At 39.0% G+C, this 111,007-nt stretch carries 125 protein-coding genes, 2 pseudogenes and 2 riboswitches (1 of these 129 only partly in view); of the genes and pseudogenes, 45 read left to right on the top strand and 82 right to left on the bottom strand.

What is annotated here, in order from left to right; all coding sequences use genetic code 11:
- A protein-coding gene (locus ACFX4R_RS01800) for an alpha-glucosidase (RefSeq protein WP_377568450.1) crosses the window boundary here: on the bottom strand, nucleotides 1–1,565 show its 5' portion. The gene continues 145 nt to the left of window position 1, outside the view; only the first 1,565 of its 1,710 coding nucleotides appear in the window; its start codon is at nucleotides 1,563–1,565; the stop codon falls past the left edge of the window.
- A 237-nt stretch (nucleotides 1,566–1,802) separates the two neighbouring features.
- The gene (locus ACFX4R_RS01795; RefSeq protein ID WP_165575914.1) at nucleotides 1,803–2,795 is read right to left on the bottom strand and encodes a LacI family DNA-binding transcriptional regulator; all 993 of its coding nucleotides are present in this window, start codon (nucleotides 2,793–2,795) and stop codon (nucleotides 1,803–1,805) included.
- Between the two features lie 393 nt (nucleotides 2,796–3,188).
- Between ACFX4R_RS01795 and ACFX4R_RS01790 the strand changes: the two genes are divergently transcribed.
- On the top strand, nucleotides 3,189–4,418 hold the full coding sequence (locus ACFX4R_RS01790; protein ID WP_043978639.1) for an MFS transporter: 1,230 nt from the start codon (nucleotides 3,189–3,191) through the stop codon (nucleotides 4,416–4,418).
- A 294-nt stretch (nucleotides 4,419–4,712) separates the two neighbouring features.
- Here the strand turns inward: ACFX4R_RS01790 and ACFX4R_RS01785 are convergent, their stop codons facing one another.
- The 5 genes and pseudogenes from ACFX4R_RS01785 to ACFX4R_RS01765 form a co-directional block, all read right to left on the bottom strand.
- Nucleotides 4,713–5,438, bottom strand: a complete 726-nt coding sequence (locus ACFX4R_RS01785; RefSeq protein ID WP_323617938.1) for a DUF3231 family protein — start codon at nucleotides 5,436–5,438, stop codon at nucleotides 4,713–4,715.
- Nucleotides 5,439–5,493: 55 nt separating this feature from the next.
- Complete coding sequence (locus ACFX4R_RS01780; RefSeq protein WP_377568445.1) at nucleotides 5,494–5,682, bottom strand: DUF3231 family protein; 189 nt, start codon at nucleotides 5,680–5,682, stop codon at nucleotides 5,494–5,496.
- A 247-nt stretch (nucleotides 5,683–5,929) separates the two neighbouring features.
- Nucleotides 5,930–6,421 carry a general stress protein gene (locus tag ACFX4R_RS01775; RefSeq protein WP_237074227.1) on the bottom strand — a complete coding sequence of 164 codons (492 nt, stop codon included), beginning with the start codon at nucleotides 6,419–6,421 and terminating at the stop codon, nucleotides 5,930–5,932.
- A gap of 461 nt (nucleotides 6,422–6,882) precedes the next feature.
- Complete coding sequence (locus ACFX4R_RS01770) at nucleotides 6,883–7,269, bottom strand: hypothetical protein (RefSeq protein WP_043978621.1); 387 nt, start codon at nucleotides 7,267–7,269, stop codon at nucleotides 6,883–6,885.
- Nucleotides 7,270–7,287: 18 nt separating this feature from the next.
- Nucleotides 7,288–7,551, bottom strand: a pseudogene (locus ACFX4R_RS01765) (DUF1292 domain-containing protein).
- 585 nt (nucleotides 7,552–8,136) lie between these two features.
- On the opposite strand from ACFX4R_RS01765, the gene ACFX4R_RS01760 reads away from it, so the two are divergent.
- From ACFX4R_RS01760 to ACFX4R_RS01745, 4 genes are all read left to right on the top strand, one after another.
- Nucleotides 8,137–8,346, top strand: a complete 210-nt coding sequence (locus ACFX4R_RS01760; protein ID WP_013058452.1) for an alpha/beta-type small acid-soluble spore protein — start codon at nucleotides 8,137–8,139, stop codon at nucleotides 8,344–8,346.
- Nucleotides 8,347–8,678: 332 nt separating this feature from the next.
- Nucleotides 8,679–9,191 carry a DUF3231 family protein gene (locus ACFX4R_RS01755; RefSeq protein ID WP_043978612.1) on the top strand — a complete coding sequence of 171 codons (513 nt, stop codon included), beginning with the start codon at nucleotides 8,679–8,681 and terminating at the stop codon, nucleotides 9,189–9,191.
- Nucleotides 9,192–9,773: 582 nt separating this feature from the next.
- The gene (locus ACFX4R_RS01750; RefSeq protein WP_098966682.1) at nucleotides 9,774–10,562 is read left to right on the top strand and encodes a hypothetical protein; all 789 of its coding nucleotides are present in this window, start codon (nucleotides 9,774–9,776) and stop codon (nucleotides 10,560–10,562) included.
- Between the two features lie 4 nt (nucleotides 10,563–10,566).
- Entirely contained in the window at nucleotides 10,567–11,037 is a 471-nt protein-coding gene (locus tag ACFX4R_RS01745; RefSeq protein WP_377568440.1) for a hypothetical protein, read from the top strand.
- Between the two features lie 204 nt (nucleotides 11,038–11,241).
- Here the strand turns inward: ACFX4R_RS01745 and ACFX4R_RS01740 are convergent, their stop codons facing one another.
- A complete protein-coding gene (locus tag ACFX4R_RS01740) occupies nucleotides 11,242–11,760 on the bottom strand; it encodes a YfiT family bacillithiol transferase (protein WP_377568437.1) in 519 nt (172 codons plus the stop codon).
- 83 nt (nucleotides 11,761–11,843) lie between these two features.
- Here ACFX4R_RS01740 and ACFX4R_RS01735 point away from each other — a divergent pair, with 83 nt between their 5' ends.
- The gene (locus tag ACFX4R_RS01735; RefSeq protein ID WP_237074225.1) at nucleotides 11,844–12,083 is read left to right on the top strand and encodes a hypothetical protein; all 240 of its coding nucleotides are present in this window, start codon (nucleotides 11,844–11,846) and stop codon (nucleotides 12,081–12,083) included.
- 72 nt (nucleotides 12,084–12,155) lie between these two features.
- Here ACFX4R_RS01735 and ACFX4R_RS01730 read toward each other — a convergent pair.
- The 3 genes and pseudogenes from ACFX4R_RS01730 to ACFX4R_RS01720 all read right to left on the bottom strand — a co-directional run bounded on the left by ACFX4R_RS01730 (nucleotide 12,156) and on the right by ACFX4R_RS01720 (nucleotide 14,469).
- Nucleotides 12,156–12,657, bottom strand: a pseudogene (locus ACFX4R_RS01730) (ankyrin repeat domain-containing protein).
- A 276-nt stretch (nucleotides 12,658–12,933) separates the two neighbouring features.
- Nucleotides 12,934–13,503 carry an MEDS domain-containing protein gene (locus ACFX4R_RS01725; protein WP_237074224.1) on the bottom strand — a complete coding sequence of 190 codons (570 nt, stop codon included), beginning with the start codon at nucleotides 13,501–13,503 and terminating at the stop codon, nucleotides 12,934–12,936.
- Nucleotides 13,504–13,887: 384 nt separating this feature from the next.
- Nucleotides 13,888–14,469 carry a manganese efflux pump gene (locus tag ACFX4R_RS01720; RefSeq protein ID WP_237074223.1) on the bottom strand — a complete coding sequence of 194 codons (582 nt, stop codon included), beginning with the start codon at nucleotides 14,467–14,469 and terminating at the stop codon, nucleotides 13,888–13,890.
- 119 nt (nucleotides 14,470–14,588) lie between these two features.
- Here ACFX4R_RS01720 and ACFX4R_RS01715 point away from each other — a divergent pair, with 119 nt between their 5' ends.
- Nucleotides 14,589–15,230 (top strand): DUF1232 domain-containing protein, encoded by a 642-nt coding sequence (locus ACFX4R_RS01715; RefSeq protein WP_162214803.1) that lies wholly within the window; start codon nucleotides 14,589–14,591, stop codon nucleotides 15,228–15,230.
- Nucleotides 15,231–15,273: 43 nt separating this feature from the next.
- Here the strand turns inward: ACFX4R_RS01715 and ACFX4R_RS01710 are convergent, their stop codons facing one another.
- Nucleotides 15,274–15,540 carry a DUF3973 domain-containing protein gene (locus ACFX4R_RS01710; protein ID WP_162214804.1) on the bottom strand — a complete coding sequence of 89 codons (267 nt, stop codon included), beginning with the start codon at nucleotides 15,538–15,540 and terminating at the stop codon, nucleotides 15,274–15,276.
- Between the two features lie 359 nt (nucleotides 15,541–15,899).
- Here ACFX4R_RS01710 and ACFX4R_RS01705 point away from each other — a divergent pair, with 359 nt between their 5' ends.
- Nucleotides 15,900–16,067 (top strand): hypothetical protein, encoded by a 168-nt coding sequence (locus ACFX4R_RS01705; protein ID WP_237074221.1) that lies wholly within the window; start codon nucleotides 15,900–15,902, stop codon nucleotides 16,065–16,067.
- 699 nt (nucleotides 16,068–16,766) lie between these two features.
- Here ACFX4R_RS01705 and ACFX4R_RS01700 read toward each other — a convergent pair.
- The gene (locus ACFX4R_RS01700) at nucleotides 16,767–17,042 is read right to left on the bottom strand and encodes a hypothetical protein (RefSeq protein WP_043978595.1); all 276 of its coding nucleotides are present in this window, start codon (nucleotides 17,040–17,042) and stop codon (nucleotides 16,767–16,769) included.
- A gap of 37 nt (nucleotides 17,043–17,079) precedes the next feature.
- Here ACFX4R_RS01700 and ACFX4R_RS01695 point away from each other — a divergent pair, with 37 nt between their 5' ends.
- Nucleotides 17,080–17,223 (top strand): YvrJ family protein, encoded by a 144-nt coding sequence (locus ACFX4R_RS01695; RefSeq protein WP_308115066.1) that lies wholly within the window; start codon nucleotides 17,080–17,082, stop codon nucleotides 17,221–17,223.
- A 12-nt stretch (nucleotides 17,224–17,235) separates the two neighbouring features.
- Here the strand turns inward: ACFX4R_RS01695 and ACFX4R_RS01690 are convergent, their stop codons facing one another.
- Entirely contained in the window at nucleotides 17,236–18,501 is a 1,266-nt protein-coding gene (locus ACFX4R_RS01690; RefSeq protein ID WP_377568429.1) for a molybdopterin molybdotransferase MoeA, read from the bottom strand.
- Nucleotides 18,502–18,615: 114 nt separating this feature from the next.
- On the opposite strand from ACFX4R_RS01690, the gene moaC reads away from it, so the two are divergent.
- Both moaC and ACFX4R_RS01680 read left to right on the top strand, forming a co-directional pair.
- Nucleotides 18,616–19,104, top strand: coding sequence for a cyclic pyranopterin monophosphate synthase MoaC (gene moaC / locus ACFX4R_RS01685; protein WP_013058475.1), 489 nt, complete (start codon nucleotides 18,616–18,618; stop codon nucleotides 19,102–19,104).
- A 12-nt stretch (nucleotides 19,105–19,116) separates the two neighbouring features.
- Entirely contained in the window at nucleotides 19,117–19,629 is a 513-nt protein-coding gene (locus ACFX4R_RS01680; RefSeq protein WP_043978592.1) for a MogA/MoaB family molybdenum cofactor biosynthesis protein, read from the top strand.
- 33 nt (nucleotides 19,630–19,662) lie between these two features.
- On the opposite strand, the gene ACFX4R_RS01675 is transcribed toward ACFX4R_RS01680, so the two are convergent.
- The 3 genes from ACFX4R_RS01675 to ACFX4R_RS01665 form a co-directional block, all read right to left on the bottom strand.
- Nucleotides 19,663–20,325: a sulfite oxidase-like oxidoreductase gene (locus ACFX4R_RS01675; protein WP_043978591.1), complete on the bottom strand. Its 663-nt coding sequence runs from the start codon at nucleotides 20,323–20,325 to the stop codon at nucleotides 19,663–19,665.
- A 75-nt stretch (nucleotides 20,326–20,400) separates the two neighbouring features.
- Nucleotides 20,401–20,507: riboswitch (SAM riboswitch) on the bottom strand.
- A 144-nt stretch (nucleotides 20,508–20,651) separates the two neighbouring features.
- Nucleotides 20,652–21,020: a hypothetical protein gene (locus tag ACFX4R_RS01670; protein WP_377568426.1), complete on the bottom strand. Its 369-nt coding sequence runs from the start codon at nucleotides 21,018–21,020 to the stop codon at nucleotides 20,652–20,654.
- A gap of 13 nt (nucleotides 21,021–21,033) precedes the next feature.
- Nucleotides 21,034–22,644: a putative polysaccharide biosynthesis protein gene (locus ACFX4R_RS01665; protein WP_377568423.1), complete on the bottom strand. Its 1,611-nt coding sequence runs from the start codon at nucleotides 22,642–22,644 to the stop codon at nucleotides 21,034–21,036.
- 333 nt (nucleotides 22,645–22,977) lie between these two features.
- Here ACFX4R_RS01665 and ACFX4R_RS01660 point away from each other — a divergent pair, with 333 nt between their 5' ends.
- Nucleotides 22,978–23,562, top strand: coding sequence for a YjgB family protein (locus tag ACFX4R_RS01660; RefSeq protein WP_097823124.1), 585 nt, complete (start codon nucleotides 22,978–22,980; stop codon nucleotides 23,560–23,562).
- A gap of 27 nt (nucleotides 23,563–23,589) precedes the next feature.
- Here the strand turns inward: ACFX4R_RS01660 and ACFX4R_RS01655 are convergent, their stop codons facing one another.
- The 3 genes from ACFX4R_RS01655 to ACFX4R_RS01645 all read right to left on the bottom strand — a co-directional run bounded on the left by ACFX4R_RS01655 (nucleotide 23,590) and on the right by ACFX4R_RS01645 (nucleotide 26,316).
- Nucleotides 23,590–24,432, bottom strand: coding sequence for a GNAT family N-acetyltransferase (locus ACFX4R_RS01655; RefSeq protein WP_237074218.1), 843 nt, complete (start codon nucleotides 24,430–24,432; stop codon nucleotides 23,590–23,592).
- Complete coding sequence (locus tag ACFX4R_RS01650; RefSeq protein ID WP_043978583.1) at nucleotides 24,429–25,094, bottom strand: cyclase family protein; 666 nt, start codon at nucleotides 25,092–25,094, stop codon at nucleotides 24,429–24,431. Before ACFX4R_RS01650 ends, ACFX4R_RS01655 begins: the two co-directional genes overlap by 4 nt.
- Nucleotides 25,095–25,188: 94 nt before the next feature.
- Nucleotides 25,189–26,316, bottom strand: coding sequence for a 2-methylaconitate cis-trans isomerase PrpF family protein (locus tag ACFX4R_RS01645; RefSeq protein ID WP_043978581.1), 1,128 nt, complete (start codon nucleotides 26,314–26,316; stop codon nucleotides 25,189–25,191).
- A gap of 184 nt (nucleotides 26,317–26,500) precedes the next feature.
- Here ACFX4R_RS01645 and ACFX4R_RS01640 point away from each other — a divergent pair, with 184 nt between their 5' ends.
- The 3 genes from ACFX4R_RS01640 to ACFX4R_RS01630 all read left to right on the top strand — a co-directional run bounded on the left by ACFX4R_RS01640 (nucleotide 26,501) and on the right by ACFX4R_RS01630 (nucleotide 29,203).
- Nucleotides 26,501–27,361, top strand: a complete 861-nt coding sequence (locus ACFX4R_RS01640; RefSeq protein ID WP_025750019.1) for a LysR family transcriptional regulator — start codon at nucleotides 26,501–26,503, stop codon at nucleotides 27,359–27,361.
- Between the two features lie 296 nt (nucleotides 27,362–27,657).
- Complete coding sequence (locus ACFX4R_RS01635) at nucleotides 27,658–28,974, top strand: CitMHS family transporter (RefSeq protein WP_237074217.1); 1,317 nt, start codon at nucleotides 27,658–27,660, stop codon at nucleotides 28,972–28,974.
- Nucleotides 28,975–29,041: 67 nt separating this feature from the next.
- Nucleotides 29,042–29,203, top strand: coding sequence for a hypothetical protein (locus ACFX4R_RS01630; protein WP_165575905.1), 162 nt, complete (start codon nucleotides 29,042–29,044; stop codon nucleotides 29,201–29,203).
- Nucleotides 29,204–29,309: 106 nt separating this feature from the next.
- On the opposite strand, the gene ACFX4R_RS01625 is transcribed toward ACFX4R_RS01630, so the two are convergent.
- The 4 genes from ACFX4R_RS01625 to ACFX4R_RS01610 form a co-directional block, all read right to left on the bottom strand.
- Complete coding sequence (locus tag ACFX4R_RS01625) at nucleotides 29,310–29,987, bottom strand: hypothetical protein (RefSeq protein ID WP_377568417.1); 678 nt, start codon at nucleotides 29,985–29,987, stop codon at nucleotides 29,310–29,312.
- A 261-nt stretch (nucleotides 29,988–30,248) separates the two neighbouring features.
- Nucleotides 30,249–30,893 (bottom strand): Bax inhibitor-1/YccA family protein, encoded by a 645-nt coding sequence (locus ACFX4R_RS01620; RefSeq protein ID WP_013058492.1) that lies wholly within the window; start codon nucleotides 30,891–30,893, stop codon nucleotides 30,249–30,251.
- A gap of 144 nt (nucleotides 30,894–31,037) precedes the next feature.
- Nucleotides 31,038–31,619 (bottom strand): ATP-dependent Clp endopeptidase proteolytic subunit ClpP, encoded by a 582-nt coding sequence (gene clpP / locus ACFX4R_RS01615; protein ID WP_043978569.1) that lies wholly within the window; start codon nucleotides 31,617–31,619, stop codon nucleotides 31,038–31,040.
- 29 nt (nucleotides 31,620–31,648) lie between these two features.
- Nucleotides 31,649–32,314, bottom strand: coding sequence for a sigma-70 family RNA polymerase sigma factor (locus ACFX4R_RS01610; RefSeq protein ID WP_377568414.1), 666 nt, complete (start codon nucleotides 32,312–32,314; stop codon nucleotides 31,649–31,651).
- A 152-nt stretch (nucleotides 32,315–32,466) separates the two neighbouring features.
- Between ACFX4R_RS01610 and ACFX4R_RS01605 the strand changes: the two genes are divergently transcribed.
- The gene (locus ACFX4R_RS01605; RefSeq protein ID WP_377568411.1) at nucleotides 32,467–33,006 is read left to right on the top strand and encodes a DUF2199 domain-containing protein; all 540 of its coding nucleotides are present in this window, start codon (nucleotides 32,467–32,469) and stop codon (nucleotides 33,004–33,006) included.
- Between the two features lie 38 nt (nucleotides 33,007–33,044).
- Here ACFX4R_RS01605 and ACFX4R_RS01600 read toward each other — a convergent pair whose 3' ends face one another.
- The 3 genes from ACFX4R_RS01600 to ACFX4R_RS01590 form a co-directional block, all read right to left on the bottom strand.
- Complete coding sequence (locus ACFX4R_RS01600; protein ID WP_377568408.1) at nucleotides 33,045–34,295, bottom strand: C40 family peptidase; 1,251 nt, start codon at nucleotides 34,293–34,295, stop codon at nucleotides 33,045–33,047.
- A gap of 179 nt (nucleotides 34,296–34,474) precedes the next feature.
- Nucleotides 34,475–35,674: an MFS transporter gene (locus ACFX4R_RS01595; protein ID WP_043978558.1), complete on the bottom strand. Its 1,200-nt coding sequence runs from the start codon at nucleotides 35,672–35,674 to the stop codon at nucleotides 34,475–34,477.
- Nucleotides 35,643–36,095 (bottom strand): MarR family winged helix-turn-helix transcriptional regulator, encoded by a 453-nt coding sequence (locus ACFX4R_RS01590; protein WP_013058498.1) that lies wholly within the window; start codon nucleotides 36,093–36,095, stop codon nucleotides 35,643–35,645. Before ACFX4R_RS01590 ends, ACFX4R_RS01595 begins: the two co-directional genes overlap by 32 nt.
- Nucleotides 36,096–36,347: 252 nt before the next feature.
- Between ACFX4R_RS01590 and ACFX4R_RS01585 the strand changes: the two genes are divergently transcribed.
- Nucleotides 36,348–36,776, top strand: a complete 429-nt coding sequence (locus ACFX4R_RS01585; protein WP_043978555.1) for a hypothetical protein — start codon at nucleotides 36,348–36,350, stop codon at nucleotides 36,774–36,776.
- 21 nt (nucleotides 36,777–36,797) lie between these two features.
- Here ACFX4R_RS01585 and sigH read toward each other — a convergent pair whose 3' ends face one another.
- The 3 genes from sigH to ACFX4R_RS01570 form a co-directional block, all read right to left on the bottom strand.
- The gene (sigH, locus tag ACFX4R_RS01580; protein WP_013058500.1) at nucleotides 36,798–37,448 is read right to left on the bottom strand and encodes an RNA polymerase sporulation sigma factor SigH; all 651 of its coding nucleotides are present in this window, start codon (nucleotides 37,446–37,448) and stop codon (nucleotides 36,798–36,800) included.
- A 385-nt stretch (nucleotides 37,449–37,833) separates the two neighbouring features.
- Nucleotides 37,834–37,989: a DUF3934 family protein gene (locus tag ACFX4R_RS01575; protein WP_162837669.1), complete on the bottom strand. Its 156-nt coding sequence runs from the start codon at nucleotides 37,987–37,989 to the stop codon at nucleotides 37,834–37,836.
- Nucleotides 37,990–38,066: 77 nt separating this feature from the next.
- Nucleotides 38,067–38,267: a cold-shock protein gene (locus ACFX4R_RS01570; protein ID WP_013058502.1), complete on the bottom strand. Its 201-nt coding sequence runs from the start codon at nucleotides 38,265–38,267 to the stop codon at nucleotides 38,067–38,069.
- Between the two features lie 481 nt (nucleotides 38,268–38,748).
- On the opposite strand from ACFX4R_RS01570, the gene ACFX4R_RS01565 reads away from it, so the two are divergent.
- The gene (locus ACFX4R_RS01565; RefSeq protein ID WP_043978552.1) at nucleotides 38,749–39,423 is read left to right on the top strand and encodes a hypothetical protein; all 675 of its coding nucleotides are present in this window, start codon (nucleotides 38,749–38,751) and stop codon (nucleotides 39,421–39,423) included.
- A gap of 40 nt (nucleotides 39,424–39,463) precedes the next feature.
- Here ACFX4R_RS01565 and ACFX4R_RS01560 read toward each other — a convergent pair whose 3' ends face one another.
- From ACFX4R_RS01560 to ACFX4R_RS01550, 3 genes are all read right to left on the bottom strand, one after another.
- Nucleotides 39,464–39,577, bottom strand: a complete 114-nt coding sequence (locus ACFX4R_RS01560; protein ID WP_080781593.1) for a YjcZ family sporulation protein — start codon at nucleotides 39,575–39,577, stop codon at nucleotides 39,464–39,466.
- Nucleotides 39,578–39,949: 372 nt separating this feature from the next.
- Nucleotides 39,950–41,338: an amino acid permease gene (locus ACFX4R_RS01555; RefSeq protein ID WP_377568405.1), complete on the bottom strand. Its 1,389-nt coding sequence runs from the start codon at nucleotides 41,336–41,338 to the stop codon at nucleotides 39,950–39,952.
- Nucleotides 41,339–41,378: 40 nt separating this feature from the next.
- Complete coding sequence (locus ACFX4R_RS01550; protein WP_377568402.1) at nucleotides 41,379–42,773, bottom strand: amino acid permease; 1,395 nt, start codon at nucleotides 42,771–42,773, stop codon at nucleotides 41,379–41,381.
- Between the two features lie 533 nt (nucleotides 42,774–43,306).
- On the opposite strand from ACFX4R_RS01550, the gene pruA reads away from it, so the two are divergent.
- From pruA to ACFX4R_RS01530, 4 genes are all read left to right on the top strand, one after another.
- Complete coding sequence (gene pruA, locus ACFX4R_RS01545) at nucleotides 43,307–44,875, top strand: L-glutamate gamma-semialdehyde dehydrogenase (protein ID WP_280560108.1); 1,569 nt, start codon at nucleotides 43,307–43,309, stop codon at nucleotides 44,873–44,875.
- Nucleotides 44,876–44,948: 73 nt separating this feature from the next.
- Nucleotides 44,949–45,863, top strand: coding sequence for a proline dehydrogenase family protein (locus ACFX4R_RS01540; protein ID WP_043978547.1), 915 nt, complete (start codon nucleotides 44,949–44,951; stop codon nucleotides 45,861–45,863).
- 172 nt (nucleotides 45,864–46,035) lie between these two features.
- Nucleotides 46,036–46,839: a YwqG family protein gene (locus ACFX4R_RS01535; RefSeq protein ID WP_377568398.1), complete on the top strand. Its 804-nt coding sequence runs from the start codon at nucleotides 46,036–46,038 to the stop codon at nucleotides 46,837–46,839.
- A 296-nt stretch (nucleotides 46,840–47,135) separates the two neighbouring features.
- Nucleotides 47,136–47,522 (top strand): VOC family protein, encoded by a 387-nt coding sequence (locus tag ACFX4R_RS01530; protein WP_377568395.1) that lies wholly within the window; start codon nucleotides 47,136–47,138, stop codon nucleotides 47,520–47,522.
- Nucleotides 47,523–47,548: 26 nt separating this feature from the next.
- Here the strand turns inward: ACFX4R_RS01530 and ACFX4R_RS01525 are convergent, their stop codons facing one another.
- Entirely contained in the window at nucleotides 47,549–47,701 is a 153-nt protein-coding gene (locus ACFX4R_RS01525) for a hypothetical protein (RefSeq protein ID WP_198530635.1), read from the bottom strand.
- A gap of 191 nt (nucleotides 47,702–47,892) precedes the next feature.
- Here ACFX4R_RS01525 and spoIIP point away from each other — a divergent pair, with 191 nt between their 5' ends.
- Complete coding sequence (spoIIP, locus tag ACFX4R_RS01520; RefSeq protein WP_043978539.1) at nucleotides 47,893–49,077, top strand: stage II sporulation protein P; 1,185 nt, start codon at nucleotides 47,893–47,895, stop codon at nucleotides 49,075–49,077.
- A 24-nt stretch (nucleotides 49,078–49,101) separates the two neighbouring features.
- Here spoIIP and ACFX4R_RS01515 read toward each other — a convergent pair whose 3' ends face one another.
- From ACFX4R_RS01515 to pgaC, 5 genes are all read right to left on the bottom strand, one after another.
- Nucleotides 49,102–49,251 (bottom strand): hypothetical protein, encoded by a 150-nt coding sequence (locus ACFX4R_RS01515; protein ID WP_377568391.1) that lies wholly within the window; start codon nucleotides 49,249–49,251, stop codon nucleotides 49,102–49,104.
- A gap of 82 nt (nucleotides 49,252–49,333) precedes the next feature.
- A complete protein-coding gene (locus ACFX4R_RS01510; protein WP_043978537.1) occupies nucleotides 49,334–51,049 on the bottom strand; it encodes a putative bifunctional diguanylate cyclase/phosphodiesterase in 1,716 nt (571 codons plus the stop codon).
- A gap of 378 nt (nucleotides 51,050–51,427) precedes the next feature.
- Complete coding sequence (locus tag ACFX4R_RS01505) at nucleotides 51,428–52,294, bottom strand: polysaccharide deacetylase family protein (protein WP_043978535.1); 867 nt, start codon at nucleotides 52,292–52,294, stop codon at nucleotides 51,428–51,430.
- The gene (pgaD, locus tag ACFX4R_RS01500; protein ID WP_013084506.1) at nucleotides 52,291–52,752 is read right to left on the bottom strand and encodes a poly-beta-1,6-N-acetyl-D-glucosamine biosynthesis protein PgaD; all 462 of its coding nucleotides are present in this window, start codon (nucleotides 52,750–52,752) and stop codon (nucleotides 52,291–52,293) included. The genes ACFX4R_RS01505 and pgaD overlap by 4 nt, the downstream gene beginning before the upstream one ends.
- Entirely contained in the window at nucleotides 52,710–53,966 is a 1,257-nt protein-coding gene (gene pgaC, locus ACFX4R_RS01495) for a poly-beta-1,6-N-acetyl-D-glucosamine synthase (protein WP_162214823.1), read from the bottom strand. Before pgaC ends, pgaD begins: the two co-directional genes overlap by 43 nt.
- 281 nt (nucleotides 53,967–54,247) lie before the next feature.
- Between pgaC and ACFX4R_RS01490 the strand changes: the two genes are divergently transcribed.
- The 4 genes from ACFX4R_RS01490 to ACFX4R_RS01475 all read left to right on the top strand — a co-directional run bounded on the left by ACFX4R_RS01490 (nucleotide 54,248) and on the right by ACFX4R_RS01475 (nucleotide 56,483).
- Nucleotides 54,248–54,766: a ferritin gene (locus tag ACFX4R_RS01490; protein ID WP_377568388.1), complete on the top strand. Its 519-nt coding sequence runs from the start codon at nucleotides 54,248–54,250 to the stop codon at nucleotides 54,764–54,766.
- 22 nt (nucleotides 54,767–54,788) lie between these two features.
- Nucleotides 54,789–54,989: a hypothetical protein gene (locus tag ACFX4R_RS01485; RefSeq protein WP_141425866.1), complete on the top strand. Its 201-nt coding sequence runs from the start codon at nucleotides 54,789–54,791 to the stop codon at nucleotides 54,987–54,989.
- Nucleotides 54,990–55,133: 144 nt separating this feature from the next.
- Nucleotides 55,134–55,289 carry a hypothetical protein gene (locus ACFX4R_RS01480; RefSeq protein ID WP_014458731.1) on the top strand — a complete coding sequence of 52 codons (156 nt, stop codon included), beginning with the start codon at nucleotides 55,134–55,136 and terminating at the stop codon, nucleotides 55,287–55,289.
- A 468-nt stretch (nucleotides 55,290–55,757) separates the two neighbouring features.
- On the top strand, nucleotides 55,758–56,483 hold the full coding sequence (locus ACFX4R_RS01475; protein WP_097823144.1) for an AbrB/MazE/SpoVT family DNA-binding domain-containing protein: 726 nt from the start codon (nucleotides 55,758–55,760) through the stop codon (nucleotides 56,481–56,483).
- Nucleotides 56,484–56,583: 100 nt separating this feature from the next.
- On the opposite strand, the gene ACFX4R_RS01470 is transcribed toward ACFX4R_RS01475, so the two are convergent.
- On the bottom strand, nucleotides 56,584–57,933 hold the full coding sequence (locus ACFX4R_RS01470; protein ID WP_165575902.1) for a TcaA NTF2-like domain-containing protein: 1,350 nt from the start codon (nucleotides 57,931–57,933) through the stop codon (nucleotides 56,584–56,586).
- 156 nt (nucleotides 57,934–58,089) lie between these two features.
- Between ACFX4R_RS01470 and ACFX4R_RS01465 the strand changes: the two genes are divergently transcribed.
- Complete coding sequence (locus tag ACFX4R_RS01465; RefSeq protein ID WP_280560112.1) at nucleotides 58,090–58,824, top strand: class I SAM-dependent DNA methyltransferase; 735 nt, start codon at nucleotides 58,090–58,092, stop codon at nucleotides 58,822–58,824.
- A 139-nt stretch (nucleotides 58,825–58,963) separates the two neighbouring features.
- Here the strand turns inward: ACFX4R_RS01465 and ACFX4R_RS01460 are convergent, their stop codons facing one another.
- Nucleotides 58,964–59,842: a 5'-methylthioadenosine/S-adenosylhomocysteine nucleosidase gene (locus ACFX4R_RS01460; protein WP_322552360.1), complete on the bottom strand. Its 879-nt coding sequence runs from the start codon at nucleotides 59,840–59,842 to the stop codon at nucleotides 58,964–58,966.
- A gap of 155 nt (nucleotides 59,843–59,997) precedes the next feature.
- A riboswitch (purine riboswitch) is annotated at nucleotides 59,998–60,101 on the bottom strand.
- Between the two features lie 197 nt (nucleotides 60,102–60,298).
- Complete coding sequence (locus ACFX4R_RS01455; protein ID WP_043978513.1) at nucleotides 60,299–61,309, bottom strand: aldo/keto reductase; 1,011 nt, start codon at nucleotides 61,307–61,309, stop codon at nucleotides 60,299–60,301.
- Nucleotides 61,310–61,615: 306 nt separating this feature from the next.
- Between ACFX4R_RS01455 and ACFX4R_RS01450 the strand changes: the two genes are divergently transcribed.
- The gene (locus ACFX4R_RS01450) at nucleotides 61,616–61,861 is read left to right on the top strand and encodes a hypothetical protein (protein WP_013058531.1); all 246 of its coding nucleotides are present in this window, start codon (nucleotides 61,616–61,618) and stop codon (nucleotides 61,859–61,861) included.
- 124 nt (nucleotides 61,862–61,985) lie between these two features.
- Complete coding sequence (locus ACFX4R_RS01445) at nucleotides 61,986–62,627, top strand: MSMEG_1061 family FMN-dependent PPOX-type flavoprotein (RefSeq protein WP_377568383.1); 642 nt, start codon at nucleotides 61,986–61,988, stop codon at nucleotides 62,625–62,627.
- Nucleotides 62,628–62,638: 11 nt separating this feature from the next.
- Here the strand turns inward: ACFX4R_RS01445 and ACFX4R_RS01440 are convergent, their stop codons facing one another.
- The 6 genes from ACFX4R_RS01440 to ACFX4R_RS01415 form a co-directional block, all read right to left on the bottom strand.
- On the bottom strand, nucleotides 62,639–62,806 hold the full coding sequence (locus ACFX4R_RS01440; protein WP_176521208.1) for a hypothetical protein: 168 nt from the start codon (nucleotides 62,804–62,806) through the stop codon (nucleotides 62,639–62,641).
- Complete coding sequence (locus ACFX4R_RS01435) at nucleotides 62,790–63,278, bottom strand: DinB family protein (RefSeq protein ID WP_377569057.1); 489 nt, start codon at nucleotides 63,276–63,278, stop codon at nucleotides 62,790–62,792. The genes ACFX4R_RS01440 and ACFX4R_RS01435 overlap by 17 nt, the downstream gene beginning before the upstream one ends.
- A gap of 20 nt (nucleotides 63,279–63,298) precedes the next feature.
- A complete protein-coding gene (locus ACFX4R_RS01430) occupies nucleotides 63,299–63,793 on the bottom strand; it encodes a GNAT family N-acetyltransferase (RefSeq protein ID WP_016765155.1) in 495 nt (164 codons plus the stop codon).
- Nucleotides 63,794–63,857: 64 nt separating this feature from the next.
- Nucleotides 63,858–64,379, bottom strand: coding sequence for a hypothetical protein (locus ACFX4R_RS01425; RefSeq protein WP_043978504.1), 522 nt, complete (start codon nucleotides 64,377–64,379; stop codon nucleotides 63,858–63,860).
- Nucleotides 64,380–64,761: 382 nt separating this feature from the next.
- A complete protein-coding gene (locus tag ACFX4R_RS01420; RefSeq protein ID WP_162213596.1) occupies nucleotides 64,762–64,920 on the bottom strand; it encodes a hypothetical protein in 159 nt (52 codons plus the stop codon).
- A 62-nt stretch (nucleotides 64,921–64,982) separates the two neighbouring features.
- A complete protein-coding gene (locus ACFX4R_RS01415) occupies nucleotides 64,983–65,153 on the bottom strand; it encodes a hypothetical protein (protein ID WP_176528171.1) in 171 nt (56 codons plus the stop codon).
- Between the two features lie 184 nt (nucleotides 65,154–65,337).
- Here ACFX4R_RS01415 and ACFX4R_RS01410 point away from each other — a divergent pair, with 184 nt between their 5' ends.
- Entirely contained in the window at nucleotides 65,338–65,724 is a 387-nt protein-coding gene (locus ACFX4R_RS01410; RefSeq protein WP_043978502.1) for a MerR family transcriptional regulator, read from the top strand.
- 36 nt (nucleotides 65,725–65,760) lie between these two features.
- On the opposite strand, the gene ACFX4R_RS01405 is transcribed toward ACFX4R_RS01410, so the two are convergent.
- On the bottom strand, nucleotides 65,761–66,723 hold the full coding sequence (locus ACFX4R_RS01405) for an aldo/keto reductase (protein ID WP_043978500.1): 963 nt from the start codon (nucleotides 66,721–66,723) through the stop codon (nucleotides 65,761–65,763).
- A 227-nt stretch (nucleotides 66,724–66,950) separates the two neighbouring features.
- Complete coding sequence (locus ACFX4R_RS01400; protein WP_043978498.1) at nucleotides 66,951–67,631, bottom strand: CPBP family intramembrane glutamic endopeptidase; 681 nt, start codon at nucleotides 67,629–67,631, stop codon at nucleotides 66,951–66,953.
- 83 nt (nucleotides 67,632–67,714) lie between these two features.
- Between ACFX4R_RS01400 and ACFX4R_RS01395 the strand changes: the two genes are divergently transcribed.
- Both ACFX4R_RS01395 and ACFX4R_RS01390 read left to right on the top strand, forming a co-directional pair.
- Nucleotides 67,715–68,458, top strand: a complete 744-nt coding sequence (locus tag ACFX4R_RS01395) for a MerR family transcriptional regulator (protein ID WP_377568379.1) — start codon at nucleotides 67,715–67,717, stop codon at nucleotides 68,456–68,458.
- On the top strand, nucleotides 68,455–69,699 hold the full coding sequence (locus tag ACFX4R_RS01390) for an MFS transporter (RefSeq protein ID WP_377568376.1): 1,245 nt from the start codon (nucleotides 68,455–68,457) through the stop codon (nucleotides 69,697–69,699). The genes ACFX4R_RS01395 and ACFX4R_RS01390 overlap by 4 nt, the downstream gene beginning before the upstream one ends.
- 49 nt (nucleotides 69,700–69,748) lie before the next feature.
- On the opposite strand, the gene ACFX4R_RS01385 is transcribed toward ACFX4R_RS01390, so the two are convergent.
- Complete coding sequence (locus tag ACFX4R_RS01385; protein ID WP_323617904.1) at nucleotides 69,749–70,039, bottom strand: P-loop NTPase family protein; 291 nt, start codon at nucleotides 70,037–70,039, stop codon at nucleotides 69,749–69,751.
- Nucleotides 70,040–70,161: 122 nt separating this feature from the next.
- Between ACFX4R_RS01385 and ACFX4R_RS01380 the strand changes: the two genes are divergently transcribed.
- Nucleotides 70,162–70,350, top strand: a complete 189-nt coding sequence (locus ACFX4R_RS01380) for a hypothetical protein (protein ID WP_013058545.1) — start codon at nucleotides 70,162–70,164, stop codon at nucleotides 70,348–70,350.
- Nucleotides 70,351–70,436: 86 nt separating this feature from the next.
- On the top strand, nucleotides 70,437–70,718 hold the full coding sequence (locus ACFX4R_RS01375) for a hypothetical protein (RefSeq protein ID WP_013058546.1): 282 nt from the start codon (nucleotides 70,437–70,439) through the stop codon (nucleotides 70,716–70,718).
- A gap of 50 nt (nucleotides 70,719–70,768) precedes the next feature.
- Here the strand turns inward: ACFX4R_RS01375 and ACFX4R_RS01370 are convergent, their stop codons facing one another.
- Nucleotides 70,769–72,244, bottom strand: coding sequence for a glycoside hydrolase family 32 protein (locus tag ACFX4R_RS01370; protein ID WP_043978491.1), 1,476 nt, complete (start codon nucleotides 72,242–72,244; stop codon nucleotides 70,769–70,771).
- A gap of 327 nt (nucleotides 72,245–72,571) precedes the next feature.
- On the opposite strand from ACFX4R_RS01370, the gene ACFX4R_RS01365 reads away from it, so the two are divergent.
- Nucleotides 72,572–73,045 (top strand): YtxH domain-containing protein, encoded by a 474-nt coding sequence (locus ACFX4R_RS01365; protein WP_377568373.1) that lies wholly within the window; start codon nucleotides 72,572–72,574, stop codon nucleotides 73,043–73,045.
- Between the two features lie 43 nt (nucleotides 73,046–73,088).
- Here the strand turns inward: ACFX4R_RS01365 and ACFX4R_RS01360 are convergent, their stop codons facing one another.
- The 3 genes from ACFX4R_RS01360 to ACFX4R_RS01350 form a co-directional block, all read right to left on the bottom strand.
- Nucleotides 73,089–73,427 (bottom strand): hypothetical protein, encoded by a 339-nt coding sequence (locus tag ACFX4R_RS01360; RefSeq protein WP_162214834.1) that lies wholly within the window; start codon nucleotides 73,425–73,427, stop codon nucleotides 73,089–73,091.
- Nucleotides 73,428–73,622: 195 nt separating this feature from the next.
- Nucleotides 73,623–73,883, bottom strand: coding sequence for a hypothetical protein (locus ACFX4R_RS01355; RefSeq protein ID WP_016765166.1), 261 nt, complete (start codon nucleotides 73,881–73,883; stop codon nucleotides 73,623–73,625).
- Between the two features lie 136 nt (nucleotides 73,884–74,019).
- A complete protein-coding gene (locus tag ACFX4R_RS01350) occupies nucleotides 74,020–74,628 on the bottom strand; it encodes a hypothetical protein (RefSeq protein ID WP_013084537.1) in 609 nt (202 codons plus the stop codon).
- A 174-nt stretch (nucleotides 74,629–74,802) separates the two neighbouring features.
- Here ACFX4R_RS01350 and ACFX4R_RS01345 point away from each other — a divergent pair, with 174 nt between their 5' ends.
- Nucleotides 74,803–75,168, top strand: coding sequence for a DUF3221 domain-containing protein (locus tag ACFX4R_RS01345; protein ID WP_016765167.1), 366 nt, complete (start codon nucleotides 74,803–74,805; stop codon nucleotides 75,166–75,168).
- 11 nt (nucleotides 75,169–75,179) lie between these two features.
- On the opposite strand, the gene ACFX4R_RS01340 is transcribed toward ACFX4R_RS01345, so the two are convergent.
- From ACFX4R_RS01340 to ACFX4R_RS01315, 6 genes are all read right to left on the bottom strand, one after another.
- A complete protein-coding gene (locus tag ACFX4R_RS01340) occupies nucleotides 75,180–76,112 on the bottom strand; it encodes a patatin-like phospholipase family protein (protein ID WP_043978484.1) in 933 nt (310 codons plus the stop codon).
- Between the two features lie 127 nt (nucleotides 76,113–76,239).
- Nucleotides 76,240–78,150, bottom strand: a complete 1,911-nt coding sequence (locus ACFX4R_RS01335) for an FtsX-like permease family protein (protein ID WP_162214835.1) — start codon at nucleotides 78,148–78,150, stop codon at nucleotides 76,240–76,242.
- The gene (locus tag ACFX4R_RS01330; RefSeq protein WP_043978480.1) at nucleotides 78,137–78,904 is read right to left on the bottom strand and encodes an ABC transporter ATP-binding protein; all 768 of its coding nucleotides are present in this window, start codon (nucleotides 78,902–78,904) and stop codon (nucleotides 78,137–78,139) included. The genes ACFX4R_RS01335 and ACFX4R_RS01330 overlap by 14 nt, the downstream gene beginning before the upstream one ends.
- On the bottom strand, nucleotides 78,901–79,257 hold the full coding sequence (locus ACFX4R_RS01325; RefSeq protein WP_162214836.1) for a DUF1093 domain-containing protein: 357 nt from the start codon (nucleotides 79,255–79,257) through the stop codon (nucleotides 78,901–78,903). The genes ACFX4R_RS01330 and ACFX4R_RS01325 overlap by 4 nt, the downstream gene beginning before the upstream one ends.
- Before the next feature lie 87 nt (nucleotides 79,258–79,344).
- A complete protein-coding gene (locus ACFX4R_RS01320; RefSeq protein ID WP_162214837.1) occupies nucleotides 79,345–80,379 on the bottom strand; it encodes a sensor histidine kinase in 1,035 nt (344 codons plus the stop codon).
- A gap of 1 nt (nucleotide 80,380) precedes the next feature.
- Nucleotides 80,381–81,052 carry a response regulator transcription factor gene (locus tag ACFX4R_RS01315; RefSeq protein ID WP_043978471.1) on the bottom strand — a complete coding sequence of 224 codons (672 nt, stop codon included), beginning with the start codon at nucleotides 81,050–81,052 and terminating at the stop codon, nucleotides 80,381–80,383.
- Nucleotides 81,053–81,377: 325 nt separating this feature from the next.
- On the opposite strand from ACFX4R_RS01315, the gene ACFX4R_RS01310 reads away from it, so the two are divergent.
- Nucleotides 81,378–82,196 carry a squalene/phytoene synthase family protein gene (locus tag ACFX4R_RS01310; protein ID WP_028411023.1) on the top strand — a complete coding sequence of 273 codons (819 nt, stop codon included), beginning with the start codon at nucleotides 81,378–81,380 and terminating at the stop codon, nucleotides 82,194–82,196.
- Between the two features lie 35 nt (nucleotides 82,197–82,231).
- On the opposite strand, the gene ACFX4R_RS01305 is transcribed toward ACFX4R_RS01310, so the two are convergent.
- Nucleotides 82,232–84,181 (bottom strand): FUSC family protein, encoded by a 1,950-nt coding sequence (locus ACFX4R_RS01305; RefSeq protein WP_165575892.1) that lies wholly within the window; start codon nucleotides 84,179–84,181, stop codon nucleotides 82,232–82,234.
- Nucleotides 84,182–84,337: 156 nt separating this feature from the next.
- A complete protein-coding gene (locus tag ACFX4R_RS01300) occupies nucleotides 84,338–84,598 on the bottom strand; it encodes a metal-sensitive transcriptional regulator (protein WP_013058561.1) in 261 nt (86 codons plus the stop codon).
- Between the two features lie 292 nt (nucleotides 84,599–84,890).
- Here ACFX4R_RS01300 and ACFX4R_RS01295 point away from each other — a divergent pair, with 292 nt between their 5' ends.
- On the top strand, nucleotides 84,891–85,265 hold the full coding sequence (locus ACFX4R_RS01295) for a NucA/NucB deoxyribonuclease domain-containing protein (protein WP_377569055.1): 375 nt from the start codon (nucleotides 84,891–84,893) through the stop codon (nucleotides 85,263–85,265).
- A 35-nt stretch (nucleotides 85,266–85,300) separates the two neighbouring features.
- On the top strand, nucleotides 85,301–85,708 hold the full coding sequence (gene comJ, locus ACFX4R_RS01290) for a competence protein ComJ (protein ID WP_377568368.1): 408 nt from the start codon (nucleotides 85,301–85,303) through the stop codon (nucleotides 85,706–85,708).
- A gap of 101 nt (nucleotides 85,709–85,809) precedes the next feature.
- Here the strand turns inward: comJ and ACFX4R_RS01285 are convergent, their stop codons facing one another.
- The 4 genes from ACFX4R_RS01285 to ACFX4R_RS01270 all read right to left on the bottom strand — a co-directional run bounded on the left by ACFX4R_RS01285 (nucleotide 85,810) and on the right by ACFX4R_RS01270 (nucleotide 90,143).
- Nucleotides 85,810–86,400: a CPBP family intramembrane glutamic endopeptidase gene (locus ACFX4R_RS01285; RefSeq protein ID WP_043978460.1), complete on the bottom strand. Its 591-nt coding sequence runs from the start codon at nucleotides 86,398–86,400 to the stop codon at nucleotides 85,810–85,812.
- Nucleotides 86,401–86,800: 400 nt separating this feature from the next.
- Nucleotides 86,801–89,119 (bottom strand): RNA polymerase recycling motor HelD, encoded by a 2,319-nt coding sequence (gene helD, locus ACFX4R_RS01280; RefSeq protein WP_237074201.1) that lies wholly within the window; start codon nucleotides 89,117–89,119, stop codon nucleotides 86,801–86,803.
- A 243-nt stretch (nucleotides 89,120–89,362) separates the two neighbouring features.
- Entirely contained in the window at nucleotides 89,363–89,488 is a 126-nt protein-coding gene (locus ACFX4R_RS01275) for a hypothetical protein (RefSeq protein WP_016765178.1), read from the bottom strand.
- A 139-nt stretch (nucleotides 89,489–89,627) separates the two neighbouring features.
- Nucleotides 89,628–90,143, bottom strand: a complete 516-nt coding sequence (locus ACFX4R_RS01270; protein ID WP_377568364.1) for an enoyl-CoA hydratase/isomerase family protein — start codon at nucleotides 90,141–90,143, stop codon at nucleotides 89,628–89,630.
- 242 nt (nucleotides 90,144–90,385) lie between these two features.
- On the opposite strand from ACFX4R_RS01270, the gene ACFX4R_RS01265 reads away from it, so the two are divergent.
- A complete protein-coding gene (locus tag ACFX4R_RS01265; RefSeq protein ID WP_013084552.1) occupies nucleotides 90,386–90,754 on the top strand; it encodes a winged helix-turn-helix transcriptional regulator in 369 nt (122 codons plus the stop codon).
- Between the two features lie 23 nt (nucleotides 90,755–90,777).
- On the opposite strand, the gene ACFX4R_RS01260 is transcribed toward ACFX4R_RS01265, so the two are convergent.
- The 8 genes from ACFX4R_RS01260 to ACFX4R_RS01225 all read right to left on the bottom strand — a co-directional run bounded on the left by ACFX4R_RS01260 (nucleotide 90,778) and on the right by ACFX4R_RS01225 (nucleotide 98,429).
- Complete coding sequence (locus tag ACFX4R_RS01260) at nucleotides 90,778–91,992, bottom strand: cytochrome P450 (protein WP_043978453.1); 1,215 nt, start codon at nucleotides 91,990–91,992, stop codon at nucleotides 90,778–90,780.
- A gap of 169 nt (nucleotides 91,993–92,161) precedes the next feature.
- Nucleotides 92,162–92,557 (bottom strand): DoxX family protein, encoded by a 396-nt coding sequence (locus tag ACFX4R_RS01255; protein WP_043978450.1) that lies wholly within the window; start codon nucleotides 92,555–92,557, stop codon nucleotides 92,162–92,164.
- Nucleotides 92,558–92,717: 160 nt separating this feature from the next.
- Complete coding sequence (locus tag ACFX4R_RS01250; protein ID WP_043978446.1) at nucleotides 92,718–94,139, bottom strand: glycosyltransferase family 2 protein; 1,422 nt, start codon at nucleotides 94,137–94,139, stop codon at nucleotides 92,718–92,720.
- Nucleotides 94,140–94,183: 44 nt separating this feature from the next.
- Nucleotides 94,184–95,407, bottom strand: a complete 1,224-nt coding sequence (locus ACFX4R_RS01245) for a nucleotide sugar dehydrogenase (protein WP_043978444.1) — start codon at nucleotides 95,405–95,407, stop codon at nucleotides 94,184–94,186.
- Nucleotides 95,400–96,926, bottom strand: coding sequence for a glycosyltransferase family 2 protein (locus ACFX4R_RS01240; protein WP_043978443.1), 1,527 nt, complete (start codon nucleotides 96,924–96,926; stop codon nucleotides 95,400–95,402). Before ACFX4R_RS01240 ends, ACFX4R_RS01245 begins: the two co-directional genes overlap by 8 nt.
- Before the next feature lie 2 nt (nucleotides 96,927–96,928).
- A complete protein-coding gene (locus ACFX4R_RS01235) occupies nucleotides 96,929–97,129 on the bottom strand; it encodes a hypothetical protein (protein WP_029323776.1) in 201 nt (66 codons plus the stop codon).
- 19 nt (nucleotides 97,130–97,148) lie between these two features.
- Complete coding sequence (locus tag ACFX4R_RS01230; protein WP_043978439.1) at nucleotides 97,149–97,496, bottom strand: DUF2642 domain-containing protein; 348 nt, start codon at nucleotides 97,494–97,496, stop codon at nucleotides 97,149–97,151.
- A 258-nt stretch (nucleotides 97,497–97,754) separates the two neighbouring features.
- Nucleotides 97,755–98,429 carry a C40 family peptidase gene (locus tag ACFX4R_RS01225; protein WP_043978437.1) on the bottom strand — a complete coding sequence of 225 codons (675 nt, stop codon included), beginning with the start codon at nucleotides 98,427–98,429 and terminating at the stop codon, nucleotides 97,755–97,757.
- 185 nt (nucleotides 98,430–98,614) lie between these two features.
- On the opposite strand from ACFX4R_RS01225, the gene ACFX4R_RS01220 reads away from it, so the two are divergent.
- Entirely contained in the window at nucleotides 98,615–99,904 is a 1,290-nt protein-coding gene (locus ACFX4R_RS01220; RefSeq protein WP_043978435.1) for a protoglobin domain-containing protein, read from the top strand.
- Nucleotides 99,905–99,944: 40 nt separating this feature from the next.
- On the opposite strand, the gene ACFX4R_RS01215 is transcribed toward ACFX4R_RS01220, so the two are convergent.
- The 3 genes from ACFX4R_RS01215 to ACFX4R_RS01205 form a co-directional block, all read right to left on the bottom strand.
- Nucleotides 99,945–100,478, bottom strand: coding sequence for an HTH-type transcriptional regulator Hpr (locus ACFX4R_RS01215; RefSeq protein WP_013084563.1), 534 nt, complete (start codon nucleotides 100,476–100,478; stop codon nucleotides 99,945–99,947).
- 197 nt (nucleotides 100,479–100,675) lie between these two features.
- On the bottom strand, nucleotides 100,676–101,539 hold the full coding sequence (gene rsiV / locus ACFX4R_RS01210; protein ID WP_043978433.1) for an anti-sigma-V factor RsiV: 864 nt from the start codon (nucleotides 101,537–101,539) through the stop codon (nucleotides 100,676–100,678).
- Nucleotides 101,536–102,036 carry an RNA polymerase sigma factor SigV gene (locus ACFX4R_RS01205; protein WP_043978734.1) on the bottom strand — a complete coding sequence of 167 codons (501 nt, stop codon included), beginning with the start codon at nucleotides 102,034–102,036 and terminating at the stop codon, nucleotides 101,536–101,538. Before ACFX4R_RS01205 ends, rsiV begins: the two co-directional genes overlap by 4 nt.
- Nucleotides 102,037–102,194: 158 nt before the next feature.
- On the opposite strand from ACFX4R_RS01205, the gene ACFX4R_RS01200 reads away from it, so the two are divergent.
- On the top strand, nucleotides 102,195–103,604 hold the full coding sequence (locus ACFX4R_RS01200; RefSeq protein WP_043978431.1) for a polysaccharide deacetylase family protein: 1,410 nt from the start codon (nucleotides 102,195–102,197) through the stop codon (nucleotides 103,602–103,604).
- 28 nt (nucleotides 103,605–103,632) lie between these two features.
- Here the strand turns inward: ACFX4R_RS01200 and ACFX4R_RS01195 are convergent, their stop codons facing one another.
- The gene (locus ACFX4R_RS01195) at nucleotides 103,633–103,950 is read right to left on the bottom strand and encodes a GerAB/ArcD/ProY family transporter (protein ID WP_272911111.1); all 318 of its coding nucleotides are present in this window, start codon (nucleotides 103,948–103,950) and stop codon (nucleotides 103,633–103,635) included.
- A gap of 321 nt (nucleotides 103,951–104,271) precedes the next feature.
- On the opposite strand from ACFX4R_RS01195, the gene ACFX4R_RS01190 reads away from it, so the two are divergent.
- A complete protein-coding gene (locus ACFX4R_RS01190; RefSeq protein ID WP_043978427.1) occupies nucleotides 104,272–104,505 on the top strand; it encodes a YczF family membrane protein in 234 nt (77 codons plus the stop codon).
- Nucleotides 104,506–104,672: 167 nt separating this feature from the next.
- Nucleotides 104,673–105,845, top strand: coding sequence for a hypothetical protein (locus tag ACFX4R_RS01185; RefSeq protein WP_241771344.1), 1,173 nt, complete (start codon nucleotides 104,673–104,675; stop codon nucleotides 105,843–105,845).
- A gap of 51 nt (nucleotides 105,846–105,896) precedes the next feature.
- On the opposite strand, the gene ACFX4R_RS01180 is transcribed toward ACFX4R_RS01185, so the two are convergent.
- From ACFX4R_RS01180 to ggt, 3 genes are all read right to left on the bottom strand, one after another.
- Entirely contained in the window at nucleotides 105,897–107,330 is a 1,434-nt protein-coding gene (locus tag ACFX4R_RS01180; RefSeq protein WP_043978423.1) for an amino acid permease, read from the bottom strand.
- Between the two features lie 232 nt (nucleotides 107,331–107,562).
- Complete coding sequence (gene rocF / locus ACFX4R_RS01175) at nucleotides 107,563–108,462, bottom strand: arginase (RefSeq protein WP_013058586.1); 900 nt, start codon at nucleotides 108,460–108,462, stop codon at nucleotides 107,563–107,565.
- A 436-nt stretch (nucleotides 108,463–108,898) separates the two neighbouring features.
- A complete protein-coding gene (gene ggt / locus ACFX4R_RS01170) occupies nucleotides 108,899–110,977 on the bottom strand; it encodes a gamma-glutamyltransferase (RefSeq protein ID WP_377568358.1) in 2,079 nt (692 codons plus the stop codon).
- Between the last annotated feature and the right edge of the window lie 30 nt (nucleotides 110,978–111,007).

Below are 111,007 nucleotides of genomic sequence, written 5' to 3'. Positions count from 1 at the left end.
AAGTTAGCAATCACCGCTATTTTTTTATCGTTCAACTCTCTCGTGTAGGCCATGATTTGCAGGCTATCTTTAAACATGTCTTCGTATTTACCAAAAGCAATAATATCTGAATATGGACTGCTTTTTCTTAAACTAATTAACTTTTTATAGAAATAAAATAAAGAATTACGATCTTTTAAAGCATTCTCGACGTTAATAGAAGAGTAATTAGAATTTATCTCTAGCCACGGTGTACCTTGGCTAAACCCTGCATATTCAGAATGATTCCACTGCATAGGTGTTCGAGAATTATCACGACTGCGTCTCCAAATCGCTTCTAATGCTTCCTCTTTTGAGAATCCTTCTTTCAGCGCAGAGTAATATTGATCGATTGAAGCCAAGTCATTATAATGCTCAATTGATGGATACTCTACATTTGTCATTCCAATTTCTTGCCCTTGATAGATAAATGGTGTCCCTTTTAATAAGAAATAGACGGTAGCTAACATTTTAGCTGGAATAGGTCCTATATCTTCTGGTTTAATAAATTTGTTTAAAGAACGAGGCTGGTCATGGTTTTCTAAATAAAGCGCTCCCCACCCTGTGTGGTTATAGAACGTTTGACTGTCAGAAATGGCTTTTTTGAAATCAAGTAGATTCCAATTATACGGTTCATACCATTTTCCTTCTTTTCCTACATCTAAATCGACATGATCGAACTCAAAAAGCATACTAAAATGTCCGGCTTCTCCCGCATAAATAGGCAGTTCTTTGTGTGATACCCCAGGTGCTTCTGCCACGGTTAAGATATCAGGTGAAGTAAAAGCTTCTTTACGTAGTTCACTTAAAAATTCATGAATGCCTTGTTGATTGGTTTCAATTACATTCATTCCATCATGCGAATCATCAAAGTCTTGTCGTTTTTTTATAAATGTAATGGCATCTACTCTAAAGCCGCTAATTCCTTTATCTAACCACCATCTGACCATCTTATAAACGGCATTTCGAAGATCAGGGTTTTCCCAATTAAGATCAGGCTGTTTTTTAGAAAATGCATGAAGATAATACTGTCCGGTTTGCTCATCATACTCCCAGCACGAACCGCCAAAAATAGATTTCCAATTGTTAGGCGGAGTCCCGTCTTCTCTTCCGTTTCTCCAAATATACCAATCTCTTTTAGGATGATTTACATCACTTTTTGATTCTATGAACCATTCATGTTCATCCGAAGTATGGTTAACGACTAAGTCCATAATAATCTTTATATCTCTTTTTTTAGCTGCATGAATTAATAGATCCATATCTTCCATAGAGCCAAATTCCTCTGCAATTGCTTGATAATCAGAGATGTCATATCCGTTATCGTCCATTGGTGATTGATAAACTGGGCTTAACCAAATAACGTCGATACCTAACTCTTTTAAGTAATCTAATTTTTGAATAACTCCTTTTAAGTCACCAATTCCGTCACTATTAGAGTCATAAAAACTTTTCGGATAAATTTGATATACAACTGCTTCCTTCCACCATTGTCTATTCTTTATTGTAGCGCTTTCTTCATTCATTCTTTCACTTAGTTGAACCATTTCTATCAGCTCCCGTATTTTCATATTAAAATTATGTACTTATTCTTCGTTTGTGTGGTACCGATACCATATGTGATTAAAAAATTTTTGCTATTAAAAAGTCTGATATGACTCTTCTTGCTTAAGATAAATTCATTGTATTACATCATGGGAACGGTTTCAATAACTTTTCTGAAAATTTTTCAAAAAAGGTGAGAACGAATAAATTCAGTTCTCACCTTCATCTGTTATCTGCTATTACGTTGAACTTCGAACAACCAGCTCGATTGGAAGTTCAAAAGTTTCCACTTTTACTTCAGAATCATTCAACATATCAATAAGAGTTTCCATTGCTTTAATCCCCATCTGATCAATAGGTTGTCGTATAGTTGTTAGCTTTGGATCTAACATTTGTGCAAGAGGTTGATCATCAAAGCCAATAATAGCCAAATCATTAGGTATTTTTAGACCGCACTCTTTGGCTTCAATCATCATTCCCCCGGCAATTTCATCACTTCCTGTAAATATAGCCGTTGGACGATCCTCCATTGACAGGATTTTTTTAACTACTTGTTTTCCGTCTTCAATACTGTGTTGATTAACAAAAATCCACTTTGGATCCGGCTCGATCCCTGCCTCTTGAAGTGCTTTTTGATAACCTTGATTACGGTCCTTGTCCTTGCCTTCCTCTGCAAACAATCCACCTGTACAGTACCCAATTTTCCGGTGGCCTTTTTCAAGTAAATGCTTTACGCCTATATATGCACCCTTGTATTGATCTAATCGAACAATTGGAACATTTGCGTTGTTTACATATTCATTGCATAACAAAATAGGACCAGATTCAGTAAACGATTCTATGATACTCCAGTCATTTTCAATAGAGGTCATAATAATTCCGTCAACTTGCTTTGTTTTTAGTAAATTTAAAAAGGCCAATTCTCTCTCTTTATCTTCATTACTTTGAAAGATTAATACGTGATAGCCGTTTTTATAAGCAACTTGTTCAATTGAATCGACTAAATAAGAGAAAAATGGATTTACGATTCTTGGTACAATAACACCAATTGTAGTCGTTACCTGTCCTCTTAACTTTCTTGCCGAAGGGTTCGGGGTATAGTTAAGCTCTTTCATTGCTTTTAGCACCAGATTTTTTTTCTCTTCTGAAACATATGAATGATTGTTTATAACACGGGAAACGGTTGTCTTTGATAACCCCGATAATTTTGCTACGTCATATATGGTAGGCATTTATTTATCACTCCATCACTAACTGAAATCAGTTTCATACTTATTTTACGTTAAAAAAGAGCCAAAATGCAATGAATGAATTCGTTTGCATCTCTATATCATGTGTTCAATAAGAATACCAGTAAAATCGCTGTGACTCTTTAAGACAGAACCTTTTTATATAAAATGTTTCATGATTAATAAACCAGTATACTTAAAAGCAGTTATTTCATAAGTAAGAAACCAGTACCACACTAAAAAATACATTACACTTAAAAAAACCCTTTTTAAAAGGGTAGTTTTGTTAATTATTTTCTTATTGACATATGAAATCGGTACCATATATAATACAATCAAATCGAAAACGCTTTCTAAATAAAATTTAGATACATAAACAGCAAAGGGGATTTAAATATGCAAAACAATAAACTTTACTGGAAGCTAAGCAGTTTCTTTTTCTTGTTCTTCTTATCTATTGCCTCTATTTTCACTTTTTTTGCTATCTGGTTGGGACAAAGCCTTAACCTTTCCGGAGCACAAACGGGTATTGTTTTTTCTGTAAACGCTATCTTCACTATGCTTTTCCAACCGCTTTATGGATATATCTCTGACAAATTGGGGTTACGAAAGAATTTATTATACTTTATTTCAATTTTAGTTATTTTATCTGGACCATTTCTCATTTTCATCTATCAACCTCTTTTAAACTGGAATTTTTGGATAGGAGCCCTGACAGGCGGATCTTATCTTGCCATCACTTTTTTAGCTGGTATCTCAGCTATCGAGTCATATATCGAAAAAGTTGGCAGAAAGTATGAGTTTGAATTCGGTCGTGCAAGACTTTGGGGATCAATAGGAGCCGCCGTGGCAGCTGCTATTGGGGGACGAATGCTTAACATTAACCCTGATATCAACTTTTGGATTGCATCGGGATCAGGCATTCTCTTATTACTTGTTATTTTCCTTACAAAAGTAGAAGTATCCACTATCGAAGAAAAGAAGGCAAAGTCCCTTTCTGTTCAAGATTTGGGCAGTTTATTTAAACGAAAAGATTTCTGGATTTTTATGATTTTTATGCTCGGGACGGGCTGTATTTATAATGTCTTTGACCAGCAATTTCCTGTATATTATGCCTCTCTGTTTCCAACAGAACAATTAGGAAACCAAATATTTGGTTACTTAAATGCAGGTCAGGTCTTTTTAGAGTCCGGTATGTTATTAGTTGCTCCATTCATTGTCCGTAAAGTAGGTCCTAAAGGAGGTTTAGTTTTAGCGGGAATCATTATGATTTTGCGCGTGATAGGTTCAGGTCTAGTATCAGACCCATACAGCATTTCATTTATTAAGCTTCTTAACGCACCAGAGTTTGCCATTATCATCGTTTCTGTGTTTAAATATCTGGCTACACATTTTGATACAAAATTCTCTTCAATTTTATATTTGGTTGGCTACCAATTCGCGATGCAGCTAGGGGCCGTTATACTTTCTCCTATCGTAGGAAACCTATACGATTCAATTGGTTTTCGTCAAACATACTTAATCATGGGGGTTATTGTCACTATCTTTACTCTATTTGGTGCATTTCTTTTAAGAAACCAGAATCAAGCATCTAAAGATAGGAACGATTCAAAACTTACTGCTTAGAATCAGGAAAAATATAATAAATAGGCTTAAAACTTCAAAAATATCTTTTAAGGTATTCCTATTAATTGTGATTCTCATAATTTTGAAAGCCTTTGCTATAATTAGCAAAGGCTTCTTTTTGGTGAGTTTCTTCTGGTTAACTTTATATATGTTAACTAGAAGTGTATAGTAGATACATCCTAAAAAAGCTATCGCTCCTGAACAGCAGCTCTTTCTCTTTATACGTAAATATTTTTACAACATCTGTAGTAGGATACTCGGAGGATTACACATTAATTTATTAAGAACGTTTTTCTAATCATCTAATCTTTTACGATCGTCTGCTTGGGGAGGCTTTTCCATCCACTGATTATCAATCATATCTTTCCCAATACGGCTATAAATCCACAAGCTATCCAAGGATGCCTTTTCACAGTGTGCTGAAATATCAGCTCTCATACTTGCAATGAGAGCTGCGTTATAATAAGTAACTGCTACACCAAAAAGGAAACCTGTTTGGAGAAGCATAAGCCGATCTGAAAAAGGAGAAATATTGGAATTTGTAACCTCTGTGTCGCATGATTTAGGCAGATGAAGATTATCTTTGGTTAATAAGGATGCAAACACATCAATGTGTTTGTTTTTTACTTGCAGGCTTTTTTCTAATAATGCTCGTACGTTTTGATTTTTTGAAACTTGTGAAAAGCCAAGGATCATCGCTTTGGCAATAAATGTTTTGTTTAAATTAAAATAAGCATGTCCACTTTCTATTGTATTTATCGGCCTCTGTTTACCGAATACATCTGTTACATAGTGGTAGTGTTCAATCATTTCCCCCTTGTTCGGTGTTATGTAAGTAGGTGGTTGCTGATAAAGTTGCTTTGAAACAAGAAGGTCCTTAGCTTTTTTATAAATCTCCATCGCATCAAGGTTGCATTGATAATAAAAATCTACAATGTCTGGGCGTAAGGAAGTCGTAAATGATAAACTCATTTCATTATGTCCGTGTGTGCTCATCATATAAAGGGATTTAAGACACAAAACATCCGTAAATAGAGGAGGAGCTTCTAAGTTTACGTCTTCTTCTGTAAATCCTTTATCCTTTAGGAATAGGAAACTTCTCTTTCTTAAATAATGCTTTTAAAGCATCTATGTGTTTAAGTGAATAGTGAAGAGCCGTTTGAAAAAGGCTATGTATCTCAGGATCTTGAATCGTGTGAAGCATATATTTATTTACACATACAGATAAAGTTTCACGGATATAGTGTGTCCATAAATTTGCCATTTCAGGAGATGTTAATCGATTCTTTTTTTACAATTTTCTGTTCCTCCGTATTCAAGCCATTTTTTCTTAACTTCCCCTTCTTTTAAGCTTTCATACAAGTTAGCTTTTCTTTTAATATTTCCGCTAAAAAAGAAAAAGCTGCTCAAATGAGCAGCTTTTAAAAAACACATACTTAATGAAAGATGAGGAATTGGGGTTCCTATGTTCTTAGTTTGCCCACAAACTCGAATTTTATTCTTCTTCCTACCTATTCATGCTTACGATGTTCTCCGTATAATGATTTATCATAAACGGAGTCACCCTTTGCAAAAGGAGAATCTTCTCTACTTCCTAAGAACTGATTTGTTTTTGTCTCTCTATTAGCTTTTACTAGCAATAATACTTTTCCTTTTTGCAGATCATCTGCATAAGGTCCTGCTTCTGTAAGAGGGACACCTAAGTTAATTAAACGCTTTTCTACTCTTGCTTTATCGCTACGAATCTCTTTAGGGTGATCTGGTGAAAACATATGTTTAATTTTATCCATAATCGACTCATCTTGGTGATTTTGTGCTGTGGTTTCAACTTTCTTTACGTCAATTCCCTCTCTGCTTTCTACTCTCGAATAGTCCTCTTTATCGATATCTTTGCTGGTTACAAGAGAAAGGTCCTTCTCTTGAAAACCTTGTATCTTTAAGTTTTGAATAGCAGTTACAATAGCTTCTTCATTATCATACGTACCTATCACATTTTTTGTCATGAGCAGTTCCTCCTTCTAGTAAAAAAATGGTTTATATCAATTAATTCGTTTATGGTACTTGTAATACCCTGGCCTCTTTTTCTAAAACATTCAAAAAATTAGACAATCATTGTTTAGATAGATAGCCCTTACGGAAACGGCAGCACCAAAAGTTCGCAAAGTATTAAAAGCAATTCAACGAAGCTATGGAGCTTCATGAAAGGATCGCTCATTATATGATTGATAATGAAATGTATCCTGCCTATGCTATTGAAGAGCAAGTATGAATCGCTTGTGACACCCCTATTGATTTCCATGCAAGACTTCGCTTTCCACGGGCGGGTGCTAGAAGCAACAAAACATATGAAACCTACGTTTACCATCATAATAAAAAGATCCGAACGATGAACCGTTCGGATCTTTTTAGAATACGTTTGTCTCAGCCTCTTTTTAAGGGAAGATTTAATTAAAAAAAATCAAGATTAATGATTGTTTTGTTTATATTCTGCATCAAACGAGTTTTCACCGGCATGAAGAGACAGCAAGGTATCAGCATAGCCAACCAGCCTGTTGACCAGCTCATCTGCAATTGCATAAACAAGAGGATGGATTTCTCCTTTAAATAGTGCTGGATCATCTAAGATGACTGTAGTGTTGATAAACACATCTCTATTTCCATAAAGGTTATAATGAATCATTGCTTTCCCTGCAGCTCCACCTGTTCTTGGATCTTCATAACCTGGAAGAAATACGTACCATTCTTCTGCTGTAGCAGACCGGAAATTTTTCGTAAAGGTCATTCCGTTGATCACTTTTTCAATCCGCATTTTTTGCTCCAAATGAGCTGCATCTACAATTTTCTTCTTCATAACGCACTCCTCATCACATTAGCTGAATTCTCCGTCAGCAGGCGTAGCCTCTACAGCGATTTGATAAGCATCTAAAATGGAGTCACGTTCCTCAGGGTCGGTCAATCCAACAAGATATTGTTCACCCTTTTCATCTTCAACGCGCATCAACAGCGCTTCCCCGTTCGATTACAGCAAAGCATAAGTCTGATTTCTCATATCAAATAAAGCCTCAATTGCATATTGTTTTTCAATACCTTTTTCATCTTCAATGGTTATAAAATCTCTTTCCCTACTCCTCACTTCTCGTTCACCTCCACTGAAAATCTTCCCGGTTACTTTACCCGTTCTTCTCTGCTTCTATAATTGTATAAAATGAAATTCAATAGCCACGGCTCATATGGAGTTTGGTTATGGATATAAGTTATTTATTCGTCTATTGGAGAGTAAAACTTTAAGAAATGATTAAAAAAATGTTTTTACGATATCGTGTTGTGAATGACATTCATGGCAATAACAATTAATTTCTAAAGCATCTTCTGTGAGAGTATGTATAGTTTCTTTTCTGCACTTTTTACAGTATTCTTTTTTCTGACGTGTCTTTGACAATATAACCTCTTCCTCTCTTGCATTTTTAATTTTATGTTTAGTATAAAAATAACCATTGATACGGTATTTAAAGAGGATTGCAACAGCAATTGCAATCCTCTTCTCACATGGCAACTTTTAGATAACAAGGAAATGAAACATCTAATCCCACTTTTTACAGGGTCGGTTGTTTCTAAAAATTAGTATGTCAGCTTGATAAGGAAATACACATCCATAAACTACCATGTATATACTTCTTGGCCTCTAGGAAACTTAAGAAAAACAAGGAGGTGACACAACATGGCAAACAACAAAAGCAGCAACAACAATGAATTATTAGTATACGGTGCTGAACAAGCAATCGATCAAATGAAATATGAAATCGCTAGCGAATTTGGTGTAAACCTTGGTGCTGATACAACTGCACGTGCAAACGGATCAGTAGGTGGCGAAATTACAAAGCGTCTTGTGCAATTAGCTGAGCAACAACTTGGCGGCGGACGTTTCTAAGACAACTTTATAATGTGATGGCTGAAGGAAGAGTGGGTCTCCACTCTTCCTTTTATTATGGACATTTTCTACTTATCGTCATAAGCAGCAAGCCACATAAAGCATGACAAAACAAAAAACTGCCAAAGAAGGCAGCTCTCTGTATAACAAGGGTATTGTAACTAATGCCCTTATAGGCATCTTGAATAGTATGTGTAAAATAGTAGATTGTATTCACTGATAAAATTCCTTTTTTATATCTAGAAGAATAATAAAACATGATATGGAGACGTTAAGTGTGTGCATAGTAAGAAAGGTGGCACATTGCTATGAATATGTTAAGGAGGATAACAATGGGCATTTTAAGTGGAAATCCTACAGATGAACCGATGCATTACGGTGAAGTATTTGGAACATGGTCGTTTCTTTCTGCTTCAAAAGGATTAGTAGCTGGTTATCAAACGTTTCTAAATCATGTAGGAGACAAGGATCTACATAAGTTGGTACAAGAAACGATTGAACAATGTCAGCAGGAAATGAAAGGTGTAGAAAAGTTATTAAAAGAAAATGGAGTGGCTTTACCTCCAACTCCGCCTGAACGTCCAGAAGCTTGTTTAGATGATATTCCAGTAGGTGCACGTGTTCAAGACCCCGAAGTTGCTGCGGCTATTTCACTGGATATAGCTGCTGGTCTAGTTGCTTGCAGTCAACTGATTGGCCAATCTATTCGCGAAGATATTGCAACAATGTTTGGTCAAATTCACATGCAAAAAGTAGCTCTTGGTGGAAAGTTTTTGCGACTTAACAAAGAAAAAGGCTGGTTAGTTCCACCACCTCTTCACAAGTCAAAAAACACGGATTGTTAATCATAAAATTCGTATAAAACATCAAGATTTCACATTAAGTCAATCCTACAAGAAGGAGATGCTAATTAATTCCATATTAGTACCTCCTTCTCATTATGAATAAAGAGCAATCATAAGAGCAAACTACTGTTTATTTTAACTCTATTAGATTTACCTTTCTTATTTAGAAAGCCCCCAGACTCAATATTGATTTCTCTACTTAATGGGTACACCAACGGAATAATTGACAGATTTGTTATTACTCATAAGATCATTAAATATCCAGCATGCTATTTTCGAAAAGAGTTCTTGATTCATTAAATAAAAACTAAATTGAATACCTTTCTGTATCTTGAACAAACGAGTCAAATCGCCGTGAAGCATTTAACCACTTCTTTATTAACATAATACCATTTTTCAGAAGCAACATGTAAAAAAGCTCTTTATGGAAAAATAAAGAGCTTTTTCTTGTCACACAACTCTTCATTTCGATAAAGATTAGGTGGATATCAATGAACTGTATAAATTAAATAAACAAGACCATATTAAATATGGATGATAGGTATAAAAAGTATATTTTTTCGAATCTATAGGAGATCGTAAATGAATAATTATAAAAATGACAATACTGCAAGACGCTATATTGCTCATGTCAGTATATTTGGAACGACGCAAATCCATTTAAGAAACCCCTATATTATCGCTTGGTGGTCAGCAGCTTTTCCTGGTTTTGGGCACCTACTACTGTCTAAATACCTTCGCGGCTTTGTGTTATTTGTATGGGAAGTCGTCATAAACCTTAAATCTCATGTGAATTTAGCTATGATTTATTCTTTTCAAGGAAACATTGATATGGCCAAAGACGTGCTTAATACAAGGTGGCTTCTTATTTATATTCCCGTTTATATTTTTGCTATATGGGATAGTTACCGAACAACCGTTGATTTAAATAAAATATACGTGTTAGCTGAACGAGAAAACCATCGGTTCAACACCTTCAGTATAGGAGCCATGGAAATAAACTATTTAGATAAACGGAATCCCATCCTGTCCGTTTTCTGGTCCTTGGTGATGCCAGGTCTAGGACAACTCTATATTCATCGCATCATTGGTGCTTTCTTTGTTATCATTTGGGCAGTCATTTTCTTTTATTATTCTCACCTGCTTGAAGGAATTTCTCTTCTATTTTTAGGAGAAATAAAACAGGCTACTTCCGTTTTAAATAAAGAATGGCTGTTATTTTTCCCTTCCCTATATGGTTTTGCTACCTTCGATTCCTATATAAATACGGTTGAGAATAATAAACTTGCTGAAAGAGTGCAGAAAAACTTCTTTGAAAAAACATATCAACATCCAAGCTTTTGTATTGCGAAAGGAAAAAAGGTGGAGTGAAAACATGCAGGTCTTTTCTACATTTGAATACTCCAGTTACATAGAATTAGCTGTTTCAGAGCTAGAAAAAAAAGGGATAAAAAAAGAAGATATATTTATTGTCCCTCTTAATAATCGAACGGAAGATCGACGGATTTTTGATAACCTCCATCGAGCCGATGGAGTTTCTCTTATTGATCTAGGAATGGCTCTAGCCACAGCCTTTTCAGTCATCGGTGCAAGCATTGGGTTTAAACTAAGCTGGGGCCCCATCTACTGGGGAATAATTAGTGCTTTTATCGGATTTATCTTAGGACTAGGAATTAAACTATTTATGTTTAAAGTAATCAGGAAAAATCAACGGCTCTCACGCGGCAAACATTCGGAAGTCATACTCATTGTTGATTGTCGTACGGTGGACGCCGAAGTGGTTGAACAAACTTTGTGGAAAAACCTTGCCTTAGGTGTTTCAAAAGTCAGATCTGATGGCTTATAAAAATAAGTCATCATCGTACAATATAATGGCCAGATACAGGATGAATGAATTACTATTCAGGATTAGAGATAACTTTCTTGACGCATGGAGAGAGAGCTTCTGGTTTTAAACTGTATACTCTTTAGTCAGCATAATGTCATTTATCAAAACCCAAAAAGCTTTTAAAAAAAGCTTTTTGGGTTCTAATGTATGTTAAATGCCATTCTACCATCCTCTTTGATTTCTTAATGTCGTAATATGAGCAACGTGATGCTTTCCATGCCAGGCATAAGTAGCTATTAATTGCTCAATCGTCACTTGTCCGTTTTCAGGATGGTAGATCATTTTCTTCAAATCTTTTTCATCAAGTGAGTTTAACAATTTATGAAGACGCTTATGTAAAGCTGAAAAAAGTTGGAGCGAAATTTCTATAGGTAAATCATTATCAGGAAGATCCGACCAAGCCACTTCATCATAGGCCTTAATAGTAGGCTCATGTTCTGTTAAACCTAATTTAAAACGAGTATAAGCATTCATATGGGAGTCAGCTAAATGATGGACAACTTGACTTAATTTCCAACCGCCTTCTCGATAAGGCGTAGCTAATTGCTCTTTAGTCAGTCCTTCTACAGCATCAGCTAATTGCTTTGGTGCATCTCCAATGTCATGAATCCACCCTTGAATATCTTCTGGCTGAATATTTTCTTTCACGATAAATTCCCCAATAGGATATTGATTAAACATATTTTTTTCCTCTCTTTCTATTTTTATTAATATCTATAAAAACAATAAACATATAGATAAACTTGCCGTAAAATTAAGTTGAGGTGAGTAAATTGAGCAGTGGTTATAAAAGCTATTTCTACAAAAAGTTCTTTTTAATATATTTTATTACCCTTTCATTATTTATTATCGTTGATATTATAGACTCAGAAAGAATTACACTTTTTTCTTTTGAAGACAGCTGGAATTTTATTTTGTATCAAATTGGTTTTTGTTTAATTTCGATTGGCTTTATTAGCGCATTCATTACAAACTTATTATGGAAAATGAAAAAAGATACGTAATTAATTAAAGGTTTAAAATAGAAAATGCATACTACATATGTTTCTAATTAACATAAAATCTCCTACTTTATATTAAGCTTTATTATTTAAATACTGAGTAAGTAAATGAACTGCGCTGTCTTGTTTTTTCTCTACTGCAACCTCTAAAGGTGTTTTCCCATCATCTTTTTGTATCTCGATATCTGCACCTTTTTCGATGAGAAGTTTAATCATATTTTCATCTCCCAGCAATGAGGCTTCATGAAGGCTAGTCCATCCACCGCTTTGTTTTGCATTTACATCTGCGCTTTTTGTAAGCAACAAGTCTACAGCTTGAATTTGCTTATTTGCTACTGCTGCATGAAGAGGCATGTTTTCATTCGAATTTTTAGCCTTAATATGAATATCCGCCCCTAGCGACAACAATAACTTGGCGCTATCCACTTGCCCAAAATAACAAGCTAAATGTAAAGGCGTCCACCCATCTGAATTAAAAGCGTTAAGTAAATAAAGATGGCTCTTTATTTAATAAAGCTTTTATCTCTTTACTTTCTCCATTCACTGCAGCATTTGTTATTTGATTAATATATTCCATTTCATATCCCCCTAATATATAGAAATAACTTGATTACATTTCCATTTTATCACAGGTTAGTGGATGAACACGATATACAAACTTAGTTATATAAGTAAGGTGGAGAGTGGATATGAAAACAACTAATAGCGAAGGGTTAGACGTCCAATGGTATGGCGTAAAGGTTCTTTATAAGTACTTAGTAGAAACAACAAATAAGGAGCCTTAAATAAGGCTCCTTATTTGTTCTCTATTTACCTTTGTTTTTTAAGAATAAAAGCCCAGGCACCCTATTAATTACACTGCATCTGTCATTACATATAAATTGGATGGAGTAATTTTATTTTCTAAAATTAAGTATGGATGACATTTCATTAAAGCAAGTTTAAGAACTTCTGGTACTCTCTCTTCATCATACGCGCATACTAAATATAATCCGCCGTTATTCACCAATTTGTCTGCTTCATTTTCAAACTCTTCTAAAATAGGTATAATCCCTTCTTGCTGTCCCCACTCTACATGAGCCCATATTTGAAAAGACGTATTGTTTTTATAGAAAGGCTCTAAATGTTTAGAAAGATGTTCAAAAATTATGGCAGGCTGAAAACTTCCACTTGAACAGTAATAATCAAAATTATTAATGGTATGTATATATGTTAATTGATCTTGAGTTAAAATTCCCTCTAATCTTTTGAAAATCAGCGGAATTAGTCTTTCACTTTCTATAACTAAGGTATGTCTCTCCTGTTCAATCCCCGAAACAATATAAGACACAAGATTGTCTAAGTAACTTCTCATATCGTCAATATTATAGTAAATATGAACGCTTTCATTATTCTGTATCAATTGAGCAAACTGATTTTTCAAGTGTGTACGCTCCCTTATATAAAATCAACCTAAATTTTAAGACTCTTAAACTGGTAAATTGCCTGTTCATTAGAACAATTCTACGCTTTGCATTCTTATCTGTCAAAATTAGATAGTTTCCCCTTTGTTGTAAATGAGATAACGTTTGCGCCAGTTATATTGGCGCTTTGGCTAAAGAATACTTTACCCTTCTCAAATACAATTAAAACTTAATAAGAAATAATGAAAGAATTAAGTTCATTTATCTCTTTATTCGATAAATTCTCATGTAGCATTGATAGGAGTATTAGCCATTTATTTTTTACTTTGTATAACTTTTAAAACTAGTTACTACAAAATACAAAGAAAAAACGCCACTTGCTTTAGTAAGTGGCGCCTTTTCTTTTAAAATATTTGAGTAAAAGCTACAATTAAAATCGTAATCCCACTTATTAACGTTCCAAATTGACTCAATGTAAATTTTCCAATTTGAACATTTGCGGCTTTTTTCCCCACCATTACTCCTAGCCATACGGTTATAAAACTGCCAAAGGCTGATGTAAGCGAAATAGCTAAAGGTGATAACCCAAGCAAACCAGCTCCCAGACCGTTTGTAAGTGCATTTGCTGAAAGTGCAACACCTAGGACACTGCTTTCGATCCAACCAATATATCGTACGTTTTCTTGACCACTACTATCTAATTCATCACTTCCGTTATTTCTTTGAGATCCAACTAATAAAATAATGCGAATCCCGATTAGCGTTAATAATACGACGGCTACAATAACATGGAACACCCCTGGCAAGATGGTTGAAACCCACCTGCCAAACATAATCCCCACCATGCTAAAGAGGAAACAAATAGCCGCTATCAGTAAATTAGAAAGCCATTTTATCCTTACCTTTCGAACTCCGTATGATATTCCTACACCGAAGTTATCTATACTCGATGATAGTGCAAAACCTAATATGAATAACCATTCCATTTTGTATTCTCCTTTTATTGATAATGTTGAGGAGATTTGCTTCCTTGTTGCATATATTGTTGATAAACCTTCAATAAAATGATTACTGCGCGTTGAAAAATATAAAGAGGTGAACCGCTATGTCTAACATCCAAAATGATCAAAGCCTTGGTTTGTTATTAAGGTCTTTATTAAAGGAAAATGCTTTATCTATGCGGAAACTTAGCTCACTTACGGGGATTGATACGGCAACTATCTCACGGATTATAAATGGAAAACAGCAAGCAAATCTACATCATTTAAAACAATTTGCGCACTATTTAAATACTCCTCTTGAAGCATTAATTGACCCTGCTGGAGCTGCTTCAAACAATACAGAAAATGAATTAGCAACAGGCATTCATTACTCCATTGATAAAATTCAAGAAATACTTAAATCTTTTAATATAGTAGATACAAACTTTACGATTGAACGTGTCGAACAAGAACTCACAAAATATAAGCAATATGCACAGACAGACGAAGGACACAGCATGATTTGTAATAACTTTCAAACCAAAATAGAACAAGTCGGCAGCGTCGGAACCTTTATTGATCAATTAAAGCAAATGTATCTTGAATATTGTGATGAAAAAACATCAGCTGCCAAGCGCTCCATATTGGGAAGTGCGCTATTGTATTTTATTTTGCCTACCGATATTATCCCAGACTATGTCTTTCCAATCGGCTATTTAGACGATGCAATAGCTGTACAACTGGTAATGAATCAACTTACGGACTAAAAACTGAGTTTTATTAAGGGAACTGAACGCGGTATGCCCCTATTTATTGTGAAAATGGAACTTTTTCTGAGCAATGAGCAGGTAAATACTCTATTGCTTTCTTTAATTTAAATAATTCCTTTGGCACAATCTTTTTGATGATTTTTTCTTTTTTATATGGCTTGCATGACTCATGATTACATCTATGCGCACACATTCCTAAAGGAATTTTCTCTCCTAAAAATGGATCTATATAAAATCCATTTTCAAACAGCTTACTCTTAATAACATTTTCATTTTGCAATCTGCAGCAAGTAACGCAATAGTACATTCGTTTTCCACTCTCTTTCTTATATTTGATTTTGAAACATCTTATGAGAACTCATCAACAGAAGTGCTTGTTTCTACGTTAAAAGTTGAAAAAATCTCAACAGGCGTTGAAGAATACTCGACACACGTCAATTACAAACATATAGTTTAATCATGACAGCATGAAGAGTGTCATACTTTGAGGAGAAATAGCGGTGAAAACAAGAGGTATTATTAACGCTGTAATCGGCATTTGGCTCGTTATTGTCCCTTAGATGCTTGGGTTTTTATACGATGCAGGTGCTACTTCAGCAAGTATTGTATTTGGAACCCTTCAAGTGATCACATCTTTTTGGGAACTACTAAACCAGGATGGAATTCATGGCAAAATTGGATTTCACTTATAGCGGATTATGGTTTGTCCTGTTTCCTTTTATTTATTCATTAAAAGATGGTGTAATTTGGTCTAGCATCATACTTGGGTTAATGACCGTACTATTTAGCTTATGGAGCTTGAACTCTAAATCAAAGCTAAAAGCTGTTAGTTAAAGAATGAATAATATTCCACTTTTTGCTTAAACTACTCAAGATACCGCAACGTATCGACTATGTGAGAATAATTCTCCTAGCAGAAAAGCTCCCTACGAAAATAGGGAGTTTTTTCTGCGTTAAAAAGGTGATGATTAATTTTATCTTCAACTTTTTTTACATATCTTTATACGCGTCATCCTCAAGATGTCCAATACTTCTAAATAGTAAATGATCTAACGTCTCATTTCCCATAAAATCAAATATTCTATAAAGTTAGTTCCTCATATTTAAAACAGCTAGCTGTTTTAAATAGTTACGAAGACGAATTTTCGGATTTAATTCTGTATTTGCAATATGCTTTACATAGCGAATTGAACTTTGAATAATATCATAGTCACTGATTTTATTTGCACGATACTCGACAAAAGGTGGAAGATAGGACATGAACAGTTAAATTCGTTTGCCTCAAAACGGATTCCTTCCACTTTTTATTGATTCGAGAAGATTCAATATGTGGATGTGCAATGAGTATTAATGTTTTCATATATAGACTTATTAATGCGAGAACAGTAGAAAAAGAAGAAATTTAAACATCGAATATATTAATTAATAAATTAGTGTATTTTAGGTATGGCCTATACACGAGTAGTTACCGTAATTACCATTCTAGGTAGTAAAAATAAAAGGTGGTGAAAGAAGTTTCTCTTTCACCACCTTTTATTTTGCTTTTAAATCAAATTCTTCTGTTTTACCGTCCCATTTGATAGTTACATGAAAGGGATCAGAACTATCTTGTTTTGCACACCCTTCACAAGCATCATTGATACCCATTTTGCCATCCACTGGTGTGGAAGTTACATCGATACTGCCATAACTACCTTCAATTTTATATGTAACTTCTCCAATATTATCTTTATTGGGTCCTTTATAAATAATGCTTCCTTCACCATTTTCCCTATCTTTATCTTGAGTTAAAAAATACTGAGAAATCACATATTATAATATATCTTCTAAGTGAAGGAGGTATGCTATTATAGAAAACTTAGTTAGCTATATTAAAGATTTAGGCTTTCCAATTGCCCTATCTTTTTACTTACTTGTTCGCATTGAAAGCAAATTAGATAGAATTACAGAGCTGCTTCAAGTTCTTATTGAAAAAAAGGACAAGCAATAAGCAGAATGCTATTTATACCCATAGCGAACTTGTTCCTTCGTTTTCGAGATGCAGCACGTTCACTTCTGTTCCTTTGTCATATCCATGCTCTCCTCCTGGAAGAACAATCAGCGCGTTTGCTGCAGCTAATGATGAAATAGCCCCTGACTTGTCCATGCCAACAGGCGTCACAACAAGCTTTCCGCCTTCATCTGAAATCTCTCCTCGCACCATTCGCGTAAAAGCATTAGGTTCTTTGAAACGGCCCTTTAATACCGCTTTTGTTTTATGTAAATGAGGCGCTGGTGAATACAAAAAGCTGCGAACAATCGGACGAACAAACAGTTCAAACCCGACATAGCAAGCAGATGGATTTCCTGATAGTCCAAACAGCAGCTGTCCGTTTCGTTCTGCGACTGTTGTAACGCTTCCTGGGCGCATCGCAATTTTGTTAAACAGCACGTTCGCACCAAGCTTTTCATAAATAGCCGGCAAATAATCATAGTCGCCAACGGATACCCCGCCGGTTGTTAGTAGAATGTCCACTTCTTCAAGCGCTTTTTCTACCGCTTCATAGCAGCGGTCAAAATCATCTTCAAGCTTTCCTAAGTATTTCGGAATTCCCCCGCTTCTTACAATTTGCGCAAGTGCCATATAGGAGTTGCTGTTGCGAATTTTTCCTGGTTCTAACGGCTCGTTCACATCAAGCAGTTCGCTTCCTGTTGTTAACACGCCAACAACCGGCTGCTTCACGACAGCGACATCCGCATAGCCAAACGTAGCTAAAAAAGCGGTGACGCCTGGATTAATGCGCGTTCCTTTGGAAACAAGCACGTCTCCTTTTTTTTTTTCTTCTCCTTTTAATGCAATGTGTTCCCACTTTGAAGCCCGCCTGCTTAACGCCATATACGTTTTGCCTTCTTTTTCATACGACTTCGTTACTTCAAGCATCACAACCGCATCACATGAATGAGGGACCTGCGCTCCTGTCATAATACGCACCGCTTGAAACGGCTTTACTTCTTCTTCAAAAACAAAGCCTGCACCGATTTCACCTACTACTTCGAACTCAACAGGATGTTCACTTGAGACTTCTACGCAGTCTTGCGCTCGAACCGCAAAGCCGTCATAAAGCGATTTATTAAAATGAGGAACGTTTTGGTCGGCGATAATATCTTCTCCTAAATAGCGTCCGTAGCTTTCGGTGATCGATACGCGTTCGATGCTGCCTTTTCTTTTATAAGTCATGACTTTTTCAATTGCTTCAGGAATTGAAATAGGTGTTCTGCTTTCTAACATACATTCTTCACTTCCTTTATGTCTGTTCACTTTTTACGCTATGGTGTAAAATCATAGCATATCTCACTATTTCTATCATACAACAAAATTTACTGAAAAAGGATGAAAACACCGATGTCTTCTTTTACACATTTTAATGACCAGGGCCGTGCCAACATGGTCGATATTAGCGAAAAATCTATCACGCGCCGCGTTGCAACAGCTCGTTCAAGCATACTCGTTAACAAAGAAATTCACGAAGCCATTGTAGAACATAAAATTGGAAAAGGCGACGTGCTTGCTGTCGCACAAGTAGCGGGAATCATGGCAGCAAAACGCACGTCTGACATTATTCCTATGTGTCACCCTCTTTTATTAAAAGGCGTAAACCTTTCATTTGACTGGGATACAAGCAATGATCAGTACCGTTTATTAATAGAAGCAACTGTTAAAACGGAAGGCTCAACGGGCGTTGAAATGGAAGCTTTAACTGCCGCTTCTGCCTGCGCTCTAACCGTTTATGATATGTGCAAAGCCATTGATAAAGGCATGATTATCGGCGAAACGTATCTGCTTGAAAAATCTGGCGGCAAAAATGGTGACTACAAGCGTACGGAAGCGTAAAGGAGGTACATAATGAGCGTACATGAACATAAATCCAAAGCAACACAGCCCGTTCGCTGCAAAGTCATTACAGTATCAGATACACGTACAAAAGAAACCGATAAAAGCGGCGCGCTAATGATCCAACTTCTGAAAGAACACGACATGCAGGTCGCTTCCTATGAAATTGTAAAAGACGACCAAACGTCGATTCAACAAGCGATACTTGCCGGATGCAGTGCTGAGGACATTGACGTTGTTCTCACAAACGGCGGGACCGGCATTACAAAACGAGACGTCACAATTGAAGCCGTTCAAGCGCTGATTCATAAAGAAATCGTTGGGTTTGGCGAGCTGTTTCGCATGCTGAGCTACACCGAAGACATTGGCAGCGCAGCAATTATGAGCCGGGCAATTGCCGGGACGATTAACGAAAAAGCCGTTTTTTCTACACCAGGATCAAGCGGTGCTGTTCGTCTAGCTATGACCAAGCTGATTTTGCCTGAACTTCGCCACGTTGTGTGGGAATTAAACCGCCAGCGCTGACAAAATGCCTATGCACACGCATAGGCATTTTCATTAATCATAGTCTTTATGTACCCACTCATCTTCTGGAATGCCTAAATCTTCTCCAGAAAAACGCTCTTCTTTAAACGGATCTCCTCTAAGATGAAAGCCGTTTTGCTCCCAAAAGCCAGGATGATTTTCATCAATAGCTTCAAACCCTCGAAGCCATTTAACACTTTTCCAAAAGTACAAATGCGGAACAACCAATCGCAGCGGATATCCGTGCTTAGCTGTAAGCGGCTCTCCGTTAAAGGAATGAGCGAGAAGAATATCGTCTCTCAGTAAATCTTTTACCTCAATGTTTGACGTATAGTCATTATCTCCGTGCAGCATGATGTATTTACTTTTTAGCTCCACGCCAACTGCTTTTAAAAAGTCTGTAAACAGCACGCCCGTAAATTCATTATCAAGCCTTGTCCATCTCGTTACGCAGTGAATATCACATTTCACCGTCGTTTGCGGCATGTCCAATATATCTTGATACGAAAGCGTCACTTCCTTGTCTACCAACCCAAATACCCGAAGCGTCCATTCCTCTAAGTTATACTCCGGCACGTCGCCTTCATGTAAAATCGGAAAGCGCTCCGTTACTACCTGACCCGGAGGCACTCGTCCTTCATACTTTGGATCAATTTCCGGTGTTTTCATTCGTTTAATACGGTCTGCTTTGTTCAAATTATCACCTCATTGTTTTTTATACATAAAAAGCCCTTCCTTAAATAAATAAGGAAGAGCTTTGTTTCAGCTTCTTCCTTATCTCTAAGAGCAGTACACTCTTAAGGATTTGGCACCATTCTGTCATAGACAGCGGTTGCCGGGTTTCACAGGGCCAGTCCCTCCACCTCTCTTGATAAGGAAACAAATTGTATTTGTTTTATGTAATAAAGTCAGTATTAAGCTTTTTGTCATAATTGTCAATATTATTTTTCTTCTCCGCAAAAAAACTTTAAAAACAGGTAGGGTTATAAGATTTTAGTCTACTAAAATACCATATAAAACCTTTACCCTTCTCCATCAATCATCGTATACTTCTTGGCAAAGCGCTTGTAGTAAATTTGCTCATCCTCTTGTCCATCGTTAAAAACAAGTCGGTTATGATCAATATCTTTTTCTTTTAACATATAGCCTTTTTCATTCATCATATGAATATATTCATCTAAATGTCCTTTTTTCACCATATAGTGAAGAGCATCATCTGAATCTGTAGTCCTCGCTACATCTTGACTTCCCACTTCTAGCTTGAATACAGCTGTTGCTGTTTGAACGAGACGATAATCGCCAAACAATCTTTCCCAATTTAATAGCAGCAGCGCGCCGGAAATTATTATACACCCTCCAGCCGCCACGGTTAGTACAAATCGTTTTGACACTACTTTCTCTCCTTTACATTCTTTTTCTTCTATTTAATAGAACGGATTGCCCTAAACTTGTTTTTACGCCAAGTCCTAGATACACGGCAGCACCTAAAGCAATTGAAATACAAGATGTGCTAATCGCAAGTGAAGATGCAGACAGCTTATTTTCTAAAAAATAGTGAGAAGTATAATTGCCGATAATCACAGCGGCTGACATCACACTTACTAATAAAACAGGTGTCAACGCAGCTTGTCCCAGTGATTGAACTCGGTAAGAAATGGATTTTTCAATTAAATAAAAGTTATATATAACCGATACACCATACCCTCCGTAAGTCGCGACAACCGGTCCAATTTCTTTTAAGCTTGAAACCAGCAGTACGTTTAATACTATCTTCACAACAATTCCTAAGCCCAAGCCTAAGATTAGCTTCTTTTGCTGATTAATTCCTTGGAGAATTGCGGCTGTTACTGTAAAAAGAGCAAATAAAATGGCAGCAGGCGCGTACCATTGTAAAACAATTCCACCGATTTCAGGGCTGTTTTTTGCTCCAAAAATCATCATATATACCGGCTTGCCTAATAAACAAAGCCCCACGGCAGCAGGAAGAGTAAAAAATAACAGCAGCTGCAGCGTTTTTGTAATTTTCCCTTTTACTTCCCGTAAATTTCCTTGCACAAAGGAAGACGTAATGCCCGGAATCAGTGACATGCTGAAGGCAGTCGCTAACGATACTGGCACCATCACCAAAATCTGGGCTAATCCAATAACGGAGTTGATCGTTTCGGCTTTAGCTTGTCCATATCCTATTGATTGAAAGAGCATGTTAATTGTAAACGTATCAATATTTTGATAGATAGGAATAGCTAAACCAACTAATACAAACGGAACGGCGTACGTTACAAGCTCTTTGAACATTGAAGAGAACGAAACGGACTTATTATTCTTTCCGCTGTTCACTTCTTTCATAATCAACCGCTTGCGCTTCAAATAAACCGCTCCAAGAATCCCAATTCCCCCTACGCCTCCAATAAACGCTCCAAACGTGCCGATTCCAACAGCTTTTGTCATTGTGCTATGAAAAAGGTGAATAACAGCGTATGCTCCTGCTAAAATGAACAACACTCGCACTATTTGTTCAATAATCGTACTTAGCGCGGACGGTCCCATAGACTGGTTACCTTGAAAGTAGCCTCGTAATAGACTCATAGGCGGGATAATAATTAAAGCAAAGCTTACCATTCGGATGACGTACACTACGTCTTTTTGACTATTTCCTGAGGAATCTTTTCCGTTAATGACTAGTTCAGCGAGCCACGGTGCCATTGTATAGAGGACTAAGAAACCTATTATGCCCGTTATTGTCATTAATAGAATTCCTGTTTTTAACAGATCTTGTCCCGCACGGTAGTTTCCAAGACCGTTATATTTCGATACATACTTCGAAACAGCAAGCGGAAGACCCATTGTCGACAAGCTTAGCATCAAGGTATATGGACCGTATGCATACTTATAAAGCGCGTAACCTGACGTTCCCACTAAGGCTGTGAAAGGAATAATATAAATAAAGCCTAAAATCTTTGTTAATAAAGAAGACGCTGTTAATAAAAGCGTACCTCTCATCAAATTTTTTTCCATACATCAAAACTCCAGAAATAAATATTGTATTTTTAACAAATACTTGATTTATTGTATCATACTTACAATTATTATCTATTTTTTTATAAAACATTAGAACCCTCTCTATATTACGTTTTTTACCTAATAAAGGAATATAAACCAACCTTTTCACCTATGATAAATGAATCGTTTTTTGCTTTTTACTTTGACTGACGTTTACATTCTAAAAGACGTGTTAAATTATATATATATCAGTTACCAACTAAACTAAGACTCCTTGATTATTCTGGCCTACCTGTTCTTTTAGGTAGACTGAGGTTGCTAAATCGTTATATATAGGAGGAAAAAATCATGAAAATGAAACAACGACTATCAAAAGCGGCGGCGGCTGCAACGATTACAGGAATTGCTGCGTTTGGATTTGCTCCTGTCGCTCAGCTTGATACACCAGCACATGCAGCTACATCTCAAGAAACAAGCAGTCAAAGTCAAACAGCTGTAAAAAACATTAATGAAATTTACAACGCCGCAGTAAAAGGTGAAGTGCCACGCTTAACGGCAGACTTCAAAATTGGCAAAACACTGCGTCAAGACGTTCGCGATCAGTTCGGTCCCCCGCCTGAAGGTTCATCTAACAACTTTGACTACTATCACGCGGAAATGGGTCACCCTGGATACGCATTTGGCTATGATCAAAATAACGTCATTAACGAAATCCGCTATTTTGGTACAAATGTAGAGCGTCAAACAAATCTAGGCTCCATCACCCAAGCTAACTTAAAGAAAGAATTAGGTCAGCCGAACTTTACAGGCAAAGTAAAAGGTGATGGTACTACTCAAACGAAGTACACCTATCACGCCGGCGCCTATGATCTTGAATTCATTTTTGATGATAGCAAAACGTTAAATCACGTTAATTTAGTTAAAAAACCTTAAGTAATAGAAAAAGTAGCAGGCTGTCTGCTACTTTTTTTCATGAAATAAAACCAATGCTGAATCCGCTACGTGTTCATACCCAATCTCCATATAAATCTTGTTAGACGTAGGATTTGTCATATCTGTGTATAAACTTGTTGTTTGAAATCCTTCGTCTAGCATAAGCTGAGAAAGCGTGGATACACAGCTTGAGGCATAGCCTTTTTTACGTTCTTTTTGAGGCGTGTATACAAAGTTAATCGTAATGTTATGGGCCGTTGGACGCGTAGCATTGGCAATCGACACATACTTGCCATTCACTTCCCATAGGAATAACCTTCCTGCTTTAATAAAAGCTTCTCCTGTTTTGGCAGCTTGTTCTTTTGATACAGGGTCTCCAATGACGCCCATAAACTCCCAAATCCATTCTGTCACGAGCGGAAGGTGTTCCAATCTTGCTTTTACCAGCACTCCGTCAGCTTCCGCAGCTTTTTTTACTTTGTCTAATTGGTAAATGCGCTGATCCATTTTTAAAGAAGCTTCTTGATTTTTTAAATCTGCTAGTTTTTGAGAAAGATATAAAACCATTTGTCTTTCTCCAACTAAGCCCGGTATGTCGATTTCTTGTAACAGCTCTGCCGCTTCGCTTAGTTCACCCTCCGTTAGCTGCTGTATTTGAGACAGTATGATTTGCTTAGGATGGGTTTGCAGCAACACAAGCGCAGCACGGCTGTCTTTTAAAATAACACCCATAAAATTTGGTTTGCTGTTTTCCTGCAAGCTGTGTAAAATGCCGAGCGCTAAGTTATGAAGAACTTCATTCTTTGATAAAAGCGGCTCTACTTGGTTTTTAAATTCCTGCACTTCTCTATATCTATGTAACTGGATCATCTTCTTTCTACCTCCGCAAATGCTCTTACCGGAAACGTTCCAACTCCTTTTATTTTAGGAGGCACGGCGTAAAATAAAAAGGACTCCGTTAGTTGATTTAAGTGACATAAGTGTTCAGCAATTACAATGTCCGAACCTAACAGCAGCGTATGAGCTGGTCTTGCTTTTCCTTTTGTATCGTCAATATTCATCGAATCAATTCCGACAAGAGCGGGCTGTTGAGACACTAAATAAGCTGCCGCGCTTTCTGTTAAGTATGGATGGTTTTCTAAATACTCGTCTGTATCCCAGTAACGATCCCATCCTGTATGAATTAATACCGCTTTGCCTTTTACGTCTACATGTTGAAAATGAGATTCATCAATGGCTTTTAAAGTCGGGTCAACTGAAACGACTATTCCTTCTAATCCGGCTGTTTTATCAATAGCCGTTTGAGCTAAATCCGCTCCGTCTTTGTATCTGTGAAACGGCACATCAATATACGTACCGGTATTCGTGACCATTTCAATTTTACCGATTTGAAATTCAGTGCCTGGTTCATAAAGCTTTCTAGACTCTTCTCGGCTTAAATAGTCGCAAATGATCGGTGCCGGCAAGCCTTTATGTGTGATAACTCCGTCTTCAATGATGTGGCTTAGATCAATATACGTTCTTTTTTTCATACTTTCACCCACTTTTTCAATATTAAGTAAAAATATTCTAACATAAAAAAGCTCTTCCTAGTTTCCTAGAAAGAGCTTTTTTTAGAGAACATTATTAACTTGATAAACATACATCATACGTATGCTTTGTATAAACAAATCCTTCAAAAATAAGACGGGCTGTACGCACTACTTTGATTCCGTTAACCTGTCCATCTTTTAGATCCACACTGGTTTCCATAATTCCCATTGGATGAGCAAGTCGAACGGTATCGCCTTTTAATTGAACCATTTCTGACGGAAGCGTGCCTTTTGTATAGATAGCCGCCGTCGTACAAATTGCTCCTGTAATCGCAAGCGTTTGATGCGGTTTTTGCATCGACATCATACGGATTAATACGTCCATTTGAGAAGCAGCTTTTTCTCTGCCAGTCCCGTCGCGATGGTCCATAGGAGGAGAAATAATCGTCATTTTTGGAACCGCTGGTGATAGTTTAGTTGCTTTGTCTTGAGGTGCGAGCCCCGCTTTTTCCGCTGCAATGGAGCGAATTTCTTCAAATAGCTTCAGCTGTTTGTCCGTGTATTCATGCGGAAGTTCTGCTCCCTTTAGGCCAATATCCTCTGCTTTAACAAATACAAGCGGATTTCCTACATCAACAATTGATGCTTTTATCGTCCCGATGGATGTTTGCAGAAGATCGATAGCGTTCCCGGTCGGAAGCAGTTTTCCAGTAACGGCTCCTTCTCCGTTTTCAAACGAAAGATAAATGGGTGAACCCGTACCCGGCACTCCAGGAATCATACAGGACCCTTCTGTTTTCACTTTTCCGTTTTCTACTTCTACTTCCGCTACGATTACTTTTTTCGTATTCGTATTATAAATCCGCACTTTGGTCACCGGTTCCACAGGTTGTACAAGTCCTTGTTCGATTGCATAAGGTCCGACCGCTGAAGAGATATTGCCGCAGTTTCCTTTAAAATCAACGAGAGATTCGCTGATGCTAACCTGCGCAAACGTGTAATCTACGTCAGCTTTCTCTAAATCTGATTTTTTTATAATCGCGATTTTACTTGTCAGCGAATTAGCTCCGCCGAGTCCGTCAATTTGACGTTGATCCGGACTTCCCATTATATCTAGCAAAAACGGTTCCCAATCCGATTTGTTCACAGGCATTTCTTCATGATTGATAAAAACCCCTTTACTTGTTCCACCTCTCATAACCGTTACAGGAATACGCGTCATATTAATCACCTTTCTCCCCTACTAACAAACGCCGAGGCGTTCATCAAACCATTTTATTTTTTTACTATTTAGAACCGGTTCATTTGCCATTTATCGTATAATAGAGGTGGTCATAAGTAAAATACATAAAATTTATTGTCTTTTTAAAAATTTTTTTATAATCTAAATACAAGGGGGAATCGGGATGGATCAAAAAGATTGGATATTAATTAAAACGCTTCACGAAGAAAAGAACATTACGCGAACGGCTGAAAGGCTCTACGTATCGCAGCCTTCTTTAAGCTACCGCCTTAAAAATCTTGAAGAAGAATTTGGCGTGTCGCTTTTTTTCAAAACGAAAAAAGGAATTGAGTTTACATCTGAAGGTGAGCATCTTGTTCGCTATGCGGAAAATATGTGGAAGCAGCTGCAGGAAACAAAAGACAGCATGCGTAATATGAGCGAAACCGTTACGGGAACGCTTCGCTTAGGGGTATCGAGTAACTTTGCACAGCATAAGCTTCCTAAAATTTTAAAGCAGTTCTCTCTTCACTACCCAAATGTACAGTTCAGCGTCAATACGGGCTGGAGTACACAAGTTATGAATCTATTAGACTCTTCGCGTGTGCACGTTGGCATTTTACGAGGCAATTACCCATGGAACGGAGAAAAATCACTTCTGACGAAAGAACGGCTCTGCTTAATTTCGAAAAAAGAGATTGCGATCGATGACTTGCCGAACCTGCCTTATATTAACTATAAAACCGATACGTCGCTAAAAGATCTCATTCAAGACTGGTGGCATGACAAGTTTTCAGAGCCTCCGTTTGTGGCAATGGAAGTTGATCGGCAAGAAACGGCCAAAGAAATGGTCAAAAATGATTTAGGCTTTGCCATTTTACCTGAAATTTGCCTTCACTCCAGCGACAACTTATATACATACGGACTTTCGTACCGAGATGAATCACCTTTGCTTCGAAACACGTGGCTCATGTATGATCCTTCTTACTTGAATCTATCGGTCGTGAAAGCGTTTATTGACTTTTTAAAGCTAAGTGAAAAATAAAGCCAAAGCTAAAAAGTTTGCGTCTTGGAAGAATCTCTCTTTTAGGCCAAACTTTTTTCTAGACTACCATTATAAAAATTTTTTATGAACTTTCTAAAAAAACCTATATTTCCTTTATTTTTAGAAATGTACTAACATGAAAACAAGAAACATCAGCGGGAGTAAAGAGCGGCTTTAAAAATTCTTAATAATCAAACTACGGCTCATACATGGGGATGAGAGATGTTAGTCACGTTTTTTTACTCTAAAAGAAAACGCTTTCAGAGAAAAGAGGGAAAATAAAGGAGGTTGTTTGAATGCTAGCACTACTAGGTTTTACAATGATTATTGTCTTTACGTATCTCATTATGTCAAAAAGGATGTCTCCTATCGTAGCTTTAATGGTCATTCCACTTCTTTTTGCTGTGATTGGAGGGTTTGGTAAAGGCGTCGGAGACATGATGCTAGAAGGGTTAAAACAAGTAGCTCCGTCAGCTGCGATGCTGCTGTTCGCCATCTTATATTTCGGGGTTATGATTGATGCCGGACTGTTTGATCCATTAATTAAGCAGCTGTTAAAAATCGTAAAAGGCGATCCGCTTAAAATCGTCATCGGAACGGCTCTTCTATCGCTTTTAGTTGCACTAGACGGAGACGGTACAACCACTTATATGATTACGGTTTCTGCTCTTCTTCCACTTTATAAACGCCTGAATATGAGTCCGTTAGTGTTAACGACAGTTGCGATGCTTTCTCTTAGTATTATGAGCAGCATGACGCCTTGGGGAGGCCCGGCTACTCGTGCGATTGTTGCCCTTCACCTCGATGCATCAAAGTTCTTTATTCCACTTCTTCCAACGTTAATTGGCGGAGCTTTGTGGGTTGTTTTTACAGGCTATATTCTTGGAAAAAAAGAGCGCAGACGACTTGGTGCTATTGACATCGAGCAGTTTGAATTAAAAAGCTCGCTTGCGTTTGCTGAAGACGCATCTTTAACTTCTCAAGAAGATATTACACAGCCTAAAAAAATCTGGATTAACTTAGCTTTAACCATTGCACTCATGGTCGTATTGGTTTCTGGGATTTGGTCTGTTTCTGTTTTATTTATGATTGGTTTTGCGCTTGCTCTTATGATTAACTATCCAAAACTTGAGGATCAAAAAGAACGCTTAATGGCTCATGCAGGCAACGCGTTAACCGTTGCAGCCCTTGTGTTTGCAGCCGGTATTTTTACAGGAATACTATCCGGCACTAAAATGGTTGACGAAATGGCAAGCCTGTTAATTCATTTAGTTCCTGATTCACTCGGTTCGTTTTTACCGACAATCGTTGCTTTAACAAGCATGCCGTTTACATTCGTGATGAGTAACGACGCTTATTACTTCGGTGTTTTACCAATATTCGCTGAAACAGCTGCTTCTTACGGAATTGATCCGATGGAAATTGCGCGAGCTTCAGTGCTCGGACAACCTGTTCATCTGTTAAGTCCACTCGTTGCGTCTACTTTCTTACTTGTAGGTATGGTAGGTGTTGATCTTGGTGAACATCAGCGCTTTGCATTTAAATGGGCCGTTTTAACGTCTCTTGTTCTAATTGTCCTTGCTATTGTCACAGGCGCACTTACGCTATTTTAATAGGAATAAAAGCCGTTATGGCTCTTTATTAATAAATTGATAAATGATAGGTGGAGGTACTTCTAAAATGTATGTAATTACGTGTTATGTAGGAAAAGGTGAAATGAGAATGTACGAGTTTGATAGCAAAGAAGAAGCCCTTTCTCAGCTCAAAAATCTGAAAGGCTGCACCATTCTTTCAGAAGTTGTTTACTTTAATGATTCATCAGTTATTCCGGTAGCTATTTAATTATGCACCACTCAACCCTATAGGTACAAACTTGATAAGCTTCCTTTCGCTCAAAAGGAAGCTTCTTTTTTTATGTTCTTCTGAGACTTCGGTCCCTTTTCTCTCCTCAACGTTTTGTTACGTCTGGTTCGTTTTGTTTTCTTGCTTCAATCATATTAATAATTTGATTTGTATGTGGAGTTAGCACAGCGCATTTTTGATAGAAAGCTCCGTCTACAACAAGCAGCTCTTCATCCATCCCGCAAAACTTGCAGCGGAGCTCTTGTGGTCCTGCGTAAGAAGTGTGATAAACACTATCGTTAAAGATGGTATAAAAAGTATTTCGTTGCTGGGCATCGTAAAAGCTGTATTGCTGGTTAGCGTCATCACGATAGTTAACTCCATAGTTCCGGTCGAATTCTTCTTGAGTAAATCTATCCTGTAAAAGTTCATTTTGTACTAGTTCTCTTAAACAGCACTCTATTTCTTCATAGTTAAATGAACAATTATGTGTGTAAACATTTAGTTCTTCAGTGCTGTTCTCTTTTACCATCACTTCACTGCCGCAAATCTTACAGGGATGTTTGGGACTCTGCTGATCAAAGTAAGAGAACGTTTGGACCTTTTCCACTGCTATTTCATCGCTCACCTTTTTAAACTTAATCATCACATTTTCTGTTTGACTGACGTTTTCGTTATACAACATCACTTCATATTCATCTATATTCTTTCCGTTTTCTTTTCGACTCAAATGCTCCATTACTTCATACGAAGAAATGGTAAAAAACTCGTTAAAATTCACCACTAACATGCATCCTTCCAAAAAATTTACGTTCGCTATGTACCTGCTCTATACTACCATTTTTTCAAAGACTCGCACCACTAAACGAACTTATTTTAGATTCGCATATCCTTTCTTTATCTCGCAGACATAACACTAACACTTTTATAAGGAGGATTTCATGAATACGTATGTAATCATCAGCACCGGCGTTGTTGACAGCGTATTTTCGTTTCAGAAATACCGTAAGCAAAAAGAAAAAACCTGTTGTGACAACAGGTCTTATTAATCATCGCTTCCTAAAATACCGAAAAAGCGAAGCAAGTTGATGAATAGATTAATAAAATCTAAATACAAAGACAGTGCCAAAATCGGAACAAGCTCTTCCGTGATTTCACCGTGCTTCATTTTGTTAAAATCATACAGCACGTAAAGCGAGAAAACGATGGTACCAATCACTGAGAATGCCATGAGTCCAGGCGTTGTTAATGGACTAAACAACGAGAAAATGCTGATACAGACTAGTGCTAACAGCGCTACTAATAAAAAGCTGCCTAAAAATCCTAAATCTTTTTTCGTTTTTGCGCCAATTACACCCATCACCGTAAAAATAACGAACGTGCTTCCAAACGCATAAAGAACGACTTGTGCTCCCGCTACTGACGCATAGTGGCTAACAATGGGAAAGAGCGTGATGCCTGATATAAATGAAAACGCATATGTAAAACCGTATCCTACGCTTTTTTTCTTTCGTAACATAAATGCCGCAACCAGCATCACAAGCTCAGCAATCGCTAATGGAATAAAATAAGCCGGCGGCACATATTGACCTACGTATAAGCCAACTGTGGAAATAAATAACGAAAAAATAAATGTTACTAATACTTTTTGAAACAGAGACCGCTGCTCTACTCCAATTACTTCTTGCATGTGTAAAACCTTCTTTCTAAAATCTGTTATATTTTATATAATACCTACCTTTTCAAGAAAAATAAAGATAATACTAAGGTCTTTTTTCTTATTTTTATAGAAAGTAAGCATAGACGCTGCCGTCTATGCTTACTTGGTATCTCTTTATTTTGGCAACAGAATACCGTCAATAATTCCGTAAGTCTTTGCTTCTTCAGCACTCATAAAATAATCTCGTTCCGTATCATGTGCCACTTTTTCAACCGGCTGTCCCGTTCGTGTTGATATGATTTCATTAATATGCTGCTTGAGCTTTAAAATTCGGCGAGCGCTAATTTCAATTTCAGTCGCCTGTCCTCTAGCCCCTCCTAGCGGCTGATGAATCATAACTTCACTATTCGGCAGTGCATAGCGCTTTCCTTTTGCTCCTGCTAGGAGAAGCAGTGCGCCAAAAGAAGCGGCCATGCCCGTGCAAATCGTTTGAACATCTGGCTTGATATACTGCATCGTATCATAAATCGCAAACCCTGCTGAAGTCGAACCTCCGGGGCTGTTAATATAAAGTGAAATATCTTTTTTAGGATCATCTGCCGCAAGAAACAGCAGCTGCGCGACCACGCTGTTGGCAATATGATCATTGATTTCATCACCAATTAAAATAATTCGATCTTTTAACAGCCTCGAATAAATATCATACGAACGTTCACCTCGGTTGCTTTGTTCAATTACATATGGAATCGTGCTCATATATATCCTCCTTATCACACGTAATACGGCTATGCAGCCATGCAGAGAGTGCAAGTTGGAGTATACGTCGGCTTTTGGATGATGCTTTTTAAGGAAGGCAAAGCCTGAATCAAAAGTACTGGATCCTGCGTTTCTAACGTTTTATAAAACAGTTCTGACAGCTCTTTTCGTTCTTTTTCATCCCAAAAAGAATCTGTAGAAAACGGCTCACCGCCTTTTTCTAACCGCTGCTTAGCACGATGTAAATTGCTTTTCACCGCTGTTTCTGACGTTTGTAAAATCGAAGCGATTTCTTTCAGCTGATAGCGGAATCCTTCTTTTAAGAAAAAGATAACCGCTTGCTTCGGCGTAAACTGACTAAGCAGCAGCTCGACCGAGTGTTCCTTACTATCAAACGCCTGCTTGTCGGCCTGCTGCTCCAAACCTTTTTCTTCAGCTATTACTTCACGCTTTCGTTTTCTCAGCAGATCAATCCAGTGGTGATACGCAATTTTATTTAACAGCGCGGAAGACAGCTTGTGCTCTTCACCTTTATATCGCTGAGCTTTTAAAAACGTTTCTTGGGCAATATCGTCTCCGTCCCACGCATTTTGCGTTAAAAAACGGCAGTACTTCTGCAATTTTGGATAATGCTCGTTCCAGCATGCATCGTCAAAGCTTTCTGTTTGTGTTTCAATTTTTTTTGAATGTGACATGATTTTCACTCCTTTTGCACTCTCTATTTACTAAACGATTGAAGGAAGTTCAAAAGATACGGGGTATCAAACTTTTTTACACATTATACGCTTAAACAGTCATTTTTTTGTATTATAATGAGGATACTTTTATCTGAGGAGTGTAAAATAATATGCGAAGAAGAAAACTATACGGCAAGAAGAAAACGAACAAACTTCACTATAAAGACTTAACCTGTGAACACCCTCAGCCTGCTTTGCCTATGAGCTATACAAGTGAAGCTCCTTTTTACTATTATGACGCGTCAGACGATGAAAGACAAAACGACTTTGAACTATATTCAGAGATTTGTATCATGAATCAAGAACATTTTTTCGTAAGAGGCTGTGTTGAAATTCCTGTTTTTAATGAAGAAGAATTTTTCACTTGGAACATATGGGTTTCTTTAAGCGAAGAAAATTTCCGCCGCATGATCGATTTATGGGAAAGTGACAAAAGAGAAAATGAACCGCCTTATTTCGGCTGGTTTTCAGTTTCAATTCCAGGCTATCCGGAAACGTTAAATTTAAAAACAAATGTGCATACAAGATCTGTTGGAACAAGACCACTCATCGAGTTAGAGCCAACGAATCACCCTTTAGCCGTCGAGCAGCGGGAAGGGGTAACGCTAGAGCGAATCAAAGACATACAAAAACAATTGACTACCTATTAAAAAACCAAGACAGCCCCAGACTGTCTTGGTTTTTACCTTTATGGCATGCGCTTTGCTCCGTAGTATTTAGGAGCCCAGTAGCTGTCTACTTTATAGTTTGTAATTTTCACGCCCTCAGATGTGGATACGTGAACGACATAGTCATTTCCAATATAGATAGATGGAATAAGTGAACTTCCTTCAAAAAAGACGAGATCTCCCGGCTTCAAGTCAGATTGTGAAATGGTTTCTCCTGCTTCCCACTGCTGACTCGCATAGCGCGGAATGTCTTTTCCAGCTGCTTCTTTATAAATGTATTGAACAAAACCAGCCGTATCAAAGCCTGTAGAAGGACTTGTCCCACCTTGTGCATAAGGTACTTCTCCTACATATTTAAGAGATTCGGTCACAAATGGGTTGTCTTTTGACAGCGATAAGTCATCGTAGCGCCTTGCTCCTGCGTACTTAGACGTCCAGTAGCTGCTTGTCAGATAATCAACCGTCACATTTTCGCTGCGCTTGGCATGAATAAACTGATTGCCGCCTGCGTAGATACCGACGTGTGAAATCCCTTCACGATACGTGTCTTTAAAAAAGATAACGTCTCCTGGCTTTAAATTTGCGCGAGCAACTTCTTCTCCAACTTGCCACTGCTGATCGGTTGATCTCGGAAGGTAGACGTCCGATGCGTGTTGAAATACATATGCAACAAATGCGGAACAATCAAAACCGTCCGTTGGCGACTCGCCTCCAAATACATATGGTGTGCCGAGATGTTTTAGCGCTTCTGCAATAACTTCATTATCTTTTGCAATTTCCGGTGCTCCTGTAATGCGCTTTGCTTTGGCGAAATGTGATGACCAATACGCGCTGCTTGAAATGTTTTTCACCACGACTTTTCCGTCTGAAGAAGATGCATAAATCATCTCATCGTCTCCGATATAAATAGCAGCTACGTTCACTTCACCGTTTTCATTGGTGTCAAAAAACAATACATCGCCCGCTTGCAGCTCGTTTTTATCGACGTCTGTTCCAAGCCCTGACTGTTCTTTCACAGAACGAGGCAGCGTTGTATCGAGCGCTTGCTTAAACACATATTGAACGAAGCCAGAGCTGTCAAACCCTTCGCTTAGCGTCGCTCCTCCAGACGTATAATCCGCTCCTTCATACGTTTTTGCTTTGTCAGCAATCACATTTTCATCTGTAGCAGCCTGTACTTGCACAGCTTTTTCTGCAGGAAAAGCGCCTTCATAAAAAGTGGCAAGACTAAGCCCTAGCGCTGTGACCATAAGAGGTTTCATTACTTTCATGTTTGTTCTCCTTTGTTTTTTATTTCATCCAAGAAGTTTTATATGTAAATGGTTCCTCTGTTAAAGTATGGTGCAGATGGATAGGAATTGGCTAGTACCTTTTGACTTAAATATGATTCCCTTCCAAAGTCCTGTAAAAAATCCAGAAAAAAACTCGGCGCATATTACGCCGAGCTTTTTTATTTCATGCCCACCTGGATATTTGCTGCTTTTTGTTTTTGACGTAAATTTGCAATCCACTTGTAGTAAAGTGTAATCAAAAGAACAAAAATACCAAGCGCAAAGTACAGTTTTGAATATCCTAAAGCACCTGCTGCAATTCCTAATACAAATGAACCAACCGCAATACCGCTATCATAAAACGTAAAGAACGTGGCAGTTGCATATGCGCTTCGGTGAGCAGGCGCCGCTTGAATCGCAAGCGTTTGGAAACTAGGAAGAAGCGTTCCATAGCCTAGTCCTACTAATGCACCTGAAAACAGCAGCATCCAAGAAGAATGTGTGAGGCTTAAGCTAAATAGACCAATCGCAAAGACAATACATGATGGAATAATCACAATGTTTGGGCCAGATTTATCAAATAATCTTCCTGTAAACGGTCGTGAAATCAGCATCGCAGCTGCGAACACGACAAAGAAAAAGCTTGCTGTTTTAATCAATCCAAGCGACTGTGCGTACACAGAAATAAAAGAAATAATGCTTGCATACGAAAAAGAAACGAGAATACCTACAGATGAAATCGGCATGGATTTCTTTTCAAACAAATCGCTCAGTGAAAATGATTTCTTCACTGACGGAGCAGCGTTTTCTTGAAGATTTTTGACCATCATTCCACACAGCCAGCCAACGAGCATAATCACACCAAATACAAAGAAAATAATGTTGTATGCCATGTATTGATGAAGCGTTAGTGCTAAAAACGGCCCTGCAACAACGGCTAAGTTCATTGACATTCCGAAGTAGCCAAGTCCTTCTCCTCGTCGTCTAGCGGGAACTAAATCCGCTGCAATCGCTCCGGTGACGGTTGTTGCTAAGCTGAATGAAATCCCTTGAAAGAAGCGCAGTAATAAAAGCACGTTAAAATGGTGGATGAACATATATAAGAAGGAAGAAAGCGCAAAAATGAGGGTACTAAATACGAGCGTTTTTTTCTTTCCAATGTTTTCAATGACTTTCCCTGAAAATGGTCTAACAATAATCGCAGATAATAAAAAGATAGTAACAACAAGCCCTGCCTGCGTACTCGTGCCTTCTAAGGCGTCTAATACATAAATCGGCAGCAGCGTCAGCAATGCATAAAACACGACAAAAATAAAAAAGTTGGTAATCGCAATGCTGATAAAGCTTTTAGTCCAGATTGGCTCCTGCTGGTTCGTCATTCATTTCACCCTTTTCTGTAGATTTACAAATTTTCTTTAATAACGAAATAAGCTGATCTTGTTCGCTGTCGGATAAAGCAATCAGCAAATTTTCTTCCAAACGTTCAATTTCTTGCTGAATTTCCGGAAGTTTTTTCTTCGCTTGAGGAGATAAATAAACGATGCGCTCTCGTTTATCACTGCCTGCTTTTCGAACGATCCATCCGCTTTTTTCAAGCCTTGTTAACGTGCGGGTCACCGTTGGCGCTTCGACATTTAAATACTGCCAAATCTCCGTTTGCGTCATCGAGCCGAATCGCTTTAAACAAAATAAAATTGAATACTGCGAGCTGTATAGCCCGTACGCTTTTAACACTTCATTTACTTCTTTAATAGACAATCTCGACTTTTGATGAAGCTCATGAAACACCAAGTTATTCACTTTTCCCACCTCACCTTTCATTTTATTTACCTAGGTAACTAATTGTTCTTTTATTAGTATATGTGCTGCTACTTGATGTGTAAAGGCGGCTAAAAAGGGCGAAAATCAGCTGTTTTCTCTTACTTTCTACTAATGATTTACGCTTTCACTTCTTTTTTCTTATTCTTTCGTATCACGAAACTTTTTGTATATATTTACATGCTCCTGCAAACTCTGTTAAAGAAGACGAAACAATACGCGGGAGGCTGGTATATGTTTTCACTGCGCGGCGATGCTCATAAAGTCTACCTTAAACTGAAAAAAGCAGCTGATCAAAACCAAAACGCAGAAGAAATTGATGAATTAGCGGAAATGGAAGAAATCCGGCAGCTTTACCTTACGCTAGACAGCGCTATTTTGCGAAAAGTGTATTACCGGATGACTAAAGAAAAAAACGGCTCCGGCGTCATTCCCATCCTTGTTTCTGCTTTGCCTTGGCTCTTTTTTTTATTTTCGCAGCGGCTGCAGCAATTTTTATTTAAAGACGGCAGCTGGCTTTGGATCATTTTTGTGGTGCTGTATGTTTTTATTCTCATTCCAAGCGTGTTTCTTCATTTCCGTGAACAATCGTGGGCTTCTGTTCATATTGAAATTATTCAAGACATTTTAAAAGACCGTGAAAAAGAGCCGAAACCCCTTTGAGGTCCGGCTGTTTTTTACCCATTATGAAATAGCTTGTCTGCTTTCTACGTCTCGACCTAACTTTCTTTTGATACGCTGCAGCGCGTTGTCAATTGACTTGACGTGCGTATTTAATTCTTTCGAAATTTCAGCGTATGAATGGCCGTCCATATACAGCGTCAATGCTTTTCTTTCCAATTCACTAAGTGTTTCCGCAATTTTTAACTCGCGGTCTTCCACTTTTTCTTGATGAATCAGCACCGCTTCCGGATTAGCAATTTGATCGCCAGGAATCATATCCATCAGCGTATAATTTGATTCTTCATCATACAGAGGCTTGTCCAATGAAATGTACGAATTTAACGGACCGTGCTTTTGACGAGTAGCCGTTTTAATCGCCGTAATGATTTGTCTTGTGATACATAACTCCGCAAACCCTTTAAAAGATGTTAGCTTGTCTTCGTTAAAGTCGCGAATTGCTTTGTACAGTCCAATCATTCCTTCTTGGACAATATCTTCTTTTTCAGCACCAATCAAAAAGTATTTTCTTGCTTTCCCCCTCACAAGATTTTGATACTTGTTGATTAAATACTCCAATGATTTTTCATCTCCGCTGTGAACCATTTCAACCAAAACATGATCTTCTAACATAGCATAATTTTGAACTTTTTCAATTACGATGCCTACGCTCACTCATATCCCCCCGTTACACTTAGTTGAGTTTTGATGTGTTCTAAACTGATGCATGATCTACTTGTTACGACGCTACTGCAATACGGTCCAGAAACGTAAAAAGCGTACAGAGTAAACTGTCGCTTTCCTCTCTCACTTTATGCTCCCCTGCATCTTTCTATAATCTATTATAAAGAAGTATAACCGATAAAAATCAAAAAGGTTGTCGAAATATGAAAGTGGTTGCAAAAAAAATCAATTTTTATAGAAAATTCACACAAATCACTTTATTATTTCATATAGTGACAGCAATCTGTCAAAAAAGCAATAAAAAAATAATTCCATATGAAATAAACTTACTCAAGCAGAGTAAGTCGAAGTTGCAGATGATACTGCGCATATAGGATTAGTTGCCTTCCGGCTTATCAGCATTTTTTGTTCCCTTGCTTTTATAAGGCTTTGCATTTTTCTTCTTTTTTGCACTCGCCTGCCAGCGGTTCCACCCTTTTTTGCCGGTGCCTCGCCCCGTGCCGCCTTTACCTTTTGCTTTACTCATACGTATTCCTCCGTTACCTGCGTGTTTGCTACAATAAAAAAAGACCCCGTCCAAAGTCGGAGTCTTTTTTGGATTGCATAAAATTATGCTTTTACAACGTTAGCAGCTTGTGCACCGCGTTGACCTTGCTCGATGTCGAAAGTCACTTTTTGACCTTCGTCTAAAGATTTGAATCCGTCGCCTTGAATTGCGCTGAAATGTACGAATACATCTTCTCCGCCTTCAATTTCGATGAAACCGAAACCTTTTTCTGCATTAAACCATTTTACTGTACCTTCAGTCATACTATTTCCTCCAGTGGTGGAATTAATCCACGCATATATTACTACCCTTGCTCAATCGTACTATTTCCAGATAAAAATTTCTATTGAAGAATATTTCTCTTCTTTCAATTTCATACCGAACAAAAATAATTAACTTTAGTGTAACATATCAATTTAGAAATAGCAAGTTTCTGTTCTAAGACAGGCTTTATCCTAATTATGTATCTGCTAAAAGCCTACGGGGCAGCTTTGAGGCTACTAACATTTCTGAACGGTGATGCGTCATAAGGCTTTTTCATTCAGCAATATGTATGATCTCCACAAAAATAAATATTTCATATCCTGTTTTCTAAGAACTATGCCCCTTATAAATGGACATGCACATTTTTTTTCAATTTACTTTCTACTCTCTTTCCACCCACACAATAAAATAACCATTAATTACAAAATAAGATAATAATAGTATATAATGATACGTGATTTATAGCTAAGGAGGAACAACATGATTCGTGAACGATCACTTTTGATAAAAGGACTCACCTTTTTACTAGCTGTTTTTATTTTAAACATCCCTTTTCCTAATTCAACGCCGCTCAGTCATTCTGTCTTTTCTTTTTTAGGTCTTCCCCTCTATGGAGATGAAGAAACAATGACGGGATTCTATTATGCTAACAATGCGTGGGCAATCATGCTTTTAATAAGTCTTTTTTTACTTTATAAAAGTTTAAACCGTCATCGTTTAAAATTAACAATTTTAGCTGCATTCATCGTTACTTCTGGCCCTGGGTGTATGATTGAAGTCATGCAAAAGACCGTGTTGTCAGGAATGTATGCTGTTTCTTACGATGCTGAAAACAGCAACTGCACATTCGAGACTAATAAAAGAGAAACCATATTAACGGGAAATTGCAAGCTTTCCTTTGAAAATAACCGTTCAAAGCCTGTTACGTTTGAAGTAGCAATCGATAAGCGCGCTTTTTTTGAAGATGAACAGCCTTTTTTACAAATGATGAATAAGCCTAAACTTCATACCGTTACGCTAGAATCAAAGGGGTATCAAACTGTAGAAATTACTTCATCTATCCAAGTAGCTGATTTACCCTCTGAACTCTATATCGGGGAAATGAATGGCTTTCACGTCAACATTTATCAAAACGGAAAAAAACGTTATTTATAAGCATAGAAAAAGCCCTTATAGGGCTTTTTAAATGAGTGAATTACCAGCCAAAGCCTCCGCCGTAGCAGCTGCAGCCGATGATCACTAATAAAATAAATAATACAACTAATAAAGCAAAACCAGATCCATATCCACATCCAGCGTTTCCAGACATACGAACACTTCCTTTTCTTTAGTTACTCTTTCCTCAAGAAAAATGCCGCTTGCATTTCGCTTGAGTTGGATTATCTTATGCCTGAACACGCCCTTTTGACTCTGGTTTTTTCTTTTTTCTTTTTCCTTCTTGCCATGCACCTCATTAATAAAAGAAGAAAACAGCCTAAGAAAAGCGCTGATTTCGGTTCTTCTTTTCTGTCCAAAAGAGATTAAGACATACAAAATTAATTCAATCTAAAGACGAAGAAATGAGATCCATAAGCTGAAACTTACGTTCACCATATCAATAAGAAAATCCGAACGCGTTACATTCATCGTTCGGATCTTCTCCTTAAACTAAAATGCTTTTCAGCCTCTCTTACAAAATCATTTATTTCACTAGCTTACGTCTTTCAGAAGACCTTACTTTCGTACGCTTACCGATACCTAATACATAGTAGCTCAGCACAACAGTAGCTAAAAAGATAATGCCAACAATCAGCGATATGCGCGTTTCATCATTAAACCACATGCCTACAAGCACCATAAGTAAAAACGCGATGGTTACGTAGTTCGTCACAGGAGCAAAAGGCATTTTAAACGGATGTTGATCCATCGCCGCTCCTTTTGCTTTTCGAAAACGAATTTGACTGATGAGAATCACAAACCACGGAATCATACCTGGAAGCACGCTCGCACTGTACACGTACACGAAAACGTTTGGCGGTGCAATATAATTTAAGACAACGCCCGCCGCTAAGCCAATCATCACCGCAACGGTACTATAAATAGGCACACCGTTTCGAGAGACCTTTGTGAAAAAGGCTGGAGCCTGACCGTTTACACCTAGCGTGTAAAGCATACGTCCCGCACTGAAAATTCCGCTGTTGCACCCAGACATGGCCGCTGTGATGACAACAAAGTTGATAATGCCCGCCGCTGCTGTAATTCCTACTTTAGCGAACGTAGAAACAAACGGACTGCCGAGTGAATCCAGCTCGTTCCACGGATACACCGTTACAATCACAAAGATGGCGCCGATATAAAAAATTAAAATACGCCAAATTAAGCTTTGAATTGCACTTGTTAACGTTTTTTTAGGATCTTTTGCTTCTCCTGCTGTAATTCCAATAAGCTCTACTCCTTGATAGGCAGCAATAACAAGGGACAAGGCAAAGAAAAAGCCTGACCATCCGCCTGTAAAGAAACCGCCGTTTGCCCACAAATTCGACAGGCCAAGCGCTTCGCCGCCGTTTCCAAGACCGAAAAAAATAAGGCCAAGACCGGCAATAATCATGAGAACAATCGTGACAATTTTAATCATTGCAAACCAAAATTCAAACTCTCCAAACGATTTCACCGAAATTAAATTGGCCCCACCAAGAATGACCATGGCGACAATTCCCGGAACCCACGCCGGTAAATGCGGGAACCAGTACTGCATATAAGCTCCGACTGCAATAATCTCTGCCATGCCCACAATCACCCATTGAAACCAGTTGCTCCAAGCCGTGATATAACCCGCTAACGGATGAATATATTTATGACCGAATGTCGCAAACGAACCCGTACTTGGCTCTAAATAAAGCATCTCACCCATTGCACGCATAATAAAGAAAATAAAAACGCCGCAAATAGCATACGCAAGCAGGACGGATGGCCCCGTCCATTTAATAGTGCTTGCTGAACCCATGAATAACCCTACCCCAATCGTTCCTCCAAGAGCAATCATTTGGATATGACGAGATTCAAGCCCTCTTTTTAACTCTTTGTTTGCCAATTCACTTCCCCCTAGCCCCTCGTGATGATTTTCTCTTCTATTAAGAAATTCTTTTATTCCCTTGTCCTGATAGAGAACTATCATCTTTTTTCTTTTTTATAAAGAAGTACGAACATACCACAAATACAGCAATCAGCAGCGTGAGATAAAACTGAGTGCGAAGTGAATCAATAAATGCCATCGCAATAAAGATACTTGTGATTGCCGCAATCGTTCCATACGTTAAATAAGGATACAGCCACATTCTGATTTTTAATGCTTCCGGCTTTTCTTTTTCGTATTTCTTTCTCATGCGAAGCTGTGAAAAAGCAATAACAAGGTACACAAGAAGCGCTACGCCTCCCGATGCGTTTACTAAAAATAAAAAGATTTTATCAGGTGAAAGATAGTTAAAACCAACGCTGATGTAAGAGATCACGGTACATCCTACAATGGCATTAAACGGAATGCCTTTTTTACTCACCTTCAAAAACATGCGCGGCGCGTCTCCTTTTTGCGCCATTGAGTACAGCATACGAGAACTTGTGTATAGACCTGAATTTAGGCAAGACAAAACAGCAGTCAGTACGATAAAATTCATAATTTGAGCCGCTGCCGGAACGTTTACCAGCTCCAATATCGAAACAAACGGACTTTTCATCAAGCTTGAAGAATCCCACGGAAGGATCGTTACTAAGATTAAAATAGACCCAAGATAAAAAAATAAAATACGATAAATAACGGTATTTGTTGCGATGGTGATTGCTCGCTCAGGCTGAGCCGATTCTCCAGCCGCTGTTGCGACAATTTCTGTCCCCATAAAAGAAAACATGACAATCGCCACTCCTAAAAAGACGGAGCTGATTCCATTTGGAAGAAATCCTCCTCTATGAAGAAGGTTTGACGCTCCTGGAGACTCTACTCCCGGTATTAAACCAAGGATGATCGCTCCTCCTAAAAGTAAAAACAGCACTAAACTAACTACTTTAATAAGTGAAAACCAGTATTCAAATTCACCAAATGATTTAACAGAGTATAAGTTCGTTAACGTTAATAAAAACGTCAGGATGAGACTCACGCCCCAAGACGGTAAAGACGGAAACCAATATTGAATAATCGTTGAACCCGCAATCGCTTCAACTGCAATAACAATTACCCAGAAAAACCAGTACAGCCAGCCGATTGTGTAGCCGGCCCACGGTCCAAGCGCTTCTCTGGCATACGTGGCGAACGAGCCGCTTGAAGGATTAGCCGTAGACATTTCCCCCAGCATTCGCATAACTAAAATCACCAGCAAACCGGCAAACGCGTACGAAAAAATGGAACCAGGACCCGCTGCGTTAATGAGCGATCCACTTCCAATGAACAAACCGGCACCAATGATTCCCCCTAAAGAAATCATGGTTATGTGTCGAATTTTTAATTCTTTTCTTAACTCAGGCGGTTGATGACTCATGTTAAAATCCTCCTTATAGGAACCGTCATTTAAAGAATTACACGTTCTTCGCATCGCGCGTTAAATATGTAAGCCCTTACAACAATGTGGACAAATAGCTGCTGTTTTTCTACCCTCCTTTTATCTGTACATTCAAATAAAGCCTTCACTTGACGAAAAAGACAGCTTCATTCGACAAAAATTACTTTTCGAATTATATGATAATTTATATTGAACAACTTTGTCTATTGTTTTTTTGAAAGGAAGATCATTTTAATTTACTGCCGATAAACTCTTTCCCCTATCGTAATTCTTTACTTCAAAACATCTTTTCTTATCCTTTACCGACACTCCTTTCTTTTCGTTTTGTTCAAAATCACTATAAAAACCATAGATTCATTGGCGTTTTAAACAAAAGTGTTTATTTTTAAATTTTTTTGAACATTTTTGTTAAAAAACTATGTACAAAACGATAATAAGGTGATTATAATACAGGTATAGGGTGTTGGAATATTAATTATGTTTAAAATTTTCTAAAAAAAGGGGTAATGAAAATGAACACAATGAATATCAACGAAATCAAACAATACAAACACGAGCCTTTCACAGACTTTACGGTTGCACAAAACAAAGATGCATTTGAATCTGCATTGGAACTTGTACAATCAGAGCTTGGCAAGGACTATCCTCTTGTAATTGGCGGAGAATTAATTACAACAGAAGATCAAATTCAGTCCATTAACCCAGCAAATAAAACAGAGGTTATCGGCCGCGTGTCAAAAGCAGATCAAGACTTGGCTGAAAAAGCAATGCAAGCAGCACTTTCTACCTTTAATACGTGGAAAAAAGAAGCGCCTGAAGCACGAGCAGATATTCTTTTCCGCGCAGCGGACATTATTCGCCGCCGCAAGCATGAATTTTCAGCTTACCTTGTGAAAGAAGCCGGAAAACCGTGGAACGAAGCAGATGCTGATACAGCAGAAGCAATTGACTTCCTTGAATACTACGCTCGCCAAATGGTGCAGCTAAAAGACGGTGCGCCTGTGGAGAGCCGCGACGGTGAAGAAAATAAATTTAACTACATTCCGCTTGGTGTCGGCGTTATTATTTCACCGTTTAACTTTCCGTTAGCGATCATGGCTGGAACAGCAGCAGCAGCAATCGTAGCAGGAAATACAGTTCTATTAAAACCGGCTAACAACACACCGGTTATCGCAGCAAAATTTGTAGAAGTCATGAAAGAAGCTGGCCTTCCAGACGGCGTACTGAACTACGTGCCGGGAAGCGGAAGCGAAATTGGCGACTATTTAGTAGATCACCCAAAAACACGCTTCGTTTCATTTACAGGTTCACGTGAAGTAGGCTGCCGCATCTATGAACGCGCGGCAAAAGTACAGCCTGGTCAAATCTGGCTAAAACGCGTTATTGCTGAAATGGGCGGTAAAGACACGGTCGTTGTAGATAAAGATGCTGATTTAGATTTAGCTGCTTCTTCTATTGTATATTCAGCATTTGGCTTCTCTGGACAAAAGTGTTCAGCAGGCTCTCGTGCAGTTGTTCACCAAGACGTATACGATATCGTTCTTGAAAAAGCAGTTGCGCTGACAAAAACATTAACAATGGGCAGTCCTGAAGATGTGAACACGTATATGGGACCTGTTATTGACCAGGCTTCTTTCAACAAAATTACAAAGTACATTGAAATCGGTAAAGAAGAAGGCCGTTTAATGACGGGCGGAGAAGCAGATGATTCAAAAGGCTACTTCATTCAGCCTACGATCATTGCAGATGTAGATGAAAAAGCACGTTTAATGCAAGAAGAAATCTTCGGCCCAGTCGTAGCATTCTGCAAAGCGCGCGACTTCGATCATATGATGGAAATTGCTAATAATACAGACTACGGTTTAACAGGTGCCCTTCTTTCAAATACGCCTGAGCACATCGAACGTGCAAAAGAAGAGTTCCACGTCGGAAACCTTTACTTCAACCGCGGTTGTACAGGTGCCATCGTTGGGTACCAGCCGTTTGGCGGATTTAATATGTCAGGAACAGATTCAAAAGCTGGCGGTCCTGATTACTTGATTCTGCACCTGCAAGCAAAAACAACAAGCACGACGCTTTAATACTCAGTAGAGCAGCCTTAGGCTGCTCTATCTTAAAACAACAAGGGATTTTTTTCTATAGGGGGAGATATTTATGTTAGCAGAGGTATCTAAAAATGTGTTTCTTCACGCTTCCCAAAATAAAGCGCTAAACAAAGCGGCGAAAAAATGGGGTCTTCGCTTTGGTGCAGCTCAAGTGGTAGCTGGCGACACAATTGAACATGCGATCAAAAAAGTACGGGAACTGAATGAAAAAGGACTTGTTTGTACGCTTGATCATTTAGGGGAATTTGTTTCAAGCAGAGAAGAAGCTATCGAAGCAACTCAATACAATGTCAGAACGCTGGAAGCTATGGGGCAAGCCGGTGTAATGTGCAACTTATCTGTCAAAATGACGCAGCTTGGTTTGGATATTGACCGCAGTTTTTGCGTTGAGAACATGCGCCGCATTCTTGAAACGGCGAAAAAATACGACAACTTCGTCCGAATCGACATGGAAGACTACGCCCACTGTCAAATGACGCTAGATATTTTACGAGAGCTTCGCGAGACGTTTGATAATGTTGGAACGGTTATTCAAGCTTACCTGTTCCGCGCTGAACAAGACGTAAAAGAGCTAAAAGGTATTCCTCTTCGATTGGTAAAAGGCGCGTATCAAGAATCACCAACCGTGGCGTTTCAAGACAAAGCCCAAATTGACGAGAACTATATGCGAATTATTGAAGAGCATTTGCTGAGCGGGACGTACACGGCTATTGCATCTCATGACCATAATATTATTGCAAAAGTAAAAGAGTTCGCTCACAAAAACAACATCCCGCGCACGCAGTTTGAATTTCAAATGCTGTACGGATTCCGCACAGACATGCAGCTTAGCCTTGCAAAAGAAGGCTATACAATGCGCGTATACGTTCCATTTGGCAACGACTGGTTTGGCTACTTTATGCGCCGCTTAGCGGAAAGACCGCAAAACGTCGCATTTGCTTTAAAAGGATTCTTTTCTAAATAAGCAGTCATTTAGTAAGTCCCTTAATGAAAACGCTATCATTTCTTTGTGCCCTTTGTAGATGCTTCTGCAAAGGGATTTTTTATACGATTTCTCTTCTCTTTCAGTATGTATTAAGGTAAAATAAAAATACGAACAAACGTTCTTTTTATTCCAAACAAAAAGGAGAGTACATATGAATCCTCTATCAAAATTAGAACTGCCTCCTAAGCTAGAACCTTACCGAAAAGAAATCGAAAAAACATGTAAGCCTTACATCCACATCAATACGGTTATGAACAGTCCAAAATTATATGAAAGCAAGTTTGGCGGCAACCCTTACCTTCCTCTAGAAGCAAATCATCCTCTTGATTCTCAAGGTAAGCCGATGCTCCTGATGGCACAAATCAATTTTTCTGAAGTACCTTCCTATGAAAATATGCCCGTTCAAGGCATGCTTCAATTTTTCATTTGCGGAGCTAATAACGAAAGCACGGGCGATATGTACGGCCTTGATTTTGACCATCCTACGTCTCAAAAAGACTTTCGCGTCGTTTTTTATGAAGACGTAATCACAGATGAAAAAAAGCTAACAACCGATTTTACGTATCTTGAAGACATTGACCGGGATATGTTCCCTATTCCTCAAGAAGTAGGCTTACAGTTTGAAATAAAAATCGAACCCGTTTCCCCTACTGACTATCGATATAATGATATAGAATCAGATTTATTTGAAGATGAAGAAACGGAAGAAATCTACTGGGATGGGCTTACGGGCGAGTATCATAAAATGGGCGGATACGCCTTTTTCACTCAAAGCGATCCTCGAGACTACGAGGAAGCGCTGCGAGCATACGATGTTCTGCTTCTTCAATTCGCCATGGACGACGAAGCGGATATTATGTTTGGTGATGCGGGTGTGGCCAATTTCTTTATTAAAGAAAAAGACCTTCGCAACCGTAACTTTAGAGATGTTTTATACAACTGGGACTGCTGTTAAAAAAACGCCCTCTTAGAAAAGTATCTAGGAGGGCGTTTTTCCACATTATTATTATTTACTACTCAGCCTGTTTTTTCGTCTCTTGCAGCATTCAGCGTTTCTTTAAACTATAGTGATATTCCATATTAATCTCCAATTCTCCTAAATAACAACAAAATAAAATATACCTCATTTGGTGTTATATGTATATAAAATAATAAGTTTTTCTTATGAAAAGCATCACCTTTTTGTCATTTATTTACACGTATACATCACGTAAACTTAACTAGTACTCTACTATTTAAGGAGGAATGTTTATGAATTTTACACTGACGCATATTGATCATATTCAGCTAGCTGCACCCCCAAATTCAGAAAGCGAAGCACGACATTTTTTCGGAACCGTTCTTGGCTTAACAGAAATCGAAAAGCCGGAAAGTCTAAAAAAGCGCGGCGGCGTGTGGTTTGAATTTGGTTCTTATCAGCTGCATATTGGTGTTGAACCTGCCTTTTCACCCGCAAAAAAAGCGCATCCAGGCTTTCACGTTAAAAATCCCCCTGCGTTCAAAGATCATCTGACTAACTTCGGTATTTCTTTTATAGAAGACAAAAACATTCCCGATGTCGAAAGAATTTACGTGGATGATCCTTTTGGCAACCGAATGGAGTTCTTAGAGAAAGTGAATCTCCCTTTTTCTAACTGAATGTTCGACAAAACAAGAGCTCTTATTTAAGAGCTCTTGTTTTCTTTTGGTCCTTCTTTTTGCTTTTCTTTCCACAGCATGTATAGCAACACCCCCAGCACACAAAATGCCACGCCAAACATTGTTAAAGGAAATAAAAATGTATTAATAAAATGATGATAAACCCATGAGTCGCTCATCTAACCAGCTCCAATACGCACCATTTTTTTTTACAGTATGCCCTACTATAAACTTTTTATGTTGTGTTAAATATCATGGTTTCTATCATATTTCTATTTCTTTTTAATAGAGTAAATAGTAGATACATAACATTCTCCTCTTAGAGTTCTCATCCGCTGATTTCAAAATTTTATTAGAGGAGGTTTACTCTATGAAAAACAAGTTTACTGAAAAGCCTAAAAAGCTTTTTTGGATCCTTTCTTATAAATCATTAATTATCGCTATACTATTTGTTCTTCTAACATCAGCCGCTATTTTTACCGTCACGTATTCAACTCTTCAGCATACGCTGCGCTCAAACGTTGTCTATCAAGCACTATCAAATTATAAAGCCCAAAGCTTGTTCTACTTCATGCATACGGAAAACCATCATTTCTCTCATGCCTTTGAAGAAGACTTCTCCCCGCCTCCTCTCTCTTCTGTCGCCCTGCAGCTGGCGACGAATATTCGCGTGGCAGATACAAGAAGTCTATTTGGATCAGAACTGCCCGGCTTTTCTATTTTTGATTCTCATATTCTATTAGCCGGTGAAGGAACGGATTATACGACGATTCCCCATGAATCGGCTCCTCCTCTCGAAAGCATTTCCGGGGAGCGTGATTTGGATCCTGCTGAAAGCAAAACGTACGAAGAAAGCAAAAAACAGTCTCAAGCACAGGCCAAGCAAAGTACGGGAGACAGAAAAGTTGTGTACATCTACCACACGCACAGCTGGGAATCTTATTTCCCTTTACTTGGTATGCAAGGTGAAGCGAATGAAAATAAAGCCGTTGATAACAAAACCAACATCACGCTCGTTGGTCAAATGCTAGGAATGGAATTAAAAGCAGACGGAATCGGTTCGGAAGTAGATACAACTAATATGACGCAAAAGCTGAATGAAAAAGGCTGGGGTACGGGACGAGCCTATATGATGTCTCGCAACGTCGTGGAAACGGCTCTTCAGCAAAACAAAGACGTCGATTATTTAATTGATATTCATCGTGATTCCCTGCGCCAAGAAAAAACAACGGCCGCTATCAACGGCAAATCGTACGCTAAAATGATGATTGTATTAGGTGAAGCGAACCCGAAATTTGATGAAAACGTAAAAATGGCCAAAGCGATTCATGAAAAACTAGAGGAAAAATATCCAGGCCTTAGCCGCGGAGTATTAAGCAAAAAGAAAACAAGCGGCAATAACGGGCTATATAATCAAGACTTATCCGACCGCTCCATTTTAATTGAAGTAGGGGGCGTCGACAACAATATGGAAGAACTCACAAATACCGTCAAAGCTTTTTCTGATGTGTTCAGCGAGTATTACTGGCAAGCTGAAAAAGTGAATGCGCAGTAAACAAAAACTAGCTACCCCAGGTAGCTAGTTTTTGTTTTTATGAGAGTCACGCTTCTCCTCTTTTTCACACACAAAGCACACCAGCTTCCCTTCAACAACCACACCGTTTAAAAATCCCTCTAAACAGTACACGTTCTTTTGACATACTGTGCAGATTCCAACGTACTCTTTCACAAATTCCTCACTCCTTACATACGATTAAAAACCATAAAAGAAGCTCTATTAAAGAGCTTCTTTCCGTACATAGGATTTTCCTTCATTTCAACAAACGGCTCATTTCCTCGGGAGAAAGCGGCTTATCGAATAGATAGCCTTGACCGATATGACAGCCTTGCTCCGTCACAAACTGCAGCTGTTCTTCGTTTTCGATTCCTTCTGCAGTTAGATCAAAGTTAAGTTTCTTTCCCATTTGAATAATCGTTTCCACCAGTACTTTTCCAACTTCGTCTAAGTCGTCAATAAATGATTTATCAATTTTTAACGTATTAATCGGCAAGTGTTTGAGATAGCTAAGGGATGAATAGCACGTTCCGAAATCATCCATCGCCACTTTTACGCCTAGACTCCGCAGACGGTTTAACACTTTTTTTGATTCTTGACTGTTTTGAATAACGCTTTCAGTGATTTCAAGTTCCAGAAAGTGCGGCTCAAGGCCCGTTTTTTTCAAAATTTGTTCCATCTCCGCTACGAATCGTGAGGACTTCAGCTGAATAGGTGATACGTTCACTCCTATTTTACTCGCTTGTGAATTCAGCTCCGTCCATGCTTTCATCTGCTTACACGCTTCTTCCAACACCCACTTGCCAACCGGCACAATTAGCCCCACTTCTTCTAAAATAGGCAAAAATTCATTTGGATAGACGGTACCAAATTTTGCGCTATTCCAGCGAATAAGCGCTTCTGCCCCTATGACATCAGACGTTTTTAAATCGATTAACGGCTGATAAACGAGCTGAAATTCCTCTCTTTCTAGCGCATACTTTAACTCATTCTCCATGCTGATTGTTTTAATTATTCGTTCATTAGATGAAGACGAACTCATTTCATATGTGTTTCGTCCATTGCGTTTTGCTACATACATCGCAATATCTGCTTGCTTGATCAGCCGGTCGATTAGTTCATCTGCGTCTTTTGGAATAATATGCTGCTGACATTCCTTTGAAAATAGGCTGATACCAACGCTTGTAGAGGTTAGCACTTTATCTCCGTCTATATAAAAAGGAAGCGACATTTCTTTTACAATCTGCTCGGTCATTTCTTCAATTTCCTCAACAGTTTGTAGTGAATGCAGCACTAAAATGAACTCATCGCCCCCGTGCCGCGAGATAAAATCAGAGGAAGGAATACATTTTCTTAACCTTTCTGCTACGCGCCTCAGCAGCACATCGCCGTGATGATGGCCAAGCGTATCATTTATTGATTTAAAGCGGTCTAAATCCAAAAATAAAATGGCCAACAGTTCAGGAGATTCCCGATTTAAAAGCAGTTTTTTCAGCTGCTTGTTTAACCAATAGCGATTAGGCAAATTGGTTAACGGATCATAATAAGCCATTTGCTTAATTTTTTCTTCATATGCTTTTCGTTTTGTAATATCATTGCGAATCGATACGTACTGATACGGCTTACCCCGCTCATCTAAAAAAGGAACAATGGTTGTATCCACCCAGTAGTACGAACCGTCTTTTGCCTTATTTTTTATTTCTCCATGCCATACCTTACCGGATCTGATCGTGCTCCATAACTCTTTAAAAAACAAGCTTGAATGATGTTTCGAATTAATAATACGATGATCCTGACCGAGAAGCTCATGTCTTTCGTACTTAGAAATTTCACAGAATTTATCGTTCACGTGATTGATGAATCCGCGACTATCCGTAATCGCTACAATCGATGATTCATTTAACGCAAGTTCAATATCATTTAGTTTTTTCAGCGCTTCTTTAAATTTATATTCAAAATGCCTGTTTTCCATAGCCTATACACCTTTATCAAAATTTTAACGATAAAACAAAACCCATGACGAAATGATAGAGAGGAATCGTGAATAATGAATACAAATTAACCAGTAACGGATAACGAATTAATCTGTCCGATTACCTTACATTATTAAAATAGCAAGCGTAGGATCACTGTTTTCCTCTTTTCACCTTCACAAACTTCTTACAAGAAGTTCGTGAAAAAATTGATAGATTGTTTCGTTTGTCCATGTCTTTTATCACAACTTTTCTATGGTACCATTAAAATGATTTTTATAGAAATGAAAGTGTACTTTCTTCACTTAATCGACATACCTTTTGATGGTGAACAAAAAAAGCCTCTGCTTTAGACAGAGGCTTTTTACACTTTCTTCTTACGTGCTCGTACGCGTCAGCCACGGGAGAATAAAGTTTTGAAAGGTTTTGTTGTATACAACAATTCGGTTCAGATAATATGGGTCGTTATCTTTTGTAATAAGATGCGGCGCTAAGATAGCGGCTTGGTGAAAACCAGCACCTTTCACAATCTTAGCTACGTCATCATTTGTATTGCCGTATGGATATGCAAAGTAAACTGGGTCTATTCCTAAATGGTTCTTAATCGTTTCTTTGCTTTTTCGTAAGTCTTCAGCAAACGCGCTGTATTTAGCAGGCGTCAGAAATAAAGGCTTGTCTTCTTCTAAACGGTGCATATCATATGTATGCGAACCGATTGTCGCAAGGCCGCTGTCTTTCATTTCTTTTAGCTGACTCCACGAAGCCATGTTTAAATTTTGAAAATCCGTTGCTCCCACTTGTCCTGCGATTACATATAGCGTAAACGGAATGTTTTCCTTTTTTAAAATGGGAAACGCGTTTTGATAAACGGTACGGTCAATATCATCAAATGAAATCCATACGCAGCGCTTTGGAAACGTGCCTTTTTGCTGATACGCTTCAATATCTTTTGGCGTAACAAACGTAGCGTCAAGTTCCTTCAGCTTTTTTAACTGATGTTCAAAATCATTGCTGTAGACGCTGTACTCTGTCAGTTCGTCAGACTTTGTAACTGAGCTGACAACTCGATTAAACCAATTATGCTTGCGCACGCGATGATAATTTAAGCCTAAGCATCCGTTCGTCCCAAGCGCTGGCTCCACGGTCGTTGTTGCTTCCGCCTTGTCTTCCCAGTTCACTACTTTAAAGAAAATAAAGCCAACTACCGCTGCCGCAATCAAAAGAAAGAATACATATTTCTTCATGCGTGCTTCCTCTCTTCAGTATGTTTTAACGGATTAACATCAAACTCGATGTACTGTGCACGCTGAAGCTCCTGAATTTGATCCTTAGATAAAAGCTCAAGACGCTCTAAATCTTTAATACTCGTATACGCCGGCTCTTTTCGTCGGTTTAAGCTTCCAAATCTCTTTTTGTTGTAGGATCTCCATAGAAACAGAGCCAGGAAAAAGAAGCAAAAAATAGCGAGTCCAATTACTAAAAATGTTCGAATTTCGCCGTTCGTCGTTTTGAATGCAATTTTTAATACCCCGCTGTAACGGTCATTTACGCCGATAACAGCTGAAAGGAAAAACCAAAGAACAATGGCACAATAGAGCCAAAAAACAGAGGAAACAATGATGCTTATCACTAATCGAGCAAGAGGCTGTTTGGCTTGAATCATGATTTGCTCTTCGTTAAGCCGCGGTCTGGACTGCTCCATGTAGCATAGCCTCCTTTCACTCTAGATCTGATAGCACGAGGAAATGCGCCCACTACCACAATCGTATTCACAATCCAATAAAGCGCCGGGTACCATGCAGCCCATACGTAATACCGCTTCACGTTGTCGTATTTCGAATCAATTTTCAGCGCAATAAACAGTTGAATTAAGCTCATAAACACCAGGGAAAATGACGTAAACGTAAACCAAAACAGCATGTCTTGGGGGCTGCTCGCCGTAACAAGCAGCATGATAGTCACAAACAGCCATGCGAATGACCAAAGGGTACTGATCCACTGCTCTAGGTATACAATCCAAATTCTGCGCTGCTTCCATTTTAATAACACTTTCCAGTGGCGAAGCATTACCTCTTGTCCGCCTTGAGCCCAGCGTACTCGCTGGTTCCAAATTCCTTTTAAGGTTTCGGGCACAAGCATCCAGCACAATGCCCGCGGTTCATAGCGGATATCCCAAAAGCGCTGCTGCAGCTTCCAGCTCACGGCGATATCTTCCGTAATCATGTCACGATCCCACAGCCCGACGTCCACAAGTGCTTTCTTTCGAAAAGCTACTACTACGCCTGAGACCGTCATTACTTTTCCTAAAATTCGCTGTGTTCGTTTAATAGAACCGATAATAGAAGAATACTCAACTAGCTGAATGCGGCTCAGCAGCGTATTACGGTTTCGAATGCGCGGATTTCCGGTAACGGCTCCCAGCCGTTCCCCTTTATGAAGAAAATGATGGATTAGATAATATGGAGCGTCTTGATCTAAAATAGCGTCGGAATCTAAGCAGATTAAAAACTCAGCTTTAGATGCATGCGCACCTAAATGTAACGCGTTGGCTTTTCCTTTATTTTCATAAAGCTGAATCACACGAACTTCAGGGTGATTTCTGCTGATTTCCTTTAAAATAGCAGCTGTTCCATCCGTACTGCCATCGTTAATAAGGATGATTTCTTTAGACGGATAATCTAACGCCAAAAGGTGCTTAAGCGTTTCTTCAATCGTCTCTTCTTCGTTATAGCAAGGCACTAAAAAGCTCACTAGCGGCCATTCAATTGTTGAAAAATCAACTTTAGGATCTCGGTCGCGATAGCGTATGTAAATAAGCGTGCCTGCAATCCAAAATAAAGACATAATAAATGGATACCAGAAAACAAAGCTCGCAAGCTTTTCAAATCCAGGTATTAATACGTGTTGCATATTCATTTTTCTGACTCCTTCACACCAATTAAAATTGCACAGAGTGACAATTTTATCACTAAATTGGTTAAATAGAACATAGTAATTTTAACCATCTAAAAAAAGATACTTTTAAACCACTTTTATTCCTATATTATACAACCCTTAAATGTAAGTAAGAAGCACCAATAAAGGATGGGCAAGTTACCTACTTAAAGAAGTGACATATAGTATCTTTATAGATTAAAAGCGTGATGGTTGCAGGTAGTATACGAAAAAACCCTTTTCCCTAAGGAGGAATAACAAATATGAACGAACAAATTCAAAAGCTGCTCAATAACTTAATTCAACTTGAACACGTCTCTTCTACTTTATACCTAGCTATGTCTAACTATATGAATCGATTAAACTATAAAGGAATGGGCAGCTGGCTGCGTCTGCAGTCTCAAGAAGAACGCACTCATATGCTAAAACTTATTGACTACTTAGTTGACCGCGGCGGAACGGTAGAATTAAGCTCTTTGCCTGCTCAGCCAAGTGAGTTTGGATCACCGTTAGAAACGTTTCAAAAAGTATTGGAGCATGAGAAGTTCGTCACGAATTCTTATCGTCAAGCGTTTCAATTTATCAGCCAAGCGAATGACCCTCAAACGTTAGTCATCGTGCAGGACTTTTTACGAGAACAAGTCGACGAAGAAGCTCAAGCTCAAACGATTGTAGACCGTCTAAAAATCGCCCAAAATAACCCTGCAGCTATTTTTATACTCGATCAAGAACTAGGACAGCGGAAAGCTGCACCAGCGGGTGGAGCAGCTATGCAAGGTTAAAAGCGCAGAAAAGTGTAGCACAATGTGCAGAACCAATAACACGACGCCCGTTTCCTTGTTTCGAGTTGGTATTCACCACGGCTATTATGGCTATCCGCCTAATGTGTATAACGCCATTCAAAGGCTTATGAATCAATATATGCATCAGCTTCACTATCATCGACCTCAATATGTTCACGTCTACTACGTGCACCCTTCTCTTATTCACTACTACCTTCACTAAGTTAAGGAGAATAAGAACCTTGCTTCTTGAAGAAATTCACCGTTTCTCCACCCTAATTCAGGAATTCCAATCAAAAATATGGATATTTATGCTAATATAGGTTTTGTTAATCAAATAAAGAAACAATTATTAGCGGGGTGTCATATGGATAATCAATACGTTGTAGGATGGGGAACGCTGGCTTTAATTAATGCCGGATTAGCGCAAGGTAAAAATCGAACGGGTCTGAACTGGTTCTTATTATCTCTTGCTTTAGGACCGCTTGCTACCTTCATCTTACTGCTGGTTGAAAAACGATAAAAATTGGTTCAAAGCTCATTTTTTTGAGCTTTTTTCTTTATCCTTCGACTATAACTGCTCTTCAAAACAAGTAAAAAAAGCTCCGCTTGAAATTTTTTTCTCGACTTAATATGCATAAATCTATTCATCATTCAGCGTAAATCCGGCTGCATTTTGTTAATAAAAAACCTACTCTTTAGAAAAGGAAGGAAGCTCCTTTTTAAACCTTTGTTTCTGACAATAAAATCAAAAGAAAGAAAAACGCTTTTATTCTATGCTTTTCTAATTAACAGATTAACTGTTTTCTTCAGATGATTACCTTTTACATGGGACAGCTGTGCATCTACTGAATGAGGTCAAACTTCCTGTATTTCTCAATCTGTAGGATGAATAAATACTCATTTGCTTCATTTGACAAAGAAATAAATGCTGTGTAATTTAAGTAACATACCCCATCTAAAATGTTTTTAGAAAGGATTAAATAGCAAGATGCGTACAAAAAAAGAAGAGTGTATAATTGACGAAATGGGAAGAGTATCCCTTCCTTCTTTGTTTATGCAACTAACAAAACTCGAGACAAACGACAAAGTTTTTTTGCGGAGCTGTGATGATTGGATTATTATCGATCATCATGATGAAAATGTCCCGGTTCCTTCTCATATCTTCATTCGAACAATTGACCATATGGGTAGAATAGTCATCCCAAAATCCCTGCGAGATGACTATGAACTTAAGCCCTTTGATTATGTAGAACTATACGTGGTAGAACAGCAAATTGTTATGAAAAAAAGAGACGAAAAATCGATAGCGCTTTCACAAAAACCTGCGGTGGCTCCTCCTTATTATGCAACATTAACCGGCCGGCAGATTCAGCTCACTTCTGAACTTTTAACGTCCGTGGAATTGGATGCAAACATGGAGGTTCAATTTTTTATTAACAAAGAAAATAACATTGTGATTCAAAAATATGAAATGAGTTTTGGGAAGAAAACGACTTTAACATTTACGGCTCAATCTCGAAAAATTGATGACCGTTTTCGACTTACTATTCCTAAAAAGCTGCGAGATGATTTCTCCATCCACTCAGGTACGATGTTAAAAATCAAGACAGGTAATAAGCAGCTCATTTTAGAAAAAGTGGAGAGTGAAAAAGAGATTAGCAGCGTATTATCTCAGCAAATAGACGCAGCAATTGTTGAAAAATCACCGAAATAAGAACGACGCCAAAAACAAATGGTTTCCTACGGCTTCAAAGCAAAAGCTAAGAGTTACGCATAGACTGACCCTTTCTATACTCGACTCTTAGCTTTTAGACTTATTTTTTTATTTCTTTATATATTGTCTCTACTGGATAATCGCTAAAGCGGCTCATCCACTCTTTTACTGTGAGTGTGATACGATCTCGATATGCGGGATTATTCGTGTAGAATTTTACTTTGTCACTGTCAACAATTAACGCTACGTAATAATAGCCTTGCTTATCATACTCAATGATTCCTTCCATAAGCGTGTACAAACCGGTTACTCCACCTGATAGCGCTGTCGCTCCTAAGCCGTCTAAATCTTTTTCTTCATGGACGATTTGAAAGTTATCAACAAGTGTTTTGTAGTCATTTCCTACAAGTTTTTTCACATTTTCATCCTGTTCAATTGGAAGGATATCAAGCTCTGATAATGTCTTCGTATGTTCTGTGATCTTTCCTTTTTTATACGTGCCGTCGAAAGAAACATTTACCCCGCCGTAATAGGAACAGCCTGCAGTAGCATCAATTTTGATTTCTTTTTGACTTAACGTGAAGTTTAGTATGCATTCCGTAGCTTCTTCCGTGTCTTTATAAATAGCTTTATTTCCTTCCACCTCTGCTTTTCCTTCTATTCCTCCTGCATTCGCACCGTATACTGCACCTATTGTAAAATCAAAAGAGCTGCTTGTTGAATTAGTGATAGTTAATCCTGCTTCTTGATGATGAATATCTCTTGACCATTCTCCGTCATAGTTTCCGCTGTTTTGCGTCGATGGTTCTGATGCTTTGATGGAAGCAGTGTTCCCTGCATTAGAAATATCCTTTAAGCGTAATTGATCATCCGACCATACCGCTGAATATACCCAATCATACTCTTTTATCGTTTCTGAACCATTAGGCTGAACAATCATAATCACTTCATGGGTTTGGATATCATAAGCAGAGCCTGCTTTTTTAAAGTCAACCACTTCATAATCTACTAATCTTTCTTGAATTCCTTTGCCATGTAAATGACTAATTAAAGACTGTTGATCTCTATAAAGAGAACTTCCTTTCACCAGATAGCTGTTTACTTCTTTGAAAGAACCGTTGTTGATTCCTTTTATTAAACCTTGCAAATATGACTTGATTAATACATTAGCCGTTTGTTTTGTAGGGGTAGATACGTTGTTTTCATCTTTAGTAGAAGCTGTAGTATTTGTTGAAAGAGTTCTTGACTTTTGATTGTTGCCCTTTTCCTTATCATCATTTTGCTCCGATGTGTGAATAGCACTTTCTTTTTGTTCAGGATGTTGAGCACTTGAAGTGATGCTTTCTTTTTCGTCGCGGGAAGATACCTCATTTTGCTGACAGCCGCTTATAAGTAAACTAACCGACAGCAGAATACTAGCCACACTGACACTTATAGTGGAACGTTTCATGACTTCTCCTCTTTTCTTATCTAGTTACACAGAATGATTCATTAACACTACAATTATACTAAAATAAAACATAATTTCCATATCCATCAAAATTGTTGTAAATAATTTCAATATATGTGTATAATGAGGTACTTTGCATAGAGGAGGCTGATTTAGTTGAAGATCTCAACAGGAGCTGAATTTTACGATAATGACGAGACGTTTTTGGCCTATACAAAACGTCGGCAGCAAAAAGAAAATGCCAACGATACGATTGAAAAACCGGCCATTTTACAGCTTCTAGGTGATGTTACAGATGCAAACGTTTTAGATTTAGGGTGCGGAAACGCTGGATTTGGTGCGGAGCTTCTTGAACAGGGATGTTTCTCTTATACCGGAGTAGACGGCTCTATCAATATGATAAACGCGGCTCAGCAACAGCTTTTAAACTATCCAAATGCAAGAGTGCTCCATGAATCGATGGAGCATTATACTCCACCACGCACCGAATACGATTTGGTTACTGCAAGACTGTCTCTCCACTACATGGAAGACTTATCCTCCATTTTCGCTAAAGTGAATCAAGCACTCAAACCTGAAGGAAGATTTATTTTTTCTGTGGAACATCCAGTCATTACTTCCACTTTGCAACCTTCTGCTCTGCGCACAAACTGGACCGTGGATAACTACTTCTCAATGGGATTCCGTCAGCAGCAATGGATGGGCGGATACGTTCAAAAGTATCATCGCACGCTTGAAGAGTACTTTTCTTTGATGCAGCAAAGCGGATTCACCGTTACAAATTTAAAAGAAGCATGTCCTCAAAAAGAATATTTCGACAGCGCTGAAACTTACGAGCGGCGAATGCGTATTCCTTTGTTTTTACTGATGAGCGGCGTGAAGAATAGATAAACTAAAAATACTAAGAAAGATCTTAACTAGTCTTTCTATAGGTAGAATCCATGCGTAGTCATTTTCAATTATTTGACCAAAAAAGCATCAAACCCTTTGTTAAGTAAACAAAGGGTCTGATGCTTTTTTAAAGAAAGATTTACTTAGCGTTTGTGCTAATATAATGTTTAATTACTTCATAAACATAGTCTTGGCAAGCTGCTGCTGTGTTTGGATTATATTTTCCACCGTTTACTTTATTGTTAGATAGCACTCTAATACCTAAGAATGGAACGTCATAGCTTCCTGCAATTTGTGCTGCCGCTGCGCCTTCCATTTCTTCTACAGACGTCCCGTACTTAGTATGGAACCACTTAATTCGATCCACTTCGTTATTCCACGTGTCCGCTGATCCTATCGTTCCTTCTACTACTTTTCCTTTTTTATATGTATCTTTTACTGCGTTTGCAGCCGCCAGTAACTTCTTATCTCCTTCATAATAGCGAGCTTTTTCAGCATCAGGATCTTCACCAGCGCTTCCTTCAGAAGCCATTAAATCCATCGGCTTCCACGCAGCAGGGTCCATTCCTTCGCCTTCTTTTTTATCGCCTGTTTTTAAGGAGCCTATATTCGTTGTTCTCTTTCCTAATACAATATCAAACACGTTCAGATTTTCATCATGTCCGCCTGATGTTCCTTGATTGATAATTGCTCTAGGATGGTATTTTTCTATAGCTATCGCTGTAGCAGCTGCCGTGTTTTCCATTCCTTTTCCCGTTTTAACTATAATAACCGGATAATTATCGACACTTCCTTTGTAAAAAACAAAATTCCCCGACTTTTCTTCTTTGACATTTTCTAATTTTTTAGCGAATTTCTGCGCTTCTATCGGCATCGGCCCTTGAACAATAATAGGCTTCTGCTTCTGTTTATCTCCGGCTTCCTTTTTTGAAGCTGCGTTACACCCGGCAAGTACAGATAATAATAAAATCATACCAATAGTAAGTAAAGCCCCTGTTTTTAGCATCTTGTTCTTCATAGATTGTTACTTTCACTCCATTTCGTTTTGTTGTTTCATACACTCGATGATTGGACAAAAGAAAAAACCTATAACACTTTTGATTTTCTAAGCTTTTTAGAGTCAAAGTATAAGAAGTTAAGCACGGAATAACATTTATGTATTGATAAACCGAACGTTTTTACACTTTAACTCGTAGTCCAGTTCTTTGAATGGGAACCAGGTAGAGACACTCAGACCATATTTCCAAGCATATACGAGTAATATTTTTCACTTTCTAAATGTATCAAATACAAAATGGTTATTCAATACACAGACGAATATTTTAATTAAAAAATTGTTTAAATGTTCGTTTTTATGATTGAAACCTGCTGAATCTTTTGTTAATTTCTATCTCAATACAAAAAAAGTGTCTCAAAACCGAAACTTCGAGACACTTTTTATACTTACTGAAAACCTATATTTATCTTTCCACCTTCACTTCACGTTAATTGGCAGCGGTGCATGAGGAGCTACAAGCTTCTGTTCACGCATTTCTTCCCAGAAGGCTGCCGGAATTACTGTGTTTAATGCTGCTTTATCTTCAGCAATACGCTCAGGACGACTAGCACCAGGAATAACAGCGGCAACCGCTGGATTAGCCAGTGAAAATTGGACAGCAGCAGCCTTAATGCTGATCTGATGACGATCTGCAATAGCTTTGATTTTTTCTACTTTTGCCATAATGTCTGAAGATGCTTTTTGATATTCAAAGTGCGTACCTCCAGCAAGAACGCCTGAGCTGTATGGTCCGCCGACAACAATGTCCATATTATGCTTTACGGCTTCGGGCATTACTCGCTGCAGCGCACGCTCATGATCTAATAACGTGTAACGGCCAGCTAGCAACGAGACATCCGGCTTTGCTTCTTCCAGCTCCAGCATAATTTCAATTGGCTCTACTCGGTTTACTCCAAGTCCCCATCCTTTAATAACTCCTTCTTCACGCAAACGTGTAAGCACACGAAATGCGCCCGTTCGAGCAGACTCAAATTGTCCTACCCACTCATCTCCATAAAAATCTTGCGCAACATCATGAATATACACAAAGTCTAAGCGATCTGTTTTTAAACGATTTAAGCTTTGCTCGATCGAACGAAGAGTGGCATCTGCGCTGTAGTCATTGATAATTTTATTTTTACGGCCAAATTCAAAAAGCCCGCCTTTTTCTCCCATATCACGTGAAGATGTGTCTTCTAGTTCATCTGAAATAACGCGACCTACTTTCGTACTTAGCACATACTCATCGCGATTTCTTTTTGATAGTGCTTCACCAAGGCGTATCTCGGCTAAGCCAGCTCCGTAAAGAGGAGCTGCATCAAAGTAACGGATGCCGCTTTCCCAAGCTGCATCGACCGTCGCAATGGCCTCTTCTTCTGGAATATTACGATACATATTGCCCAGAGGTGCCGTTCCAAAACCTAGTTTTCCTTGCAGTATCTCTCTCATATTCATAAAACCTCCTGAAATTTTTATAATTCTATTTTAGAAATTGATCAGTATGAAGGTAAACTCAACGACTGATCTATTCATTAAATGTCATATTATCTCCTGACAAAATTTATTATGAAGCATATACACAATAAAAAAAAGTACGCACTTCAAAGTAATATGGGAACTAAAAAGTAACCTACTAAGGAGTAAATGAGCTTTTCAGACTCTCCTTTTATTTATGTACTTTCTACTTCTTACTCATGCAAACAAACATTTTGCATACAATAAGCAGAAAGCTACTTTATAAATGAGGTGAGATTCTTGAGAGATGAATACTTCAAAAAAATTGAAGATAAGCTCGATAAGCTTGATGAAATGGACGATTCCACAATGAAAGAAGAACAAAAAGATGAATATTTTCAAAGTCTGCTAGATGATATGGATGATTTGTTGAAAGACATGCGCCAGCGAGAAAAAGACTCGAATCATCTCGTCAGCGAACATATGAAGACGGTTAATGACATATTTGATAACGCAATCAAAAATTTAAAAAAAGACCGAAGCTAGCGTTATAGCACTTCTACTCCATTTTAATATACTGATTTTTCTGTTTTTTAAGTATAAAAATATAGTATTTCACATGTAAAAATGGTATTTTCAGTATACGCAAAAAGTAGGAGTGAAAAACGGAATGGAAAACAGTCATTTTAAAGAACAAGTAAAAACGAAGCAAGAGCTTCGCCATATAGTCGGCGCGCCTAACAAATTGGCGCATCAAAAAATAATTTCTTATTTAGATCGACACTGCCGGGAATTTATTAAACATTCCCCTTTTGTTATCATCGCTACAGCTGATTATAAAGGAATTTGCGACAGTTCTCCGCGGGGGGATCACCCTGGTTTTGTACAAGTCGTCGATGAGAAAAGGCTATTGATTCCAGAGAGGCGCGGCAATCAAAAAGTAGATTCATTGGAAAATATTTTATCTAATCCTCAAATAGGGCTGCTTTTTTTGATTCCAGGCATAGAAGAAACACTGCGGATTAACGGCAAAGCTTGCATTGTAAAAGAAAAAGCGCTGCTTGAAACAATGACGGTTCACAATAAAACTCCGCTGCTCGCTATCGGCGTCGAAGTACAAGAATGCTTTCTCCACTGCAGCAAAGCATTCAAGCGATCAAAGCTGTGGAATCCAGCATCTTGGGAAAGAGTCGAAACGCTTCCTTCCGCAGCTAAAATAGTCGCAGAACACGCAGGCTTTTCCACCCTAGAAAGCCGCAACAATCCCGAAGAAAGCAAAACTCAGCACCTCTATGAAAAAAAGCCGCTATAATGCGGCTTTTGTCATTTCACCATCAGAAACAGTATACTTCCGGCAATGATCAGAATTGGTAACAAAGCAAGAAGCACCCCTTTTTTCGAACTTCCTATGTATTCATGATCACCATAGGCGCGGCCTGCTCTAAAATCTGCTTTCACCTGAGATTCTTCTTTTTTATGTTCTTTTTTCATCCTCTTTGCCTCCTAGCGGCATTTGAGCGTCAATTTGCTTAATATGATGCTTTAAATGAGCAATATAATCTTTAGCCAACCACTGCAGCGAAACGGGATTTCCATCTTTTAATTCGAATTGATACATATGCTTTTCTGTTGGTATATGCAAAAGAATGGAAGCAATTTGCTTATTTAAACTGCGCCATAGGGCAACTATTTCTTCCATGGGCATATCTTGATAGTGCTGCAGTTCTACCCATTCATCTTGTTTGTAAGGCGTCAGGACCAAAGGTGTTTTTTCATGCTGCACGTTGATAAAACGCTGCAAATTGTGAAGGGCTGAGTCACACAAGTGCCCCACAATTTCTTTCGGGGACCACTTCTTAGGAGCAGGACGGTTTGACGCCGCTGCTTCAGAGAATACTTCAAGCTTTTTAGGAAACTTTATCATCCATTCATTTAACTCAATAACCGTCGATTTCACATTCATTTCCCCTTTAAACATGTTTTTTAAAAAACCTTCCCCATATAATATTCATCGACTGATTTTCCATCTACAACGAGCGAACATATTTTTTTTCCTTCTATTTTAAAACCCATCTTTTTATACAGCGAAATGGCCGTTTCATTGTGGGTCATAACGGTTAGCTCTACTCGTTTGATGCCGATACGCGCCGCCCAGTTCTCCATTTCTTCAAACAATGAAGTACCAATGCCCTGGTTTCCATAGGAACGCAGTACGCCAACAGCTAAGTATGCGCTGTGTTTTTTTCGATTAACGCTTCCGCCAATCACAGATAAATGTCCGACAAGCTGTCCGTCTTGTTCCGCCACTAAAATGGTCGAGTTCGGCATCTTTAAAAAAGTTGTAATCATTTTTTTCTGCTGTTCGAGTGTAATCGCACGCTCATTTTCCTCGTACAGCATATATGCTGTTTCTCGATCAAGCTCTTTATTTAACGCTAAAAAAGCGGCTGCATCGGAAGCTAAAATTTCTCGAATCACGTTTACCCCTGCTTTCGTGAATAGTAGTTAACTAGAAAAAAACGCTAAAAAACGGATGATATCCTTACACACGTGCTGAACGTTTTCCAAGAAACGCCGTGAAGATAAAACATACACTAAAAGCGACGGCTGAAACGAAAAAGCCAAGCATCCACCCTAAAGCTCGCATAAACGTATCTTCATTGGGATACAGGGGCTTAACGCTTACCCACTGGATCACCATAATTAATGCCAATATTAAATAAAAGCTGCTTCCCGTTAAAGCCATTTTAAGACGGTTTTTAAATGATCCTGTCCACGCTGTACTAAAGGCGCTCCACGTGAAAATACTTACAATCGTCGCTAAAAACATAAGAACAAGATGCAAATAAGGGATATTAGTAAAGATAGGAAGGAAGAGTAAACATATCGTAGTCCCAAAATATAAAGCATTAATGCCAAACAAATAGCCTCCGCTTAGCCAATGGTTTTGAAACCACTTTTTCTTGCTGAGACGTTCTACCATTCCGCTGGGCACCCACAGCGTACGCGAAAAAATAATCATCGCCAGCACAAGTACAGTGCCGGCTAAAAAGAATATGAACACCTTTTTATCAGCCTTTCTATCCAAAATAAATATGGTTAATTATACTATTAATAACAAAATTAAACTATTGTTTTCTTTACTAATAAAGAGACTTAGACATAACAAAATTACTCCAACCTAAAGACGAACAAATGGGATAAATAAGCTGGACTGCTGGTTACACCGCTGTTAATTTCCATGCAAGGCTTCGATTTCCGCGGGCGGCAGGAGTCTTCGCCTTGTCCTCCAATCAACAGCTAGAAACTACTATATACATGACACCTACGTTCACCATACTAATAAAAAAACCGAACGAAGTTGATTCTGCATTAAGAATCTCAATTCATCATTCGGATCTTCTTTCAACGAAAATACTTTTGTCACAGCTTTTTTTTACGCCTATTTACATTCTTCCTCCGGTAAACGGATTGATTTCCCCTGTTAAATCACGTCCTGCTTTCTTTTCTTCGTGTGCGATGCGCTTGCCAATCGCAATTTTATTCCAAATTAGTGGTACCCAAATACACGCTCCGAACAAAATCATCCAAAAAAGTTCTCCCATTTTTTCCACCCTTTCATTTTCTGCTTTTATTTTGAAGACAATAAGAAACGCGTATACGCTTTTTACTCTTTGTTTGAATCACTCATATCATATGAAAAGAAATAAACTAGGAGTGATAAAGCCATTCCGTACACGGTCCAAGCCGCTAGTAAAATGGCGTACTGATGATTGATAAAAAAGACTCCGCTTGAAATCAGCAGCAGGATAAAACTAATCCATTTTACTTTTTTCATTACTCTATCCCCTTTACTTAACCTTTTACAGTAAGTTTCTTATTGTCTACTTGTTATTACGGACAAACTGTATAAAAGTTCCATATTTTTCAAAAAACGAAAAAGAATTTGATAAAACGTTCAACTATCGATTATCATATACCTTAAAGTAAGCTTTACGATTCATAAGTGGGAGTGAACAATCTTGTCTTATAGCATGAAAGAAATGAATGAAAAAACCGGGCTTTCCGCACCGACTTTACGCTACTATGAAAAAGAAGGGATCCTTCCTTTTGTAGAGCGTGATGAACATGGAAAACGCCTCTATAATGATACGAATATTGAATGGATCCGTTTTATCTTAGCTCTGCGCTCAACGGGCATGCCTCTTGCAGAAATCAAGCGCTATGTAGAGCTCTATGAACAAGGCGAAAGCACAATTAAAGAACGAAAAAACATGATGCTTCAGCACAAAGAAGCGGTCGAAGAAGAAATGGCCAAAACTTTTAAATACCTTGAACAAATCAACTATAAGCTTGCTTTGTACGACTCACTAGAAGCAAAATTAACGCAAAAAGAAATTAAAATTTAAACATAAAAGTCCGCAGGTGCACCTGCGGACTTTTTATTAATACAGTGAATTCACGGTATTCAACAGCTCTTCTGACCATGTCCAATCGCTGATTTCAACAGCATCTGTTACGTGATGCAATTTACTAGCTCCGATAATGCTTGATGTTACAGCGGGCTGATTCAATACCCATGAAAGAGCAAACTGAGACAAGCTTACTTCATTTTTTTCTGCTAACTTGCGATACTGCTCCACCAGCTGAAAGTTTTGGTCTGTAAAGTAGTTTCGCAGCAGCTTTTCACCATGCGCAGCGCGACTTTCTGGCGGCACGTCATTTGGTGTTTTATATTTGCCTGAAAGCATGCCGCGCGCTAACGGACTGTATACCATGACGCCTACACCTTCAGATTGACTAAACGGCAGCAGCTCTTGTTCAATTTCACGAGAGAGAAGATTATACTGAGGCTGAACGGAAATAAATTTTTCAAGATTCATTTTGTCACTAATATGATGAGACTTTGCGATTTGCCACGCGGCATAATTGGAGCAGCCAATATAACGAACTTTGCCTTGACGAACTAAATCATCTAGCGTGCGAAGCGTTTCTTCCATAGGTGTATTCGGATCAAAAAGATGAACTTGATAAAGATCAATGTAGTCTGTCTGCAGTCGTCGCAGCTGATTATCCACTTCTCTCATAATATGTGTGCGTGAAAGGCCTTTATCATTTTGGCCTTTTCCTACGGCAATGCCGACTTTTGTTGCGAGCACAACATCATCTCGTTTTCCTTTCAACGCGCGCCCAATAATTTCTTCAGATTCCCCTGTGCCATATCTAAACTCTTCATCCTGCCCTTTTCCGTAATAGTTGGCTGTGTCAATGAAGTTAATTCCGTTTTCAATGGCGCTATGTAAAATAGCTGCCGACGCTTTTTCGTCAATCCATCGTCCAAACGCCATGGTACCTAGACATAAATTTGATACTTCCAGACCTGTTGTTCCAAGCTTTCGATATTGCATCGATACCCTCTCCTTTGTATGGCTGTCTTTACTCTCTCTTATCATACACCTTAACCTCCACTTTAAGACAAGCCTTAAGCGTGCGTGCATATACAAAAAACGGCTAGGAACAGGCAGTGCTTCTAGCAGTTTCTGGGTTCATTTTACACTTATTTTTTTGCAATTCGCTTCTTCAGCAGACATAATATGGTAAGATAAATCATAGCTTATTCGTTATCGAAACTACATTAAGCTGCCGCTGTTAAAATAACGGCAATCCCATTAAAACAAGCATGAATGATCATACTTGGAAGCAGCGACTTTGTTTTTTCGTACACCCATGCAAACACGAGACCTGATAAAAAGTTAACGGGCAAGGTATTGTACGTTGGAATATGCACCAGCATAAAGATAAACGAACTTCCCACTAATCCAACGACAATCCCTCCTTTACGTTTCAGCCACGTATAAAAAAATCCTCGGTAGATAATCTCTTCATAAAAAGGTGAGATCACAGCGGCTGAAACAAAAGCAAGTATAAATGAAAACAGCGACAGGTCTTGCTGTAAACTGGCTGTTTTTTTATTTTCATACGTCATACCAAACCATTCCATTAGCACAACAATTGCCACACTTCCTAAGATCAGCACAAAAAGCCAAAAAAGAATGCGCGGCCAGTGCCGTTTTGAAAACCATTGAAAACCAATTTTTCTATCACCAGCCTGAACCATCAGCCCATACAGAGCTGATAAAAACACAGCTGCCATAACAAACCCAGTAGCTGTTCCAGCATAAAGGTCATTTTTAAACAGGGAATGTAAAGCATCCTGCAATATGCCTTCAATTAAGATAGGCACCCCAATAAACGTGACGACCAGCATAATTACGAATGATTTTATTGTCCATAATCCTTGATTTTTTTGTTTCAATTTACTTCGCCTCCCTTTTACATATATTCAGTATAAAAGGTGACGTAACGTTACCTGCAAGCATTTTTTTGGAGGGATTAAAAATGATTTATTTTTCTACTGGGCAAGCCGCTAAAAAATTAGGCCTCACGGTGCGTACACTTCGTTACTACGATCAAATTGGCTTGCTTCATCCATCGTCAAAATCAGAAAATGGAAAACGCTCCTACTCAGAAACGGATGTATTCACACTAGAGAAAATTACTTTGTTAAAAAACTTAGCCGTTCCTTTGCGAGATATTGAACTTATTCTTCATCAAGTGAGTATTGATGAACTTCTAGCGATTCACCAGCAAAAACTTCAGCAAAAAACTTCAGAAATTCAACGAGCTTTAGAACATACTCATACTCTTCGCAACAGTATAAAAATAGAAGGTGAATTAAACTGGAAGCAGCTCCTTCCTTTAGTTCAAAATCAGTCTACTACTAAAAGCAGCTGGACTGATCTGCTTTCGGTTTCAATAGAAGAAAGTGAGATTCTGCAGCATGATTTGCCTAAAATGGAGAATGCGAGTGCCGATAAATGGATTAACATGATAAAACGAGTTCAGCTTTGCTTAAAGCATCAGCGTGCACCTCAATCCGAAGATGGACAGCTGATTGCAGCAGATATTCTGCTTTTATCAGCTGAACTATTTGGGCAGCATACCGCTTTAGAAGAAACTTTTTGGGATGTTCGCAAATCTCCTGAGGCATCAAGTTCACTTAATCTCTACCCTATCGACAGCGAAGTCCTTCAATTTATTGAAGATGCGATTATTTTTTACGAACAACACATAAAGGAATGAAGGTATTGAAAAGAGAAAAGCTGTTTGCTAATTCTTCTTATAAAAAATTATTTATTTCAAGCACTGCGGCAAGCTTCGGAGATTTATTTGATATGTTTGCGGTGATGACGCTTTTTACATACGTGTGGCACGCAAATTCCCTCTGGATTACGCTTATTCCTGTCGCGTACGCTTTACCTAGCATCCTGCTAAGTCAAGCAGCAGGAAATTTAGCGGACCGCTATGATAAAGTACAGCTGATGTTTCTGTCTGAACTAGTCCGTCTTCTGTTCACATGTCTGTTATTTTTCACAAATGAACCGCTTTTGGCACTTGGGGTGCTGACGCTGCGCTCTATGAGTTCTGTTATGAAAGTGCCCGCACAGCTGGCTTGCGTTCGAGAAGTGGTCAAAGAAGATCAGCTGCTGCAGGCCTCTACTTTACAAAACATTATGTTTCAAATTGCCAAAGTTGTGGGGCCGTTTCTCGGAGCCGCCGCGCTGACGATTGCAACGCCAAAAGCATGCATTTTAGTTAATGCCGCAGCTTGTATGATTTCTATTGGCGTACTGTTTTCACTTAAAAAAGCAGGTAAAAACATTCAAGGGAAAGCTGCTCGTTCTTCCCATCAAGCGAAAGAAATGTACTCAAACGGCTGGAAAATCGTTTTTCAGCACTCACTCCTTTTACGCGTCGTTATTTTGTTTCACCTTTCGTATTTTGTAGTGATGCTTGTTGACGCTCAAATTAGCATCTTTCTACGAGATGTGCTGCCTCACCATCCGGAAATGCTCGGCTGGCTGCTTTCTGGAATCGGACTGGGGGCGCTAGCAACAGGAGTGTATCTTAATAGAAAAAAACAAGTTCACCATCCATTTAGACTGTTATCACTTGGACTGCTTCTATTTGGAGGGGCTTTATTTTTCATTAGCTGCTTTAATCCAGCCGTTATGTCACGCTATTTCATTTTGATTGCTGCACCTATTGGAGGAGCTGGAGTTGGGCTTAATTTACTGCTGTTTAACTATATCGTTCAAACACACAGCGACAAGGAACACCTCGGAAAAGTGTACGGATTCATCAACACCTTAACGAGTGCCGTTTTACTTACTGCTCCTCTTCTTGGAGGCATGGTCGTAAAACTTGCAGGTGCTCAGACGACTTTTTTAACGGCGGCAATCATCATCGTAAGCATTGGATTTGTGAGTATGCTGATGCCTCTGCGTGATAAACGGGAAAGAAACGTTCAGATTGACGCATAAAAAACAGCTTGAGGTTATACCTCAAGCTGTTTTTATAGACTCCTATTCATCAACCAGCGGCTACATAAATCAAAGCAGCTAATATGTTCGGTACTGCAATAGCTCCAAATCGTTTTGCATCTTCAACTCGGCTCACCTTGCGCGTCTTTTTGACTGAAAAGAATGTGCCTGTACTTCCTAGCACGATACTGTCAATAAGGTATGCCAAAGCTAAAACCACTGATACTGCTCCCATTGTGCCTGACACAAAATAGAGATAGCTCCACTTTTCTGTAAAAGCAGCAAGGGCAAGAACAATCCCGACCTTCACGATACCTGCTATAAATCCTTTTTTAATCATTGCATCCCTCTTCCATTCCTACCCCTTAAATTTTACCATATACTTCTTTTTTGTAAGATATCTTACATTTTATTCTACTATACTCATACCTTATGGTAAAATTAGTAAGAGAGGTGGTACATATGAAAAAACGTCAAGGAATCACGCTGCTTTTATTTATACTCGGAGCAGCCTCTATTTCTTTTGGGATGGCTTTAAAAAATATCTTTCCTTATTCCCCTGCAGCCGGGTGGATTTTAGGAACACTGCTTTTGTTAGGAAACTCGTTTTATACGAGAAGATACTTACATAGAAGGTCAATTAAGAAGTAAATATCCGCCCTGAGCCGTATATACAAACCTTCATTCGGTTATGGTAAAATAGATAAGCAAAAACTGGATGTAAGGAGATTTTGAGTTTGAAAACAGGATTAATATCTGGCATTATATCTTTAATTATTGTGATTATCATTTCTATTACAGCAGGCAACTGGCAGTATATTTACTATATTTCAGGCCCTCTTGGCATATTACTTACGGCAATTGCACTTGTAACCTTACTGGACGCATTTCGATTTGAAACGAGAGGACCTTACTTTACCCCGGTCCGGCAGCGAGAGGATACCGAATGGATGAAACGTTTTATTATTGCAGCTGTCCCTCATTTAGTTGCTTCATGTATTTGTATCTTATTTTTATAAAAACCAAAAAGCCAATGAATGATCTTCATTGGCTTTTCTTATTTATTATGTTAAATACCGCGCGACATACCGTAATAATCAATACGGTACTCCACAGCTCCTTCTGCAAATACATTTACAGCTGATTTGGAATCTTTTTTCGGGAATACCCGGGAAGTGAAGACAATTTTGCCGCCGTTTATATAAATTTCGACGACGCTTTTGTCGACAAATACGCGAACATCGACTTCATTTGACGCTGTCCATTTTTCAGAGCGAACCACACCGTATTCCGTTGCATATTGATGGTGGAATGAAGAACGGTCGAGTCGCACTTCTTGCTTTTCTGTATCAAACACGAGGCGAAGCTCTTCTTCTTTACTATTAAATAGCTCTAAACCAAACTGTTTGGCCCCTATCTCGCGGAACGTCATATTGATTTCATATGCATTGTTTGTTGCTTCATCAATGATCACTTCTTCATTTTTTAGCGTTCCTCTAAAATGAACTGCTTGATCTCGAAGCTTATGTAACTCTTCTACAGGCTTTTGAACAAGTTCATTTCCTTCAAGCGAAAGCTCACGAGGAAGCGTTAAGGCATGGGCCCATCCGTATTCGTCTGACGGATAGTCAACGTCCGGATTTCCAATCCATGCAAATAGCAAGCGACGTCCGCTTTCATCTTGGAACGTTTGCGGTGCATAAAAGTCAAACCCTTTATCAATTTCACGGTAATACTCCATTTCAAACGTTAAACTTTCCACATCAAATGTTCCCACCGCGTAAATTACATTGTAAATATTATGAAAATCGTGGCCATCTGCTTTGATTCCTTGCGGCGAAAAGACAAACACATCTTTTCCGTCCAGTTTAAAGTAATCCGGGCACTCCCACATATAGCCAAAGTCAGGAAGCGATGTTTTAACTTCGCCTTTAAATGACCACTGAAGCGCATCGCTTGATTCATACACAATTAACGCGCCCGTTTCGTTTTCACGCTGAGCGCCTAGCAGCATATAATATGTATCATTTTCTTTCCATACTTTCGGATCACGCACATGTCCTGTATACCCATCAGGAACGCCTTGTACCGCTGGATTATGCGTGTATTTTTCCACACTTCCATCCCTGTTTAGCATCGCGATACATTGATTAGCTGAACGTGAGCCGTCTTCGTATTTTACATTCCCCGTATAAAACAGCAGCCCTTGACCATCTTTTTCAATCGCGCCGCCTGAGTATGCGCCGTGCGATTCATATTCTTCCGTTGGCGTTAACGCAACCGGAAGGCGTTCCCACGTTACTAAATCCGTAGATTTCACATGAGCCCAGTGCTTCATTCCATGCATCGCACCGTACGGATACCACTGATAAAACACATGATATTCACCGTTTAATTGAATCAATCCGTTTGGATCATTCATCAGCCCGTACTGTGGATGAATATGATAAATCGGCTGCCAGGTGTCTTTGATTGCTTTGTCTTTTAATGCTTCTAACTCTCCAGATTTTGCTTCTAAAATCGTTCTGTACTTCGATTCAGCCATTTCTTCAATCCCTCCAGCATCTAAAAAAAGAGAACGTATTCTCCTTGCCCTCTATGATATAAAATTTTAAGTGAAAATGCTACCAAAGAACGAATGTTGTCGTTTTCTTGTGTCGGATTTTATAGATAAGTTTTTTTCTGTTTTTATAGCAGAAAAGAAGGTTTTTCTGTCAGGTGGTTGAATACTATATACAATCAAATTTCACCAGCCTGTACGAGCGTCCGACGGCACTTGCACATTTTTTTAGCGAATCATTTGCGTTTTACAGGAAGTATTCAACAAAATGGTAAACCCTTCATATTACATATTATAAAAGGAGGAAATGTCATGACAAAAGAAAACGTAAAAGAAACAGTGGGTAAAGAAACAAAAGGTGGAAGCAAAGAGTTATTAGTCGGCACGTTAGTAGGCAGCGTAGTCGGTGTCACAACAGCTTTACTAGTAGCGCCAAAGTCTGGAAAAGAGCTGCGTGCTTCTATTCAAGACGGAGCGAATCAAGCACTTGCTAAAACAGGTCAAGTGAAAGAAACGGTATATGCAAAAGGCCAAGACCTCAAACAGCGCACGGCCCGCCTTTCACAAAAAGTCTCCGAACAATCTTCGCAAGTTGTCAACAAAGTGAAATCTCTGCGCACTGCTAAAGAACAGCCGCTTGCAGAAACGGCTGCAGCAGAAGAGCTTGAAACGACAGAAATCGTTCAAGATCCTGTTCTTGAAGCTGAAGCGGTGCAAGAAGAATTAAATACAATTACGCAAGAAGTAAGTGATTTAGAACAAGCTGTCGATGAAACAAGACGTTAATAACAAGCTGTAGAGATATCTCTACAGCTTTTATGTATATTCGCTATCCTTCCTTCCACCCTTCAAAAAAATAGCCTCCGTACGGACACGGCTCTGATTCCGGCAGTTCTTCATAACGCTGTCCGCTGTAATACTTCGCCAGCACAATCTTAGGCTTAAAAGCCGCTACTCCTTCACTGTCTTCTTTCCCCGTTCCGCTTTCTCTCATCAAACAAAAAATATCCATTCCCGCAAACTCTCCGTACCCTTGATAGCACGACTCATAATAAACTTTACCAGGTATCACCAAATAGCACTCCCGCTGCCACGACGGCTGTTTACTGTAGACACTCGCAATACTTATTCCACTCACTGCACACTTCCAGCTGCAAATTCCAACCATACAACGCCTCCAACGACTTGATAGTCTATTCATCTACAACTTTTGATGAAATCAAACATCCGTTGACATTTACAGAATTTTATCCTCCACCAAAAACCTATACTACCAGATATCCTGTCCCCTTGACTTCACCCCAAAAGTGCTACATCGATAGAAATAAAAAAGGTCTGATAAATCGACCATTTCTGGTGATTATCAGACCTCAAGTTTTTCTGCATTTGAGCGGCTTATTTGCTGTTCAAGCGATTTAGCTAGCAGTACGATTTCATGATCTACATATTTTGTTTTGATTTCTTCGATTTCCATTAATGTTTTAGAAAAGCTTTCTGCATTATTTCCCTGTCTGTGCTGCACATCTTTAAAGAAATCAAGCAGTGCCTCGTTAGACTGCGTTGGACGGCTAAAATCAATCGTGTACATTTTGTACCCCAGTGTTAAATTTGTTGTAGTTGTCATAATTATTTCCCCCATTCTTCCTATAGTGATATATCTTCTACTCTTTACCCTTTAATTCCTTCTTTTTAACCTAAATTAATTATTTTTTTCAAAAAAACTTCCCATTATAAGAAAAAACACCCTTATAACAAGGATGTTAGAGTATTCTTCCCTTCGGTACAATTCCAGATGCAAAGTCATCTTTGAACTTAAAGCTAGCAGAATTGTTTTCCGTTAGAAAATGTATTTCCCATTTAAAGACCGGATATTCGGGCTTGTACATTTCGACTTTCTGATCGGGATTTTCTTCTAATCTTGCAATTACTCGTTTGAATCCTTCATATGCAATCCACCAATCGCTTCCGGTTTCATCGGTAATAAAACAAATAGAGCCGTCAATTAAATGAAGGTTTTGCTTGATATCATCAGCATTTGTAAAATACGCATTTCCAAACGTTTGAAGACAATGATCGCAATAACCTGCTTTGCCTCCATCTTTATAAATCCAGTGCGCAATTGGCTCACTGCAGTCTTTACACGTATTCGTCACTTCTTGGAGAAATGTTTTTCCGCTCCACTGTTCCTTTTCATCTTCAAAAACGGTCCATACTAAATAACTTTCCGTTTGCTCTGAAATAAAAAGGCGAAACGGCTCGTCTCGATGCCAAAAGTGGATATTTTGTTCATCTGATTCTTCAAAGTCAATGACAAAATTATCTCGTTCTAATATATGTCGAATAACGTTGGTTAAAAAGGTAACATCCATATAAGGACCTCCCGTACTAAGCGTGACTTCTAGTAAAAATAGCGTTTATGAGTTAAAACATATCATGCGTGCTGAAATAACGTCAACGATTACCTCTTGCTTTCTCCGAAAACTGGAAAAGAAATGGTCAAACGCGTTATAATGGTAGTCATGTTGAAACGGAAAGGAGATTTTATGAAGTTTACCGTTCAATCAACTGCACTTTTTCTTCTCTTTTTTATTTGTTTAAGCGGCTGTTCTGATAACGCCGAGCAGTCAAAAAAGCCGGCCGGCTATTTAGTTCAAGGGCGCATTTTAGAAGTGAAACAGGATGAAATTCTTATTGCAAACGTCATTCCGCGAGATACTGCGCTTGACTATACAACAAAAGAAATACTTGGTTCTAGCGATGTACAGCCTATTTATGTAAAAGTTTCGGATGATCAAACATACAAAAAAGGACAGCTCGTTAAAGCATGGCTCAAGAAAGACAAAAGCGTTCAGTATTCCGTTCCGGCAAAAGGCGAAGCTGTTGAAGTCAACATTTTAAAACAGCCGTAGAAAAGCTCCTGTTACGGGAGCTTTCTTCGTGTCAGCTGCCGTCCGGTCCGATTCATTTTATGCTGTTCAAAATCCCACTTTTCTAAAAAGCGCTTTGCTGATATATAACCAGATTCATATAAAAATTCGATTTCTTCTTCCTTTAAGGCAAAATCCGTTGCCGTAATCACCCCCGTTGGAATTTGCACCGTTCGTTCTCTTGTCTCCGCGTTCAAATACCGCAAATCATGAGCTTGCAGCATCGTGGTAAACATACTTTTAAATAGATGCACTGGCGTCGGAATAATAGCGGCTGTATCAATTTCTTCTTTTACAAATCGAAAGCCAAACGTCGGGAAACGCGGATGCTCCGTATCAAACAGCCAAATCGGAAAATTGCTTAAAAGCGCCCCATCGACAATGTATGACCTCTTGAACCCTTTGGATTTCCAGATGACGGGACGAAAGAAAAAAGGAATGGACGCACTCATCATCACAGCTTGTGAAATCTTCATGTCGCTTGGCTGCATTCCATATCGTGGCAAGTCGTCAGGCAGCACAAGCATCTGTCCGTTCGAAATGTCTGAGGCAATAATTTTCAGCTTATCTGCCGGCAAATCCGCAAACGTTTCGATTCCTTTTTCACGCAGCAGACCATACACCCATTTTTCTAAATAATCATTTTTATAAAAGCCTAAATGAACCATCAGTTCAATCAAGTTTCCAATCAGAGGAATTCGATTAATGATCGTTTTCCCGCGAAACTTAGCATAGTCCATGTTTTGAAGCTCTCTGCGAATTTCACCGCTTTTATAGCCGCTCGCTAAAAGTGCCGCAATTAACGCTCCCGCTGACGTACCTGCTAGACGCTGCCATTCTACATTGCTTTCTTCCATCGCTTCAATCGCACCCGTGAATGCAATTCCTCGAACGCCTCCCCCTTCAAATACAGCATCTGCTTTCACATTTTTCCCTCCAATACAACTCTCTACTTTTTATATACCCTTTTTTTATATTCAGGGTTTCATTACTCCATACCTTTTATTTTCCCAACAAAAAAAGACTGTTTCTTTGATCGAAACAGTCTTTTCTTTACAGTCGCTTTATTACTATTCGGTAGTAATTCATTGTCAGCCAGTAGAAAAAGAAATAAATAATCCCGTATACTGCATCCGCCATTAAAACAGGGACTATCAGACTTTCACCGGTTAGATTCGTAATGACGTTCAGCGCAAATAGACTGTGCAAGATACTAATTACTAAAGGCAAACCAAACGTAAACAGCTGCTGCTTTCGAACGGCGCTCATCATTTGAGACACTGAAAACCCAAGCTTACGCAGGACTTCAAATCTTTTGCGCTCTTGTTCGGCTTCGGAGATTTGCTTAAAATAAATAATACTGCCCGTTGCCATCAAAAAGACGAGCCCTAAAAACCCTCCAATAAAAATAAACAATCCTTTACTCATTAAGCCTGCCTGAAACACATCATAGTATGAAGTACGGCTTTCGCCAGCTTCTTTTGCGATTTGATGATAGTTCTTAGTAAGTTCATTTTGTTTGTTTCCATCATCGGTATTAAATACGTACACCGCTTGCTTTTGTCCAGCTTTTAAAAGCTTGTTAAATGTATCGTGGTTGACTACAAACTGATAGCCAGCACTGTCAGAATCAAGAATGAGCAAAGGCTCGGATTTAACGACTTTTAAAGCAAGCTGTTCTGATTTGCTCAGCTCCACAGCTGCGGTTTTACCTGTACTAGGTTTAAACACTTTTCCTTTTGCCATTGAATCAAAAATAACGGTTTCGTTTGCGCTTAGCGCAGGGACCGAAACGCCATTCTTACGTACTTCTTCTTCATCTAAAAAGCTGATTTGTTCCCTATCTTTATAGTAGCCCGATGTAATAAATCGAAAATCCGATAAATCAGCAGAGTGCTTCACGATATGATAGACGTACCGATTTGATTGGATATCTAGCTCATCCAGTACATCCATAAATTCTTGCGCTGCTTTTTTGCTGTGCAGCGTATAGTCATAAGGCTGCATGCTTCTGGCGTCGGCTTTTGTATTGTAGTACGAGGAATACGTCACACCAACTGCTACAAGTGTAGTAGCCGACAAAATCGTAATTAGGGTTAACACTCGTGCATTTGCTTTAATTCGATACATCATAGTAGAAACGCTTAGCATATTTGCAAACGAATAATATCGGTTTGCATGCTCTCGGTAAAGCCCCATCAGCCACTCAATTGTGGCTTTAAAAAGTAAAAATGTACCGAAAATGACCGAGAACAGTACAACGGCTACAATTAGAAAAAACTTAGGTGTCACAATGTTTCCAGATGAAAGGTAGTATCCGTAGCCAACGAGTAAGATACCCAGTCCTCCCACTACAATTGAGCGTTTCGAATTCATTTTATTTACGCGTTCACTTTTGCTTTCTGCTTGAAACAGATCTAATAGCGTATAGCGGTACATAATAAAATAGCCTTGAAACGATATAAAAATGGTAACAATCAAAAACACTACGGCTGTTTTTAAAACCGCTTGAAAAGAAAATGTGAGCGTAATCGAAAGCGACAGTCCCATAAGCTTTAGTAAAAACAGCACAAACAGCCTTGAAAACACGGTACCTAGTAAAATACCGACCACCAAAGAAAAAATCCCCAGCAGCATATTCTCATAAAAAATCATTTTTCCAATCGTACGTTTTTCAATGCCGACTAAATGATACAGCCCGAGCTCTCTCTTACGCTGCCTGATAAAAAATGAGTTTGTGTACCAAATAAAGACAACAATAAAGGTAAGCAGAACGTAGTTTGAAGCATTAAAAATGCCCTGCAGCCTCAGCTCTTCTCCAATAAACTTTGAAATCGATTGGTCGTACTGAAGCGTAGCAAACACATAGTACACAATAATACTAAAAATCATTGAAAAGAAATAAAGGCTGTACCGGCTAATATTTTTGCGCATATTCTTTTTAACAAGATCAAATACGGTCATAGCCTTCACCGCCTAATGCGCCTTGAATGTTCATAATTCGTTTAAAAAATGCTTGTCTCGTTTGTTCGCCTTTAAACAGCTCCGTGTAAATTTGTCCGTCTTTAATAAACAGCACGCGGCTGCAGTAGCTTGAAGCCAGCGGATCATGCGTCACCATAATAATCGTGGCACGGTCTTCTTGATTTAATTGCGACAGCTTTTCAAGAAGGCTTGAAGCAGCTTTGGAATCAAGAGCTCCGGTAGGTTCATCGGCGAAAATAACAGCTGGATTCGTAATCATTGCTCTCGCTGCTGCAACGCGCTGTTTTTGTCCGCCAGAAATCTCATACGGATACTTATCCGCCAGCTCATAGATGCCTAGTCGCGTTGCGGTGTCTTTAAGCTTCGCTTCCATCTCTTTCTTAGACATTTTTGTAACCGTAAGCGGCAGAAGAATATTTTCTTTTACCGTTAACGTATCCAATAAATTATAATCTTGAAAAATAAACCCTAAATGATTGCGTCTGAAAGCAGACAGCTTCTTATCTTTCATGAGCGCCACGTTTTCTCCTTGAATCCATATCTCGCCATCGGTGGGACGGTCAATCGTTGAAAGAATGTTCATCAGCGTCGTTTTTCCCGCTCCAGATGGTCCCATAATACCGACAAACTCTCCTTCTTCGATTGTAAAATCAATTCCTTTTAGCGCTTCGTATACATTTCCTCTTGCTCCAAACGTTTTAGTTACATTTTTTCCTTCAAGAACAATGCTCACTTTCCCTCCTCCTTTCGTTCTTTTGTAGGCCACACGCTTTTCACTCGCTGCGGCAGCTCACTCTTTGTTATAATGTCATATTTCCGAACTTCATTGCCTCGAACGAAAAGGTCAATAACCGTTCCTTCTTTTAACTGTTTAATCGTTGTAAATGTTTGAAACGTTGTTTGTCCTTTTTCGTTTATCACTGAAATTGTATATTGAACTCGTCCATACTCATCCACTTTTTTTGCTTCTTTTGGGATAATCCCGTATTGATGCTCCGTTGCGGCTTTTTGATAAATCTTTATTCCTCCTATACCTGCTCCTACAACCAAAAGCAGAGCTAAAAGGCTAATCCACTTTCGCTTCATGTACGTTCCCTCCTTGTGTATAGCTCTATCTTACTTTGAAACAAGGAAAGATTCGTTTGAAGCAGATGACAATCTCAGCGTGCAATCTTACATTTTTGAAAGGTTATCAAAAGAATTCAGTTTGTAGAAGGTCAGGATCACCGTGGTGCCTTCGTGTAAAAGTGAATTCACTTCTATTCGATGGCCAAGGGCATCTGTAATTTTTTTTGAAAAATACAGCCCTAGCCCCGTAGCTCCCTTCGTTTTTCTTCCCGCATTTCCTGTGAATCCTTTTTCAAAAACCCGGGGAAGATCTTGAGTTGGAATCCCTTTTCCTTGGTCAGCGATAAATAACTTTACGTACTTTGGCGTTTCTTCACTAAAAAAAGAAAGCTTTCCTTCTAGAGGGCTATATTTAATGGCGTTAGACAGCACTTGCCTCACAACAAACTGCATCCATTTTGGATCAGTGTGCACCAGTATGTCTAGATTTTTTTCATCAATATGCAGTTTCTTTTCAATACACCATTTTGAGAAGTACGCAACGTTTGGAAAAACAAGTTCGCTTAGCGACACTGCCTGCACCTGATAATCTTTTTCTAAGTACTGCAGGCGTGCAGAATATAAATTCTGATCTACTAATCCGTCAATTTTCATCCACTCATCTTCAATATCCTTTAGCCAAGGCCATTTATAAAGCTCTGTACGATGAGCATTAATAAGCAGCTTCATCGCAGTAAGCGGCGTCTTGATCTCATGAACCCAAGTCGTTACATATTCCTGCTGCTCTCGCTGCTGTACGTGAAGAGCATGAGTTTGTCTGCGATACACACGATCTATATGCTGCAGCAAACTCAGCATATCTTCATCTGCTTTTGTTCGAACATATGGCTGCATTTCTTGCAAATCGTACGCATCATTCCGCAGCATTAAGCTCAACTTTTTTAGAAATTTTTTTTCTTTTACTCCTCTCCATAAAAGAAACAGAATCAGCAGACACAGCGTTAATAGATTCAAATACCAAAACGAAGTGGACGACACCTTAATATCATACTCCAGCAGCAGCAGAGCATCGATTACACTCAGCCATATAAGAACAAATAAAATCCAGCTTAGTCTCTCTCTTAAAAAACTTTTCCACATCTTAATTCACCAAATATCCTTGGCCTTTTTTGGTCACAATTTTATCATTCAGCCCGATGTCTTCCAGCTTGGTGCGAATGCGTGTGATGTTGACAGAAAGCGTATTGTCACTTACAAATTTCTCATCTTCCCATAACCTTCGCATAAGCTCTTCTCGCGATACAATCTTGCCTCGTTCTTCCAAAAGAAGCCGTAAAATAAAAAATTCATTTTTCGTTAAATGAATTTCTTGATCGTTGTAATGCAAACTTCCTTTTTTTAAGTCTAGCACCGCGCCGTTCCACTCGATAATATCTGAAATCGTATCTCCATATGAATACGTTCTGCGCAGAAGCGCTTGTACTTTAGCAACAAGAACATCCAAGTTAAACGGCTTTTGAATATAGTCATCTGCCCCAACATTCATTGCCATAACAATATCCATTGGATGTTCACGAGAGGAAAGAAAGACGATAGGAGTTTTTGAAACTGCACGTATTTGCTGACACCAGTAAAACCCGTCATATACAGGCAAATTCACGTCTAAAATAACAAGCTCTGGGCTTTCTGCAATAAATACTTCCATTACCTTTTGAAAGTCTTCTATTCCAGCCACTTCAAATGACCACTGTTCAAATTTCTCTTTCACTAATTCATATATTTTATCATCGTCTTCTACAATTAAAATTTTCATACATTCACCTCTGTATTGTCCGATATATTATGTATAACCCACTGTTGAATACTTTCTTAAAAGCTCATCTAATTCATTAGCATGACAGCAATTTTCTTAAAAATAAACCATTTATTTCTGTAAAACGAAGACTGAACGAGTATTATCGTAGTGTAAACTTGTATATGTTACAAGTTTCCCTGTACAAATACTACAAAATAATGACAATATCGTTAATAAGTAATCTTTAAACTCCATTAAATGCTCATTTTTTGTTACTATAGTATATAAGATGAAAACTTAAACTAATTTGACATGTGGATATGTAAAAAGGAGCTAGTTATCAATGAGTGTACCCAACAAATTACGCGACAACGCAATGGTGATGTTAAAAGAGACAAGCCGAACATTTTTTATTCCAATTAGCCACTTGCCGGCAGAATTGCAGGATGCAGTAGGATCTGCTTACTTATGTATGAGGGCAATTGATGAAATTGAAGATCACCCTGAGCTAGAAGCCGGTGTAAAAAGCCGCTTGCTTTACGACATTAGTGACCTGTTAAAAAAGTCTTTTAACGAAGACGAGTACATGGCATTAGTAGGTCCTTATCAAGCTGATTTACCTGACGTAACGCTTCAGCTCGGCAACTGGATTGCGCTTTGTCCGACTGGAGTTGCAGATCAAGTATTAGATGCAACTTCTATTATGGCCAAAGGAATGGCCGATTGGGTAGAAAAAGACTGGCATATTCAAAATGAAGCGGATTTAGATGACTATACGTTCTACGTAGCTGGTCTAGTAGGTGTGATGCTTAATGACATTTGGAAATGGTATGACGGCACGGAAACAGATAAAGAATTAGCTATTGCGTTTGGACGCGGCTTGCAGTCTGTTAATATCCTGCGTAATACCTCGGAAGATTCAGAACGCGGAGTCAGCTTCTTTCCTAACAATTGGAGCAGAGAAGATATGTTTGCCTACGCTCGCCGCAATCTTTCACTAGGAAAGAAATATTTAGAAGATGTCAAATCGCTTCCGATCCTTCATTTCTGTAAAATTCCGTTAGCGCTTGCTGATGGAACATTAAACGCCTTGATGAAAGGAAAAGAAAAAATGACGCGTGACGATGTAAATAAAACGGTAAATGAAGTTGTGGATATGTAAAAACAAAAGCACGGAGCCCCTGGGTTCCGTGCTTTTTATATCTCTACCTGCAGACTTTCATATAAAGCGACTATTTCCCCTTGAATAATAGGGTAGTGTTTCAGGGTCGGAACACTTGAAAGCTTTGGCGCTCGTTTTTGCTCAGCTGCTGCAGCTAGCTGAGCAAATGTTTCCTGAAGCTCTTGTTTCTCCGTTTCTGACAGCTCATACCCTTCAAACGACGCAAGAAGCATATAACCTAACTGCTGTGTAGCGACAACTGCAGGCCACAATCCTTCTAGTTTGACGGCCGTTTTAGAATATTCTCCAATCACATTATCGTACAGCGCCCGAAGATTAACGAGTTCTCCTTGAAGCTTATTTCTTTCTCGTTTAATTCTTTCTTCATCTTGTTCGGTGCTTAGCATTTCTAAAAACTGTCCTTCTTTTCGTATCACATCTCCAAGCAAATATGGCAAACGAAGCGAAGAAGCTCGTTTGAAAATTAATACCGTGCCGACCACTCCAATAACAGAACCAATGACAATATCAATCACTCGAGCAGACGTAAAGTAGCTAATCGCTTTATCCGGATGACCGCTTTCAGCAATTAAAAGAGCATTCGGTGTGATAAAGAGCGTGCCGAGCGCGTAGTTTTTAACAATTACAATTTCAATCGTCGACTGAAGCACAAAGACAATGAGCGCAATGACGATTCCCGTTGGTTCAAGCATCAGAATCCCGGTTCCAATTAAAATACCTAAAATGGTTCCGACAGAGCGCTGAATACCTCGCTGAACCGTTGCACGAACGGTTGCTCCAAGCATTACTCCCGCGCACGTAAGCGGAATCCAGTAAGACCTTGGAATATTTGTCGTGTAGGCAACGGCTGCGGCAATGATCATAATAATTCCGTAGCGCAAAGCATTTTTAAGCACATACGAACGTTTGTGAAAAGCAGCTTTTAACCGTGTTTTTACGCTGCCTTGTGAAAATTGAATATACTCTGTTTCTTTTAATTCTTTCATTTGAAGAACGTCATTTACATCCAATAGCAATGTACGCAGCTCTTCTTTGATGGACAGCTCTTCAATTTCTTCTCGAACGTCTCGAATTTTTTTATGCTTTTTTAACGTGGCCATTTCAGATGCGAACGTTTCAATCACCGCCTGTGCTTTTTTAGAAACAGCTGGATTAAAATCGTTCGCAGCGGCCATCACAAAGATAAACAGTCCTTCGGCTTTTTGATTTAATAAAAACAGACGATGCGCAAACGATGATTTTTTTCGATTGATTTTCGCTTGTTTCATCGCTGTTTCCGCTGCTCGAAGCTCGACAACCGTTTTATGCTGCTCGGCGTGAAATGATTCCGTACCAAGAGACCCGACAAATGAAGCTAGCTGCCTGTACGCTTTCGCCACAGCGGCAGTTTCAGGTCCGCGCGGGTTAATAAGCCAGCCGCTCATGCTAATACACCAAGATAGTGTCCCTCCTAAAAAAACGAGTCCTGCGTGCAAAAAAACAGCCTGCAAATTCGGCGCTGGAATGCTCGTGCTCACAGCAAATGAAAGGACAAAAAACATGGCAGAAGGTCCTGGAATTTTTAACGCTCCGAAAACATAAACCGATACAGCTCCAATAACACCAAATAAAATAGTTTTCATCCAAGCTACGTCAGCAAATAACGAGCCGAGTGTAAAGCACAGTGTAACGCCAAGCAAAGCTAAAAATAACTTAACAGCACGCTGCGCATAAGGCTCATCTTTTGTATACAAATATGTAAAGCCGCCAATGCTTGCAATGAGTCCGTACTGCAAATGATCAAACAAAATCCCTATCAAAATCGGCAGGCTTGAAGACAAGCCTGAGCTGATTCCTCTTACCCACGGAGAAGAAGCGTGGTTAAAGCGAAAAGCGGCTTTGATTCCCGGCGCTTTTGGAGAAGCCTCAATTTTATGATGAATTTCCGTATGATTATATGCTGGTGACTTTTTGTCATCACTCACCTTGACCTCCTCCTTTCTCTCCATATATCTTTCCTGTTCTTAAAACGAGATAAACCTAAAAAACCGCTGTTCCTATCCGTATTGTGTTTAGGAACAGCGGTTTTTATCCTTGTGAGCAGCGTACAGTAAAAACAAAAAGCAGATGAAACGAATGTCTCATCTGCTTTTTACTAACAGCTCTACTGCTTCTTTTACTAAGTTTTCGGTATTCTCGCCTTTTTCAATGCTTTCTCTTACACATTGTTCAAGATTGGTGCTGACAATAACACCCATCGTGCGATCAATTGCGCTTCTGGCTGCTGAGAGCTGTGTCACAATGTCACGGCAGTCTTTTCCTTGTTCCATCATATTTAAGACACCTTTTAACTGACCTTCAATACGTTTTAAACGATTTTTAACTTGCTTATCATATTCCATCATACTACTACCTCCGCTCATGCATGATTGCGCTTCTTGCTTTTAAGCTGTACGCAAGAAGTAAATGTATACACAACTTTATACCTATTAGGGTATGATGTCAAGTAAAGGAAGTTTAACATAAATGTTAATACTTGTTTACAACGTATTTATTGTCCTGTAATCTAAACTTAGCAATCTGACAGTATAGTTAAGCTGTAAAAACGACTTACACTGGAGGTTTGAGATGACTACATACGGGAAAAAATTAATGGCAAGTCTATTCATTATCATGGCATGTATTTTAGGGTTTATGGGGCATGCGGCTTTTTTAGCTCCTGAAAAAACGGAAGCTGAAGTAAATTATGATGCGACACTTTATTTTCCGTTAGACCGATATCCTGCAACGGGTGATCATATTCGTGACGCGATTGCCGCTGGGCACTCTTCCGTTTGTACAATTGATCGCGACGGTGCTGAAGCGAACCGAGAAGAATCCCTGAAAGGATATCCGACAAAAACAGGTTATGACCGTGATGAATGGCCAATGGCTATGTGCGAAGAAGGCGGAGCAGGAGCTGACATTCGCTATATTTCACCTTCTGATAACCGCGGAGCCGGCTCATGGGTTGGAAATCAGTTAGAACAGTATCCAGATGGTACACGCGTACAATTTATCGTTCAATAATAGCAGAACAAGCTTTACTTTGAAGAGGTGAAATCATGAAAACAAAATGGAAAGAACAAGAGCTAACCATGTCTTATCATCAGTTTACGCTGTTTCAAAAAGGACAGCCAAAGCCCCATCACGACTGGAGCGATGAAGATATTCAAAAAGGATATGTCGCAGACGATAAAGCTATTTCATTTGAAGCCGTATCAAACACAAGAGGCATTATTGAAGTATGGGTAAACGAAACTCCAGACGCATCAAAGGCTGAAAAGACCACTCGCCTTCCTTTTCACGTCGAAAGCGATGGGATCGAAATCAAAAGCGTCCTATCTGAAACCTTAAGCTATGACATTCCAAACGGGTATTATTACGTCACATGCCTGACTATTCCTCTTCAAGAAAAAACAAACTCTGGCCTTTATCTAGTGAAGTATTTGCTGCATTTTGAAAGTCAATAAAAAGCAGGCAGCCTACTGTAAACAGTTCAGGTAATATACAACAGTAATAACTCATAAAAGCTCAGAGCGATATATAGCTCTGAGCTTTTTGGTGCAAGATGCTAAAATATCCATCCGTTAAAAACCATACCTAAATTAATAATAAAATGAAAAACTATGGCTGGGTATATGCTTTTCGTCTTTAAAACGACAAATGCATAGAAAAATCCACCAAGAGAAAAAAGTAAACTCATGATTACAGGAATTCCTATTGATATGTGCAAAAGACCGAATCCAATACTCGTAATGAAAACAGCATAAAAAGTGGAAAGATTACTCTTTAAATGAGATAACATGATCCCTCTCCAAAGCAACTCTTCTAAAATAGCGTTTATAACCGAGAATACTATACCGTATATGACGAATGATTTTGTATAGCTTATATCTTCAACGAACAGTAACGGTACAAAGATTGTAGCCGAACCAATCAGACCAAACATTAAAAAGTACGTTAGCTTAATCGAATGATATGGCATCACTATACGTTTCTGCCAGTCTGGTAATGATGCAAAAAGAAATACCTTCTGTTTGGACAACAAAATGAAAAGCAATAGTCCACCTATGATGAACAGAAGTAAAATTCTGTTTACAATGATTTTCATCTCTTTAGATAGATCCCATTCAATGAAATAATTGCTTCCTATTTGAAACATACATGTTCCTATTAAAAAGAATAGAAAAAGAGAAACCGTTGAACGATATTTAGAGGTTAAAGCATAGATAAAAAGCATGCCTATGATGGGCAACATTTCCGCAGCAAATAACTTATAAGAAAAAAGAACAATCCCGAAGAAAAATAAACTTATTATAAGGATGAGTAATACATTTATTCGTAAATATTGGATATAAAACTCCTCCTTTCACTGTCCTTCTGATTCGTTTTATAGCAGCGGAAATTTAACCAAACAATTTTTATTTAAGCAATGAAAATAAGCTGAATCCATCCATAAAAACAAAAAATCGAGGATAAAACCTTTGCGATTTCATCCTCGATTTCCTTTACTAATCCTACTGTTACTTTCTCAGATAATCAAAACACTGGCCGTCTTCTTTTTATTGTGCTTGATATTCATAAGTTTCTTTATTCGATATAAACGGGCTAATTTCACCAAGCGAGAACAGGTGCAGCTCATGCATCGCTCTTGTGCATGCCGTATAAAATAAATTACGCTCGTATTCATCTTGGTAACATTCACTCGACGCATTGTAAATGATGACGGCATCAAATTCAATTCCTTTTGCTAAGTAAGCTGGCAGAACAAGCATGCCTTTTTCAAATGAACTTGTTTCTTTTGTCAGCAGCCTTGCAGACATCGCTTCAGGAAGTGCTTGGAATGCCTGAAGACTTTCCTCAGCTGTTTTGGCAATAACGGCAATCGTTTTATAGTTTTGCTGCTTCAATTCATTAATTTTGTGTATGATTGCCTCATGAAGGTCTTGGACGTTATCTGCAGCCGTAACGGTTGGCTTCGCACCGTCTCGATTAAACGGCTCGATTAAATGGCCATTTGCCACCATATCTCTTGAAAACTCGACAATTTGACGTGTTGATCGGTAGCTTCTCGTAAGAGTCAGCGTTTCTGCTTCTTTCTCTTCGTACAGTTCGCTTGAAAGAATGGTCGGTGCGTTCAAGGCGTGCGCATAGATCGCTTGATTCAAGTCTCCAAGCAGCGTCATTCTGGCATGCGGAAACAGCTCTTTTAAAAACGCCAGCTGAAACGGTGAATAGTCCTGTGCTTCATCAATAAACAAATAGCGAATGACAGGATTAGCTTTGCGCCCTTCAATTTGATCTTTTATATATAAGTAAGGCGTTACGTCTTCATAAGACAGCTTCATGTTCATGACTCTTTGCACCGTGTTTTTAGCAGTGTCTTCCCATCCTTCTACATGTAGAAAAAGGTGACTCCTTTCAAACAGCTGCATATAGATACGTCGAATGTCGATAAATTTAAGCTGCTTGATCGCCTGCTTAATAAATTTCATTTTCTTAGCTACAACGGCCTTGGCTAAATACGCTTGTTCCCGGTCGAAATCATCAAATGAGCTTTCCGTATAGCCTTCCTTTTTCTGCAGATGCTGATAGGCCTCTACATAATCTTCTTTTTCTAAGAGCTGAATTTCTTCTTGAACCCAATCTTTTTTGCGCTCAAGTTTTTCAAGCTGATTAATGAGTTTAAGCGCCCACTCGGCTACGAGCTGCATCCTGTTAGGAATGGAAATTCCCGTATCAAGCGAATAGAAATAAGACAGCAAACGCCGAGCAGATAACACAATTTCGCCGCGAAACTTAATGTTTTTAAAAATGATGTCTTTAGTAGACAGTTCTTCAATATACGCATCTACCTGCTTTTTAAATTCACGGCTTGCTTTGTAGCGAATTTCCTGCATTTTTTGCTTTTTTGCCGCAGCATCTTTTTCCGTTAGCAAATATTCGATTTGAACGAACAAGTCTTCCACTTCAAACTCGTTTCCTAACCGGCCATCGGCATATTGCTGAAACGTTGTTTGTTTCATATTGTCTTCTCCAAGCTCCGGAAGAACGGTTGAGACGTAGCTGTTAAAAAGCGGATTTGGTGAAAACAGCATCATGTTTTCTGCAGTCAGCTGCTTTCGGTGATGATAGAGAAGATAAGCCACGCGCTGAAGAGCCGCAGACGTTTTACCGCTCCCTGCTACTCCTTGAACGATCAGCACTTTATTTTTTTCATTTCGAATAATTTGGTTTTGTTCTTTTTGAATGGTCGCTACAATACTTTTCATTTGACTGCTTGCATTGTGTCCGAGCACTTCTTGAAGCAGCTCGTCGCGAATGGTAATCCCTGTATCAAACATGCTTTTAATTACGCTATTTTCGATAATAAACTGACGCTTTAGCTTCATCTCGCCTTTAATCGCTTCACCTGGCGTTTCGTACTGCGCTTTTCCCGGTGAATAATCATAATAAAGACTCGAAATAGGCGCACGCCAATCATAAATTAAAAACTCTTCATCTTTTTGATCCATTAAAGAGCCCACGCCCACATAAATAGCTTCTGCTTCTTTTTCACCATTTTCTATAAAATCAAAACGTCCAAAATAAGGGGATTGCGTTAATTTTTTTAATGTTTTTAATTGATCATACGCTTGTCTATGGGTAATTTCACGTTCAGCTAAAAGTTCTGCCTGCTGCTTAATGCTCGTAAATGTCTCAATCACGTCATCTGGCTCATCCATATTAACCGTAACATCGTCCCAAAACGTGCTTCGCAAATCGACAATTTCGCCTTTTACGTTTCCTACGCTTTCACCTATTTTTTCAGCTTTTTGGCTGATTTCTTCTACTACCCAATCAACTCGCTGCTGTTCTTCTGTTAAATTTTTGTCTTTCACTTATCCACACCCCTTACACACGTTACCCGATAACAAAACTTGTTACCGGGTAAAAGCGATCGTTGTTTATTTTTTCAGAGTCTACATACTTCCCTACTGAGTTCGTAAATCCCTGCTATGTAACCATATTATGTCTTAATTTCCACCGTTAGTATACTGAAAAATAATGAACTCCACAACAAAAAGGGCTGAGAAAGTCTCAAGCCCCTTATCTTTATAGGTCGTTCCTCTACTTATTAGCTATTACTGTTTCCAAAAAGTTAGCAGATGAATGATGGCTGACACCACTTCTACCCCTTGAAACGCCAGTAAACCTGCTGCTGCCGCTGTAAACAATCCGACTACCGCTTCTTTAAAAATGAATGGCATTGATACCAGCTCCTTTGCTTATTTAAAATAAGTAGATTTGTTATCATTCTACTCCTTTTTTCAGAATTTTCAATACCTTTTTATCAACAAAATAAAATAAAAACGCTTTCACTTTATAAAAATAAAGTGAAAGCGTTTTTTAAGCTTCCTTTTCTAATGCGTTCAGCGTAAGTGAATATTCTAATCCTTTTCCTTTTTGCACAACGTGCTGCACTTTGCCCATGTTGCACGCTTCTTGCGCACTAACGGTCATGCCGTTTGTTAACTTGAGCTGCACAGGTTCTTCCGCAATTCGTACATCGCATGCTAAAGCTAACTCATATCCTCCGCCAAACGTAAAGTTTGTAAGAAGCGTAATCGTTTGTTTGGAGCTGCATGAAATACGCTGAAAAATCGCTCGAGCTGCTACTGCATGAATTGGCTGATAAAGCCTTCCTGTTTCTTCACGTAGGAAAGAGGTTGTTCTATGATCTCCGTTCATTTTATAGTACTCTCCCATAAATACAATAGATCCAACCGACCCATCGTGCTGCAGCTCATTCATCGTTTCTTGCAGCTCATACATGACTTCACTGTTCAAACGATTAAGCATTGACTGATTCATTCGTACAACCGCCACATGATTTCTTTTTTCTACTTTGATAAACCTTTTCATCGTTCCTCCGCCCTTTCCCCTGTTGTTCTTTATAAATAAAGCGCTTTCAAAATATTTCGCTTTTTAATAGAAAAGTTATTTTCATAGTTTCATCATACAACAAACTCATAATTATTTCCATTACTTTTTTAATTTTCCGTCAATAATCCCCTGAATCATTTCCATTTTTTTATCAAATAAGACGTGCTATAGTATAAACAGCACAAATGCAGCTGAACTCACTGATAAAAGGAGTAATCACTATGAAATACGACTTAACAAAATGGGAGCCTCACGGCTATTCTTGCCCTGTGGAAGCAGCCGTTGATGTAGTCGGAGGCAAATGGAAAAGCGTCATTTTGTATCAATTATCGAAGGAACGCCGGCGCTTTAATGAACTGCGCAGACTCATTCCTGGCGTGACGCAGCGAATGCTCACGCTGCAGCTTCGCGAACTCGAGCGCGACGGAATTATCCACCGCGAAGTCTATAAACAAGTTCCGCCTAAAGTAGAATATTATTTAACACCCTTTGGAGAAACGCTCATCCCTATTATCGAGCTGATGTTTAAATGGGGATATGATCATACCGATAAAATTGCTGAAGCGAGAATTCAAGCAGAGAAAGAGTAAAAAGCACGCAAAGCGTGCTTTTTTTATACATGTTTACGAATCAATAATTCTTTTAATCCGTACACAAACGTGCTTTCAATCGGCTTTAACTCAAATGACGGGCTCCAGTCCATCTGCGGATAGCGGTCAATCAGCTCGGCCAGCATAATTTTTGCTTCTATTCGAGCAAGGGGTGCTCCTAAGCAAAAATGAATGCCTCTTCCAAATGCCATGTGCACATTTGGCTTTCGATCGATTTTAAATACATCCGGGTCTTCAAAATACTCCGCGTCTCGATGCGCAGATCCCATCCATGGAACCACGTGTTCGCCCGCTTTTAGTTTCTTGCCTGCAAGAGTCACATCTTCTTTTACGATTCGGTGAAGAGCCTGAACGGGTGAACGATAGCGAAGAACTTCTTCAATCGCAGAAGGCAAAAGTTCTTTCTCTCGTTTGAGTCGTTCAAAAGAAGCTTTATCTTCCATTAAACAATAAATCGTATTTGAAATTAAATTTGTGGTTGTTTCGTTTCCAGCAATCAGCAGCAAAATAGAAAAACCGACGATTTCTTCATCCGTTAGCTGTTTCCCTTCTTCTTTTGCCTGAAGAAGCACGGAGATAATATCATCTCCTGGACGCGTGCGTTTTTCTTCAATGATTCGATAAAAATAAGTTTCTAGCTCATCATTTGCTTTCATTTTCTCTTGCTGCAATTTTTCGAGCGTTTCACGTTCATTATTAGAAGGACCGGCTACGATAATATCGGACCAATCTTTAAACTGACGCTGATCTTCTATCGGCACGCCTAAAATATCGGCAATTACCATAACCGGAAGCGGATAGGACAGATGCTCGACTATATCAATATCTTCAAGATGCTCAACTTCTTGTAATAATTCAGCTGTAATACGCGCAATTTTAGGCTCCCATGCTTTCATTGCTTTAGGCGTAAAAGCTTTATTAACAAGTGCTCTCATTTCAGCATGCTTAGGCGGATCAATATTAATTAGACTCGTTCCTAGAGCAGTTTGTCTTTGGTTTTGTGGAGGTCTTCGATCAGAAGAAAAAATATTCTTTTGTTCCAGCACTTCTTTGACCCCGTCATAGTGAAAAACATCCCATACCTGCCTTTCTTCATCCCATTGCACAGGCGCGGTGTTTCTCATCTCTTCATACCATGAAAAAGGATTAAAGCGCTCTTCTTTTGTTTGAATTGTATTCACTTGACGGACAATTCCGTTTTCTCTTTCGGTTTTCATGTTAAAACCTCCCCGTATCGTTCAAATAGAATGACTATGCAGGCATCTATGACCAAATAGTACCATATATACGAATTTTCTTAAAAATGATAGCTGTATATTTTAGTAAAAATGAATCGATAGAAGGATATTTTTTACAAAAAAGGGTAGGCGCATAGCGCCTACCTTTTTAAGAATAATGTTCTTCTGGTTTTTGTAATCGGTTGTCTAACGCGTACGCGCCGCTTCCTGCTAGAATCATATGAAGCGAAACGACAAAAAGGGAAACCTCAAGCTCATAGCCGCCTGTAAAACCAGCACCGCTTTTCGCTGTAAAAATAGCGCCAATCATCACAATCGCAAACAAGACACCGATTAAACGCGTTTGAAATCCAAGAATCATAGCGGCTCCCCCTACGAATTCAATAACCGCAACCGCATAAGCGAAAAACGCAGGAATGCCCATGCTGTGGAAAAAACCGACCGTATTATCAATACCGCTTTGGAATTTGCCAAGGCCATGAATAAAAAACGTTAGCCCTAACATAAGACGAAGTAAAAACGTTCCAAGCTGATAGCTTTTCATTTCTTTTCCTCCTTTTTTACTTTTGTCTGCACATGTAACAATTTTAGTTACAACTGTGAACAAATTCAAGGGGTTAGAACAGAAAAACAAGATATCAGCAAATTTCTTTCCTTATCTTAAACGTTTCTTTTGTAAGTGAGCACCCACCCACACTCCCTACTCAGTCGCGCTGAAGATACGAGAGAAATGCAAAAATATGATCCTGAATAATGAGTTCTGCCGTAGCAGAATGGCTCTTTAATAATAGGTGTTCAGAATATCGAAATCGGTTAAATTTATTTACATCAACATGGTGAACGGCCTGCACATGAAAACCTTCTATGATGGCTTTTATTTGGGCAAAAGGCGGTACAGCAAGAGATTCGGGCTTAATTTTCTCCAGGCACTCTCTACTTATGGCATGAGGAACAGCAGTCATGGAGCTCATTAATAAATCTTTTCTTCCTATTGTCTCGTTCAATACGTATTTCCACCCCTGCACAACATGCGTGAGCTTCGCTTCATCTTCACATACGTTTAAAGCTACATCAACGCCGCTCGCTACCGCTGAAGCAAACGGATACAACTCTTGAGCTGAAAGAACAAAATCCCCGTCTATAAAGAGAAGAATATCTCCCGTTGCTGCAAGGGCCCCCGCAGCTCTTCCGCAGTCATGCCCTAACCGCTCATCGTAGACGAGGGTTTTGACACCCTGTTCTTTGGCATAAGCCTCCGACTGATCAGTGGAACCGTTAATCACGACAATGATTTCTAACGGCTCAAGTTTTCTTGCTTCTGCAATCACTTGTTTGATTGTTTGTTCTTCGTTGCAAACTGGAATAATAACAGACAGCTGTTTTCCTCCATAAAAAGAAGATAATTTCCCCCAGCCGTGCTCAACAACTGAAATGGGCTGCGTAAGTATATCCACTCGCCTTTTACGATTTGATGCAAGCGTATAGTATGTTTGAAGAAGCTGCTGGTAGGATTGAATTCGCTCTTTGGTGCGCAGCGGGCGATCAAATGGACGAAAGTTTCCTTTCCCCTGTGTTTCAATCGACATAGACATACTTACGCGGTATTGTGTTAAAAATGTCACAAATAACGAAAGAGGCGGCAGCTCCCAGTAGTTCTTCAACACGCTTAACTGTACCCCATAAGGCGCTTTTAAATAAGCGTTGGCGTGGTGAGGCTTCCCAATCGCATGATGCAAAACCGTACTCCACATCAGCTCGCTGCGGTTAAAAGCATTCATTTTCATTTTCCCCCACTTGTTTAGCACAACATCGCTATGTCCAAATAACAAAGGCTGAACAAAACGCTCAAGCTCGGAAGCCGAAAGAATAATGTCTCCGTCTACAAACAAGACGGCATCTCCTTTGGCAGTCTTTGCTCCTTCCATTCTCGCTTCATGTGGAGACATACGCTTTTTTATTACTTTTACCGTGCACCCTTCTTCTTTCGCTATTTTTACTGAAGCATCTGTACAGCCATTTGCGACCACAATAATCTCAAGCACGTTTACTTTTTTAATTTGCTTAAGCACAGTTTTTAGCGTTTCTTCTTCATTGTAAACGGGCAGCACGACAGAAAGAGTTTTCATTGATATCCCCCCTAAAAAAAGAACCACTGAACAATTCAGCGGCTTCATTCATTTAAAATACCTCTTGTATCCACAACTTTTTTTGCGTATTTTACAATTGACCAGTCGATTTGACTGTGATCGGTTAACACAAGTACAACATCGCTTTTTTTAACTTCTTCTTTTGTCAGCGGGACTGAGAAATACGTTTGCTTATTTAATATAGCGGAGTCAATGTAAGGGTCATGATACGTCAGCTCATATCCTTTTGTTAAAAGACCTTCACATACCGTCAGCGCCGGCGATTCACGCATATCATTTACGTCTTTTTTATACGCCATGCCCACAACAAACACGCGTTTCTCATTTGCTGCGAGCTGCTTTTCAACACGTTTAATTACTTTATTTGGCATTTCTTCATTAATATGATGAGCAGCTTCAATAAGTTCGCTTGTTAACCCATTTTGCTTTAGTTTCCATAAAAAATAAAGCGGATCAACGGGTATGCAGTGTCCTCCAATTCCGGGACCTGGATAATACGGCGTGAACCCAAACGGCTTAGTAGATGCCGCCTGTAAGACCTCATGAAAATCTATTCCTAATTCCTCACACAGTTCATTTGTTTCATTCACCAACGAAATATTGACAAGACGCTGAATGTTTTCAAACAGCTTGCACATTTCCGCTACTTTTGGAGAAGAAACAGGTACGACTTGCTGAAAAATACTTTTATAAAACGTCTGCACGTGATAAAGGCAGTCTTTGCTGTAGCCGCTAATCACTTTTGGAATATACTCAATGTCGTACGACTTGTTTGCTGGATCGACTCGCTCTGGAGAGTAAGCTAAATAAAAATCAACTCCCGCTTGCAAATCAGACTCCTTTAAAATAGGTAAAACAACTTCTTCAAGCGTGCCTGGATAGGTAGAGCTTTCATAAATAACGGTTTGTCCTTTTACCATATGTTCTTTCAAAAACGTAGATGCGCTAATAACGGGTCCTAAGTCCGGATTATGATTCTCTGTAATAGGAGTTGGCACGGTCACCACTACATAATCGCATGCTTGAAATGCGGAGATACCTTTTTTTAATTCATATGCTTGAAAGTTTTTCTCTCTTTGAATCACATCATTACGTACATCTGGAATATAGCTTTCCCCTTGTTTTAGCGCTTCAATTTTCCGGACGTCAATATCAAGTCCAATCACGCTGTAGTTTTTCTTAGCAAACAAAAGAGCAAGCGGCAGTCCCACATACCCTAGACCAATAACGGCAACTTTTTTATTCATTCTTCAACACCTCAAACAAAAGATCATGTCTTCGTATGTCGGGAAGAAATTCGCCTCTTTCGCTAGTTTGGCTAATATAGTACGCCATGGCCTCTACATAATCTCCTAAAATTCGCTGAGTTGATGCTGCTAGACCTTTGACTTTCATATGCTCTTTTCGAATCCGATTTGTTCGCGCCACATCCACAAAATGAACAGGCTGGACATTAAAGCCGTACATAATACTTTTTAATTGAAATAAAGGCGGAATAATAAGAGATTCGTAGCCTACTTTCTCCATTACATCTCGTTTAATGGCATGGGGAATAGCCGTTGTTGTATTAATTGTTAAATCAGGACGTTTACAGACAAGGTTCAGAAAATATTTGGCAGTACTTACCGAGTGAATAGGATGCACTTCGTCAAGCAGACACTCTAAATTATTAAGCGCTACATCAATGCCTTGTTCAGCTGCTTCTAAATACCGCCGTAAATCTTCCGCGGAAATCACAATGTCTCCATCTATGAACAAGCAAACTTCACCGCTGCTGTACATCGCACCGATTGCTCGAGGCACATTATGTCCAAGCCGCTGCTTGTAATGAAGAACAGTAGCACCCGCTTCAATTGCTCGCTTAACCGTCACTTCGTCTGCCCCGTTGGCAACCACGATGATTTCTTCCACTCCGGCTTTTTTCACTTCTTGAATCACGCTTGCAATCGTTTCTTTTTCTTCACCTACTGGAATAACAGCACTGTACTTAACGCCTGCTTTCCGCTTCACGCTTGGTGTATAAGCGGAAACAACTTCTCGGTTTCGATCGCCGTCTGTTAGTCCTCCTCTTATGCCTTTTTCTTCGATAAGATGAGCTAACGCTTTAATGTGGTCTCCAATAATATAATTAGTGGAAATAGGAAAAGGTGAATTGGTAGGAATTATTTTGTGGGTGGTTCTAATCTTATTTGTATAAATAACGTCTGAAGAACACGGTGCAACGATTGACATTCCTTTTAAAAGAGCAATCGTATGAGCAAGAGGCGGGTGAGCTAAGTTCTCGTATCCAATTTTAGCTGCCGATGTTTTCTTGATAGCATGGGGAATAGCTGTTAATGCTTGAATGGATAAATCTTCACGCTGCAAGCATAAGTTCAGCATGTATTTCGCAACGGAAACCGGATGCGGACGCACTTTCCGCTTCATAGTCCATGAAAGGTTGTTCAACGCTATATCATGACCGGTTTCTATAGCCTTCGTATATTTCATCAGCTCCTCATGAGGAACCGCTATATCTCCGTCCAAAAAAAGCAAAACATCTCCTTTTGCTTTTTTAGCCCCAATGGCCCTTCCAATATTAATACCAAGAGCTTCTTCATAATAAACAACGTGGCATCCTGCACCCTCGGCGATTTCCTGTGTTGTATCACTGGATCCATTTACGACGACCATAATCTCAAACGGCTTCATTTTTTGAACTTCTTTAATGACAGGTAACAAAGAATCAGCTTCGTTACAGGCTGGAATAATCACTGATACTTTCAAACTCACTCAACTCCGCTGAAAATTCGAACATACGTAATGGATACTAATGGAATGGTTACATCTGCAGGCTCGCCATATGAGCTTGATGTACGTACAACAGCCGCTGCGTCCGTAACAGCAAGCAGTGTTCCATTAATAACGTCAATAGCTGTGATGATTTGCACAAATGAACCTACATTTTCTCGTAATGCATCTTGAAACATATTTTTTTCCTCCTTTCGTTTAAGCGCTTTGAATAGTCACAATGCTTGTAAATGGCAGTAATACCGTTGACGTTGGAGACTCTACTAATTCCAAATAATCATCTCCCACAAACGTGACCACACCTTCAAGTGGACCAGCTGTCGTTTCAATCACAACTTCCTGTCCAATATACTGCTCGGCGATTTCTTTAAAAGGTGATTCTTGAGATTCTTTAATAATACTTATTACGTACTCTTTGAACGTGTCAGAATAAACGACTTCTTCTACTGCTTTCTTTGTGTTTTCCTGAATAAATTCAGCAAATCGATTTGAAAACAAAAGGTGTTTTATCTTTTCTACATAGCGACGGTAACAACAAAAAAACATAAATTTTGTTCCTCCTTTTTATACTGTTATCCCTTCAAATTACCTATAACGATTGACGTAACCTGAGAGATTACTTTATCAATATATACAAGCTGTATCATAAAGGTGACAGAACTTTTGTCGTATTTCCATACAAATACACACTTGACTAGTCCATTTTGTATAGGGGAATCCCCTACCTACCTCCTACCTACTGAAACCAATACAAAAAAGACAAAGCCCTTAGACTTTGCCTTTTTATATCTATTAAATGATAAATCAGTTAGCTGCAATACGCTTTGCTCCTATATAGCGCTCTTTCCAATAGCTTGAATTTTTATCGCTAATTGTCACGCCTTTAGAAGACGATGCGTTAATAAATTTTCCGTCTCCAAGATAAATGCCTGCATGAGAAGGACCTTCTTTGTACGTTTCAAAGAACACAAGATCTCCTACCTGCGGTTCACTTACATTTTCACCTGCTTTATAGATATCTTCAACCGTTCTGGGAATATCAACGCCTACGCTTTCTTTATATACATACTGAAGATATCCGCTGCAGTCAAATCCTGAAGGTGTAGTGCCGCCCCATTTGTACGGCGTGCCCATTAAGGATTTTGCTTTGCTGATTACTTTATCCGTATTCACTTCTGATTCGCCTTCTACAACGCCGCCTTTACCTAATGCATTGTATGTATTCTCTCCAACAACTCCATCTGCTTCTAGGTTATGTTTCTCTTGAAAAGCCATAACCGCTTTTTTTGTTTCATAATTAAAATAACGCGATACTTCGCCTTTTAAAAATCCTTTATCTTTTAACACCGTTTTAACTTGTTCAACATCATCATTTGTCATCCCTTGTTTTAAAACCGTGTCGCCAAATGCAGCGTGTCCCATTGCTGGACTTGCAAATAAAGCTCCTCCTACAAGAAGCGCCGATAGCATTTTTTTCATTTCGTTTCCTCCCCGAATCATGTTTTAAGCACCGTACAACCATACCATCTGCGGATAACAATTCAATTAATAGAAGATAACAATTTGATAACAATCTTCTTAAACAGCCTCAACTCTTGGATGTAAAACGCCGAAATATAAGAAGAAGAGAAAAACAACTATTCTAGCAAATAAAGGTGATAAACATGAATTGGTTTAAACGAAACAAAGCGCACGCCGAAGCAGCCGCTGTCGAATCCACCACTGTAAAGCTTCATGTATCGGACCCGATGATAAAAAAGCAGATTAACATGATTTCCTTAACAGCAGAGGATCTCGAACGGATTGCCAGATTTCAAGTTCACGCGCTGAATGCCATCGAAGAGATCGTGAACGATTTTTACAAAGCTATTGGTGAACAGGCCCATTTGGTTGCGATTATCGAAAAGCACAGCAGCGTCCATGCATTAAAACAAACGTTAAAGCGGCATATTTTAGAAATGTTTGATGGACAAATAGATGATGCTTTTGTGGTAAAACGTCAAAAAATTTCCAAGATGCACGTTAAAATTGGACTTGAGCCAAACTGGTATTTGTGCGCATTTCAAAATTTATTTACGTCGCTTCTTTCAGTATGTGAACGTAGGATGGAATCAAAAGAAGAATGTCTGGCTTTTATTGCAAGTATGACAAAGCTTATTAGTCTAGAACAGCAAATTGTGTTAAAAGCCTATGAGCTTGAATATGACGAGCAGCGCGCTGGACTTCAGACTCAAAAAGAGAAAATTCAGCTAGAAATCTCTCGTACATCATCTATCCTTTCTTCGCTATCTGAAGAAACGAAGACGTTTATGAATCAAATGCACAACCAGTCCTCTGACGTCGTTTCTTATGCAAACAAAAGCTCTGAACTAGCAGAAGTCATTGAGAAGGAATCCGTTACGAGTCAAGCAAAATTAAAAGAAGAACAAAACATGCTGGGAAGCATACAAAAAAATACGTCGCTCATTCAAAACAAAATGAAAACGCTCGAACATACATCACAGCAAATTCATCAAATCGTTTCGATTGTTACTTCTATTGCGGAGCAAACGAATTTATTAGCATTAAACGCTTCGATTGAGTCTGCTCGAGCGGGCGAGCATGGAAAAGGATTTGCAGTGGTGGCACAGGAAGTACGGAAGCTTGCAGAAGAAACGAAGAAATCGATTGCTAATATTTCCACTTTTATCGGAGACATTCAAAAACAAATCGAAAGCGTCTCGGCGCTAGGCGGAGAAGTCGCTACATTAACAAAAGATACGGCTGACAATATGAACAACATTACTTCTTTTTTCACGAACGTTCTTAGCATAACAACCGAGAACAAACAGCAAACCGTGCTAACCAAAAAAGAGCTTGAAAAAATAGCGGATGTAATGAAGCAACTGTCTCTGCGAATTGAGAAGATGGCCCATTCCTCAGAAGAACTTGAACGGTTAACTGAAAAAAGTTGATATGCAAAAAAGCCTTCTCAGCTTGCACAAGAAGGCTTTTTTATTTTTTCAAGCTAGCAGCGGGCTCTTGAGAAGAACGTTCGATAAACTGGACAAAATCTTCTCCGTATATGCTTCGAATCAGAGCCGTCAGCTCAACAAAGTCAGGCAGCTCTCCGTAAACATCTCGAAGCGGCATTGCTCCTTGAAACAAAGGATTTTCAAGAGGATTATAATCCTCGAGCGTTTTTAAAAACATCTTTTTTCCTTCTTCTGTGAGCTGTACGTATGTATTCCGCTTATCTTTCTCATTTTTAGAAAGGGTAAGATAGCCCCGCAAGTGCAATTTTTTTGCAAAGTTAAAAGCTGTGGATAAATGCATGACGCCTAGCTTTGAAATGTCAGTCATCGATGCAATTTCCAGCTGATAAGCAATCCCCAAAATGTGATGCTCATTAATGCTCAGATCGTACGGCTTAACCCACTGCTCCCAATCCTTTTCAGTAGACTTCCAAAGAGCTTTGCTTACTTGCATCACAAGCTGATTAAACAGCATGGCATCTTTAATCGTATCTTGATTTAACGTGCGTTTCACCTCTTCACTTCCTCTCTAGAAATGCAACCGTTCACATCATTTTCCCGTAAGACTTTATAAACAAAAAGAATGAAAATATATACAAAATATTATACATGATTGCTTATATATTTCAACTTATTTTGCATAAAAATAAATTTAAACGTTTCTTTATGTAAAAAAAACAGGTGTGAACGCTGAACGTTCACACCTGTTTTTTAATGAATATACCGTTTACCAACCAGAAGGTTTGAAATAACGTCCGTTGGAATTTCAAACTCAACGTTTCCCATATATCCTGGGGCGACTTTATATTTATCAAATACAATTCTAAGCTTGTGATCTTTCGTAATGTAGAAGCTTTGATTCTCAGCAATCTCTTTAAAAGGATCCATATCTTCTTCAGTCAGCCAGTAGATTTTGCCTTCTTCATGTTTCATTTGATCTTTCATTTGCTGTTTAATATTTTCACTAATGACCTTTATATAGCTTTTATCTTTGAACAAACTTGGAAGCGTGACGAGCACTTCATGTTTTTTATCAATCGTGTCGTACTGATTGACGCTCGACGTTGAAGCTCTCGATTCTTCCACATATCGATGAACCACAAGCAAATCATCGGTATCCGTCATAATATCATAGCCGCTGCTGACAGCCACGTTTCCTTTCTCTCCTTTTTGTAATGTTTTCATCTCTTTTTTAAACTGTTCATACAGCTGCTCGTTTTCTTTTATATACTTTTCATTCAAGCTTGTTTGAAGACCTTTGTTTTCCAAGCCTGAAATCGATGGTGTTTTCACGTCAATACGAGAATGCTTTTCTTCTTGCTTTAGTTCATCAAATGTGATCACTTCTACTACTTTTCCAATTACAGGAATTTTCGCCATTGCATTTGCCGCGTCTGGACTCACATTCACCGTTGTGATAAAAATAACCGCTGCTGCGGCAATTGCGCTCGGCCAAATATAGGATTTCTTTTTACGAGGATGTGAAGAAAGTGCCTTTGCAACAACATCATCTAATTCCTCAGGAATAGGAATGTCATGATACTGCTTCTTTAACTTTTCTATTTTTTCATTCATTGTTCTAAGTCCTCCTCCGTCATCTTAATCCGCAACAGGTTCAACCCTCTATAGAGCCTTGTCTTTACCGTGTTTACATTTTCCTCAATGATTTCAGCAATTTCGTCCATTTTTAAATCTTCGAAAAACCGCAGAATAATAATGGTTTTATATTTAACCGGCAGGTGATCCATTGCTTGCTTTAAATCGATATCTTCATACTGGTCTTCACGTCCGCTGCTCAAGTACTCAAGCGCTTCATCGTCCATAAGCGTTAAACGTTTATGCTTGCGCAGGAAATCGATTGCTGTTCGTACAACAATTTTATAAAGCCAGCTTTTAATCGATTGAATATCCTTGATAGTGTCTATTGAAATGAGTGCTTTTTTAATCGATTCTTGCATAATATCAAGCGCATCTTCTTGATTTTTTACATAGCTGAAAGCAAGCCGGTAAAAATCCTCTTTATGCTCGGTTATGCACGCTACGAGCATCTGATGTGCATCATGTTTTTTCATCATCTTTCATACCCTTCTATTTTCTCTTGCTGAAGTACATCTATAAGGTAGACGGAATGAGTAGAAAAATAGTTTGGTTTTTTTAAAAAAAAGTAAAACTAAATGATGGTCTCATGCGTCTATTAGGTAGATATATACAAAAAGGGGAATATTACCACATGAAAACCATGGGCTACAAACGTATTTTGACACTGCTTGGATGCTGTATTTTGTTTCTTGGTACAGCAGGGTATATCGTCAAAGCAAACAGTACAGAGAAAAAAACGGCAAGTATTCAAACAGATCAAACCTATCCAAACGTTGAAATTCAAACGCTAGTGAAAGACCTTACCGACGGAGGCTATGCTATTAGCTACCCTTCCTTTGGTAAAAAAGAAATCGATCAATCTATTCAAGCTTATGTAACAGATCAAGTGGCATACTATGAAAAAAAGCTAAAGAAGCAGTCAAAAAAGAAAAAATCTGAATTAACGATTACATATAAAATCGTCCATTACAGCAAGCAAACGCTAAGCGTTGTCTTTGATGAATATGAATCTGTAAATGGAGAGAAAGGAACGTCTTCTCTCAAAACCTTTACCTTTGACCTGCCTGCTCAAAAACAAATGACGTTAAAGAATTTATTTAAAGAAAATGCAAACTATTTAGATCGCCTTTCGGCTATTTCATATGCTGAATTAAAAAAACAAATGGAAACAGCTGATTTTGACCCGGACCTTCAAAAAGGAACTCAGGCAGCTAATCAAAATTTCAGTCAGTTTGCGCTGCTTGAAAACAGTATTGTGATCTATTTTAAGCCTTATCAGCTAGGTGCTGAACAAACAAAAACCAAAACAATCGCAATCCAAAAAGATTTATTTAAAGACGTGCTGAGCGATGCTTACAAAGACGAAGCAGCAAATAAAAATAAAGTCAAGGAAACGCCTCCAAAACATATCGTTAACGAAATGCCGCAGCAAGGAGCGCCTATTGATCCAACTAAAAAAGTCGTTGCGATGACCTTTGATGACGGACCTAACCCTGCATCTACCAATGTGATTTTAGATGGATTAAAAGAAGTGAACGGGCACGCTACCTTTTTTGTGTTAGGAAGCCGCGTTCAATATTATCCTGAAATAATCGAACGTATGGTCAAGGAAGGCAACGAAGTTGGAAATCACTCTTGGGATCATCCTCAGCTCACACGTTTGAACGAAGCCCAGGTCAAACACCAAATAGGCGATACCCAAGCGCTCATTAAACAAGTAAGCGGCTATGAACCACTGCACGTACGCCCTCCTTATGGAGCCGTCAACGCAAATGTAAGACGTTATATCGGAAATGTTGGCGTGACTCTATGGGATATCGATCCCGAAGACTGGAAATATAGAAACGTTCCTCACTCCGTTCAAGCGGTTATGAGCCAAGTCGGAGACGGAAAAGTTATTTTAATGCATGATATTTACCAAACAAGCGCCGAAGCAGCGGTTGAAATTATGAAGCAGCTTCACGCACAAGGGTATCAGCTTGTTACGATTTCACAGCTAGAACAAGTAAAAAAAGAGCGGGAGCAGCTGCATGTGCAGTAGCAGATAGCAGACGAACGCGCTGCAGCTATTAGGATGGCTGCAGCGCGTTTGTTTTTTTCATGCGATGTTTAATAAGTGCTATACAGAGCAGTGTAAACGGAATCACTACGTGAAAAGGGATAAAAAGCAACACCGGCATAATCGTTAGCCCTTCTTTTAAATGCTCTTGAAAATTACTTGCAATCGTCAAAGAAAAAAATAAAATCACCGTGCCCACAGGATATGTCAGCGCAGAAGGTCGTTTCACCTTAAACAGTGTGGAAAGTCCAACAATCACGGCGTAAAAAAAGACGCTGATTTTAACAAATCCTCCGATGACTAATGCAATCATAAAAAACACGTCCAGCCGTTCTAGCTATTACTTCAAATCCTTTGTGCACCGTATAAATAATTAACAGCATCAGCGTCACATTCATTACAAATAAAGGACTGTCGCTTGTTCCTCTGACGCCGAACCTTCTGTTTCCTTTTTATTGTCTTTGTTTTTTTTATTTTTAAATAAAGAAGGCACGATTAAAAACACCTTTCTTTTCTTTTTTTAGCTTTTTCCAAATAAATGCTTTGTATGCAATTTTTAATAGAGCAATCAAAGCGTAAGACAAAAAAAATAACAAAAACTATCGGTAGAATGTTTTTAAGAAAAAAACAAAAACGGAGAGTGAGACGTATGAAAATCGTTTGGATATCAGCTTTGCTGTTAGGATGCTTAATGGGATTTTCTATCGGAGTGGATATGATGCAAGGATTTAGTTTTTCCATGGCCTTGCAAAATGCCTACAGTCCGTTTCGTGTTATGGAGTTCGCTGAACTATTTGTCCTTTTTTTCCTTTTGTTCTGTTTTGTAGCTGAAGTGTTTTATCGTTCATTTAAAGTGAAAAAAGCAAAACAGGGACAAAAATAAAACTCCGTAAAAAACACATATTTCTCCTTTTTACCACCTATTCTCCTTCTCATTTAAATGTTATAATTTTCATAATTGGAAAAACTTTTACACGCCTTTCTACATGGAAAGCTGTACGCTTAAACTACAAAATAAACATTGACTTTGAACTAAAAGGTGAAGAAATGATGAAAAAAAAATTAGCCGTTATTAGTACAGCTTGCTTACTTATTCTTGCAAGTGATCCCATCCCTTCTTATGCTACTCCCGATTCCCCGGACTCCTCTTCCGACGTTTTGGACCAGTCAACAGACGTGGATACAACTGAAGATGTAAAAGCAATTTTTGACTCCCTCTATCAAGAAGGCTATTCGCTTGGAGAAGAAGATGGATACGCACAGAAAAAATTCGAACAGTTTGATCAAACAACAGGACTGGACAAATCTTCTGAAGAATTCACGTGGTTTATGATGGGGTATACGGTAGGATATAAAAAAGGACAGCAGCAAAAAGAGGAAGAACTCAAGACTGAACAAGAAAATGAAATGGCTGCCGGCGAAGAGGAAGGCTATCAGCAAGGCGTCCTTGATTACAAACATGCTACTATTCAGTCAGAAATCGACCCTTTTCCTTCTAAGTCATCCGACTGGAATAAAGGGTATGTTCAAGGCTACAAAAAAGCTATTTCTTTAATGGACTTATCTGTTAAAGCAAAAAAAGAAGGCTATGACCGAGGTCTTGAAAATGATTCAATGAGTGTTCCGAGCATGTATGATGATGAGGATGTCACACGTCAGGCTTTTACAGAAGGCTTTGAAACCGCTCAAGCCGAAGTGCTGAAGCAGCAAAAAAAGCAGTTTGAAAAGCAGGGCTACGTACAAGGCTTTCACGACCTTTCATTAGAAGTACCTGCAGAAGCAGAAGGCGAATTGCAAACAGCCTTTGAGCAAGGATATGAAAAAGGACAGAAACAAAAGCAAAAAGACGTAAAAGCAGACGGATACGACTCAGCTTTCACTTATCAGACCTATAGAGCACCTAAAAGTCTTCAGGACAAGCCCGAGCTAGAAAAATGGTACAAAGCAGGTTTTTATTCAAATAAAGATGTGAAATCTTTACAGCAAAAAGCTTATAAAGACGGCTGGAAACTCGGAAAAGAAATGAGCGTTCCGAGAAAATACAAGCAAAATAAAGCTGCGGTGGCAATGTACAAGAAATATTTTGAGCAAGGCCAAAAAAAGCAGGATAAAACAGTGAGTCATATCCTGCTCGGCAGCGGTATTGTTCTTACACTGGTTGCTCTTATCACACTATGGAGGCTCCGCCGACGTAAAAATGAAGAGACAACACTAGATAGCTAAAAACGAGTACATAAAAAACCCGGAAAATCACGATTTTCCGGGTTTTTTATGTTAAATAATCATTCGTTTATTTTCCGCAAGCTGAACTTCTTGCTCTTGTTTTGACTGATTTTGTTTTCGAATTTTCAAATAATAATAAACATAGCAGCCTATAAAGAAAATACCTCCGCAGTATAACGCCATTCGCTGCTCGGGATCAAACGCAAGACTGATCATAACGATACAGTTCGTAATAAGCGCTACGATAGGAAGAACGGGATAAAGAGGTGTTCTAAATTTCAGATCTTCCACTTTTCCACCTTTAGCCACGTAAGCACGACGAAATGCAAGCAGTGAAGCGGTAATCGCAATCCAGCCAATTTGAGCACCGAGTCCAGCGAGTGAAATCAGCCACACAAAAACGGTTTTAGCTGCCACTACGCTTGAAAGCAGCGAAAAACATGAAATCACAAGCGTAATTAATAGTGCATTAAACGGAACTCCTCTTTTGTTGACTTTTCCAAGCGCAGGACTTGCCATTCCTTCTCTTGAAAGAGAATAAAGCATACGTGTAGCCGCGTAAAATCCAGAGTTTGCGACTGAAAGAAGAGCTGTTAAAATGATAAAGTTCATAATATCCGCCGCGTAAGGTACACCTACACTGTCTAGCACAACAACAAATGGGCTTTCTACGACGCCTGCTTTTTCACGAGGAATCATGCTTGCTAGGACAAACACGGATAAGACGAAAAAGAAAAGCGTACGCCAAACCGTTTGCTTAATCGCTTTTGGAATTGTTTTTTCTGGATTTTCACTTTCTCCTGCCGCAATTCCAATCAATTCTGTTCCTTGAAACGAAAAGTTCACCGTAATCATTGTAATCAGCAAAGCCGTTACGCCATTTGGAAACAGCCCTTCGGCAAAGAAGTTTGATAGAAGCGGTGCTTCCTGTCCGCTTTTCATATCAATGAGTCCAAACATTGCCGCTCCGCCTACAACAATAAACATAATGATGGCGAAAATTTTAACGCTTGAAAACCAAAATTCTGTTTCACCAAATGCTTTAGCTGAAAGTGCATTTAGTGAAAAAATTAACGCTCCAAAAATGGCGCACCATAACCAAACGGGCGAGTCTGGGAACCATCTTTGCATTAATTGTCCGGCAGCTAAGAACTCAAGCGCAACCGTTACTGCCCATCCTAGCCAGTACAGCCATCCAATCGCAAAACCGGTTGCAGGGCCGATAAATTTAGTGGAGTACGTTTGAAACGATCCTGCAACTGGCATAGCAACGGATAATTCTCCAAGACACAGCATCGTTAGATACATAATGATCCCTCCTACTAAGTAGGAAATCATTGCTCCCATCGGACCTGCTTCATTGATGGTATAACCTGAACCAAGGAAAAAACCGGTACCAATACATCCCCCTAGTGATATCATAAAAAGATGCCTTGTTTTCATCGTTCTTTTTAATTCTCCTGGCTGTCCCTGTGGAATATTCATCCCATTTCCTCCCTTTGCTGCATAAAAATGAAATCGCTTTCATTTTTTTAGGTTTATTTTGTTTTTATAGCCGCTTACTAGGTAGCTCTTCATGGCTGAAGTCCATTAATGCCGGATGTTTTTCAAATGGCGCCAGCCCCGTAGCGAGGATGGCAGCCGCTTAGCCCTGCATGAACGTTTATTAGATCATAACAGATTTTCTTCTACACGATACCTATTAAGTAGCTCTTTCTTATAAAAGCTTATCGCCAAACAATGAACTCATTAACGCAACCGCTACTTCTGCAGTTTTGTTATGCTGATCTAAAATGGGGTTCACTTCTACAAATTCAGCAGATGTAACCATGTCTGCTTCCGCTAGCATTTCCATTGCTAAATGACTTTCTCGGTAGCTGATGCCGCCTTTTACAGGTGTACCTACGCCTGGTGCATCATCCGGATCTAAGCCGTCTAAGTCCAGCGACAGGTGCACGCCGTCTGTACCGCTTAAATAATCAATCGTTTCTTTCATCACTTGCGTCATACCTAAACGATCAATTTCATGCATGGTATACACTTTAATTCCTTTTTCTTTAATTAACTCTTTTTCACCATCATCCAATGAGCGTGCACCGATAATAACTAGATTTTCAGGTTTGATTTTTGGGGTATACCCTCCAATATTTAAAAGTACAGGATGTCCAATACCAAGGCTCACCGCTAACGGCATGCCGTGAATATTGCCTGATGGAGATGTTTCAGCGGTGTTTAAATCACCATGAGCATCATACCAAATAACGCCTAAATTTTCTGAACCTTTCGCGACTCCTGCAAGCGTTCCAATTGCAATGCTGTGGTCTCCGCCTAATATTAACGGAAAGCGGTCTTGCTCTCTCACTTCTTCAACTCGTGCAGCAAGCTGTTCATTTCCGCTGGCTACAGCCGCTAAGTTTTTCAAATTCGTATTTTTATCTACGTCTGCCCGCTCTTTAATTTCTACTTTAATATCGCCTTCATCGTGTACGGTATAGCCAAGAGCTTCTAAGCGTGTATTCATGCCTGCATAGCGAATCGCGCTCGGCCCCATGTCTACACCCCTTCTTGTTTGTCCGTAATCCATGGGTACACCGATAATTGAAATGTCTTTTTTCATTTTCTATACCTCCGTTGCATTTTATTTTGTGTGAAGTAAACATAGGTGTTTATTTAACTATGTATTTTTTTCATTGATACAGCCCCTCATCTATTTCTTATGCAAAAATGATGCCAACTTTGTTTGTAGCATTCTATCAGTCTTTTTATCATGGGTTTTCTTACATGCGCCAAAAAAACTGTCGATTTCTACAACTTTTTGGCAAACCACGCCAATTTTTTTGTCATTTGGTTTAAAATCGCCAATTTTATTTGCTTTCATAAAAAAGAGATGCGACATAATAAATTCCATTCAACAGCTAGAAGTAACTACACACAGAAAACCTACATTTGTCATACCCATAAAAAAATCCGAACGAGTTGGATTCTTCATCAAGAATCTCAATTCATCGTTCGGATTTTTCTTCACCTAAAATACTTTTGTCCCAGTCTCTTTTTTAATTTGTAATAACGTCTCCGTCTTCATCATCGCCTGTATCGTCTTCACCAGGATCTTTTTCTAATGAGACCACTTTCTTTTTGTCATCCCATTTCACTTTGTAGCCAAGTGATTTGGCTACTTTGATAACTGATAAATAAGAGTGATGATTTGGTTTATACAGCTTTAAGTCACTCGAATCAATGACGCCTAAGCCTAACAGCAGGCGATCGGATTGAACGTAAGGCTTTCCATCAATCAGCTTCACTTGCTTATCAGTAAATGGATAAACGGCACGGTTGACTTCAACTGTAAACTCTCCTTTTTTCTCTTCTTTAATTGGTTTTGGCTGTTTGGATACATATTTAATTGCGTCTACTCCTAATACCGTGCCTTGGCGCGTATTATCAGCGCCTCCGTACATTTTCCCCGTTTCATAGTCATAGATAACCGCTTGAACGTTTCCAATATGCTCAGGCTTTTCTTCAAACGCATGTCCTTTAGCCATCATTTCAAGAAGTGTATCTTGGCTAAAGCCAGGTTCCCATCTTACGGTTGGATAGCCGCCTGAATAAATACGAGGTGTTAAAATCGCTTTTTGAATCGGCATCTTATGGTCAATAACATTCATAATCGTTTCTGCTACAGACGCAATAATGGTTGGGCCTCCCGGTGAGCCAATTGCCATGAATGGCTTTCCGTCTTTTAACAGCATCGTTGGAGACATGCTGCTTCGAGGACGTTTTTTAGGCTCAACCTGGTTCACGCCTCCCGGAGTGGCATCAAAATCCGTCATTTCATTGTTGAGCATAAATCCGTAGTCAGGAACCATAATTCCTGAACCAAAAACTTGTTCAATGGTAGTCGTGTAAGAAACCATGTTTCCCCATTTGTCTACAACAGAGAAATGAGTCGTTTGGCCGATTGGATTTTCTTCCTTTACTGTTGCTTTATTTGGATTTTCTTTTCCTTCATATTTCCAAGGGTCTCCTTCTTTGACGTTAGGCGTTGCTTTGTTTGGATTAATTAATTTACGACGTTCTTTAATATAATCTTCATCTAACAGTCCTTTTTTCGGCACTTCGTAAAAGTCTTCATCTGCCATATACGCCGCGCGATCCGCGAAAGCTAAGTGCATCGCTTCCGTTAAATGCTGCAAATACTGAGGCGTATTGGAACCCATTTTTTCTACATCATAACCTTCCATTAGCTTTAAAATCTGCTGAACGGTTAATCCGCCGGAGCTAGGAGGAGCCGCACTAACCACATCGTAGCCTCGGTAAGTTGTTTTAACCGGCTCACGTTCTTTTACAACGTAATTTTTCAAATCATCCATGGTCATGCTTCCATCGCGTTTTTGAACTTCTTTAACAAGCGCTTTTCCAATTTCTCCTTTATAAAGAGCGTCTGATCCTTCTTTTTGAATAAGCTTTAATGTTTTAGCAAGATCCGGCTGAACAAGCTTATCTTCTTCTTTTAACGGCTTGCCATTCGGCACGAATACATTACCGGCCGTTTGGTATCTTTCAAGCTTGTCCACATTTTCATCAATGTACTGAGCCATCGACCAATTTACTTTGATTCCTTGTTCTGCTTGAGCAATAGCTGGTTTAATAACATCTGATAAGTCCATTGTTCCATAATCTTTAAGGGCTGTTTCTACTCCTTTTAGCGTACCAGGAACTCCAACTGCTTTTCCTGTTATGTGACGCTTACTGAAAGGGATGACTTTTCCTTTTGAATCTAAAAACAGCTTAGGCGTGACATCAGCTGGTGCCATTTCACGGCTGTCTAGCATCGTAATTTTATCTTTCTTTTTTTCATAAATCATCATAAAGCCGCCGCCGCCGATACCTGACATCATCGGTTCCACAACGTTGAGAGATAATTGAATGGCAGCTGCCGCGTCCACAGCATTTCCGCCTTCAGCTAAAACTTTCCTTCCCGCTTCAGCAGCCAGCGGGTGAGATGCCGCTACAATTCCTTGTGTAGCACCTCGTTTCATTGAATGGTCGACACCCGGAACTTCAGCAGCAGCTGGTGTGACAACTAAACTTAAACTAAATAATGCAATAACCAACATCTTCATAACCTTCACCTGGGTCTCCTCCTTCAAATACATTATTTC

Source organism: Priestia sp. YIM B13490 (assembly GCF_042787735.1).
In the GTDB taxonomy this organism is placed as follows: Bacteria; Bacillota; Bacilli; order Bacillales; family Bacillaceae_H; genus Priestia; species Priestia megaterium.
Note: the sequence above shows the minus strand (reverse complement) of the source record. Positions and strands in the feature narration are given on the sequence as shown.

Excerpts from the sequence above, each read along its gene's own strand:
- ACFX4R_RS01795 (WP_165575914.1), bottom strand. The coding sequence starts at position 2,795 with ATGCCTACCATATATGACGTAGCAAAATTATCGGGGTTATCAAAGACA.
- ACFX4R_RS01790 (WP_043978639.1), top strand. The coding sequence starts at position 3,189 with ATGCAAAACAATAAACTTTACTGGAAGCTAAGCAGTTTCTTTTTCTTG.
- ACFX4R_RS01780 (WP_377568445.1), bottom strand. The coding sequence starts at position 5,682 with ATGGCAAATTTATGGACACACTATATCCGTGAAACTTTATCTGTATGT.
- ACFX4R_RS01775 (WP_237074227.1), bottom strand. The coding sequence starts at position 6,421 with ATGACAAAAAATGTGATAGGTACGTATGATAATGAAGAAGCTATTGTA.
- ACFX4R_RS01770 (WP_043978621.1), bottom strand. The coding sequence starts at position 7,269 with ATGAAGAAGAAAATTGTAGATGCAGCTCATTTGGAGCAAAAAATGCGG.
- ACFX4R_RS01760 (WP_013058452.1), top strand. The coding sequence starts at position 8,137 with ATGGCAAACAACAAAAGCAGCAACAACAATGAATTATTAGTATACGGT.
- ACFX4R_RS01755 (WP_043978612.1), top strand. The coding sequence starts at position 8,679 with ATGGGCATTTTAAGTGGAAATCCTACAGATGAACCGATGCATTACGGT.
- ACFX4R_RS01750 (WP_098966682.1), top strand. The coding sequence starts at position 9,774 with ATGAATAATTATAAAAATGACAATACTGCAAGACGCTATATTGCTCAT.
- ACFX4R_RS01745 (WP_377568440.1), top strand. The coding sequence starts at position 10,567 with ATGCAGGTCTTTTCTACATTTGAATACTCCAGTTACATAGAATTAGCT.
- ACFX4R_RS01740 (WP_377568437.1), bottom strand. The coding sequence starts at position 11,760 with ATGTTTAATCAATATCCTATTGGGGAATTTATCGTGAAAGAAAATATT.
- ACFX4R_RS01720 (WP_237074223.1), bottom strand. The coding sequence starts at position 14,469 with ATGGAATGGTTATTCATATTAGGTTTTGCACTATCATCGAGTATAGAT.
- ACFX4R_RS01715 (WP_162214803.1), top strand. The coding sequence starts at position 14,589 with ATGTCTAACATCCAAAATGATCAAAGCCTTGGTTTGTTATTAAGGTCT.
- ACFX4R_RS01710 (WP_162214804.1), bottom strand. The coding sequence starts at position 15,540 with ATGTACTATTGCGTTACTTGCTGCAGATTGCAAAATGAAAATGTTATT.
- ACFX4R_RS01705 (WP_237074221.1), top strand. The coding sequence starts at position 15,900 with ATGGCAAAATTGGATTTCACTTATAGCGGATTATGGTTTGTCCTGTTT.
- ACFX4R_RS01690 (WP_377568429.1), bottom strand. The coding sequence starts at position 18,501 with ATGTTAGAAAGCAGAACACCTATTTCAATTCCTGAAGCAATTGAAAAA.
- moaC (WP_013058475.1), top strand. The coding sequence starts at position 18,616 with ATGTCTTCTTTTACACATTTTAATGACCAGGGCCGTGCCAACATGGTC.
- ACFX4R_RS01680 (WP_043978592.1), top strand. The coding sequence starts at position 19,117 with ATGAGCGTACATGAACATAAATCCAAAGCAACACAGCCCGTTCGCTGC.
- ACFX4R_RS01665 (WP_377568423.1), bottom strand. The coding sequence starts at position 22,644 with ATGGAAAAAAATTTGATGAGAGGTACGCTTTTATTAACAGCGTCTTCT.
- ACFX4R_RS01660 (WP_097823124.1), top strand. The coding sequence starts at position 22,978 with ATGAAAATGAAACAACGACTATCAAAAGCGGCGGCGGCTGCAACGATT.
- ACFX4R_RS01655 (WP_237074218.1), bottom strand. The coding sequence starts at position 24,432 with ATGATCCAGTTACATAGATATAGAGAAGTGCAGGAATTTAAAAACCAA.
- ACFX4R_RS01650 (WP_043978583.1), bottom strand. The coding sequence starts at position 25,094 with ATGAAAAAAAGAACGTATATTGATCTAAGCCACATCATTGAAGACGGA.
- ACFX4R_RS01645 (WP_043978581.1), bottom strand. The coding sequence starts at position 26,316 with ATGACGCGTATTCCTGTAACGGTTATGAGAGGTGGAACAAGTAAAGGG.
- ACFX4R_RS01640 (WP_025750019.1), top strand. The coding sequence starts at position 26,501 with ATGGATCAAAAAGATTGGATATTAATTAAAACGCTTCACGAAGAAAAG.
- ACFX4R_RS01635 (WP_237074217.1), top strand. The coding sequence starts at position 27,658 with ATGCTAGCACTACTAGGTTTTACAATGATTATTGTCTTTACGTATCTC.
- ACFX4R_RS01630 (WP_165575905.1), top strand. The coding sequence starts at position 29,042 with ATGTATGTAATTACGTGTTATGTAGGAAAAGGTGAAATGAGAATGTAC.
- ACFX4R_RS01620 (WP_013058492.1), bottom strand. The coding sequence starts at position 30,893 with ATGCAAGAAGTAATTGGAGTAGAGCAGCGGTCTCTGTTTCAAAAAGTA.
- clpP (WP_043978569.1), bottom strand. The coding sequence starts at position 31,619 with ATGAGCACGATTCCATATGTAATTGAACAAAGCAACCGAGGTGAACGT.
- ACFX4R_RS01610 (WP_377568414.1), bottom strand. The coding sequence starts at position 32,314 with ATGTCACATTCAAAAAAAATTGAAACACAAACAGAAAGCTTTGACGAT.
- ACFX4R_RS01605 (WP_377568411.1), top strand. The coding sequence starts at position 32,467 with ATGCGAAGAAGAAAACTATACGGCAAGAAGAAAACGAACAAACTTCAC.
- ACFX4R_RS01600 (WP_377568408.1), bottom strand. The coding sequence starts at position 34,295 with ATGAAAGTAATGAAACCTCTTATGGTCACAGCGCTAGGGCTTAGTCTT.
- ACFX4R_RS01595 (WP_043978558.1), bottom strand. The coding sequence starts at position 35,674 with ATGACGAACCAGCAGGAGCCAATCTGGACTAAAAGCTTTATCAGCATT.
- ACFX4R_RS01585 (WP_043978555.1), top strand. The coding sequence starts at position 36,348 with ATGTTTTCACTGCGCGGCGATGCTCATAAAGTCTACCTTAAACTGAAA.
- ACFX4R_RS01570 (WP_013058502.1), bottom strand. The coding sequence starts at position 38,267 with ATGACTGAAGGTACAGTAAAATGGTTTAATGCAGAAAAAGGTTTCGGT.
- ACFX4R_RS01565 (WP_043978552.1), top strand. The coding sequence starts at position 38,749 with ATGATTCGTGAACGATCACTTTTGATAAAAGGACTCACCTTTTTACTA.
- ACFX4R_RS01560 (WP_080781593.1), bottom strand. The coding sequence starts at position 39,577 with ATGTCTGGAAACGCTGGATGTGGATATGGATCTGGTTTTGCTTTATTA.
- ACFX4R_RS01550 (WP_377568402.1), bottom strand. The coding sequence starts at position 42,773 with ATGAGTCATCAACCGCCTGAGTTAAGAAAAGAATTAAAAATTCGACAC.
- pruA (WP_280560108.1), top strand. The coding sequence starts at position 43,307 with ATGAACACAATGAATATCAACGAAATCAAACAATACAAACACGAGCCT.
- ACFX4R_RS01540 (WP_043978547.1), top strand. The coding sequence starts at position 44,949 with ATGTTAGCAGAGGTATCTAAAAATGTGTTTCTTCACGCTTCCCAAAAT.
- ACFX4R_RS01535 (WP_377568398.1), top strand. The coding sequence starts at position 46,036 with ATGAATCCTCTATCAAAATTAGAACTGCCTCCTAAGCTAGAACCTTAC.
- ACFX4R_RS01530 (WP_377568395.1), top strand. The coding sequence starts at position 47,136 with ATGAATTTTACACTGACGCATATTGATCATATTCAGCTAGCTGCACCC.
- ACFX4R_RS01525 (WP_198530635.1), bottom strand. The coding sequence starts at position 47,701 with ATGAGCGACTCATGGGTTTATCATCATTTTATTAATACATTTTTATTT.
- spoIIP (WP_043978539.1), top strand. The coding sequence starts at position 47,893 with ATGAAAAACAAGTTTACTGAAAAGCCTAAAAAGCTTTTTTGGATCCTT.
- ACFX4R_RS01510 (WP_043978537.1), bottom strand. The coding sequence starts at position 51,049 with ATGGAAAACAGGCATTTTGAATATAAATTTAAAGAAGCGCTGAAAAAA.
- ACFX4R_RS01505 (WP_043978535.1), bottom strand. The coding sequence starts at position 52,294 with ATGAAGAAATATGTATTCTTTCTTTTGATTGCGGCAGCGGTAGTTGGC.
- pgaD (WP_013084506.1), bottom strand. The coding sequence starts at position 52,752 with ATGGAGCAGTCCAGACCGCGGCTTAACGAAGAGCAAATCATGATTCAA.
- pgaC (WP_162214823.1), bottom strand. The coding sequence starts at position 53,966 with ATGAATATGCAACACGTATTAATACCTGGATTTGAAAAGCTTGCGAGC.
- ACFX4R_RS01490 (WP_377568388.1), top strand. The coding sequence starts at position 54,248 with ATGAACGAACAAATTCAAAAGCTGCTCAATAACTTAATTCAACTTGAA.
- ACFX4R_RS01485 (WP_141425866.1), top strand. The coding sequence starts at position 54,789 with ATGTGCAGAACCAATAACACGACGCCCGTTTCCTTGTTTCGAGTTGGT.
- ACFX4R_RS01480 (WP_014458731.1), top strand. The coding sequence starts at position 55,134 with ATGGATAATCAATACGTTGTAGGATGGGGAACGCTGGCTTTAATTAAT.
- ACFX4R_RS01475 (WP_097823144.1), top strand. The coding sequence starts at position 55,758 with ATGCGTACAAAAAAAGAAGAGTGTATAATTGACGAAATGGGAAGAGTA.
- ACFX4R_RS01470 (WP_165575902.1), bottom strand. The coding sequence starts at position 57,933 with ATGAAACGTTCCACTATAAGTGTCAGTGTGGCTAGTATTCTGCTGTCG.
- ACFX4R_RS01460 (WP_322552360.1), bottom strand. The coding sequence starts at position 59,842 with ATGAAGAACAAGATGCTAAAAACAGGGGCTTTACTTACTATTGGTATG.
- ACFX4R_RS01455 (WP_043978513.1), bottom strand. The coding sequence starts at position 61,309 with ATGAGAGAGATACTGCAAGGAAAACTAGGTTTTGGAACGGCACCTCTG.
- ACFX4R_RS01445 (WP_377568383.1), top strand. The coding sequence starts at position 61,986 with ATGGAAAACAGTCATTTTAAAGAACAAGTAAAAACGAAGCAAGAGCTT.
- ACFX4R_RS01440 (WP_176521208.1), bottom strand. The coding sequence starts at position 62,806 with ATGAAAAAAGAACATAAAAAAGAAGAATCTCAGGTGAAAGCAGATTTT.
- ACFX4R_RS01435 (WP_377569057.1), bottom strand. The coding sequence starts at position 63,278 with ATGAATGTGAAATCGACGGTTATTGAGTTAAATGAATGGATGATAAAG.
- ACFX4R_RS01420 (WP_162213596.1), bottom strand. The coding sequence starts at position 64,920 with ATGGGAGAACTTTTTTGGATGATTTTGTTCGGAGCGTGTATTTGGGTA.
- ACFX4R_RS01415 (WP_176528171.1), bottom strand. The coding sequence starts at position 65,153 with ATGAAAAAAGTAAAATGGATTAGTTTTATCCTGCTGCTGATTTCAAGC.
- ACFX4R_RS01405 (WP_043978500.1), bottom strand. The coding sequence starts at position 66,723 with ATGCAATATCGAAAGCTTGGAACAACAGGTCTGGAAGTATCAAATTTA.
- ACFX4R_RS01395 (WP_377568379.1), top strand. The coding sequence starts at position 67,715 with ATGATTTATTTTTCTACTGGGCAAGCCGCTAAAAAATTAGGCCTCACG.
- ACFX4R_RS01390 (WP_377568376.1), top strand. The coding sequence starts at position 68,455 with ATGAAGGTATTGAAAAGAGAAAAGCTGTTTGCTAATTCTTCTTATAAA.
- ACFX4R_RS01385 (WP_323617904.1), bottom strand. The coding sequence starts at position 70,039 with ATGATTAAAAAAGGATTTATAGCAGGTATCGTGAAGGTCGGGATTGTT.
- ACFX4R_RS01380 (WP_013058545.1), top strand. The coding sequence starts at position 70,162 with ATGAAAAAACGTCAAGGAATCACGCTGCTTTTATTTATACTCGGAGCA.
- ACFX4R_RS01370 (WP_043978491.1), bottom strand. The coding sequence starts at position 72,244 with ATGGCTGAATCGAAGTACAGAACGATTTTAGAAGCAAAATCTGGAGAG.
- ACFX4R_RS01365 (WP_377568373.1), top strand. The coding sequence starts at position 72,572 with ATGACAAAAGAAAACGTAAAAGAAACAGTGGGTAAAGAAACAAAAGGT.
- ACFX4R_RS01360 (WP_162214834.1), bottom strand. The coding sequence starts at position 73,427 with ATGGTTGGAATTTGCAGCTGGAAGTGTGCAGTGAGTGGAATAAGTATT.
- ACFX4R_RS01355 (WP_016765166.1), bottom strand. The coding sequence starts at position 73,883 with ATGACAACTACAACAAATTTAACACTGGGGTACAAAATGTACACGATT.
- ACFX4R_RS01350 (WP_013084537.1), bottom strand. The coding sequence starts at position 74,628 with ATGGATGTTACCTTTTTAACCAACGTTATTCGACATATATTAGAACGA.
- ACFX4R_RS01345 (WP_016765167.1), top strand. The coding sequence starts at position 74,803 with ATGAAGTTTACCGTTCAATCAACTGCACTTTTTCTTCTCTTTTTTATT.
- ACFX4R_RS01335 (WP_162214835.1), bottom strand. The coding sequence starts at position 78,150 with ATGACCGTATTTGATCTTGTTAAAAAGAATATGCGCAAAAATATTAGC.
- ACFX4R_RS01325 (WP_162214836.1), bottom strand. The coding sequence starts at position 79,257 with ATGAAGCGAAAGTGGATTAGCCTTTTAGCTCTGCTTTTGGTTGTAGGA.
- ACFX4R_RS01320 (WP_162214837.1), bottom strand. The coding sequence starts at position 80,379 with ATGTGGAAAAGTTTTTTAAGAGAGAGACTAAGCTGGATTTTATTTGTT.
- ACFX4R_RS01315 (WP_043978471.1), bottom strand. The coding sequence starts at position 81,052 with ATGAAAATTTTAATTGTAGAAGACGATGATAAAATATATGAATTAGTG.
- ACFX4R_RS01310 (WP_028411023.1), top strand. The coding sequence starts at position 81,378 with ATGAGTGTACCCAACAAATTACGCGACAACGCAATGGTGATGTTAAAA.
- ACFX4R_RS01300 (WP_013058561.1), bottom strand. The coding sequence starts at position 84,598 with ATGGAATATGATAAGCAAGTTAAAAATCGTTTAAAACGTATTGAAGGT.
- ACFX4R_RS01295 (WP_377569055.1), top strand. The coding sequence starts at position 84,891 with ATGGGGCATGCGGCTTTTTTAGCTCCTGAAAAAACGGAAGCTGAAGTA.
- comJ (WP_377568368.1), top strand. The coding sequence starts at position 85,301 with ATGAAAACAAAATGGAAAGAACAAGAGCTAACCATGTCTTATCATCAG.
- ACFX4R_RS01285 (WP_043978460.1), bottom strand. The coding sequence starts at position 86,400 with ATGTTTCAAATAGGAAGCAATTATTTCATTGAATGGGATCTATCTAAA.
- ACFX4R_RS01275 (WP_016765178.1), bottom strand. The coding sequence starts at position 89,488 with ATGCCATTCATTTTTAAAGAAGCGGTAGTCGGATTGTTTACAGCGGCA.
- ACFX4R_RS01270 (WP_377568364.1), bottom strand. The coding sequence starts at position 90,143 with ATGAAAAGGTTTATCAAAGTAGAAAAAAGAAATCATGTGGCGGTTGTA.
- ACFX4R_RS01265 (WP_013084552.1), top strand. The coding sequence starts at position 90,386 with ATGAAATACGACTTAACAAAATGGGAGCCTCACGGCTATTCTTGCCCT.
- ACFX4R_RS01260 (WP_043978453.1), bottom strand. The coding sequence starts at position 91,992 with ATGAAAACCGAAAGAGAAAACGGAATTGTCCGTCAAGTGAATACAATT.
- ACFX4R_RS01255 (WP_043978450.1), bottom strand. The coding sequence starts at position 92,557 with ATGAAAAGCTATCAGCTTGGAACGTTTTTACTTCGTCTTATGTTAGGG.
- ACFX4R_RS01250 (WP_043978446.1), bottom strand. The coding sequence starts at position 94,139 with ATGAAAACTCTTTCTGTCGTGCTGCCCGTTTACAATGAAGAAGAAACG.
- ACFX4R_RS01245 (WP_043978444.1), bottom strand. The coding sequence starts at position 95,407 with ATGAATAAAAAAGTTGCCGTTATTGGTCTAGGGTATGTGGGACTGCCG.
- ACFX4R_RS01235 (WP_029323776.1), bottom strand. The coding sequence starts at position 97,129 with ATGTTTCAAGATGCATTACGAGAAAATGTAGGTTCATTTGTGCAAATC.
- ACFX4R_RS01230 (WP_043978439.1), bottom strand. The coding sequence starts at position 97,496 with ATGTTTTTTTGTTGTTACCGTCGCTATGTAGAAAAGATAAAACACCTT.
- ACFX4R_RS01225 (WP_043978437.1), bottom strand. The coding sequence starts at position 98,429 with ATGAAAAAAATGCTATCGGCGCTTCTTGTAGGAGGAGCTTTATTTGCA.
- ACFX4R_RS01220 (WP_043978435.1), top strand. The coding sequence starts at position 98,615 with ATGAATTGGTTTAAACGAAACAAAGCGCACGCCGAAGCAGCCGCTGTC.
- rsiV (WP_043978433.1), bottom strand. The coding sequence starts at position 101,539 with ATGAATGAAAAAATAGAAAAGTTAAAGAAGCAGTATCATGACATTCCT.
- ACFX4R_RS01205 (WP_043978734.1), bottom strand. The coding sequence starts at position 102,036 with ATGAAAAAACATGATGCACATCAGATGCTCGTAGCGTGCATAACCGAG.
- ACFX4R_RS01200 (WP_043978431.1), top strand. The coding sequence starts at position 102,195 with ATGAAAACCATGGGCTACAAACGTATTTTGACACTGCTTGGATGCTGT.
- ACFX4R_RS01190 (WP_043978427.1), top strand. The coding sequence starts at position 104,272 with ATGAAAATCGTTTGGATATCAGCTTTGCTGTTAGGATGCTTAATGGGA.
- ACFX4R_RS01185 (WP_241771344.1), top strand. The coding sequence starts at position 104,673 with ATGAAAAAAAAATTAGCCGTTATTAGTACAGCTTGCTTACTTATTCTT.
- ACFX4R_RS01180 (WP_043978423.1), bottom strand. The coding sequence starts at position 107,330 with ATGAATATTCCACAGGGACAGCCAGGAGAATTAAAAAGAACGATGAAA.
- rocF (WP_013058586.1), bottom strand. The coding sequence starts at position 108,462 with ATGAAAAAAGACATTTCAATTATCGGTGTACCCATGGATTACGGACAA.